117 protein-coding genes and 1 pseudogene (2 of these 118 only partly in view) are annotated in these 110,804 nt (G+C 64.2%); 84 read left to right on the top strand and 34 right to left on the bottom strand.

Annotation, left to right across the window (positions count from 1 at the left end):
* A protein-coding gene (locus LB516_RS10630) for a hypothetical protein (RefSeq protein ID WP_224719498.1) crosses the window boundary here: on the bottom strand, window positions 1-70 show its 5' end (the start). Its footprint begins 374 nt before the window's first position; only the first 70 of its 444 coding nucleotides appear in the window; its start codon is at window positions 68-70; the stop codon falls past the left edge of the window.
* Window positions 71-284: 214 nt separating this feature from the next.
* Here LB516_RS10630 and LB516_RS10625 point away from each other — a divergent pair, with 214 nt between their 5' ends.
* The 9 genes from LB516_RS10625 to LB516_RS10585 all read left to right on the top strand — a co-directional run bounded on the left by LB516_RS10625 (window position 285) and on the right by LB516_RS10585 (window position 8,471).
* Complete coding sequence (locus LB516_RS10625; protein WP_224719497.1) at window positions 285-1,295, top strand: MBL fold metallo-hydrolase; 1,011 nt, start codon at window positions 285-287, stop codon at window positions 1,293-1,295.
* Between the two features lie 80 nt (window positions 1,296-1,375).
* Window positions 1,376-1,942 carry a hypothetical protein gene (locus tag LB516_RS10620; RefSeq protein WP_224719496.1) on the top strand — a complete coding sequence of 189 codons (567 nt, stop codon included), beginning with the start codon at window positions 1,376-1,378 and terminating at the stop codon, window positions 1,940-1,942.
* A gap of 213 nt (window positions 1,943-2,155) precedes the next feature.
* Window positions 2,156-2,317, top strand: coding sequence for a DUF1328 family protein (locus LB516_RS10615; protein WP_015315001.1), 162 nt, complete (start codon window positions 2,156-2,158; stop codon window positions 2,315-2,317).
* A 93-nt stretch (window positions 2,318-2,410) separates the two neighbouring features.
* Window positions 2,411-3,295: a diaminopimelate epimerase gene (dapF, locus tag LB516_RS10610; protein WP_140618301.1), complete on the top strand. Its 885-nt coding sequence runs from the start codon at window positions 2,411-2,413 to the stop codon at window positions 3,293-3,295.
* Window positions 3,295-4,620: a tRNA (N(6)-L-threonylcarbamoyladenosine(37)-C(2))-methylthiotransferase MtaB gene (gene mtaB, locus LB516_RS10605; RefSeq protein ID WP_224719495.1), complete on the top strand. Its 1,326-nt coding sequence runs from the start codon at window positions 3,295-3,297 to the stop codon at window positions 4,618-4,620. The genes dapF and mtaB overlap by 1 nt, the downstream gene beginning before the upstream one ends.
* A gap of 552 nt (window positions 4,621-5,172) precedes the next feature.
* On the top strand, window positions 5,173-6,522 hold the full coding sequence (gene ftsY / locus LB516_RS10600; RefSeq protein WP_411969386.1) for a signal recognition particle-docking protein FtsY: 1,350 nt from the start codon (window positions 5,173-5,175) through the stop codon (window positions 6,520-6,522).
* Between the two features lie 58 nt (window positions 6,523-6,580).
* A complete protein-coding gene (locus tag LB516_RS10595; protein ID WP_015315005.1) occupies window positions 6,581-7,255 on the top strand; it encodes a septation protein A in 675 nt (224 codons plus the stop codon).
* Window positions 7,256-7,274: 19 nt separating this feature from the next.
* A complete protein-coding gene (locus LB516_RS10590; protein ID WP_015315006.1) occupies window positions 7,275-7,895 on the top strand; it encodes a pyridoxamine 5'-phosphate oxidase family protein in 621 nt (206 codons plus the stop codon).
* 36 nt (window positions 7,896-7,931) lie between these two features.
* Window positions 7,932-8,471: an NADPH-dependent FMN reductase gene (locus LB516_RS10585; RefSeq protein ID WP_224719494.1), complete on the top strand. Its 540-nt coding sequence runs from the start codon at window positions 7,932-7,934 to the stop codon at window positions 8,469-8,471.
* 72 nt (window positions 8,472-8,543) lie between these two features.
* On the opposite strand, the gene LB516_RS10580 is transcribed toward LB516_RS10585, so the two are convergent.
* On the bottom strand, window positions 8,544-8,972 hold the full coding sequence (locus tag LB516_RS10580) for a GNAT family N-acetyltransferase (protein ID WP_224591988.1): 429 nt from the start codon (window positions 8,970-8,972) through the stop codon (window positions 8,544-8,546).
* Window positions 8,973-9,186: 214 nt separating this feature from the next.
* Between LB516_RS10580 and mdh the strand changes: the two genes are divergently transcribed.
* The 10 genes from mdh to lpdA all read left to right on the top strand — a co-directional run bounded on the left by mdh (window position 9,187) and on the right by lpdA (window position 20,354).
* Entirely contained in the window at window positions 9,187-10,155 is a 969-nt protein-coding gene (gene mdh / locus LB516_RS10575; RefSeq protein WP_015315009.1) for a malate dehydrogenase, read from the top strand.
* Window positions 10,156-10,201: 46 nt separating this feature from the next.
* Window positions 10,202-11,395, top strand: coding sequence for an ADP-forming succinate--CoA ligase subunit beta (gene sucC / locus LB516_RS10570; protein WP_224591986.1), 1,194 nt, complete (start codon window positions 10,202-10,204; stop codon window positions 11,393-11,395).
* Between the two features lie 4 nt (window positions 11,396-11,399).
* On the top strand, window positions 11,400-11,771 hold the full coding sequence (locus LB516_RS10565; RefSeq protein ID WP_015315011.1) for a cupin domain-containing protein: 372 nt from the start codon (window positions 11,400-11,402) through the stop codon (window positions 11,769-11,771).
* 3 nt (window positions 11,772-11,774) lie between these two features.
* Window positions 11,775-12,272, top strand: a complete 498-nt coding sequence (locus tag LB516_RS10560) for a DUF1579 family protein (protein ID WP_224591984.1) — start codon at window positions 11,775-11,777, stop codon at window positions 12,270-12,272.
* Window positions 12,273-12,283: 11 nt separating this feature from the next.
* Window positions 12,284-13,186, top strand: coding sequence for a succinate--CoA ligase subunit alpha (sucD, locus tag LB516_RS10555; protein WP_140791679.1), 903 nt, complete (start codon window positions 12,284-12,286; stop codon window positions 13,184-13,186).
* Between the two features lie 144 nt (window positions 13,187-13,330).
* Window positions 13,331-16,315, top strand: a complete 2,985-nt coding sequence (locus tag LB516_RS10550; RefSeq protein ID WP_140618313.1) for a 2-oxoglutarate dehydrogenase E1 component — start codon at window positions 13,331-13,333, stop codon at window positions 16,313-16,315.
* A 32-nt stretch (window positions 16,316-16,347) separates the two neighbouring features.
* Entirely contained in the window at window positions 16,348-17,625 is a 1,278-nt protein-coding gene (odhB, locus tag LB516_RS10545; RefSeq protein WP_224719493.1) for a 2-oxoglutarate dehydrogenase complex dihydrolipoyllysine-residue succinyltransferase, read from the top strand.
* A gap of 93 nt (window positions 17,626-17,718) precedes the next feature.
* Window positions 17,719-18,171, top strand: a complete 453-nt coding sequence (locus LB516_RS10540; RefSeq protein WP_224654874.1) for a hypothetical protein — start codon at window positions 17,719-17,721, stop codon at window positions 18,169-18,171.
* On the top strand, window positions 18,168-18,923 hold the full coding sequence (locus tag LB516_RS10535) for an SDR family oxidoreductase (protein WP_224719492.1): 756 nt from the start codon (window positions 18,168-18,170) through the stop codon (window positions 18,921-18,923). Before LB516_RS10540 ends, LB516_RS10535 begins: the two co-directional genes overlap by 4 nt.
* Window positions 18,924-18,947: 24 nt before the next feature.
* On the top strand, window positions 18,948-20,354 hold the full coding sequence (gene lpdA / locus LB516_RS10530) for a dihydrolipoyl dehydrogenase (protein WP_224719491.1): 1,407 nt from the start codon (window positions 18,948-18,950) through the stop codon (window positions 20,352-20,354).
* Window positions 20,355-21,130: 776 nt separating this feature from the next.
* Here the strand turns inward: lpdA and LB516_RS10525 are convergent.
* Both LB516_RS10525 and LB516_RS10520 read right to left on the bottom strand, forming a co-directional pair.
* Window positions 21,131-22,198 carry a TraB/GumN family protein gene (locus LB516_RS10525; protein WP_224719490.1) on the bottom strand — a complete coding sequence of 356 codons (1,068 nt, stop codon included), beginning with the start codon at window positions 22,196-22,198 and terminating at the stop codon, window positions 21,131-21,133.
* Window positions 22,199-22,526: 328 nt separating this feature from the next.
* Window positions 22,527-23,465 carry a tyrosine recombinase XerC gene (locus LB516_RS10520; RefSeq protein ID WP_224719489.1) on the bottom strand — a complete coding sequence of 313 codons (939 nt, stop codon included), beginning with the start codon at window positions 23,463-23,465 and terminating at the stop codon, window positions 22,527-22,529.
* Between the two features lie 115 nt (window positions 23,466-23,580).
* Between LB516_RS10520 and rimM the strand changes: the two genes are divergently transcribed.
* Both rimM and trmD read left to right on the top strand, forming a co-directional pair.
* On the top strand, window positions 23,581-24,180 hold the full coding sequence (rimM, locus tag LB516_RS10515; protein ID WP_015315021.1) for a ribosome maturation factor RimM: 600 nt from the start codon (window positions 23,581-23,583) through the stop codon (window positions 24,178-24,180).
* Window positions 24,177-24,875, top strand: a complete 699-nt coding sequence (trmD, locus tag LB516_RS10510) for a tRNA (guanosine(37)-N1)-methyltransferase TrmD (protein WP_224719488.1) — start codon at window positions 24,177-24,179, stop codon at window positions 24,873-24,875. The genes rimM and trmD overlap by 4 nt, the downstream gene beginning before the upstream one ends.
* Here trmD and LB516_RS10505 read toward each other — a convergent pair.
* Window positions 24,857-25,609: a sulfite exporter TauE/SafE family protein gene (locus tag LB516_RS10505; RefSeq protein WP_224642594.1), complete on the bottom strand. Its 753-nt coding sequence runs from the start codon at window positions 25,607-25,609 to the stop codon at window positions 24,857-24,859. The genes trmD and LB516_RS10505 overlap by 19 nt on opposite strands.
* Window positions 25,610-25,947: 338 nt before the next feature.
* Between LB516_RS10505 and rplS the strand changes: the two genes are divergently transcribed.
* The 7 genes from rplS to leuC all read left to right on the top strand — a co-directional run bounded on the left by rplS (window position 25,948) and on the right by leuC (window position 31,790).
* A complete protein-coding gene (gene rplS, locus LB516_RS10500) occupies window positions 25,948-26,499 on the top strand; it encodes a 50S ribosomal protein L19 (RefSeq protein WP_013892267.1) in 552 nt (183 codons plus the stop codon).
* A 158-nt stretch (window positions 26,500-26,657) separates the two neighbouring features.
* Window positions 26,658-27,071, top strand: coding sequence for an organic hydroperoxide resistance protein (locus tag LB516_RS10495; protein WP_224642596.1), 414 nt, complete (start codon window positions 26,658-26,660; stop codon window positions 27,069-27,071).
* Window positions 27,068-27,568, top strand: a complete 501-nt coding sequence (locus LB516_RS10490) for a MarR family winged helix-turn-helix transcriptional regulator (RefSeq protein ID WP_224719487.1) — start codon at window positions 27,068-27,070, stop codon at window positions 27,566-27,568. Before LB516_RS10495 ends, LB516_RS10490 begins: the two co-directional genes overlap by 4 nt.
* A 170-nt stretch (window positions 27,569-27,738) precedes the next feature.
* Window positions 27,739-28,536 (top strand): basic amino acid ABC transporter substrate-binding protein, encoded by a 798-nt coding sequence (locus LB516_RS10485; protein ID WP_140618336.1) that lies wholly within the window; start codon window positions 27,739-27,741, stop codon window positions 28,534-28,536.
* 90 nt (window positions 28,537-28,626) lie between these two features.
* Entirely contained in the window at window positions 28,627-29,436 is an 810-nt protein-coding gene (locus LB516_RS10480) for an amino acid ABC transporter permease (RefSeq protein ID WP_140618338.1), read from the top strand.
* A gap of 53 nt (window positions 29,437-29,489) precedes the next feature.
* On the top strand, window positions 29,490-30,125 hold the full coding sequence (locus LB516_RS10475; RefSeq protein WP_140618340.1) for a class I SAM-dependent DNA methyltransferase: 636 nt from the start codon (window positions 29,490-29,492) through the stop codon (window positions 30,123-30,125).
* Window positions 30,126-30,380: 255 nt separating this feature from the next.
* Window positions 30,381-31,790 (top strand): 3-isopropylmalate dehydratase large subunit, encoded by a 1,410-nt coding sequence (gene leuC, locus LB516_RS10470; RefSeq protein ID WP_140618342.1) that lies wholly within the window; start codon window positions 30,381-30,383, stop codon window positions 31,788-31,790.
* A gap of 39 nt (window positions 31,791-31,829) precedes the next feature.
* Here leuC and LB516_RS10465 read toward each other — a convergent pair whose 3' ends face one another.
* Entirely contained in the window at window positions 31,830-32,147 is a 318-nt protein-coding gene (locus tag LB516_RS10465; RefSeq protein ID WP_015315031.1) for a hypothetical protein, read from the bottom strand.
* 149 nt (window positions 32,148-32,296) lie between these two features.
* On the opposite strand from LB516_RS10465, the gene LB516_RS10460 reads away from it, so the two are divergent.
* Window positions 32,297-33,493 (top strand): sensor domain-containing diguanylate cyclase, encoded by a 1,197-nt coding sequence (locus tag LB516_RS10460; protein ID WP_224529635.1) that lies wholly within the window; start codon window positions 32,297-32,299, stop codon window positions 33,491-33,493.
* 75 nt (window positions 33,494-33,568) lie between these two features.
* The gene (locus LB516_RS10455) at window positions 33,569-34,786 is read left to right on the top strand and encodes a sensor domain-containing diguanylate cyclase (protein ID WP_224719486.1); all 1,218 of its coding nucleotides are present in this window, start codon (window positions 33,569-33,571) and stop codon (window positions 34,784-34,786) included.
* Here the strand turns inward: LB516_RS10455 and LB516_RS10450 are convergent.
* Window positions 34,770-35,117, bottom strand: a complete 348-nt coding sequence (locus LB516_RS10450; protein WP_224719485.1) for a hypothetical protein — start codon at window positions 35,115-35,117, stop codon at window positions 34,770-34,772. The genes LB516_RS10455 and LB516_RS10450 overlap by 17 nt on opposite strands.
* Between LB516_RS10450 and LB516_RS29120 the strand changes: the two genes are divergently transcribed.
* The 9 genes from LB516_RS29120 to LB516_RS10405 all read left to right on the top strand — a co-directional run bounded on the left by LB516_RS29120 (window position 35,071) and on the right by LB516_RS10405 (window position 42,728).
* Entirely contained in the window at window positions 35,071-35,223 is a 153-nt protein-coding gene (locus tag LB516_RS29120) for a pentapeptide repeat-containing protein (protein WP_140618349.1), read from the top strand. The genes LB516_RS10450 and LB516_RS29120 overlap by 47 nt on opposite strands.
* 194 nt (window positions 35,224-35,417) lie before the next feature.
* Window positions 35,418-35,843 carry a hypothetical protein gene (locus tag LB516_RS10440; protein ID WP_224719484.1) on the top strand — a complete coding sequence of 142 codons (426 nt, stop codon included), beginning with the start codon at window positions 35,418-35,420 and terminating at the stop codon, window positions 35,841-35,843.
* Between the two features lie 255 nt (window positions 35,844-36,098).
* Complete coding sequence (gene sdhC, locus LB516_RS10435; RefSeq protein WP_224719483.1) at window positions 36,099-36,515, top strand: succinate dehydrogenase, cytochrome b556 subunit; 417 nt, start codon at window positions 36,099-36,101, stop codon at window positions 36,513-36,515.
* Complete coding sequence (gene sdhD, locus LB516_RS10430) at window positions 36,515-36,910, top strand: succinate dehydrogenase, hydrophobic membrane anchor protein (RefSeq protein WP_023771889.1); 396 nt, start codon at window positions 36,515-36,517, stop codon at window positions 36,908-36,910. Before sdhC ends, sdhD begins: the two co-directional genes overlap by 1 nt.
* Before the next feature lie 4 nt (window positions 36,911-36,914).
* The gene (sdhA, locus tag LB516_RS10425; protein ID WP_015315038.1) at window positions 36,915-38,750 is read left to right on the top strand and encodes a succinate dehydrogenase flavoprotein subunit; all 1,836 of its coding nucleotides are present in this window, start codon (window positions 36,915-36,917) and stop codon (window positions 38,748-38,750) included.
* A gap of 2 nt (window positions 38,751-38,752) precedes the next feature.
* The gene (locus LB516_RS10420) at window positions 38,753-39,187 is read left to right on the top strand and encodes a DUF3052 domain-containing protein (protein WP_224719482.1); all 435 of its coding nucleotides are present in this window, start codon (window positions 38,753-38,755) and stop codon (window positions 39,185-39,187) included.
* The gene (locus LB516_RS10415) at window positions 39,187-39,966 is read left to right on the top strand and encodes a succinate dehydrogenase iron-sulfur subunit (protein WP_224719481.1); all 780 of its coding nucleotides are present in this window, start codon (window positions 39,187-39,189) and stop codon (window positions 39,964-39,966) included. Before LB516_RS10420 ends, LB516_RS10415 begins: the two co-directional genes overlap by 1 nt.
* Window positions 39,967-40,360: 394 nt before the next feature.
* The gene (locus LB516_RS10410; RefSeq protein ID WP_224719480.1) at window positions 40,361-41,941 is read left to right on the top strand and encodes a sulfatase-like hydrolase/transferase; all 1,581 of its coding nucleotides are present in this window, start codon (window positions 40,361-40,363) and stop codon (window positions 41,939-41,941) included.
* Between the two features lie 157 nt (window positions 41,942-42,098).
* Window positions 42,099-42,728 (top strand): YceH family protein, encoded by a 630-nt coding sequence (locus tag LB516_RS10405; protein WP_015315042.1) that lies wholly within the window; start codon window positions 42,099-42,101, stop codon window positions 42,726-42,728.
* 127 nt (window positions 42,729-42,855) lie between these two features.
* Here the strand turns inward: LB516_RS10405 and LB516_RS10400 are convergent, their stop codons facing one another.
* Window positions 42,856-43,281 carry an OsmC family protein gene (locus LB516_RS10400; protein WP_015315043.1) on the bottom strand — a complete coding sequence of 142 codons (426 nt, stop codon included), beginning with the start codon at window positions 43,279-43,281 and terminating at the stop codon, window positions 42,856-42,858.
* A gap of 212 nt (window positions 43,282-43,493) precedes the next feature.
* Here LB516_RS10400 and LB516_RS10395 point away from each other — a divergent pair, with 212 nt between their 5' ends.
* The 3 genes from LB516_RS10395 to LB516_RS10385 all read left to right on the top strand — a co-directional run bounded on the left by LB516_RS10395 (window position 43,494) and on the right by LB516_RS10385 (window position 44,746).
* A complete protein-coding gene (locus LB516_RS10395; RefSeq protein ID WP_140822805.1) occupies window positions 43,494-43,721 on the top strand; it encodes a hypothetical protein in 228 nt (75 codons plus the stop codon).
* Window positions 43,718-44,074: a YciI family protein gene (locus LB516_RS10390; RefSeq protein WP_224719479.1), complete on the top strand. Its 357-nt coding sequence runs from the start codon at window positions 43,718-43,720 to the stop codon at window positions 44,072-44,074. The genes LB516_RS10395 and LB516_RS10390 overlap by 4 nt, the downstream gene beginning before the upstream one ends.
* Before the next feature lie 141 nt (window positions 44,075-44,215).
* Window positions 44,216-44,746 (top strand): hypothetical protein, encoded by a 531-nt coding sequence (locus LB516_RS10385; RefSeq protein ID WP_015315046.1) that lies wholly within the window; start codon window positions 44,216-44,218, stop codon window positions 44,744-44,746.
* Between the two features lie 117 nt (window positions 44,747-44,863).
* Here the strand turns inward: LB516_RS10385 and LB516_RS10380 are convergent, their stop codons facing one another.
* A complete protein-coding gene (locus LB516_RS10380; protein ID WP_224719478.1) occupies window positions 44,864-46,123 on the bottom strand; it encodes a ubiquinone biosynthesis hydroxylase in 1,260 nt (419 codons plus the stop codon).
* Window positions 46,124-46,221: 98 nt separating this feature from the next.
* Here LB516_RS10380 and tesB point away from each other — a divergent pair, with 98 nt between their 5' ends.
* The 7 genes from tesB to LB516_RS10345 all read left to right on the top strand — a co-directional run bounded on the left by tesB (window position 46,222) and on the right by LB516_RS10345 (window position 54,296).
* Window positions 46,222-47,082, top strand: a complete 861-nt coding sequence (gene tesB, locus LB516_RS10375; RefSeq protein WP_224719477.1) for an acyl-CoA thioesterase II — start codon at window positions 46,222-46,224, stop codon at window positions 47,080-47,082.
* Window positions 47,083-47,380: 298 nt separating this feature from the next.
* Window positions 47,381-47,719: a P-II family nitrogen regulator gene (locus tag LB516_RS10370; RefSeq protein WP_015315049.1), complete on the top strand. Its 339-nt coding sequence runs from the start codon at window positions 47,381-47,383 to the stop codon at window positions 47,717-47,719.
* A 31-nt stretch (window positions 47,720-47,750) separates the two neighbouring features.
* The gene (locus tag LB516_RS10365; protein ID WP_015315050.1) at window positions 47,751-49,106 is read left to right on the top strand and encodes an ammonium transporter; all 1,356 of its coding nucleotides are present in this window, start codon (window positions 47,751-47,753) and stop codon (window positions 49,104-49,106) included.
* A gap of 326 nt (window positions 49,107-49,432) precedes the next feature.
* Complete coding sequence (locus tag LB516_RS10360; protein ID WP_015315051.1) at window positions 49,433-49,711, top strand: hypothetical protein; 279 nt, start codon at window positions 49,433-49,435, stop codon at window positions 49,709-49,711.
* A gap of 208 nt (window positions 49,712-49,919) precedes the next feature.
* Window positions 49,920-52,577 (top strand): DNA translocase FtsK, encoded by a 2,658-nt coding sequence (locus LB516_RS10355; RefSeq protein WP_224719476.1) that lies wholly within the window; start codon window positions 49,920-49,922, stop codon window positions 52,575-52,577.
* Between the two features lie 133 nt (window positions 52,578-52,710).
* Window positions 52,711-53,391, top strand: coding sequence for an outer-membrane lipoprotein carrier protein LolA (locus tag LB516_RS10350; protein ID WP_140618433.1), 681 nt, complete (start codon window positions 52,711-52,713; stop codon window positions 53,389-53,391).
* Between the two features lie 98 nt (window positions 53,392-53,489).
* Window positions 53,490-54,296 carry an exodeoxyribonuclease III gene (locus tag LB516_RS10345; RefSeq protein ID WP_140618367.1) on the top strand — a complete coding sequence of 269 codons (807 nt, stop codon included), beginning with the start codon at window positions 53,490-53,492 and terminating at the stop codon, window positions 54,294-54,296.
* A 169-nt stretch (window positions 54,297-54,465) separates the two neighbouring features.
* On the opposite strand, the gene LB516_RS10340 is transcribed toward LB516_RS10345, so the two are convergent.
* Complete coding sequence (locus LB516_RS10340) at window positions 54,466-54,921, bottom strand: Crp/Fnr family transcriptional regulator (protein WP_015315055.1); 456 nt, start codon at window positions 54,919-54,921, stop codon at window positions 54,466-54,468.
* A 123-nt stretch (window positions 54,922-55,044) separates the two neighbouring features.
* Complete coding sequence (locus LB516_RS10335) at window positions 55,045-55,728, bottom strand: response regulator transcription factor (RefSeq protein ID WP_015315056.1); 684 nt, start codon at window positions 55,726-55,728, stop codon at window positions 55,045-55,047.
* Window positions 55,729-55,872: 144 nt separating this feature from the next.
* Here LB516_RS10335 and LB516_RS10330 point away from each other — a divergent pair, with 144 nt between their 5' ends.
* Window positions 55,873-56,409, top strand: coding sequence for a L,D-transpeptidase (locus LB516_RS10330; protein WP_181173971.1), 537 nt, complete (start codon window positions 55,873-55,875; stop codon window positions 56,407-56,409).
* A 73-nt stretch (window positions 56,410-56,482) separates the two neighbouring features.
* Here LB516_RS10330 and LB516_RS10325 read toward each other — a convergent pair whose 3' ends face one another.
* Window positions 56,483-56,725 (bottom strand): hypothetical protein, encoded by a 243-nt coding sequence (locus tag LB516_RS10325; RefSeq protein WP_224719475.1) that lies wholly within the window; start codon window positions 56,723-56,725, stop codon window positions 56,483-56,485.
* A gap of 166 nt (window positions 56,726-56,891) precedes the next feature.
* Here LB516_RS10325 and gcvA point away from each other — a divergent pair, with 166 nt between their 5' ends.
* A complete protein-coding gene (gene gcvA / locus LB516_RS10320) occupies window positions 56,892-57,824 on the top strand; it encodes a transcriptional regulator GcvA (protein ID WP_015315059.1) in 933 nt (310 codons plus the stop codon).
* A gap of 4 nt (window positions 57,825-57,828) precedes the next feature.
* Here gcvA and LB516_RS10315 read toward each other — a convergent pair whose 3' ends face one another.
* From LB516_RS10315 to tsaD, 7 genes are read right to left on the bottom strand one after another with little or no spacing between them, the layout of a single operon-like run.
* Complete coding sequence (locus LB516_RS10315; RefSeq protein WP_140822791.1) at window positions 57,829-58,572, bottom strand: glycosyltransferase family 25 protein; 744 nt, start codon at window positions 58,570-58,572, stop codon at window positions 57,829-57,831.
* Window positions 58,573-58,585: 13 nt separating this feature from the next.
* On the bottom strand, window positions 58,586-59,002 hold the full coding sequence (locus LB516_RS10310) for a DUF1761 domain-containing protein (protein WP_224719474.1): 417 nt from the start codon (window positions 59,000-59,002) through the stop codon (window positions 58,586-58,588).
* 21 nt (window positions 59,003-59,023) lie between these two features.
* Entirely contained in the window at window positions 59,024-59,707 is a 684-nt protein-coding gene (locus LB516_RS10305; protein WP_224719473.1) for a class I SAM-dependent methyltransferase, read from the bottom strand.
* On the bottom strand, window positions 59,704-60,129 hold the full coding sequence (locus tag LB516_RS10300; protein WP_015315063.1) for an EVE domain-containing protein: 426 nt from the start codon (window positions 60,127-60,129) through the stop codon (window positions 59,704-59,706). The genes LB516_RS10305 and LB516_RS10300 overlap by 4 nt, the downstream gene beginning before the upstream one ends.
* 39 nt (window positions 60,130-60,168) lie before the next feature.
* The gene (locus LB516_RS10295) at window positions 60,169-60,465 is read right to left on the bottom strand and encodes a YciI-like protein (protein WP_140618378.1); all 297 of its coding nucleotides are present in this window, start codon (window positions 60,463-60,465) and stop codon (window positions 60,169-60,171) included.
* 37 nt (window positions 60,466-60,502) lie between these two features.
* Window positions 60,503-61,525, bottom strand: a complete 1,023-nt coding sequence (locus tag LB516_RS10290; RefSeq protein WP_015315065.1) for an NAD(P)H-dependent glycerol-3-phosphate dehydrogenase — start codon at window positions 61,523-61,525, stop codon at window positions 60,503-60,505.
* On the bottom strand, window positions 61,522-62,607 hold the full coding sequence (gene tsaD / locus LB516_RS10285; RefSeq protein WP_224719588.1) for a tRNA (adenosine(37)-N6)-threonylcarbamoyltransferase complex transferase subunit TsaD: 1,086 nt from the start codon (window positions 62,605-62,607) through the stop codon (window positions 61,522-61,524). The genes LB516_RS10290 and tsaD overlap by 4 nt, the downstream gene beginning before the upstream one ends.
* A 101-nt stretch (window positions 62,608-62,708) precedes the next feature.
* On the opposite strand from tsaD, the gene hemC reads away from it, so the two are divergent.
* The 6 genes from hemC (at window position 62,709) to LB516_RS10255 (ending at window position 68,792) form a co-directional block, all read left to right on the top strand.
* Window positions 62,709-63,635 carry a hydroxymethylbilane synthase gene (gene hemC / locus LB516_RS10280; protein WP_224719472.1) on the top strand — a complete coding sequence of 309 codons (927 nt, stop codon included), beginning with the start codon at window positions 62,709-62,711 and terminating at the stop codon, window positions 63,633-63,635.
* 2 nt (window positions 63,636-63,637) lie between these two features.
* Window positions 63,638-64,354: a uroporphyrinogen-III synthase gene (locus LB516_RS10275; protein ID WP_224719471.1), complete on the top strand. Its 717-nt coding sequence runs from the start codon at window positions 63,638-63,640 to the stop codon at window positions 64,352-64,354.
* Between the two features lie 109 nt (window positions 64,355-64,463).
* Window positions 64,464-65,942 carry a COG4223 family protein gene (locus LB516_RS10270; protein WP_224719470.1) on the top strand — a complete coding sequence of 493 codons (1,479 nt, stop codon included), beginning with the start codon at window positions 64,464-64,466 and terminating at the stop codon, window positions 65,940-65,942.
* Window positions 65,943-65,952: 10 nt separating this feature from the next.
* Complete coding sequence (locus tag LB516_RS10265) at window positions 65,953-67,545, top strand: heme biosynthesis protein HemY (protein ID WP_224719469.1); 1,593 nt, start codon at window positions 65,953-65,955, stop codon at window positions 67,543-67,545.
* 36 nt (window positions 67,546-67,581) lie between these two features.
* Entirely contained in the window at window positions 67,582-68,061 is a 480-nt protein-coding gene (locus tag LB516_RS10260) for a TerB family tellurite resistance protein (RefSeq protein WP_015315071.1), read from the top strand.
* Window positions 68,062-68,075: 14 nt separating this feature from the next.
* A complete protein-coding gene (locus LB516_RS10255) occupies window positions 68,076-68,792 on the top strand; it encodes a glutamine amidotransferase (protein ID WP_015315072.1) in 717 nt (238 codons plus the stop codon).
* A 37-nt stretch (window positions 68,793-68,829) separates the two neighbouring features.
* Here LB516_RS10255 and LB516_RS10250 read toward each other — a convergent pair whose 3' ends face one another.
* The 8 genes from LB516_RS10250 to LB516_RS10215 all read right to left on the bottom strand — a co-directional run bounded on the left by LB516_RS10250 (window position 68,830) and on the right by LB516_RS10215 (window position 78,010).
* On the bottom strand, window positions 68,830-69,099 hold the full coding sequence (locus LB516_RS10250; protein ID WP_051041236.1) for a hypothetical protein: 270 nt from the start codon (window positions 69,097-69,099) through the stop codon (window positions 68,830-68,832).
* A 15-nt stretch (window positions 69,100-69,114) separates the two neighbouring features.
* A complete protein-coding gene (locus tag LB516_RS10245) occupies window positions 69,115-70,353 on the bottom strand; it encodes an MFS transporter (protein ID WP_015315074.1) in 1,239 nt (412 codons plus the stop codon).
* A gap of 158 nt (window positions 70,354-70,511) precedes the next feature.
* Window positions 70,512-71,612 (bottom strand): aminotransferase class I/II-fold pyridoxal phosphate-dependent enzyme, encoded by a 1,101-nt coding sequence (locus tag LB516_RS10240; protein WP_015315075.1) that lies wholly within the window; start codon window positions 71,610-71,612, stop codon window positions 70,512-70,514.
* Between the two features lie 125 nt (window positions 71,613-71,737).
* Complete coding sequence (locus tag LB516_RS10235; protein WP_224719468.1) at window positions 71,738-72,220, bottom strand: MucR family transcriptional regulator; 483 nt, start codon at window positions 72,218-72,220, stop codon at window positions 71,738-71,740.
* Window positions 72,221-72,409: 189 nt separating this feature from the next.
* A complete protein-coding gene (locus LB516_RS10230) occupies window positions 72,410-73,114 on the bottom strand; it encodes an ROK family protein (RefSeq protein ID WP_015315077.1) in 705 nt (234 codons plus the stop codon).
* Between the two features lie 14 nt (window positions 73,115-73,128).
* Window positions 73,129-74,505: a glucose-6-phosphate dehydrogenase gene (gene zwf / locus LB516_RS10225; protein ID WP_140618399.1), complete on the bottom strand. Its 1,377-nt coding sequence runs from the start codon at window positions 74,503-74,505 to the stop codon at window positions 73,129-73,131.
* A 22-nt stretch (window positions 74,506-74,527) separates the two neighbouring features.
* Entirely contained in the window at window positions 74,528-75,544 is a 1,017-nt protein-coding gene (gene gnd, locus LB516_RS10220; RefSeq protein ID WP_140618400.1) for a phosphogluconate dehydrogenase (NAD(+)-dependent, decarboxylating), read from the bottom strand.
* 48 nt (window positions 75,545-75,592) lie between these two features.
* Window positions 75,593-78,010, bottom strand: coding sequence for a glucan 1,4-alpha-glucosidase (locus LB516_RS10215; protein WP_224719467.1), 2,418 nt, complete (start codon window positions 78,008-78,010; stop codon window positions 75,593-75,595).
* Window positions 78,011-78,220: 210 nt separating this feature from the next.
* Here LB516_RS10215 and LB516_RS10210 point away from each other — a divergent pair, with 210 nt between their 5' ends.
* The 5 genes from LB516_RS10210 to LB516_RS10190 all read left to right on the top strand — a co-directional run bounded on the left by LB516_RS10210 (window position 78,221) and on the right by LB516_RS10190 (window position 84,917).
* Window positions 78,221-79,234 carry an ABC transporter substrate-binding protein gene (locus LB516_RS10210; RefSeq protein ID WP_015315081.1) on the top strand — a complete coding sequence of 338 codons (1,014 nt, stop codon included), beginning with the start codon at window positions 78,221-78,223 and terminating at the stop codon, window positions 79,232-79,234.
* A gap of 49 nt (window positions 79,235-79,283) precedes the next feature.
* Window positions 79,284-80,804 (top strand): sugar ABC transporter ATP-binding protein, encoded by a 1,521-nt coding sequence (locus tag LB516_RS10205; protein ID WP_224719466.1) that lies wholly within the window; start codon window positions 79,284-79,286, stop codon window positions 80,802-80,804.
* A gap of 1 nt (window position 80,805) precedes the next feature.
* On the top strand, window positions 80,806-81,786 hold the full coding sequence (locus LB516_RS10200; protein ID WP_015315083.1) for an ABC transporter permease: 981 nt from the start codon (window positions 80,806-80,808) through the stop codon (window positions 81,784-81,786).
* Between the two features lie 3 nt (window positions 81,787-81,789).
* Complete coding sequence (locus tag LB516_RS10195) at window positions 81,790-82,737, top strand: ABC transporter permease (RefSeq protein ID WP_015315084.1); 948 nt, start codon at window positions 81,790-81,792, stop codon at window positions 82,735-82,737.
* A gap of 119 nt (window positions 82,738-82,856) precedes the next feature.
* The gene (locus LB516_RS10190) at window positions 82,857-84,917 is read left to right on the top strand and encodes a 3-hydroxyacyl-CoA dehydrogenase NAD-binding domain-containing protein (RefSeq protein WP_224719465.1); all 2,061 of its coding nucleotides are present in this window, start codon (window positions 82,857-82,859) and stop codon (window positions 84,915-84,917) included.
* 27 nt (window positions 84,918-84,944) lie between these two features.
* On the opposite strand, the gene LB516_RS10185 is transcribed toward LB516_RS10190, so the two are convergent.
* The gene (locus LB516_RS10185) at window positions 84,945-85,757 is read right to left on the bottom strand and encodes a response regulator transcription factor (protein WP_224719464.1); all 813 of its coding nucleotides are present in this window, start codon (window positions 85,755-85,757) and stop codon (window positions 84,945-84,947) included.
* Window positions 85,758-85,871: 114 nt separating this feature from the next.
* On the opposite strand from LB516_RS10185, the gene LB516_RS10180 reads away from it, so the two are divergent.
* The 7 genes from LB516_RS10180 (at window position 85,872) to LB516_RS10150 (ending at window position 92,191) form a co-directional block, all read left to right on the top strand.
* Window positions 85,872-87,008, top strand: coding sequence for an ABC transporter ATP-binding protein (locus LB516_RS10180; protein WP_224719463.1), 1,137 nt, complete (start codon window positions 85,872-85,874; stop codon window positions 87,006-87,008).
* Complete coding sequence (locus LB516_RS10175; RefSeq protein WP_015315088.1) at window positions 86,989-88,152, top strand: PotD/PotF family extracellular solute-binding protein; 1,164 nt, start codon at window positions 86,989-86,991, stop codon at window positions 88,150-88,152. The genes LB516_RS10180 and LB516_RS10175 overlap by 20 nt, the downstream gene beginning before the upstream one ends.
* A gap of 63 nt (window positions 88,153-88,215) precedes the next feature.
* Window positions 88,216-89,079: an ABC transporter permease gene (locus LB516_RS10170; RefSeq protein WP_224719462.1), complete on the top strand. Its 864-nt coding sequence runs from the start codon at window positions 88,216-88,218 to the stop codon at window positions 89,077-89,079.
* Entirely contained in the window at window positions 89,079-89,891 is an 813-nt protein-coding gene (locus LB516_RS10165) for an ABC transporter permease (RefSeq protein ID WP_015315090.1), read from the top strand. The genes LB516_RS10170 and LB516_RS10165 overlap by 1 nt, the downstream gene beginning before the upstream one ends.
* A 10-nt stretch (window positions 89,892-89,901) precedes the next feature.
* Window positions 89,902-90,663 (top strand): SDR family NAD(P)-dependent oxidoreductase, encoded by a 762-nt coding sequence (locus tag LB516_RS10160; protein WP_224719461.1) that lies wholly within the window; start codon window positions 89,902-89,904, stop codon window positions 90,661-90,663.
* 285 nt (window positions 90,664-90,948) lie between these two features.
* The gene (locus tag LB516_RS10155; RefSeq protein WP_224719460.1) at window positions 90,949-91,767 is read left to right on the top strand and encodes a hypothetical protein; all 819 of its coding nucleotides are present in this window, start codon (window positions 90,949-90,951) and stop codon (window positions 91,765-91,767) included.
* Between the two features lie 37 nt (window positions 91,768-91,804).
* Window positions 91,805-92,191 (top strand): serine hydrolase, encoded by a 387-nt coding sequence (locus LB516_RS10150; RefSeq protein ID WP_224719459.1) that lies wholly within the window; start codon window positions 91,805-91,807, stop codon window positions 92,189-92,191.
* On the opposite strand, the gene LB516_RS29115 is transcribed toward LB516_RS10150, so the two are convergent.
* Window positions 92,167-92,739 (bottom strand): hypothetical protein, encoded by a 573-nt coding sequence (locus tag LB516_RS29115; RefSeq protein ID WP_224719458.1) that lies wholly within the window; start codon window positions 92,737-92,739, stop codon window positions 92,167-92,169. The genes LB516_RS10150 and LB516_RS29115 overlap by 25 nt on opposite strands.
* A gap of 32 nt (window positions 92,740-92,771) precedes the next feature.
* Here LB516_RS29115 and LB516_RS10140 point away from each other — a divergent pair, with 32 nt between their 5' ends.
* Window positions 92,772-94,142 (top strand): glutamine synthetase family protein, encoded by a 1,371-nt coding sequence (locus tag LB516_RS10140; protein ID WP_318011813.1) that lies wholly within the window; start codon window positions 92,772-92,774, stop codon window positions 94,140-94,142.
* 2 nt (window positions 94,143-94,144) lie between these two features.
* Window positions 94,145-95,443 (top strand): NAD(P)/FAD-dependent oxidoreductase, encoded by a 1,299-nt coding sequence (locus LB516_RS10135; protein WP_224591888.1) that lies wholly within the window; start codon window positions 94,145-94,147, stop codon window positions 95,441-95,443.
* 54 nt (window positions 95,444-95,497) lie between these two features.
* Here LB516_RS10135 and LB516_RS10130 read toward each other — a convergent pair whose 3' ends face one another.
* Complete coding sequence (locus LB516_RS10130) at window positions 95,498-96,268, bottom strand: IclR family transcriptional regulator C-terminal domain-containing protein (protein WP_224719456.1); 771 nt, start codon at window positions 96,266-96,268, stop codon at window positions 95,498-95,500.
* Between the two features lie 122 nt (window positions 96,269-96,390).
* On the opposite strand from LB516_RS10130, the gene LB516_RS10125 reads away from it, so the two are divergent.
* From LB516_RS10125 to LB516_RS10085, 9 genes and pseudogenes are all read left to right on the top strand, one after another.
* Window positions 96,391-97,248 (top strand): CoA transferase subunit A, encoded by an 858-nt coding sequence (locus LB516_RS10125; protein WP_140719808.1) that lies wholly within the window; start codon window positions 96,391-96,393, stop codon window positions 97,246-97,248.
* Window positions 97,245-98,045 (top strand): CoA-transferase subunit beta, encoded by an 801-nt coding sequence (locus tag LB516_RS10120; protein ID WP_140822746.1) that lies wholly within the window; start codon window positions 97,245-97,247, stop codon window positions 98,043-98,045. Before LB516_RS10125 ends, LB516_RS10120 begins: the two co-directional genes overlap by 4 nt.
* A gap of 1 nt (window position 98,046) precedes the next feature.
* A complete protein-coding gene (gene pcaF, locus LB516_RS10115) occupies window positions 98,047-99,252 on the top strand; it encodes a 3-oxoadipyl-CoA thiolase (RefSeq protein ID WP_224719455.1) in 1,206 nt (401 codons plus the stop codon).
* A gap of 152 nt (window positions 99,253-99,404) precedes the next feature.
* Window positions 99,405-100,436: a BMP family protein gene (locus LB516_RS10110; RefSeq protein ID WP_140662476.1), complete on the top strand. Its 1,032-nt coding sequence runs from the start codon at window positions 99,405-99,407 to the stop codon at window positions 100,434-100,436.
* 257 nt (window positions 100,437-100,693) lie between these two features.
* Window positions 100,694-101,944: pseudogene (locus LB516_RS10105) on the top strand (ABC transporter ATP-binding protein); the annotation flags it as partial.
* A 239-nt stretch (window positions 101,945-102,183) separates the two neighbouring features.
* The gene (locus LB516_RS10100) at window positions 102,184-103,239 is read left to right on the top strand and encodes an ABC transporter permease (protein WP_224719453.1); all 1,056 of its coding nucleotides are present in this window, start codon (window positions 102,184-102,186) and stop codon (window positions 103,237-103,239) included.
* A complete protein-coding gene (locus tag LB516_RS10095) occupies window positions 103,236-104,180 on the top strand; it encodes an ABC transporter permease (RefSeq protein ID WP_224719452.1) in 945 nt (314 codons plus the stop codon). The genes LB516_RS10100 and LB516_RS10095 overlap by 4 nt, the downstream gene beginning before the upstream one ends.
* A gap of 271 nt (window positions 104,181-104,451) precedes the next feature.
* Window positions 104,452-104,607: a hypothetical protein gene (locus tag LB516_RS10090; protein ID WP_015315103.1), complete on the top strand. Its 156-nt coding sequence runs from the start codon at window positions 104,452-104,454 to the stop codon at window positions 104,605-104,607.
* A gap of 138 nt (window positions 104,608-104,745) precedes the next feature.
* A complete protein-coding gene (locus tag LB516_RS10085) occupies window positions 104,746-105,687 on the top strand; it encodes an LLM class flavin-dependent oxidoreductase (protein WP_224719451.1) in 942 nt (313 codons plus the stop codon).
* On the opposite strand, the gene LB516_RS10080 is transcribed toward LB516_RS10085, so the two are convergent.
* Window positions 105,645-106,379, bottom strand: coding sequence for a cysteine hydrolase family protein (locus LB516_RS10080; protein WP_224719450.1), 735 nt, complete (start codon window positions 106,377-106,379; stop codon window positions 105,645-105,647). The two genes, LB516_RS10085 and LB516_RS10080, sit on opposite strands and share 43 nt — an antisense overlap.
* A gap of 288 nt (window positions 106,380-106,667) precedes the next feature.
* On the opposite strand from LB516_RS10080, the gene LB516_RS10075 reads away from it, so the two are divergent.
* The 4 genes from LB516_RS10075 to LB516_RS10060 all read left to right on the top strand — a co-directional run bounded on the left by LB516_RS10075 (window position 106,668) and on the right by LB516_RS10060 (window position 109,873).
* A complete protein-coding gene (locus tag LB516_RS10075; RefSeq protein WP_181173973.1) occupies window positions 106,668-107,459 on the top strand; it encodes an ATP-binding cassette domain-containing protein in 792 nt (263 codons plus the stop codon).
* 65 nt (window positions 107,460-107,524) lie between these two features.
* On the top strand, window positions 107,525-108,451 hold the full coding sequence (exbB, locus tag LB516_RS10070) for a tonB-system energizer ExbB (RefSeq protein WP_224719449.1): 927 nt from the start codon (window positions 107,525-107,527) through the stop codon (window positions 108,449-108,451).
* 13 nt (window positions 108,452-108,464) lie between these two features.
* The gene (exbD, locus tag LB516_RS10065) at window positions 108,465-108,932 is read left to right on the top strand and encodes a TonB system transport protein ExbD (protein ID WP_140616534.1); all 468 of its coding nucleotides are present in this window, start codon (window positions 108,465-108,467) and stop codon (window positions 108,930-108,932) included.
* Window positions 108,929-109,873, top strand: a complete 945-nt coding sequence (locus LB516_RS10060) for an energy transducer TonB (protein WP_224719448.1) — start codon at window positions 108,929-108,931, stop codon at window positions 109,871-109,873. The genes exbD and LB516_RS10060 overlap by 4 nt, the downstream gene beginning before the upstream one ends.
* A gap of 51 nt (window positions 109,874-109,924) precedes the next feature.
* On the opposite strand, the gene LB516_RS10055 is transcribed toward LB516_RS10060, so the two are convergent.
* The 3 genes from LB516_RS10055 to LB516_RS10045 form a co-directional block, all read right to left on the bottom strand.
* Complete coding sequence (locus LB516_RS10055; RefSeq protein ID WP_015315110.1) at window positions 109,925-110,176, bottom strand: hypothetical protein; 252 nt, start codon at window positions 110,174-110,176, stop codon at window positions 109,925-109,927.
* A gap of 67 nt (window positions 110,177-110,243) precedes the next feature.
* Entirely contained in the window at window positions 110,244-110,447 is a 204-nt protein-coding gene (locus tag LB516_RS10050; protein WP_224529567.1) for a nitroreductase family protein, read from the bottom strand.
* A gap of 241 nt (window positions 110,448-110,688) precedes the next feature.
* A protein-coding gene (locus LB516_RS10045; protein WP_224719447.1) for a helix-turn-helix domain-containing protein crosses the window boundary here: on the bottom strand, window positions 110,689-110,804 show its 3' portion. 634 nt of this gene lie beyond the right edge of the window; the window shows 116 of its 750 coding nt (coding positions 635-750); the start codon falls outside the window, past its right edge; it ends in the stop codon at window positions 110,689-110,691.

The following is a 110,804-nucleotide window of genomic DNA, read 5'->3' as shown; positions in this document are numbered from 1 at the left end:
TGCCGCGCGGCAGCGAGCGGCCGAAATCCTCGGCCTTCATCCAGGGTGTCTTGGTCCGGTTCATCGCCATGGCGTCTTCCTCCTGATGCCGCGATCCTAGCCGAGACCGCCTTGCCGCCCTTGGTCTTCGGCCGGCAAACGCTTGCGCCAGCCGCGTCAGGGCTTATGTCTATGGCCAATTCCAGGAAAGGTGTGTGGCGCTTCCCCGGGAAAACGCGCAGCACTTTCCCCCTGGGAATTGAGTGAAAACAAAGAGTTCACCGAAACCCGCCGGAGCGCAGACCTTGGCCGCCAGAAAGAAAGCCGCCAACCGCTACTACAGCGGCCCGCCCAGCGACCATTTCGACGGCAGCCTGTTCTTCAATCCCGGCGGCCGGATGCCCGGCCCCTTCAAGGATTTGCTGAAATGGCAGTTCAGCGGCCAGCGCTCTAAATGGCCGGCTGCCAGCCCGAGCCCCTTTGCGCAGGCAAAGCCGGCGGCGGCGGTCGAAGGCGCCGATCTGATCGTGACCATGGTCGGCCATTCGACCTTGCTGATCCAGACAGCCGGGCTGAACATCCTTACCGATCCGGTCTGGTCGGAGCGCACATCGCCGTTCTCCTTTGCCGGACCCAGGCGCGTCAATCCGCCGGGTATCGCCCTTGGCGATCTGCCGGCGATCGACCTCGTGCTGGTCAGCCACAACCACTATGACCATCTCGACCTTGCCACGCTGAGGCAGTTGCAGGAGAAGCACGATCCGCTGGTGGTGACGCCGCTCGGCAACGATGCCATCATCGCCGCCGCGGTGCCCGGGATGCGGCTTTCCGCGCATGACTGGGGCGACAGGGTCGATGTCTCCGACGGCACCGCTATCCACGTCGAGCCCGCGCATCACTGGTCGGCGCGCGGGGCGCGCGACCGGCGCATGGCGCTGTGGGCCGGCTTCGTCATCGAGACGCCGGGCGGAAAAATCTATTTCGCCGGTGATACCGGCTTCCACGGCGGCATCAACTACCGGCTGATGGCGGAGAGGCATGGCGGCTTCCGCTTCGCCATCCTGCCGATCGGCGCCTACGAGCCGCGCTGGTTCATGGCGCCGCAGCACCAGAACCCCGAGGAAGCGGTCCAGGGCATGTCGTTGTGCAACGCAGCCTTCGCCGCCGGCTGCCATTGGGGCACGTTCCAGCTCACCGACGAGCCGTTCGGCGAACCGGTGCGGAAGCTGGCCGAGGCGCTGGACGGCCGAGGCATCCCACAGGAGCGCTTTCGCGCCTTGCGGCCCGGCGAGATCTGGGAAGTGCCCCGGATATGATCGCCTCGATGGCTGGAATGACCGTTTACGCTGCCATGGTTTTCGCTGATGGTCATCCGCGGACAGGATAGGGGAATCAGATGAAGTCAATCATGGCAGGTCTTTTGGCGCTGGCGGTCTCTGTGCCGGCGGCTTTCGCGGGCGAGATCAGCGATCGGGCGGCCGAGGCCGAGAAGCTGCTCCAGTCGGGTGATGGCGCCGGTGCGCTGGAGAAATTCAGCAGCGCCCAGGAAGCGCTCTGGCAAGCGATGCCGCTTGGCGTCCTGAACGTCAGGCAAGTCGACACGGCCTCCGGCTTCGGTATCTACAGCGAGCGCGCCAACCACATCTACAAGCCCGGCGAGAAAATCGTGCTGTACATGGAGCCGGTCGGCTATGGCTACGGCAAGGACGGCCTCGGCAACAGCATGATCGCGCTCTCTGTCGACATCACCGTCGTGTCCGCAGCCGGCGAAACGCTCGGCACAATGGAAAAAGTCGGCCGTGTTCAGATCGCCTCTCGCTCGCACAATCGCGAACTGTTCTTCAAACTCGACCTCTCCCTCGACGGCCTGCCGGCCGGCAAATACCGGTGCGACTTCGTCATGCATGACGAGAACTCGAGCAAGACGGCCCCCTTCAGCACGGATATCGAGATCGCCGGCTGAGGCGATGCCGGGAAAACCACCGATGTCCGATGGAGACGGCACCGGCGGGGACGAAATCCGCGTCGGGCGTAATGTCTTCATCAATCAGAACTGCACTTTCTACGACCTCGGCTGCCTCGACATCGCCGACGCTATCTCCCGGCCTCGGGAACCCAAGCACGACAGCCGCGTTTTTCAACCGGTTTCAATGTGTCCGGCTTGCGAGGCGTTCCCATGCTCAAATGGATCATCATTCTCCTGATCATCGCCGCCGCGGCGAGCCTGCTCGGCATGCCGGCGCTGGCGGGCGCGGCCGCCACTGGCGCGCGCATTCTCATCGGCATCGTGCTCATCATCTTCCTGTTGATCTTGCTTGGGGTCTTTGCGGTAACGTAAGTCCCGCACCTTCGCCGTGAAAGCGGCTGCGCACTGGTAATTCCTGCCCGTTTCCGCCATATAGCGCCGAACGGACATGGAAGTTTCGGAGCAATGGCAGGCACGGCCCCTTTCGCCAAGATGAACGGCATCGGCAACGAGATCATCGTTGCCGACATGCGTGGCCGTGCGGATCGGGTGACGGCCGCGGCTGCCATCGCGCTCAACGCCGATGCCTCGACGCGGTTCGACCAGATCATGGCGATCCACGACGCCAGGACGCCGGGCACCGCTTATTTCGTCGACATCCTGAATTCCGACGGGTCGGGCGCGCAGGCCTGCGGCAACGGTATGCGCTGTGTCGTCCAGGCGCTGGCCGCCGAGACCGGCGAGAAGACCTTCACCTTCGAGACCGTGGCCGGGATCTTGAACGCCCGCGAACACGCGGACGGCTCGATCTCGGTCGACATGGGCACGCCGCGCTTCGGCTGGCGCGACATCCCGCTGGCCGAGGAGTTCCGCGACACCCGCATGATCGAATTGCAGGTCGGCCCGATCGACGCGCCGGTGCTGCATTCGCCTTCGGCGGTCTCGATGGGCAACCCGCACGCCATCTTCTGGGTCGACGCCGATGTCTGGACTTATGAACTCGATCGTTTCGGCCCGCTGCTCGAAAACCATCCGATCTTTCCCGAGCGCGCCAACATAACCATCGCGCAGGTGACCTCGCCCGACTCGATGATCATCCGCACCTGGGAGCGTGGCGCCGGCCTGACCAAGGCCTGCGGCTCCGCCTCGTGCGCGGCTGTCGTTGCCGCCGCGCGCACCAGGCGCACGGGCCGCAGCGTCAATCTTTTGACCCCCGGCGGCGGTACGCTGCATGTCGAGTGGCGCGAGGACGACCACGTCATCCTGACCGGCGCGGCCGAGTGGGAATTTTCCGGCAGCTTCGATCCGTCGACCGGACAATGGGCCCGCGACACCGAAAGCGCGGCGTGATGTCCGCCCTTGCCAAGGACGTCGACGTGGCGAAGGAGGCCGGCCGCATCGACGTGGTGACTTTCGGCTGCCGTCTCAACACCTATGAGTCCGAAGTGATGCGGCGCGAGGCCGAAAATGCCGGCCTCGGCGCGCTGGATGGCGGCGCCGTCATCTTCAACACCTGCGCCGTCACCGGCGAAGCGGTGCGCCAGGCCAGGCAGGCGATCCGCAAGGCGCGCCGCGACAACCCGGCCGCGCGCATCATCGTCACCGGCTGCGCCGCGCAGACCGAGCCCGAAAAATTCGCCGCCATGGACGAGGTCGATCTCGTGCTTGGCAATGAAGAGAAGCTGAAGGCCAATTCCTATCGCGCGCTGCCCGATTTTGGCGTCAACGATACCGAGAAGGCGCGCGTCAACGACATCTTTTCGGTGCGTGAGACCGCCGGCCACATGGTCGATGCCATCGAGGGCCGGGCCCGTGCGTTCGTGCAGGTGCAGAATGGCTGCGACCATCGCTGCACCTTCTGCATCATCCCCTATGGCCGCGGCAATTCGCGCTCGGTGCCGATGGGCGCCGTGGTCGAGCAGGTCAAGCGGCTGGCGGGCAACGGCTATGCCGAGATCGTGCTGACGGGTGTCGACATGACGTCTTTCGGCGCCGACCTGCCAGGCGCGCCGAAGCTCGGCAAGCTGGTGAAGACCATCCTGCGTCAGGTGCCCGATGTAAAGCGGCTCAGGCTTTCCTCCATCGATTCGATCGAGGCCGACGGCGATTTGCTCGATGCGCTCGCCACAGAAGCCAGGCTGATGCCGCATCTGCATCTGTCGCTGCAGTCGGGCGACGACATGATCCTGAAGCGCATGAAGCGCCGCCATCTGCGCGATCAGTCGATCCGCTTTTGCGAGGATGTGCGCAAGCTGCGGCCCGGCATTGTCTTCGGCGCCGACATTATCGCGGGTTTCCCGACCGAGACCGAAGCCATGTTCGAGAATTCGCTGGAGATCGTCGAGGAGTGCGGCCTGACCCATCTCCACGTCTTCCCATTTTCGCCGCGCGAGGGCACACCCGCCGCGCGCATGCCGCAGCTGCGTCGAGAGCTGGTCAAGCAGCGTGCCGCCCGGCTGCGCGCCGCCGGCGAAGCGGTCTACCAGCGCCATCTGTCCTCGCTCGCCGGCAGCCGTCAGTCGGTCCTGATCGAGCGCGACGGCCTTGGCCGCACCGAAGGGTTCACGCTTGCCGCACTCGGCACCGGCGCGCCGGGAGAGATCGTCGAGGCTGATATAACCGGCCACGACGGGATCAGGCTGATAGCCACTCCCCTTGCCGCCCGCGCCGCCTGAGAACACAAAAGCATGGCTGGTTTTTTCAAGAAGATATTTTCGTTCGGCAAGAAGGAGGTGGTCGAGGAGCGCATCGACGAGACCGCCCCGCTGCCGCCGATCAAATGGGACCAGCTCGACGCGCTGAAGCCGGCGGCCGAGCAGGCCGTGCCGGAGTTTCTGAAGCGCGAGGAGCCTGTGACGGAAGCCGTGCCGGCGACCGTGTCTGCTCCGGTCGAGGCCGCGCCCGGGCCGCAGCCCGAGGAACCCACACCCGAGGAACCCACACCCGAACCTGCGCCGACCATTCCGCCCGCGCCGGAGCCGACGGTTCCGTCAGAACCGGAGCGGCAGCCGGAGCCTGCGCCGGAAGAGAAACCGGCACCCGCGCCCGAGACACCTGAACCGCCCGCGCCCGAAGAGGTCCCGCCGCCGCCGGTTGCTCCCGAGCCCACGCCCGAACCCCAGCCGCAGGAGATCCCGCCGGCGCCATCGGAGCCGGAGATCGTTCCCTCGCGTCCGGAGAGGCGACCGGAACCCGCGCCCGTCGAAGTGCCGACGCCGCCAGTCGAAGTGCCGGCCGAGATACCCGCACCGGTCGAGGTGCCGCCGGCGTCGCCGGCTGAAGTGCCTCCGTCGGCGGCCGCCGTCGAGCAGCCTTCAAGGGCCGGCGCTGCCCCTCATCCGCCTGCCGGCACCTCCCCGTATAGGGACGAGGCGAAGGAAGGGGCTTCAGCACCGTCCTTGCCCGGTTTGCGGGGAGAGCATGAAGGAAAGCGCGGACCTGCCGTCGAAGCGGCGCTCGAAGCGCCACCAGCTGAAATCGCCCCTCCCATTCGCCAACCTGCACCGGTCGAGACGCAGCCGGTCGTTGCCGAGGTCGCGCCCGAGCCTCAATCGGTCCCGCGGCCCACCCCGGAGCCAAGACCCGTTCCCGGCAAGGTGACGGTCGCCAGGAAGGTCGAGCAGAAGGCCGAGCCACAGAAGGCGCCGGAACCGGCGCCGAGGCAATCCTGGTTCCAGCGCATGCGGGACGGCCTAGCCCGGTCCTCGCGCGAACTGACCGGCAACATCGCCGGCGTCTTCACCAAGCGCAAGCTGGACGAGGAGACGCTGCAGGACCTGGAGGACGTGCTGATCCGCGCCGATCTGGGCGTCGAAACGGCGCTGCGCGTCACCGATTCACTGGCCTCCAGCCGCTACGGCAAGGATGTTTCCGATACCGAAGTGCGCGCCGTCATGGCGGCCGAGGTGGAGAAGGTGCTCGCGCCGGTCGCGAAACCACTCGAGCTTGACCTCTCGCACAAGCCGCATGTCATCCTGGTGGTCGGCGTCAACGGCACCGGCAAGACCACGACCATCGGCAAGCTAGCCGCCAAGCTGACCGATGGCGGCCTGTCGGTGATGCTGGCCGCCGGCGATACGTTCCGCGCCGCCGCGATCGAACAGCTGAAGATCTGGGGCGAACGAACGAAATCGCCCGTCATTGCCTCGAAGCTCGGCGCCGACGCCGCCGGTCTCGCCTACGATGCCTTCGAGCGGGCAAAGGAAGCCGGCTCCGACGTGCTGATCATCGACACCGCCGGCCGGCTGCAGAACAAGACCGAACTGATGGCGGAGTTGGAAAAGATCGTCCGCGTGCTGGGCAAGCTCGATCCCGAAGCGCCGCACACCGTGCTGCAGACGGTCGACGCCACGACCGGCCAGAACGCGCTCAACCAGGTCGAGATCTTCCGCAATATCGCCGGCGTCAACGGCCTGGTGATGACCAAGCTGGACGGCACGGCGCGGGGCGGTATTCTGGTGGCGATCGCGGCAAAACATAAATTGCCGGTCTATTTCATCGGCGTCGGCGAACAGGTCGACGACCTCGAACCGTTTTCCGCAAGCGAATTCGCCAGGGCGATCGCTGGAGTGGCTTGAACAAGGCACGATGCCGGAAGTGAGGCTTCCGGACTGGATCGTGCGTTAGAAGGAAACCATGAACCCACCCATTCTCGAACGCGATCCATCCGACCCGCAGAAAGAGAAGAAGGAAGGCATCAATCCCGTGCTCAAGCTGGCGCTGGAGCTCGGGCCGCTGCTCGTCTTCTTCTTCGCCAATGCGCGCGGCGAGTGGCTGACTCAGAAATTGCCCGTGCTGGCTGAATTCGGCGGCCCGATCTTCGTCGCCACAGGCCTGTTCATGGCCGCGACCGCCATCGCGCTGATCGCCTCATGGCTGCTCACCCGCACCTTGCCGATCATGCCGATGGTGTCGGGGGTCGTCGTTTTCATCTTCGGCGCGCTGACGCTTTATCTGCAGGACGATATCTTCATCAAGATGAAGCCGACCATCGTCAACACGCTGTTCGGCGGCGTGCTGCTTGGCGGCCTGTATTTCGGCCGCTCGCTGCTCGGCTATGTCTTCGAGTCCGCATTCAAGCTCGATGCCGAAGGCTGGCGCAAGCTCACCTTCCGGTGGGGCCTGTTCTTCCTGTTCCTGGCCCTCGTCAACGAAGTCGTCTGGCGGAATTTTTCCACCGACGCCTGGGTTACGTTCAAGGTCTGGGGCATCATGCCGATCACGCTTCTTTTCACCTTCAGCCAGATGCCGCTGATCCTGCGCCACTCGCTGGACGACAAGGCCGGCGGCGAAGAGAAAGTCGGCAAATAAGGCTGTAAAGGGGAGAGCCATGGAATTCGTCACCACCCAGGACGAGCTGCGGACGATCTACAAGACGCCGCGCCCGACCGATGGCTCGATCCGCAAGGAATTGAAGGCGCTGGACGCCCATTGCCGCTCCTTCATCGGCAAGAGCCCATTCGTGCTGATCGGCTCGTCCGATGGCGAAGGCAATGCCGACGTGACCCCGAAAGGCGACAAGCCCGGCTTCGCCGCCATTCTCGACGAGAACACCATCGCCATCCCCGACCGGCCCGGCAACAACCGGCTGGATACGCTGGAAAACATCATCCGCAATCCCTCGGTCGGGCTGCTCTTCCTCATACCAGGCATGAACGAGACGCTGCGCGTCAATGGCGATGCCCGCATCACCGTCGATGCCACCTTGCGCGAGCGCCTTGCGGTCGACGGCAAGGAGCCGCAAAGCGTCATCGTGATCGTGGTCAAGGCCGCTTACATGCATTGCGCCAAGGCTTTCATGCGCTCCGATTTGTGGAAGCCCGACAGCTGGCATGATCGCGCCACGCTGCCGACGCTCGGCCAGATCCTGCGCGACCAGTTGGCACTGGCCGATTCGGCCGAGGCGACCGACCGCTGGCTCGACGGCGAGTACAAACAGACGATGTGGTAGGGTTGTCGGCCCCCGATTCGTCTGAACTGGTCCGCCTTGCTCAACCTCATTGCGATATCCGGCAGCCTGCGGGCGGCCTCCACCAATTCGGCCCTGGTCGCGGCACTGGCGCTGAACACGCCAGCGGGCTGTCGCGTCACCGTCTATGACGGGCTTGGCCGGCTGCCGATCTTCAATCCCGACGACGAGGGCGAGCGGACGCCGCGCGAGGCCTCCGATCTGATCGAGGCCGTCACCGGCGCGGACGGTGTCATCGTCTCCTGTCCCGAATATGCCCATGGCGTGCCTGGCGGCCTTAAGAACGCGCTCGACTGGCTGGTCTCGCGGGACGCCGCCGTCGGCAAGCCGGCGATGCTGGCGCACGCCTCGCCACGCTCGCTCTACGCCCGCGCGGCGCTGGCGGAGATCATGCGCACCATGTCGTTCGCGCTTTGCGAAGAAGCCATGCTCGAGGTCTCGCTCCTCGGCAAGAAGCCGGCGGAGGTTGAAAGTATCCTGCGAGAGCCGGCAAACGTGCGGGCAATTCGCGATGGCCTGTCAGCCTTCGCGGCCTTCATCCGCTCGCGCCAAATTTGAGCGGACTCGCGCCAAATTGAGCGGACGCCATCGTGTCGTCGTCCTGGAAGGACCGGAGGCGTTGGCCAATCGCTACAGCCGATAGACGTACATCACAAAGGTCTCCGCCTCGCCATGCGCCTCCTTGCGCCCCTCATAAAGTGCGCGGGCGGTCAGATTGTCCGGCTCGGTGCCGACCCAGGCCTCTTCGCAGCCATGCTCGCGGCCGAGCGCGAACATCGCGTCGAGCATTCCGCGCGCGATGCCCTGGCGCTGGAAGGCTGGCGAGACGCCGACCTCGTCGACATAGAGTTCGGGCGCCTTGTCCGGATGGCGGTGCATGACCGCCGCGCATTGGCCGACGACAACGTCCTCGGCCAGGGCCACGATCATGAAATGGCCCGATTGCGCGAGATAGCTTGCCAGGCGATCGGGCCGCACCGGCTCGTCGAACACGTCGTCGGCAATCCGCATCACAAGGGCGTCATCTCCGGGATAAAGCCTTCTGATCTCAATCGCCATTGTGTAAATTCTCCCAAGTCGGCTTACAAACTTTGACGTTTACGTAAATCCCAAACACACTAACCGATTGAAAATGCAGGGGTCGAAATAATCGTTTGAATTTATTCCGCACCAGAGCTATTGGGTGCGGGAAATTCGCGGTTCCCCCGCAGCAGTCCGGCCTCTTCCTCGACGCCGTGTTGGCGCGTCACAGACAAAGGGAAATCATCCTCACATGGCACGCAACAAGATAGCGCTTATCGGCTCTGGCATGATCGGCGGCACGCTCGCCCACATGATCGGCCTCAAGGATCTCGGCGACGTGGTCCTGTTCGATATCGCCGAGGGTATCCCGCAAGGCAAGGGGCTCGATATCGCGCAGTCGTCGCCGGTCGATGGTTTCGATTCCCGGCTGACCGGCGTCAACGACTATGCCGGCATCGAGGGCGCCGATGTCTGCATCGTCACCGCCGGCGTGCCGCGCAAACCGGGCATGAGCCGCGACGACCTGCTGGGCATCAACCTGAAGGTCATGGAGCAGGTCGGCGCAGGGCTGAAGAAGTACGCGCCGAAGGCCTTCGTCATCTGCATTACCAATCCGCTCGACGCCATGGTGTGGGCGCTGCAGAAGTTTTCGGGCTTGCCCAAGACCCATGTCGTCGGCATGGCCGGCGTGCTCGACAGCGCGCGCTTCCGCTACTTCCTGGCGGAGGAATTCAAGGTTTCGGTCGAGGACGTCACCGCCTTCGTGCTCGGCGGCCACGGCGATTCCATGGTGCCGATGATCCGCTATTCCACGGTGTCGGGCATTCCGCTTCCCGACCTGATCAAGATGGGCTGGACCTCGAAGGAAAAGCTCGACCAGATCGTGCAGCGCACCCGTGACGGCGGCGCCGAGATCGTCGGCCTCCTGAAGACCGGCTCGGCCTATTACGCGCCGGCGGCCTCGGCGATCCAGATGGCCGAATCCTATCTCAAGGACAAGAAGCGCGTGCTGCCTTGCGCGGCACACCTCTCCGGCCAGTATGGCGTCAAGGGTACCTATGTCGGCGTGCCCGTGGTGATCGGCGCCGGCGGTGTCGAGCGCGTCATCGAGATCGACCTTAACAAGGCCGAGCAGAAGATGTTCGAGGCATCGGTGGCGACCGTGCAGGGCCTGACCGAGGCCTGCGTCAAGATCGCGCCGCAGCTCGCCTCGAAATAACCCGCCCAAACGTCACCCCGGCAAAACGACCTGGAGATAGTTCCCGATGAACATCCATGAATATCAAGGCAAGGCGCTGCTGAAGAGCTTTGGCGCGCCGGTGGCCGAAGGCGTGCCGGTTTTCAAGGCAAGCGAGGCGGAAGCCGCTGCACAGGCGCTGCCCGGCCCACTCTATGTGGTGAAGAGCCAGATCCATGCCGGCGGCCGCGGCAAAGGCAAATTCAAGGAACTCGGCGCCGACGCCAAGGGCGGTGTGCGACTGGCGAAGTCCGTCGCCGAGGTGGTCGCCAACGCCAACGAGATGCTCGGCCATACGCTGGTGACCAAGCAGACCGGCCCGGCCGGCAAGCAGGTCAACCGCCTCTATATCGAGGACGGCGCCGACATCGAGCGCGAGCTCTATCTCTCCATCCTGGTCGACCGCTCGGTCGGCCGCATCGCCTTTGTCGTCTCGACCGAGGGCGGCATGGACATCGAGGGCGTCGCGCACGACACGCCGGAAAAGATCATCACCGTCGCCATCGATCCGGAAAAGGGCGTTACGGCTGAGGACGTCAAGGCGCTCAACGATGCGCTGAAGCTCGACGGCGACGGGGCCAGGGACGGCGGCACGCTGTTCCCGATCCTCTACAAGGCCTTCGTCGAGAAGGACATGAGCCTGCTCGAGGTCAACCCGCTGATCGTCATGAAGGATGGGCATCTGCGCGTGCTCGACGCGAAGGTGTCGTTCGACAACAACGCGCTGTTTCGCCACCCAGATGTGCTCGAACTGCGCGACACGTCAGAAGAGGACGAGAAGGAGATCGAGGCGTCGAAATACGACCTCGCCTATGTCGCGCTCGATGGCAATATCGGCTGCATGGTCAACGGCGCCGGCCTTGCCATGGCGACGATGGACATCATCAAGCTCTACGGCGCCGAACCCGCCAACTTCCTCGATGTCGGCGGCGGCGCTTCCAAGGAGAAGGTGACGGCCGCGTTCAAGATCATCACCAGGGATCCGGCGGTCAAGGGCATCCTGATCAATATCTTCGGCGGCATCATGAAGTGCGACATCATCGCCGAGGGTGTGATTGCCGCGGTCAAGGAAGTCGGGCTCAAGGTGCCGCTGGTCGTGCGCCTGGAAGGCACCAATGCCGAGCTTGGCAAGAAGATCATCAACGACAGCGGCCTGAACGTCGTCTCGGCCGACGATCTCGACGACGCGGCCAAGAAGATCGTGGCGGCGGTGAAGGGCTGAGCCGGTGCCTCCACGCAAGATAAACCTGGTCGAGGCGGCGGATCGGACCATCACTGAGGTCTTCGATCCGCATATCGCCGGCGACGTGAATGACAGCCAGGCCAAGGTCGCCAAGTTCGGCGAGGTCTTCGACTGGCATGCGCATGACAATGAAGACGAAGCCTTCCTCGTGCTGCGCGGCAGGATCGCCATTGATTTTCGCGACGGGCCGATCGAGCTCGGCGAGGGCGACTTCATCGTCGTACCGCGCGGCGTCGAGCATCGGCCGCGTTCGCTGACATCAGAGCCGGTGGTGCTGATGTTCGAACCGGCGACGACACTCAACACCGGCAATGCCAAGAGCGATCTGACGGTCGCCGATCTGAAGCGGCTCTGACCGATGAACGCCTCGCCCTTCTCTTCGCTCTCGGCCGATCACCAGCTCCTGCAGGCTTTGGTCGGTGCTTGGCGCGGCGAGGAGGAGGTGGCGGATACGCAGTGGGCCGATGGCGGCATGGCGACGAGCGAAGTGACAGCGGAAGCGCAGTTCGGCGGTCTGTTCGTGGTGCAGCGCTATAAGCAGCGCCGCGATGGCACGGTCTCCTTCGGCGCGCACAATGTATTCGGCTTCGACCAGCAGAACAGCGTCGTCACCATGCACCAGTTCGATTCGATGGGCTTTGTGCCGTCCTCGCCCGCCACGGGCACATGGAACGGCCGCGAGCTGGTGCTGGAGCGGTCGTCGCCGCGCGGCTTTGCGAAGGTGACGTATGTTTTCGACGATGCCGACACCTACCGCATGCGATTGCATTTCAAACTTGCCGGCAGCGATGACTGGCAAGACATGGTGAGCGGCGTCTACCGGCGCGTCTCGCCTTCCTCGATCAACGGTTTTTAAAAAGGGCGGCCATGTCCATTCTCGTCGACAAGAATACCAAGGTGCTGGTGCAGGGCCTGACCGGCAAGACCGGTACGTTCCATACCGAGCAGGCGCTGGCCTACCACGGGACAAAGATGGTCGGCGGCATCCATCCCAAGAAGGGCGGCGAGACCTGGACGGGCTCGAAAGGCGAGAGCCTGCCGATCTTCGCCACTGTCGCCGAAGGCAAGGAAAAGACAGGCGCCAACGCCTCCGTCATCTACGTGCCGCCGGCGGGCGCCGCGGAAGCCATCATCGAGGCGATCGAGGCGGAGATCCCGCTGATCGTCTGCATCACGGAAGGCATTCCGGTGATGGACATGATCAAGGTCAAGGCGCGGCTCGATCGCTCGGCCTCGCGGCTGATCGGACCGAACTGCCCGGGCGTGCTTACCCCCGACGAATGCAAGATCGGCATCATGCCCGGGAACATCTTCCGCAAGGGCTCGGTCGGCGTTGTTTCGCGCTCGGGAACACTTACCTACGAGGCTGTGTTCCAGACCACCAATGTCGGCCTCGGCCAGACCACCGCCGTCGGCATCGGCGGCGACCCCGTCAAGGGCACCGAGTTCATCGACATGCTCGAGATGTTCCTGGCCGATGATGAGACCAAGTCGATCATCATGATCGGCGAGATCGGCGGTTCGGCCGAGGAAGACGCCGCGCAGTTTCTCAAGGACGAAGCCAGGCGTGGTCGCAAGAAGCCGATGGCCGGCTTCATCGCCGGGCGCACCGCGCCGGCCGGACGCACCATGGGCCATGCGGGCGCGGTCATCTCCGGCGGCAAGGGCGGCGCGGAAGACAAGATCGCGGCGATGGAATCGGCCGGGATAAAAGTTTCGCCGTCGCCGGCACGGCTGGGCACGACGCTGGTCGAGGCGATCAAGGGTTAAGGCAGTAGTGAGTAGCAGGTAGTCAGTAGTGAAGAAGGGAAGAACGGGTGAGTAGCAGCTGAGCCGAAAATTCCATTTTCCGCTCACTACCGGCTACTCATTGTTCCCTCGAAAGGAGACGGAGCCAGGCTCCGCTGAAACGACATGGCAAGACAAGATCAGGCCAACGACCAATTTTCGCTCACCTCTTTCCTCTATGGCGGCAATGCCGATTACATCGACGCGCTCTACGCGGCGTATGAGGACGATCCCGCCTCGGTCAATCCCGAGTGGCAGGAGTTCTTCGCCGGGCTGAAGGACGATGCCGGCGATGTGCGCAGGAACGCCAAGGGCGCTTCATGGGCGAAACCTTCCTGGCCGCTGCAGGCCAATGGCGAGCTGGTGTCGGCGCTGGACGGCAATTGGGGCATCGTCGAAAAGCACCTGGAAAAGAAGGTCAAGGACAAGGCCGTCACCAACGGTGTCGTGCTGTCCGACGCCGATGTGCACCAGGCGACACGTGATTCCGTGCGCGCCATCATGATGATCCGCGCCTTCCGCATGCGCGGCCATCTGCACGCCAATCTCGATCCGCTCGGCATCAACACGCTCGAGGATTACAACGAACTGTCGCCGGAAAATTACGGCTTCACCGAAGCCGACTACGACCGGCCGATCTTCCTCGACAATGTGCTGGGGCTCGAATTCGGCAGCATCCGGCAGATGCTGGAGATCCTCACCCGCACCTATTGTTCGACGCTCGGCGTCGAGTTCATGCATATTTCCGATCCCGAGGAAAAGGCCTGGATCCAGGCGCGCATCGAGGGCGCCGACAAGGAGATCTCGTTCACCGCCACCGGCAAGAAGGCGATCCTGCAGAAGCTGGTCGAGGCGGAAGGCTTCGAGCAGTTCATCGACGTCAAGTACAAGGGCACCAAGCGCTTCGGTCTCGACGGCGGTGAATCGCTGATCCCGGCGCTGGAGCAGATCGTCAAGCGCGGCGGCCAGCTCGGCATGAAGGAGATCGTGCTCGGCATGGCCCATCGCGGCCGCCTCAATGTGCTTTCCCAGGTGATGGCCAAGCCGCACCGCGCCATCTTCCACGAATTCAAGGGCGGCTCGGCGGCCCCCGACGAGGTCGAGGGCTCGGGCGACGTGAAGTACCATCTCGGTGCCTCGTCGGACCGCGAGTTCGACGGCAACAAGGTTCACCTTTCGCTGACGGCGAACCCTTCGCATCTGGAGATCGTCGACCCCGTGGTAATGGGCAAGGCGCGCGCCAAGCAGGACTCCCTGTTCGGCCGCGGCCGCGAGGAGATCGTGCCGCTGGAAGAGCGGGCCAAGGTGCTGCCGCTCTTGCTGCATGGCGACGCCGCCTTTGCCGGCCAGGGCGTGATCGCCGAGATCCTCGGCCTATCGGGCCTGCGTGGCCACCGCGTCGCCGGCACGCTGCACTTCATCATCAACAACCAGATCGGCTTCACCACCAATCCGCGCTTCTCGCGCTCATCGCCCTATCCGTCCGATGTCGCCAAGATGATCGAGGCACCGATCTTTCACGTCAATGGCGACGATCCGGAGGCTGTGGTGCACGCCACCAAGGTGGCGATCGAATTCCGCATGAAGTTCCATAAGCCGGTGGTCGTGGACATGTTCTGCTACCGCCGCTTCGGCCACAATGAGGGCGACGAACCGGCCTTCACGCAGCCGCTCATGTACAGCAACATCCGCGCCCACAAGACGACGGTGCAGATCTATGGCGATCGCCTGATCGCCGAAGGGCACATCACCCAGGCCGAGCTCGATCAGATGAAGGCCGATTGGCGCGCGCATCTGGAAGCCGAATGGGAAGTCGGCCAGCACTACAAGCCCAACAAGGCCGACTGGCTCGACGGCGCCTGGTCAGGCCTGCGCACGGCCGACAACCAGGACGAGACAAGGCGCGGCAAGACCGCGGTACCGGTCAAGACGCTGAAGGAAATCGGCAAGAAGCTGACCGAGGTGCCGAAGGGCTTCGAAGCGCACAAGACGATCATCCGCTTCCTCGAAAACCGGCGTCAGGCGATCGAGTCCGGCGAAGGCATCGACTGGTCGACGGCCGAGGCGCTGGCCTTCGGCGCGATCCTGCTCGACGGCAATCCGATCCGGCTTTCCGGACAGGATTCCGAGCGCGGCACCTTCTCGCAGCGCCATTCCGTGCTCTACGACCAGCGCGACGAGACCCGCTACATCCCGCTCAACAATCTGTCGGCGGCGCAGGCCGGCTACGAAGTCATCAACTCGATGCTGTCGGAAGAAGCGGTGCTGGGCTTCGAATATGGCTACAGCCTGGCCGAGCCGAAGGCGCTGACGCTGTGGGAGGCGCAGTTCGGCGACTTCGCCAACGGCGCCCAGGTGGTATTCGACCAGTTCATCTCGTCGGGCGAACGCAAGTGGCTCAGAATGTCGGGCCTCGTCTGCCTGCTGCCGCATGGCTATGAAGGCCAGGGCCCGGAACATTCTTCCGCCCGGCTGGAGCGCTTCCTGCAGCTTTGCGCCGAAGACAATATGCAAGTCGCCAACTGCACGACGCCGGCCAACTACTTCCACATCTTGCGCCGGCAGCTGAAGCGCGACTTCCGCAAGCCGCTGATCCTGATGACGCCGAAGTCGCTGCTGCGCCACAAGCGGGCGGTGTCGACGCTGCCGGAAATCTCGGGCGAAAGCTCGTTCCACCGGCTGCTGTGGGATGATGCCCAGCTGTTGCCCAACCAGGCGATCAAGCTGACCAAGGATTCCAAGATCCGCCGCGTCGTGCTGTGCTCGGGCAAGGTCTATTACGACCTCTATGAAGAGCGCGAGAAGCGCGGCATCAACGACATCTATCTGCTGCGCGTCGAACAGCTCTATCCGTTCCCGGCCAAGGCGCTGATCACCGAGCTGTCACGCTTCCGCAACGCCGAGATGGTGTGGTGCCAGGAGGAGCCCAAGAACATGGGTGCCTGGTCGTTCATCGATCCGTATCTGGAATGGGTGCTGGCGCATATCGACGCCAAGCATCAGCGGGTGCGCTACACCGGCCGTCCGGCGGCCGCGTCGCCGGCGACCGGGCTGATGTCGAAGCACCTCGCCCAGCTCGCCGCCTTGCTCGAAGACGCGCTCGGCGAATAAGCAGAACAGAACCGAAAGAACGGACAGGCACAATGGCTACCGAAATCCGCGTTCCCACACTCGGCGAATCCGTCACCGAAGCGACCGTTGGCAAATGGTTCAAGAAGGTCGGCGATGCCATTGCCGCCGACGAGCCGCTGGTCGAGCTCGAGACCGACAAGGTGACGATAGAGGTGCCCGCCGCCGCCGCCGGGACGCTCGGTGAAATCACGGTTGGGGAAGGCGAGACGGTCGGCGTCGGCGCCCTGCTCGGGTCGATTTCGGCCGGTGGCGCGGCTGCTCCCGCGACCAAGCCGCAAGCGGTCGCGCAGGCGTCCAGCCCCGACGCGGCATCCACCACCAAGCAGGCCGCGGCCGAGACCGCCAAGGTTGCCGGCGATGCCGGACCGGTCGAGCCGCGCACCATGCCGCCGGCGCCGGCGGCGGCAAAATTGATCGCCGAGAACAATCTGTCGGTCGACCAGCTCTCCGGCTCGGGCAAGCGCGGCCAGGTGCTGAAGGGCGACGTGCTGGATGCCATCTCCAAAGGTGCGCCGTCGCAGCCGGCCGAGACGCCAAAGGCAGCGCCGGCACCGATCGCGGTTCGGGCGCCGTCGTCTGGCGACGATGCATCGCGCGAGGAGCGCGTGCGCATGACCAAGCTGCGCCAGACCATCGCGCGCCGCCTGAAGGAGGCGCAGTCGACCGCCGCCATGCTGACCACCTTCAACGAAGTCGACATGTCGGCGGTGATGGCGCTCAGGACGAAGTACAAGGACGTTTTCGAGGAGAAGCACGGCGTGAAGCTCGGCTTCATGGGCTTCTTCACCAAGGCGGTCACCCACGCGCTGAAGGAAATCCCCTCGGTCAATGCCGAGATCGACGGCACCGACATCATCTTCAAGAACTATGCCCATATCGGTGTCGCGGTCGGCACCGAAAAGGGTCTCGTGGTTCCGGTCGTGCGCGATGCCGACCAGATGTCGATCGCCGAGATCGAGAAGGATATCGGCCGGCTGGGCATCGCAGCGCGCGACGGCAAGCTGTCGGTCGCCGACATGCAAGGCGGCACCTTCACCATCTCCAATGGTGGCGTCTACGGGTCGCTGATGTCGACGCCGATCCTCAATGCGCCGCAGTCGGGCATTCTGGGCATGCACAAGATCCAGGACCGGCCGGTTGTGGTCGGCGGCCAGATCGTGATCCGGCCGATGATGTACCTGGCGCTCAGCTACGATCACCGCATCGTCGACGGCAAGGAAGCCGTGACCTTCCTGGTGCGGGTCAAGGAAAGCCTGGAGGATCCGGAGCGGCTGGTGCTCGATCTGTGAGGCGGTCGGATGGCGGCTTGCGGCAAAGAGCGGCCAATGATGGCTCGCTTGCTCGGAGCCACCAAACCGGTTGTGCTTATGGCCGGGATCGTGATGACTACCGCAGCCGCCCAGGCCGCCTGCCCGATCGAACTCGCCGTCTATGGCGATAGCCAGAGCGGCAGCGAGATCGATTTTACCCCGACCGGCACATCGGCTGTTGTAACCAACACGTTCCGCATGATCCTTGACAACAATGTGGTGCTGAACGGCATCGTCATGTGGACCACGGATGTTGCGCGGCCGAACGGCGCGCTGATGTACAAATGCCCGGAGGGCGACGTGACCGGCGAGGAGCTTGCCGCCTGTACGCTGTGGAACGGCGTCATCTACACGTCCGACGACAAGGGCACTGTCGGGCTTTTGCCGGCCGAGGGAGTGGAGGCGCCGAAGACGCTGATCCTGCCCGATCTCGGGCCGGTGCTTAGGCAGTCCCGGGCGCGTGGCGGCGGCGGATTTTCGAAAGTGCCGTCCGATGTGTTCGCTATGAAGGGATGCCAGGAATGAGCGCGACGCAAAAAGTGCTGCTGGTCACCGGCGGCAGCCGCGGCATCGGCGCCGCCATCTGCCGGCTGGGGTCGGAGGCGGGCTATCGCGTCGCGGTCAATTACGCCTCCAACAAGGCCGCCGCCGATGCGCTGGTCGCCGAAATCAAGGACGGCGGCGGCGAAGCCGTTGCCGTCAGGGGCGATGTCGGCAAGGAAACCGATATCATGGCCATGTTCGGCGCCGTCGACCGCGCCTTTGGCCGGCTCGACGCCTTCGTCAACAATGCCGGCATCGTCGACGTCAAGGCGCGCGTCGACGAGATGGATGTCGCGCGGCTGGAACGCATGATGCGCATCAATGTCGTCGGCTCGTTCCTGTGCGCCCGCGAGGCGGTGAAGCGCATGTCGACGCGGCATGGCGGGTCGGGCGGTGCGATCGTCAACATCTCGTCGGCGGCGGCGACGCTGGGCTCGCCGGGCGAATATGTCGACTATGCCGCATCCAAGGGCGCCATCGACACCTTCACCATCGGCCTCGCCCGCGAGGTGGCTCTGGAAGGCATTCGCGTCAATGCGGTGCGGCCGGGCATCATCGACACCGACATCCACGCCTCCGGTGGCCAGCCGGACCGGATAGAACGGTTCCGCGATCTGCTGCCGATGAAAAGGGCGGGCACGGCGGATGAAGTCGCCGGTGCGGTCCTCTATCTTTTATCCGATGCCGCGTCCTATACGACGGGCGCGATCCTGAATGTCAGCGGCGGCCGCTGAACCCCAAGCAAAAGGGAAACAAACATGGCTTATGACGTGGTTATCATCGGCTCGGGACCCGGCGGCTATGTCTGCGCCATCAAGGCGGCACAGCTTGGGCTGAAGGTGGCGGTGGTCGAGAAGAACGCGACCTTCGGCGGCACCTGCCTCAACATCGGCTGCATCCCGTCCAAGGCGCTGCTTTATGCCTCGGAAATGTTCGCCGAGGCCGGCCATTCCTTCGACACGCTCGGCGTCGAAATTCCGGCACCCAGGCTGAACCTGAAGAAAATGATGGCGCACAAGGACGCGACGGTGTCGTCCAACGTCAATGGCGTCGCCTTCCTGTTCAAGAAGAACAAGATCGATGCCTTCCGCGGCACCGGCAAGGTGGTTGCCGCAGGCAAGGTCTCGGTGACCGGCGAGGATGGCAAGGTCGACGAGATCGAGACCAGGAACATCGTCATCGCCACCGGGTCCGACGTCGCCGGCATTCCCGGCGTCAAGGTCGACTTCGACGAAAAGATCATCGTGTCCTCGACCGGCGCGCTGTCGCTGGAGAAGGTGCCGGGCCATTTGGTGGTGGTGGGCGGCGGTGTCATCGGCCTCGAACTCGGCTCGGTCTGGGCACGGCTTGGCGCCAAGGTCACTGTGGTCGAGTTCCTCGACACCATTTTGGGCGGCATGGACGGCGAGGTGTCGAAACAGTTCCAGCGGCTGCTCTCCAAGCAGGGCTTCGAATTCAAGCTCGGCGCCAAGGTGACCGGCGTCGCCAAGGCCAAGAAGGGCGCGACCGTTACCTTCGAGCCGGTCAAGGGGGGTGCTGCCGAAACCATCGAGGCCGATGCCGTGCTGATCTCGACGGGACGCCGCGCCTTTTCGGACAGCCTCGGGCTGAAGGAGGCCGGCGTCGAGGTCGACGAGCGCGGCCGGGTCAAGACCGACGGGCATCTCAGGACCAATGTTCCCGGGATCTACGCCATCGGCGACGTCATCGCAGGGCCGATGCTCGCCCACAAGGCCGAGGACGAGGGCGTGGCGGTGGCCGAGACCATCGCCGGCCAGGCCGGCCATGTGAACTATGACGTCATTCCGAGCGTCGTCTACACCAGTCCGGAGATCGCCTCGGTCGGCAGGACCGAGGAAGAGCTGAAGAAGGCCGGCATCGACTACAAGGTCGGCAAATTCCCCTTCACGGCCAACGGCCGCGCGCGCGCCATGCTGCATACCGACGGTTTCGTGAAGATCCTGGCCGACAAGCAGAGCGACCGCGTGCTCGGCGTCCATATCGTCGGCTTCGGCGCCGGCGAGATGATCCATGAGGCGGCGGTACTGATGGAGTTCGGCGGCTCGTCGGAAGATTTGGCCCGCACCTGCCACGCCCATCCGACGATGTCGGAAGCGGTGAAGGAAGCGGCGCTGGCCACCTTCTTCAAGCCGATCCACATCTAAGGGTGCCCAACGCTTCGTCGTCCTATGGCGGAGCAAGGAGCGAAGCGACGCGGCGTAGATCCCTGGAGCTGCTCCGCAGCCCAAGGGATCCCTGCCGTGACTTCAGAGCGCTCCTGCGATGCGGAATTCTGCTCCGCTGCATTCCTCGGCCGAGGTCGCGGCATGGATCCTCGGGTCAAGCCCGAGGATGACGAACGGGCGGAGTGGCTTGGCGCCAAGGCCCCCCAACGGTCATCACCCAAAACAAAACGGCCCGCCTTTCAGCAGGCCGTTGGTCTTTGATATCGAGCCCCTTACTGGGCCGGCGCTGGTGCCGGGGCGGGCGCTGGTGCCGGGGCGGGCGCTGGTGCGGGAGCCGGCGCTGGCGCTGGTGCCGGGGCGGGCGCAGGAGCAGGTTCGGCTGGCTTGGCCGGTTCGGCGGGCTTCATCGGTTCAGCCGGTGCGGGCGCCGGAGCCGGTGTGCTGGCCGCTGGCGGCTCGGCGGGTGCCGGGTGCTCGCCACCACTTCTTCCGAAAACATAATACGCGACAATCGCCAGGATAACGACGACCAGTGCAATCAACCAAGGGCTGCCGCCACCGCCGCTCGGCCGAGGGGCATTGGTGGTCGAATTGTACGGGTCGTTTGGGTTTGGTGTGTTCGCCATAAATGTGTCCTCCGGGAAGATGAAAAAGGTCAATCAACATCCATCAACGCGCAACCGTTGAATGGGTTTCACGCTAGCGGAGGAAAACGCCGTAAACGCGGCGTTTGCGTGCCTCCGCTGCCATCCGACTCAATTGACGGCGGTGACAGTATAGCCGGCTTTGCGGAAATCCTCGACCAGTCCCTCTGGACCGGGAAGGTGCAGCGCGCCGACCGCCATGAAGGCGTTGCCCTTGGCCAGGATCGGCCCGGCATGATCGACCATTACCTTGTTGCGGCTGGTGATCATGGTTTCCTCGAAGGCGGCGTAGCCCGCGGGGTCGTCCTGCTCCTCGGGCATGGCGGCGCGGAACAGCGGCCAGAACATCCCGGTGTCGCCACGCTGGTAAAGCACGATCATGGTTTCGTTGATATCGTTGACCTTGTCGCCCAGCTTCAGCGTGTCGACCAGACCTTTCATGTGAAACGCGAGCGGCAGCGAGGCCATGGCGCGCAGCTGGCTCTCGGCCGTTTCCAATCCTTCCACCGGCTTGCCGGCCGCCTTGGCGCTCTCGGCCAGCTTGACGTCGAGCACCGGCGCGCCGCCGGACTGGCGGGCGAGTTCGCAAGCCGGAAGCGCCATCATGGCCGACAGCATCCACGGCTTCATTTTTGCGACCGTCGCCGGCGGGATGCCGCGCGCATCGAGCGCGGCGTTCATGGCCGCCGCTTCGTCCGGCGACAGCAGTGACGAAAGCGTCGTGGAGTCGGTGAACATCATCAGGTCCGGCTCCTTCAGCATCGCCGCCATCATCTTCTGCTTGTCGAGCACGTCGGTGGTCTCGATGATGAGGGTGCCGGCAGCATCGAAGGCCTTCTGCGCATAGGCCGGCAGCGTGGTGACGCGCGGATCGGTCATGTGCATGGTGCCGAACAGGTAGGATGGCTGTTCGCCCGGTTTTTCCAGCTTCCACAGCAGTCCCTTGCCGTTCAGCGTGGCAGCCGCCTCGGCGTCGATTTTGCCGTAGGTGGCGGGATTGTTCTTCTGCAAGGCCGACAGCATGTCGGCGCCGGTACAGGTCGGGATTTCCGCGTGCGCCCTGCCGGCGGCGAACAGCAGGACAGCAAGGAAGGATAGGAAAAACAGCACGTTGAGCGCGACAAGCAGTTTCAGCGAGACGGAAGCCGCACGGTCGACGATGGCAATGACACGTTTCATGGTCCCATTCCTAGGACTGAAAAGCGGCAAAACCGTTAATCGGGGTTATGAAATTGTCCTAACCGCCCATTCTTCGTCATCCACCGGCGGAGCAAGGAGCATAGCGACGCGGCGCAGACCCGAGGATCCATGCCGCGACTTCAGAGCACCGCCCACGGTGCAGAATTCAGCTCCGCTGCATTCCACGGCTGATGTCACGGCATGGATCCCAGGGTCTCCGCGACGGAGCTTCGCTCCTGCTTCGCCCTAGGATGACGAAGTTGGGAAGGCTTCGGCCAATCGCGAATGTTTATAATGGGCCACCGATACTGCATGGCTTTACCGACGTTCATGCCCTGGGATGGGCCGATTCGTAGATTTCCAGCAGCCTTGCGGTGTCGACGCCGGTGTAAATCTGCGTCGTCGACAGGCTGGCGTGGCCCAGGAGTTCCTGGATGGTGCGCAGATCGCCGCCTCGGCCGAGCAGATGGGTGGCGAAGGAATGGCGCAAGGCATGTGGCGTCGCCGTGTCCGGCAGGTTGAGCGCCGAACGCAGCTTCGCCATGTCACGCTGGATGATGGCCGGGTTGAGCGGGCCGCCGCGCGCACCGCGAAACAGCAGACCCTTCGGATCGAGATGATAGGGGCACAGCCGGCGGTATTCGGCGATCGCCCTGAGCGCCACCGGCAACACCGGCACCAGCCGTGTCTTGCCGCCCTTGCCGGTGACGCGCAGCACGGTGTCGGCTTCCGACGCCAGATCGGCGGCGTTGAGGCCAAGCGCCTCGGAAATGCGCAGGCCCGAGCCGTAGAGCAGCGTCAGCACGGCGGCGTTGCGAGCGGCGATCCAGGGTTCTTCCGCCAGTTGACCCTCGACGGAGACCACGTGCCTGGCATCGCTCGCCGTCAGCGGCTTGGGCAGCGATTTGGGCTGGCGCGGCGCGCGCAAGGCCGCCGCACCTGCCGCATTGGCGAGACCGCGCCGCTCGAGGAACCGCAGCAGCGAGCGGATGCCGGCCAGGCCACGGCCAAGCGTGCGGGCGCCGGCGCCGGCATTGCGGCGGGCGGCGAGGAAGCCGCGCAAATCGGCCGGGCGCAGGTCGGCGATATCGGAAATGCCGGGCGGTCCGCCGAGATGGCCGGTGAGGAAGTGCAGGAACTGGCGCGAATCGCGCTCATAGGCTTCCACTGTCTCGGGTGATAGGCGACGTTCACGCGCGAGCATCTTCAGCCAGCTTTCGCGTGCGGCCTGGAGATCGGCTTTTGCCGGTATGAGGAATTCCTGCATCGGGTCTGTTCCGGTTCGCCGTCATTTTCCGGCAGCCGAGTTAGGAAGCGGTGAAGAGCCCGTTGTTGAAATGACGGCGAGGCGGCGCTAGAGCAGGGACAAAGGATTTTCGCCCATGAGCAAGCCGCAGAACCCCGTCCAGATGGCCGTAATCGGCGCCGCGCACGGCATCAAGGGCGAACTCAGGGTGAAAACCTTCACCGGCGAGCCAATGGCGCTGGCGGATTATGGGCCGCTCTACGCCAGGGATGGACGAGCCTTCCAGATAACCGACATAAGGCCCGCCAACACCGTTGTCGTGGTGCGCTTTAAGGGCGTCAGCGACCGCAATGCGGCCGAGGCGCTCGCCGGTACGGAGCTGTTCGTCGATCGCTCGATGCTGCCCGACGATGGCGAGGAGGACGAATTCTACCATGCCGACCTGATCGGGCTGGAAATCCGGGATGATACCGGCGCCGCCATCGGCAAGGTGGTCGCGGTGCACAATTTCGGCGGCGGCGACATTCTCGATGTGACGCTCGCCGGGCGCAAGGGTGTGCTGATCCCGTTCACGCAGGCCGCCGTGCCTGCCGTGTCGATCGCCGAGGGCTTTGTCCGCGTCGATCCGGTGGCGGCTGGACTGGTCGAGGACGAGGACGCGGACGCGCCGCGCGAGGAGGATTTCGACCCGAAGGGCCGGCCGCGCGGACCGCGCGATGCCGGAGGCAACCGGTGAGTTTTGCCGCGTCGGTGCTGACGCTCTATCCCGAGATGTTTCCGGGCGCGCTTGGCCTGTCGCTGGCCGGGCGGGCACTGGAGGCGGGGACATGGTCTCTGGAGGCGATACAGATACGCGACTTCGCCACCGACCGGCATCGCACCGTCGACGACACGCCGGCCGGCGGCGGCGCCGGCATGGTGATGCGTGCCGATGTCCTGGCGAAGGCAATCGACCATGCTTCGCCGCCGGGCGATGAGCGTCCAAGGCTGCTGATGAGCCCTCGCGGCAAACCACTGACGCAGGCTCGCGTGCGGGAGCTCGCCGCCGGGCCGGGTGCCGTCATCCTGTGCGGCCGCTTCGAAGGCGTCGACCAGCGGGTGATCGATGCACGGGGACTGGAGGAAGTCTCGATCGGCGATTTCATCCTGTCCGGCGGCGAGCCGGCGGCCCTAGTGCTGCTCGACGCCGTGGTGCGGCTGTTGCCCGGGGTGATGGGCAATGCGGTCTCCGGGGAAGAAGAGAGTTTCGAAAACGGCCTGCTCGAACATCCGCACTACACGCGACCGCAGGAATTCGAGGGCCGGGAAATTCCCGAAGTGCTGATCTCCGGCAATCACAAGAAGATCGCCGCCTGGCGCCGCGCGCAGTCGGAGACGCTGACGAAAGAGCGGCGACCCGATCTGTTCGGCGATCAGCCTTTGCCGAAATAGTAAAAAGCCAGGAACAGGCCGACGGCGATGACGAAGCCGCGCACCACGTTCTGCGGTACGCGCTTGGCGATCCAGACGCCGGCATAGCCGCCGAGCGCGCCGCCCGGGATCATGACGATCGCCTCCGGCCAGGCGACGACGCCGCCCGAGACGAAGACGACGATGGCGACGGCCGCGATGACCACGGCCAGCATGTTCTTCAGCGCGTTCAGCCGGTGGTAGTCGCCGGCCTGGGTCAGGCCGAGGGTGGCCAGCATCATCACGCCCATGCCGGCGCCGAAGAAGCCGCCATAGATGGCGGTGACGAATTGCGCCAGCGAACCGGCGAGTGAGCCGACAGCCGCTTCGTGTCCGGGTTTCGGCGCCGGCTTCAGCCAGGGCCCGGCGGCAAACAGTGCCGTCGCGCCCAAAAGCAGCCACGGCACCAGGACGCGAAAGGACGGATTGTCGAGCGCCAGCAGGATCAGGGCGCCGGCTAGCGCGCCGACGGCCGAGATCAGGCAGAGCAGCAGCGCGCCGCGCCAGAAGTGCCTGATGTCGGCCCAGTAAGCGAGGGTCGAGGTGATGTAGCCGGGGAACTGCGTCACCGAGGAGGTGGCGTTGGCAACGATCGGGGGGACGCCGACCAGTGTCATGGCGCCGAAGGTGACGAAGGTGCCGCCGCCGGCGACCGCGTTGGCGGCGCCGGACAGAAAGCCCGCCAGGAAGAGCAGGATGGCGTCGAAGACAGACATGGATGGCCGCCGTGAAGAAGTGTGCTATTCTGGCTTAGAAAGCTTGGTGGACAGACGCAACCCGGCACGGCAGGATTAAGATGGTGCCATGCCGGGAGCCATGCCGGCAAAAAATGCACGGGCAAGGCGTGACAAAGCGCCGAAATAGCTGTATGTGCCCGCCCGTACCGGCAAGAACAACTCTGCCGGACCCGTCAACAATGACGGTGTAGTCGCCCCTGCCCGATGTCTGGGAGACAAATGTCTTGGAGACAAAGGACATAGCCGAGCGGTCAATGGAACTGCAAGGCGAGCGTAGGGCGCTCTGACTGTCGGAAGAACAAGAAGTGGATTTTTAGATGGATCTCATCCGTCAGCTCGAGGCCGAACAGGCCGCCAAGATCGAAGCCAAGCGCAAGCTTCCCGAATTCCAGCCCGGCGACACCGTGCGCGTCCAGGTCCGCGTGACCGAAGGCACCCGCACCCGCGTCCAGGCTTATGAGGGCGTCGTCATCGCCCGCGCCGGTTCCGGCTTCCAGGAAAATTTCACCGTCCGCAAGATCTCCTACGGCGAAGGCGTCGAGCGCGTGTTCCCCGTCTACTCGCCGATGGTCGAAGGCGTCGAGATCGTGCGCCGCGGCAAGGTGCGTCGCGCCAAGCTCTATTACCTGCGCGATCGTCGCGGCAAGTCGGCCCGTATTTCGGAAAACACCGGCGTGCGCGCCCGCAAGCTCAACGATGAGGAGCGCGACGCGCTGAACGCCGAGAAGGCGCGCATCGAGGCCGAGAAGGTCGCAGCCGCCCAGGCGCTGGCCGCCGAGACGGCCGCCAAGGAAGCCGCCGAGAAGAAGGCAGCCGCCGAAGCTGAAGCAGCAGCCAAGGCTGCCGCCGAAGCGACCCCGGCCGAATAAGAGTTCGACGAAGGAATTTGAAAAAGGCGGCTTCGGCCGCCTTTTTTCGTTTCACCGAACTGTGAACGGGTTCAGCCTCGGAGATCGGGATCGGCAATTGACGTCCAATCGTTTTGTGCACTAACTAATCGTGCACAAATCTAATTGGAGAATGGAAGATGGCACTCTACACCACACAGGCCCACGTGACGGGCGGTCGCGCCGGCCATGGCGAAACCAGCGACGGCCTGCTCAAGGTCGATCTGGCGATGCCCAAGGAGCTCGGCGGACCGGGTGGCGCGACCAATCCCGAACAGCTTTTCGCCATCGGCTATGCCGCCTGCTTCGAAAGCGCGATCCGCTTCGTGGCGCGCAAGCAGAAGCTGCCGCTCGAGGATGCAGCGGTAGCGGCCACCGTCAGCCTGCTCCCCAATGGCGAAGGCTTCAAGCTCGGCGTCGCGTTGGCAGCGGAGACGAAAGGCCTTGATCAGGCGGCGGCTGAAGCGCTTGTATCGGCGGCGCATCAGATTTGCCCCTATTCGAATGCCATCAGGGGCAATGTCGAGGTGGCGCTTTCGGTAAAGGCGGCATGACGACAAAGGTCGAAACGAAAGCCAGAGAAGCCCCGGCGGAGGCCGCCGGGGCGCACCCGGTGCCACGGCTCGATCAACAGCTCTGTTTCGCGCTCTATTCGGCGAGCGGATTGATGACCAAGCTCTACCGGCCGTTGCTCGATCCGCTCGGCCTGACCTATCCGCAATATCTGGTGATGCTGGCGCTGTGGGAACGCGCGCCGAGCACGGTGGGCGACCTTGGCGAAGCGCTCGACCTGGATTCAGCGACGCTGACGCCGCTGCTCAAGCGAATGGAAGCGGGCGGCCTCGTCACCCGCCGGCGCGATGCCGACGACGAGCGCCGGGTGCTGGTCGAGCCGACGGCCAAGGGCCAGGCGCTGCGCGCGAACATGAAGGATGTGCAGGCGGCGCTCGATTGCGGCATGCCGCTGGAGCGGGCTGAGCTCAAAACCCTTCACGGCACGCTCACCCGCCTTGTCGCGGGATTGCGCGAAGCCGCGACCGAGCAAGATTGATCGCGGCAAGGATCGTCCTCAAAAACCGCCTCCCGGACGCACTGGAATCCACGTTAACGCGCAAGGTCGCGGTGGACCCGTCTTGCAAGGCGCTTGCGGAAAGCTAAAGTCGGCGCCGGATTTCTCTGCCGCGCAAACATCGCGCGGCCAATCATTTCGGGGAGTGTGTCATGACCAAATCGAAATTGCTGCTGGCCGGCCTGTTGGCCCTGGTCCTGGCGCCCGTTGCCGCCTTCGCGCAGGCGCTGCCCGATCTCGGCGGCAGACAAGTGGTGGTGGTGACTGAAAACGCCTATCCGCCGCTGCAGTTCATCGATGCCAAGACGGGAAAACAGATCGGCTGGGAATATGACGCGATGAACGAGATCGCCAAGCGGCTCAATTTCAAGGTCGAATACCAGAACACATCCTGGGATGCGATGATCCAGGCGGTCTCCGACAACCAGTACAACATCGGCATGACCGGCATCACCATCAAGGACGACCGCAAGCAGAAGGTGGATTTCTCCGACCCCTATATGCGCTCGGAACAGTTCATGCTGGTGCGCGGCGATGAAAGCCGCTTCACCGACGCCAAGACCTTCGGCGCCTTCAAGGACGGACTGATCGGCGCACAGGCCGGCACCACGCCTTTCTACACCGCCGTCTACAGTGTGCTCGACGGCAATGAGCAGAACCCGCGCATCAAACTGTTCGAGACGTTTGGCGCCACCGTCCAGGCACTGAAGTCCGGCGACGTCGATGTCGTGCTGACCGACGGCACCGCCGGCAAGGGTTATGTCGATGCTTCGGATGGCAAGCTGAAGCTGATCGGTGGCCCGCTCGGCAGCGAGGATTTCGGCTTCATCTTCCCCAAGGGCTCCGACCTCGTGAAGCCGGTCAACGCGGCGATCGCAGCGCTGAAGGCGGATGGCACCTTCGATGCGCTGAACAAGAAGTGGTTCCTTGATTACAAGATGGGGCAGTGAGCCAATCTTGTTGAGGGCCCGGTCTGATGGGCAGGGATTTGCGTTGAGTCTGCGTCCCTCTCGCAGTTCTTGCGTCGCCGATCCCTGCTAATGGCAGCCCCCAGCATTTCCAAACCCGACTTCCCCTGGTGGCTCGCCGTTGCCGGTGTCCTTGCGCTGGCGGCCGCCCTCGCCATCGCCGCCAGCGATCTCTATGCGCAGGTCTTCGCCACTGTCGCCAAGGGCATCGGCATCACCGTCTTCGTCACCGTGATCGCCTTTGTCCTGGCGTCGGTGATCGGCCTCGGCATCGCTTTGATGGGACTGTCGGGTTCGGCCTGGCTGCGGCAGATCGCGCGCTTCTATGTCGAGATCATTCGCGGCGTGCCGATCCTGGTGCTGCTGTTCTGGATAGCCTTTGCCGGCGCGCCGGCCTTCGTCGCGGCCTGGAACGCGCTGACCGCGCCATTGCAGAATGCCGGTATCCTCGGTGAATTGCTGGTGCGTGACGTGTCGTTGCTGTGGCGTGCCATCATGGCGCTGACCATCGGCTATTCGGCCTTCATCTCCGAGGTTTTTCGCGCCGGCATCCAGTCGGTCGAGAAAGGACAGATCGAGGCAGCGAAGGCCTTGGGGCTGAGCCGTGCGCAGCGCTTCCGGCTGGTCGTGTTCCCGCAGGCGATCCGCACCATCCTGCCGCCGCTCGGCAATGATTTCGTCGCCCTGGTCAAGGATTCCTCGCTGGTCTCGGTGCTCGGCGTCGCCGACATCACGCAGATGGGCAAAGTGTATGCCGCCGGCTCGTTCCGCTTCTTCGAGACCTATTCGATAACAGCCTATATCTATCTCATCCTCACCGTCGGCCTGTCGCTGGCGCTCAGGGCGCTGGAGCGGCGTTTGCGCCGCCAGCACGAGGAATAGTTTTTGGGCCGGGACAGCGTTACGCTCGGTGCTTGCCGGAGGAGGAGCTGCCAGTGAACATCGACAAGGCCAATGCGGCGCTGGATTCGGTCTACACGGCCGATACGCCCGAAACGCTGGCGCGGGCCTATGCCGCATGGGCCGCGACCTATGATGGCGAAACCGCCTCGCTCGGGTATCTCCTGCCGTTCCTGATCACCGCCTGGGTTACCCGCCACGTGCCTGCGGGAGAAGGGCCGCTGCTCGACGCCGGCTGCGGCACGGGCCTGTCGGGACCGTCGCTGAAGGCGCTCGGCTACAGCGACATTGCCGGACTCGACCTATCGGACGACATGCTCAAGATCGCCGGCAGCCGCAACGCCTACAGCGAGCTGAAGCAGGCAATGCTGGGCGGCCCGCTGCCATGGCCGGACGGGCATTTCCGCGCCTTCTTCTCCACCGGTGTGTTCACCATCAGCCACGCGCCGGCCACCGGCCTGCACGAACTAGTGCGCATCACGAAAAAGGGCGGCCACGCCATCTTCACGGTGCGCGACCAGGTGTTTGAGAGCGGCGGTTTTCAGGCTGTGTTCGATGAGTTGGAACAGGCAGCGAAATGGCGGGCGGTTGAGGCAAGCCCGTGGTTTCGCTGTTACGCCATCGCCGAGCCCGACGCGCTGGTGAAGACTTTTGTGTTCGAGGTGATGTAAGCCGAGTGAAGAAGTGCCGGCGACATGCCGCAATTGCCGAAAAGCCAAAACATTGCTATCTAGCCCGCCATGGAAAAGCTTTTCAGCGATCCGGCCTACAAGGGGTTCGTGCTGCAGGACAGAAAACGCCTGCCGTCGCGCTTTTCCGCGCGCGTGTCCGGCGCCCTGACCAGCCGACTTCGCTGATCCCTGCCGGCCTGCCGCGGGCTTGCGGCATCAGCTCTTTCCCATTCTCATATCTACGGATTTACGCACATGAGCGCACCGCGCACCCTCTACGACAAGATTTTCGACGACCATGTCGTCGACCGCCAGGACGACGGCACCTGCCTGCTCTACATCGACCGCCACCTCGTCCATGAGGTGACCAGCCCGCAGGCCTTCGAAGGCCTGCGCATGAGCGGCCGGAAAGTCCGTCACCCGGAAAAGACGCTGGCCGTGGTCGACCATAACGTCTCGACCTCGCCCGAGCGCAAGTTCGGCATCAAGAACGAGGAAAGCCGCATCCAGGTCGAAGCGCTGGCCAGGAACGCCAGGGATTTCGGCGTCGAATATTATTCGGAGAACGATATCCGCCAGGGCATCGTCCACATCATCGGCCCCGAGCAGGGCTTTACGCTGCCCGGCATGACCATCGTCTGCGGCGACAGCCACACTTCGACGCACGGTGCCTTCGGCGCGCTGGCGCATGGCATCGGCACGTCCGAGGTCGAGCATGTGCTGGCGACGCAAACGCTGATCCAGCGCAAGGCCAAGAACATGCTGGTGCGCGTCGACGGCCAGCTGCCGGAAGGGGTCACCGCCAAGGACATCATCCTTGCCATCATCGGCGAGATCGGCACCGCCGGCGGCACCGGCTATGTCATCGAATATGCCGGCGAGGCGATCCGTGCGCTGTCGATGGAAGGCCGCATGACGATCTGCAACATGTCGATCGAGGGCGGCGCGCGCGCCGGCCTGATCGCGGCCGACGAGACCACCTTCGCCTATGTCAAGGACAAGCCGCGCGCGCCGAAGGGCGCTGCCTGGGACGCGGCGCTCGAATACTGGAAGACGCTGCAGACCGACGAAGGCGCGCATTTCGACAAGGTGATCGTGCTCGACGCGGCCAAGCTGCCGCCGATCGTCTCCTGGGGCTCCTCGCCCGAGGATGTCGTCTCCGTGCAGGGCATCGTGCCGAACCCGGAAGACATCACCGACGAGAACAAGCGCACCTCCAAGCTGCGCGCGCTCGACTATATGGGCCTGACGCCGGGGACGAAGATCACCGACATCACCCTCGACCGCGTCTTCATCGGCTCCTGCACCAACGGCCGTATCGAGGATCTGCGCGCCGTCGCCAAGGTGGTCGAGGGCAAGACAGTCAGCCCGCATGTCGATGCCATGATCGTGCCGGGCTCCGGCCTGGTCAAGGAGCAGGCCGAAGCCGAGGGGCTGGACAAGATCTTCCGCGCCGCCGGGTTCGACTGGCGCGAGCCGGGCTGTTCGATGTGCCTGGCCATGAACGACGACCGGCTGAAGCCGCATGAGCGCTGCGCCTCGACCTCGAACCGCAATTTCGAAGGCCGCCAGGGCTTCAAGGGCCGCACCCACCTGGTGTCGCCGGCCATGGCGGCCGCCGCGGCGATTGCCGGCCACTTCGTCGACATTCGCGACTGGAAATAAGCCAGGCTGGAGTTGACCCGAGCCTTTGCAGGGCTTGGGTCAAGCCTTCCTGTCGCGCCGGATGAGTTCATGGAATTCCTCGCGGCGCCCAGGTTCGTCCGCCGCGACCACGAGCGCCAGCTGCTCTTCGTCGAAGAGCTTGAACCACTCGTCCCATTCGACAAGCTCATAGCCGCCGGCGTTGACGGGCCGTTCCGGCTGGTCCTGGTCCTGATAGGCGTGCTGGCCGAAGACCAGCCTAAGCATGGGCTGCGTCCCAGCCTCTGGCGATATGTCGACGATTGCGGGAAAGCCGGCACGCCCGGCAGCCCATGAACGGATTGCATCGTGGTCGGTCAATGTGATCGTGTCGGCCATGGCCTGCTCCTGGATTGTGAATTCAGGAACGCTTCCGACAGCACCGGGTTCCCGCAAACATACGGCGCCGACAGCCCAGGCTTAACGGCTTGTTTGGGCTTGCCCTCTAAGGTCTTCCGCGACGTCAACAGAGGGGAAGTCACAGTCCTTTGGACACCGGCCTGTTCATTGCGTTGCTCAACCCGACGATCGCGCTGGCGCTCGGCGCGGCCTTCCTCATGCTGTGGTTCCATCAGCGCCATCGCCCCTATCTGGCGGTGCTGGCGCTCAGCTACTGCGTCTCGGCGCCCGGCTTCCTGTTCCAATATTTCACCTTGCCCATCGGTGTGACGCTGACCAAGCTGGTGTCGAACATCTGCTTCACCATCGCTGCCTGCTGCCTGTCCGGCGCCATTATCGCCCGCTACGGCCGGAAGGTGCCCGGCGTCGGGATCGCCGTGCTGGCGGGCGGCGGCCTTGCGGCATTCGCGTGGTTCCTGTTCGTCACCCCGGATCTCACCTGGCGCATCCTGGCGATGAATTTCGGTTTCGGCGGCGTCAGCCTGCTCGTCGCCGCCGAACTGCGCCCGGTGCGCAACAACGGCCCGACAGAAAAGATCCTGTTCGTGCTGTCGCTGCTGTCCAGCGTCAATTTCTTCGTGCGCACCCTGGCGGTCGTCATCGCGCACGGGCCCTTCGCCGGTTATGACGGCTTCTACGGCTCGTCCTACTGGACGACGGCGCTGCTGTCGCACGCGCTGCTGTCGCTGCTGATCGCGCTTTGCCTCTTCACCGCCGCCGCGCTCGACGTGATGAAGGCGCTTAAGACGGAAACCCACACCGATCCGCTTTCGGGGCTGCTCAACCGCCGGGGTTTCGAGGAACGCGCCGCCATGCTGCTGCAGCGTTGCGCCATGGCCAAATTCCCGGTGGCGCTGGTGCTGGCGGACCTCGACCATTTCAAGGCGCTCAACGATATGCACGGGCATGCCGCCGGCGACCGCGTGATCGCGGATTTCGCCGGGAAGCTGCGCTCGGCCACGGGAGCACGAGGTGCCGCGGGGCGCATCGGCGGCGAAGAATTCGCCGTGCTTTTGCCGCTGACCGATCTCGCCGCGGCGCGGCTGTTCGCCGAGGCGGTGCGCACACTCTATTCGGCTGGCGGCGTCGACGGGCTTCCCGCCGGCACCAAGGTTACCGCCAGCTTCGGCGTGGCGGCCCGCAGCGGCGACGAGACGCTGGAACCGTTGATGCGACGGGCCGACGAGGCGCTTTACAAGGCCAAGAAAAACGGTCGCGACAGCGTGCGCCTCTCCTACGAGCGACCGGAGACGGTGTTCGTGCCTGAGCCGCTCAGGGCCAGCTGACCGCCGCGTCCGCGCTTCGCGTTAACGTCTTTTTCGCCCGTCGATGTTTAGCTGTCGGAGGGGGTTTGAGGATAGATGAGCGGCGCCAACTTCATCCTGTTGATCAATCTGGCGGTTGCCAGCCTGCTGGCGGTATCCTTCATGGCTGTCTCGTTCCATGATGCCGGCCGCGCGCCGGCGCGCTGGATGGCGTCCGCTTATGTCCTGGGCGTGGTCTATTCAGCGATCGAATTCAGCATTCCGGCCTTCAACGATGCGCGGCTTCCTGTGGTTACGGCCTTTGCCGTTTTCCTCGGCGCCACCATTGCCTTCAACGGCGGACTTGCCCGCAAATATGGCGTGGCGCCGCCATGGACGCCGATGCTGTTCTTCCTGGCCGCAACCACCATCGCGGTCTATTTCGTGCAGGATCTGCCGCGCCAGTCGCTCACCCGCATCATGGCCTACCAGCTTCCCTACGCCGCCATGCAGTTCGTTGGCCTTGGCATCGTCTGGGCGTCTAGGCAAAGCCGCGGTCGCCTCGATCTGATCCTGATGGCGGTGCTGGCGGCCAGCGGCCTGCAGTTTGCCTCAAAGCCGTTCATCGCGCATGCGCTCGGCGGCTGGGGCGCCAATCCGCAGGCCTATCTGCAAAGCAGCTACGCGCTGGTGTCGCAGTCGCTGGGCACTGTCTTTGCCCTGGCACTGGCGCTGCTGACGCTGGGCATTCTCGTTCGCGATGTGCTTGCCGAAGTGACGTCGAAGTCGGAGGTGGACACGCTGTCGGGCCTGCTCAACCGTGGCGGCTTCACGCGTCATGCGGAGCTGGCCGTACACGACGCCACGCGCCTGGGCGTGCCGGTGGCGATGGTCATTGCCGATCTCGATCATTTCAAGTCCGTCAACGACAGCTTCGGCCATGCCTCCGGCGACCGGGTGATCGAGGCCTTTGCCGGCCTGCTGCGAGAAGCGGCCGAGGGCCATCACGTGGTTGGCCGCATCGGTGGCGAGGAGTTCGCCGTTATCCTGACAGGCGCCAACCTTGCAGCCGCCCGGCTGTTCGCGGAAGGCACCCGCCACGCGTTCGGCGCATTGCCCATCAGCGGGTTGCCGGCCGACAGCCGCTGCACGTCGAGCTTCGGGATTGCCGAGCTCCACGTGAGCGAGGGGTTTTCCGACCTGATGCGGCGCGCGGATGAAGCGCTCTACCTGGCAAAGAATGCCGGGCGCGACTGCGTGCGTGTCTCCACCGGGCCGGCCGATGGGCTGGCCGTGTTCAAAATCGGCCAGGCCCGCATCAACGGCAGGGGCTGAGCTCAGGCATTTCGCCGTCGGACAGGCCGTACATATAGGAGCGGCCCTTGACGAACACCGGCGGGCGATAGCAGTCGCCTTCGCCCGATATGTCGTCGGATTCGTTCTGGTAGATCACCTTGGGCTGGCCGGCGCTGGTGTAGTCGGACAATTGCCTGGCCAGCTTGCCTTCGCCGACGATGATGCGCTTGTAGCCGGCTGCGCTGTCGATGACGAGATTGCCGAACGAATCGGCGTAGACGCGGTCGTGATGGCGCAAGCCGGCTTCGGCCGGCGCGGCCACCGTGACGGCAAGCGCTGCCAGCGTGAGGGCCGCGAGGCTTGTCCGCACTGATTTGGCCCGCGCTGATTTAGAATCCACTGATTTAGCCCGCACTGATCTAGAACGCATGTCGCTCTCCCTTTGTCGGCGCGAGAGAGATCGCGCCCCGATCTGATCCGAATCGGAAATTAACCCTTTCTTAACCTTTGTTAAGGGGAGGAGCGGCCCGACGGCCGTTTCTTAATGAACATGGTTAATTTCGCGGTCGCCGCCGATGTCCCAACGGGACGACATGGCCGCTCGAATCCGGGGTGAACTTGATCTTGGCGCGCCGCGTGGCTAGCGTGCCCAGCCATGAGGGGGCAGCACATGATGTTTGACCGAACGCTTCGGATGTCGTTCGCTATTCCGCTGCTTCTCGCGGCCGGCGCCTGTGTGCCGGAGGATGGCGCGCCCAAGGCCGCCAACACAGCGACACCCGTGGTGGCGCCTGCTGCTCCCGTCCAGCAACAGTCCGCGCGACCGGCGACCAAGATCACCACCGACCTCACTGCCCCGCGCTTCACCACGGGCACGGCCACCTACAGATGCGGCAATGGCGGCATGATCACCATTCAGAACCTCGGCACGTCGCTGCGCGTGGTCGGCCAGGCAGGCGCCACCGAGGAGTTCGCGGCGTCACCGGCAAACCAGAGCAGCCGCTACCAGGCGGTCACGCATGACGCAATCGTGATCGACGGACGCGAGGCGCTGGTGATGAAGAGGGGATCGACGCCGCAGACCTGCACCCGGTGAGCCAAATCTCGACACGGCCGCGCCCCTAGCCAGACATGCTGCACTGCAGCGATATCGAGCCGGCTTCGGCTGTTCGCCCGCTAATCGATTGAAGCCGCATCCGGCTTTTAGTCAGACTAAATTACGTTTTCGAAACGGTTTTCTGGCTTTGACGCGGTGCAAAAAGAGCATTAGAAACCGGCTGTCCGAAGTCGCAACCGGAAGCGGCAATGCCGCATTTCCACCTGAGGCGGCAGACGCCGAACTGGGGCAGCCATGAGCAAACCACCAGCCACCCAAGCCAGACGCGAAAGGCCGCTTTCGCCGCACCTGAGCGTGTACCGGCCGCCGATCACCATGACGATGTCGATCATCCATCGCATCACCGGGGGCGCGCTTTACTTCGGCACGCTGCTGGTTGCCGTCTGGCTGATGGCGGCGGCATCCTCGCAGCCGGCTTTCGATTGGGTGAACTGGGCCTTCGGCACCTGGATCGGGCGGCTGATCCTGTTCGGCTATAGCTGGGCGCTGATGCATCACATGCTGGGCGGTGTCCGCCATCTGATCTGGGACACCGGCGCCGGGCTTGAAAAACACACGGCCTCGAAGATCGCCTGGGCGACGCTTGCCGGCTCGGTTCTGCTCACGCTGCTGATCTGGGTCGCCGGCACCATAGCGCGGGGAGCTTTGTGATGAGTGCGAAGAACACCGACATGCGCACCCCGCTGGCCAGGGTGCGCGGCCTGGGCTCTGCCCGCGAAGGCACCGGGCATTTCTGGCGCCAGCGATTGACGGCGATCGCCAACATCCCGCTGATCCTGTTTTTCACCGGGTTCTTGATCGCGCTCAACGGCGCCGGCTATGCGCAGGTGCGGGCAGCGCTCGCCAACCCGTTCGTGGCGCTGGTGATGGCCCTGGTGCTCATCTCGCCGCTCTATCATATGCGGATCGGCATGCAGGTGATCATCGAGGACTATGTGCATGGCGAAGGCATGAAGCTGGCGCTGATCGCCCTCAACACATTCTTCACCATAGCAGTCGGCGTCGCTTCGCTCTTCGCCCTGCTGAAACTGGCATTCGGAGGCTGAAGTCTTGGCCCAGGACACGAAATCAGCCAACGCGGCAGGCTACACCTTTGTCGATCACAAGTTCGACGTGGTCGTCGTCGGCGCCGGCGGCGCCGGGCTGCGCGCCACGCTTGGCATGGCCGAACAGGGCCTGCGCACCGCCTGCATCACCAAGGTGTTCCCCACCCGCTCGCACACGGTTGCCGCGCAAGGCGGCATCGCCGCGTCGCTGTCCAACATGGGCCCGGATTCCTGGCAGTGGCACATGTACGACACCGTCAAGGGCTCGGACTGGCTGGGCGATGTCGACGCCATGGAATATCTGGTGCGCGAAGCCCCGGCCGCCGTTTACGAACTCGAACATTACGGGGTGCCGTTCTCGCGCACCGAAGAGGGCAAGATCTACCAGCGGCCGTTCGGCGGCCACATGATGAACTATGGCGACGGGCCGCCTGTGCAGCGCACCTGTGCGGCCGCCGACCGCACCGGGCATGCCATCCTGCACACGCTCTACGGCCAGTCGCTGAAGAACAACGCGCAGTTCTTCATCGAGTATTTCGCGCTCGATCTGATCATGGAACCGGACGGAACCTGCACCGGCGTCGTGGCGTGGAATCTGGACGACGGCACCATCCACCGCTTCTCGGCCAAGATGGTGGTGCTGGCGACCGGCGGCTATGGGCGCGCCTATTTTTCGGCGACCTCGGCGCACACCTGCACCGGCGACGGTGGCGGCATGGCGGCGCGGGCGGGGTTCCCGTTGCAGGACATGGAGTTCGTGCAGTTTCACCCGACCGGAATCTATGGCGCCGGCTGCCTGATTACCGAGGGCGCGCGCGGCGAGGGCGGCTATCTCGTCAACTCCGAGGGCGAACGCTTCATGGAGCGCTACGCACCGTCGGCCAAGGACCTCGCCTCGCGCGATGTCGTCTCGCGCTGCATGACGCTGGAAATTCGCGAGGGCCGCGGCGTCGGCAAGGCCAAGGACCACATCTTCCTGCACCTCGATCATCTCGATCCGGCGGTCTTGCACGAAAGGCTTCCAGGCATTTCAGAGTCGGCGAAAATCTTCGCCGGCGTCGACCTGACCAAGGAGCCGATCCCGGTGCTGCCGACGGTGCACTACAATATGGGCGGCGTGCCGACCAATTATTGGGGCGAGGTGCTCAATCCAACCGCGGACAACCCCGACCGGGTCTCGCCCGGCCTGATGGCGGTCGGCGAGGCCGGTTGCGCTTCCGTGCACGGCGCCAACCGGCTTGGCTCGAACTCGCTGATCGACCTGGTGGTGTTCGGCCGCGCCGCGGCGATCCGCGCCGGCCAGGTCATCGACCGCAAGGCGGCGATCCCGTCGCCCAACCAGGCTTCGGTCGACAAGATCATGGATCGCTTCGACCGGCTCCGCCACGCCAACGGCTCGACGCCGACGGCTGTCCTTCGTGAAAAGATGCAAAAGGCGATGCAGGAAGATGCCGCCGTGTTCCGCACGCAGGAATCGCTCGAAAACGGCTGCAAGCGTATTTCGGAAATCTGGACCGAGCTCAAGGATGTCAAAGTCTTCGACCGCTCGATGATCTGGAACTCGGACCTGGTCGAGACTCTGGAACTGGAAAACCTGATGGCCAACGCCATCACCACCGTCTACGGCGCCGAGGCGCGCAAGGAGAGCCGAGGCGCGCATGCTCGGGAAGATTTTTCCGCCCGCGACGACGCCAACTGGCGCAAGCATACGCTCGCCCATCTCAGCGAGGACGGCGCGGTGACGCTGACCTATCGGCCGGTGCACACCGAGCCGCTTTTGGCCGAAAAGGACGGCGGCATCAGTCTGGCCAAGATAGCGCCGAAGGCCAGGGTGTACTGAGGATGGCGACGGCGGCGGGATATTCCGGTACGTCCCTTCCGGTCAAGCTCGGCCTGAAGGATGGGATGATTGCCGCCTTCATCGCCCTGCCGCCGGAACTCGCGGACCTCGCCGAGGCCGTCGATTTCGCCGAGGCCGACCGGCTGGCCGAATGGTCCGACATTTCGGGCGTGGTGCTGAAATACGACGCCGTCCACGCCTTCGCCAGACAGCGCGCCGAGATCGAGGATCGCCTCGGCGCACTCGAGGCGGCGATCAAGCGCGACGGCATGGTCTGGGTCTCCTGGCCAAAGAAGGCCTCGAAAGTGGCCACCGACGTCACCGAGGGCGTTGTCCGTGCTGAAGCGCTCAAGCTCGACCTTGTCGACGTCAAGGTCGCCGCCGTGAACGAAATCTGGTCCGGGCTGAAGCTCGTCATCCGAAAGGACCTGAGGTAATGGTCGAACTCACGCTCCCAAAGAACTCGAAGGTCCAGCAGGGCAAGACCTGGCCGAAGCCGCAGGGTGCCACCAATCTCAGGGAATACCGCATCTATCGCTGGTCGCCGGACGACGACGAGAACCCGCGCATGGACACCTACTTCGTCGATATGGACGATTGCGGGCCGATGGTGCTCGACGCGCTGCTGTGGATCAAGAACAAGATCGACCCGACACTGACCTTGCGCCGCTCCTGCCGCGAAGGCATTTGCGGTTCCTGCGCCATGAACATCGACGGCTCGAACACGCTCGCCTGCACCAAGGGCTGCGACGACATATCGGGCGCGATCAAGATCTATCCGCTTCCGCATATGCCCGTGATCAAGGATCTGGTGCCCGACCTTACCAATTTCTACGCCCAGCACGCCTCCATCGAGCCATGGCTGAAGACGGTGTCGCCAACGCCGGCCAAGGAATGGCTGCAGAGCCACGAGGACCGCGAAAAGCTCGACGGGCTTTACGAGTGCATATTGTGCGCCTGTTGCTCGACCTCGTGCCCGAGCTACTGGTGGAACGGCGACCGCTATCTCGGCCCGGCGACGCTGCTGCAGGCCTATCGCTGGCTGATCGACAGCCGCGACGAGGCCAAGGGGGAACGGCTCGACAATCTCGAAGACCCGTTCCGGCTCTATCGCTGCCACACCATCATGAACTGCGCGCAGACCTGTCCGAAGGGGCTCAATCCCGCGAAGGCGATCGCCGAGATCAAGAAGATGATGGTGGAGAGAAGGGTTTAGGTTCGGCGGAGGACAAGCCGGCCGGCTGATCGAGAATCGGTACTCGCCTGAAATACACGGCGGCCATCCTCACCAACAATGCGCTGAGATCAAGGATCCCTCAGCGCCGTCGAAGCGGCTACCAGGCGCCACGGCACGGCCTGGATATGTGGCGCGCCCATCATTGTTTTCATACACGTTGCTTGCCCAAAACCGAGGTGATTTTCGGGACGACTTACATTAGAGAAACCTCATTAATCAGCTGTCATCTATACACTATGACGTGACGTTACCTTAGTATAGCGTTAAGAGATTCTCGATAGATACTTCGGAAGTCGTCGCTCGAGTACAGAGTATGAGTGGATTTCCTGCGGTTCGTTACTGGCCAATAGGACCGTTGGTTAGCGCCGCGACGGTGGGATCGCTCACCTGGCTCACCTCGCAGGTCTATTTTCAGGAGAAGAGGCTGATCCTGGTCGTCGGCCTAGTGGCTTTGATCGCGCTTGTCTTGCTGGATCGCCTCCAGGGGGCAAGGACGGATCAGCCAGGAAGCGGGTGGTTCAGAGCCTATTTATCGCTCGTTCCGTGCTTTTTCTTCCTTGTCTATGTCTACCTCGAAAATGTTTTCGGCTATTTCGATTGGGCAGCGATGTTCATGCATGTCGGCGCCGGAGTTCTCACCCCCAGTGTCGTTCTTGAGTATTTGATGAATACTGGAAGCACGATCCTGATCATTGCCGTCGGTCTTTTCGGTCTTGGCGCACTGAAGGCGCGCGGCACGCTGACAAGAGGATTGGACGTTGCCTTGATGGCATTCTTCCTGGCGGCAAACCCGATGCTGACACGTCCGATCGCGGCAGCGATCCATCCCAACCCGCTGCATGACTTCCTGTCCAAGCAGTTCGTCGATGTCACCTCTTTGACAAAGCCGGCTGAAACAGCGTCGGCGACCGCCGCGCCAAAGAACCTCATTCATATTTTCATTGAGAGCGCCGAGCGCACCTACATGAACGAGGCGGAGTTCGGCGACGTCATGGGTCCGCTGCTCGAATTCGACAGGCGTGGCGTTTCGGCGACCAACATGGTGCAACTTGCCTATACCAACAACTCCATCTCAGGGATGGTCGCTGCGAACTGTGGAACGCCGCTGCTGATATCGTTCTTCACGACGCGCCAGTATCTGGAGGAGAATTCGCAATTCCTGCCAGGACTGACCTGCCTGGGCGACGTTCTGAAGGCGCGGGGCTATCAGCAGAACTTTATTACCGGTTGGCCGCTCAACTTCACCGGTCAGGGCACATTCTATTCCACCCATGGCTACTCATCGCTTTTTGGGGGATCCGAAGTGGTGGCCGCCATCGCGGGGCGCGGCAACGCTTTTGGCGCCGACGACGCCGAAGTTCTGGATATGAGCTTCGGCGTCTTGCGCCGAGTGCAGCGGGACGGCAAACCGTTCTCGCTCACGATCGCCGTCAGCGGCGGGCATGCGATGGACGGCTACCTGACCGACAAATGCATCGGCAAGACGGGACTTCCTCCGCAGACCCCCAACATTCTCCATGCCGTGAAATGCACGAACATGCTCATCGCGGACTTCATTCACAAAGCCGAAGCCGCGGGTCTGATGAGGAACACTGTCCTGGCCTTGCAAAGCGACCACCTCAGCGCGCCGAGCACGGTAACGGATCGCTTGAACAATTATGAACGCCGCAACTTCTTCTCGCTGTCGGGCGATGGCATTCCTTCCAAAACCTATACCGGGCTTGCGGGCACGATTGACATATTTCCCACCATTCTTGACGCGCTGGGGGTGCCGCTCTCGAATGATCAGGCTGCCCTTGGCGTTTCGCTGCTTGGGGATCGACCGACGCTGAGCCGGGCACTTGGACAGGACCAGTTCGATGACGCTATCTATGCCGAGGATGTGCTCGTCAGGTCATTCTGGCAGTTGAAACCGACACGGACCGCCGTGGCGTCCGAGGCTGAGTCGCGTTAATGCGCGCCTGCGTTTGTTCGCCGCTAGATAGCGCCTACCTGGCCGAGGCCTCAACCCGATCAAGGCGATCGCCGAGACAAGAGTTCTGCTCTGTCGCGCTTCTCGGATGTCTGTCAAAATCATGCTGTCCAAGAATCGGTAGAAAATAACCAATCCAATGAGCGAAGACCTTCCCATCCTCTCTCCCGCCGAAGCCCGCGTGCTTGGCTGCTTGATCGAGAAGAAGGAGCTGACGCCGGACGTCTATCCGCTGACGCTCAACGCGGCACTTGCCGCGGCCAACCAGAAGACGGCGCGCGAGCCTGTCATGACGCTGGAACAGACGGAGGTGCACAGGGCCCTGAAGCTGCTTGAGCAGAAGGGACTTGTGCGGCAGATGTTCGGTTCGCGCGTCGAGCGCTACGAGCATCAGATGGCGCAGCGTTTCTCACTGACCACGCCGCAGACCGCGTTGCTCGGTCTGCTCTTGCTGCGCGGACCGCAGACGGCACATGAACTCCTGGCGCGAGCTGAGCGCATGGCGCGGTTTTCATCGATCGAAGACCTGCGCGGCGAACTCGACATGCTGATCGGCCGCCGGCCGCCATTGGTCCAGGAAATCCCACGCGGGCCGGGCCAGCGCGAGGACCGCTACGTGCATCTGCTCGCCGGTCCAGTGGATGTTGCCGCCCTCTCGGCTCAGCGCAGTGCGCCGGCCGCGCCTGCCTCCGATCTGGAAGCGAGGTTGGAGGCGCTGGAGCAGGAAGTCGCGGCCCTTCGCGCCCGGCTTGATGCGCTGGGCGGTTGAGGCCGCCAATCCGAGACCCCACGAGGGTCCCTTGAAGGGGAGATTGGATGCTGCGACCACTTTCGCCAATCTCCGATGCAGAAACGCCGGCCCTGGAGCCGGCGTTTGTCACTTCAGGGCAAGCCCTTCAGCCAAGCCTGGCGTCGAGCGAAACCTTGATCGCGCCAAGCGCTTGAGAGACCGGGCATTCGGCCTTGGCCTTCTCGGCCAATTCCTTGAACTTCGCCGCATCGATGCCGGGCACCTTGCCGACCAGGGTGATGGCGCTGCCGGTGATGCCGGTGCCGGGAACCAGCGTCACCACGGCCTTGGCGTCGAGTTCTTGCGCCGGCGTGCCGTTTTCGGCGAGGAAATGCGACAGCTGCATGGCGTAGCAGCCGGCATGGGCGGCCGCGATCAGTTCTTCCGGATTGGTGCCGGATTTGCCGCTTTCGTCCTCGAAGCGCGCCTTGAACGAATAGGGCGTACCCTTCAGGGTCCCGCTCTGCGTGTCGAGCGTGCCCTTGCCGTCTTTCAAATTGCCTTTCCAGACGGCGTTTGCGGTGCGGTCCATGAAGTCCTCCTGGGTTGTCGTGAACTTGTCCTGGGTGAGCCAGCGTCCGGCCAACTATAGCGCGGACGTCGGCGAAGACCACTGCGCTGTTTGGACCACGGCACGATGACGGCCCTTTCCGCCGAAAAAATACCCACGCAAAAATGTCGGCTTCCATCCGGGCCGGCCGTCCTGCGGGAGGCCACGGGATTTGTGGCCGGATGGAGGTTGACATGGACAATCTGTTTTTCGCGCTGTGGAAGAGGCCAGGCCGCGGGCCTGGGCGACAGGAGGACTTCTGGCTGGACCCGCCGGCGTCCGGCCTCGGCAGGCTGCTGGTGGCGATTGCCATCATCACGGTCGCGGCATGCCTTCTCGACCATGCGGCAACGGCCGCGGGCAAGGCTGACATGGTTGTCGCCGCAGCCTATGGTTTTTCACAAGAAGGGAGCTCGAAATGAAATATGTCTGCCTGGTCTATGGTGAGGAAAAAGACCTCCATGCCATGACCGCCGAGGGTGCCGGCAAGCTCGATGCCGACTCGCTGGCCTATGACAGGTCATTGGATCAACAAGGCAAGCTGATCATCGCGCAGGCACTGCAATCGGTGAAGACGTCGAAGACCGTACGGCGGCGCAAGGGCAAGCAGCTGATCACCGACGGCCCGTTCGCGGAAACGAAGGAGCAGTTGCTCGGTTTCGTCATGATCGAAGCGAAGGATCTCGACGAGGCGCTGGACATCGCCGGCGAGATTCCGCTGGCCGAAATCGGTACGATCGAAGTGCGCGCGATCTACAACGTGCCGGGGTCATAATTCCCTGTCATGCGTTGCGCTCCCTTATAAACCTGGGCGTTCGGTTGAGCGAAGGTCCTGCCCTTGCCGGGCTCAATTCTTGCGTGTTGAAGCAAGCCATGAGTTCTCCTATCGTCGCCCAAGACTTTGGGGGATTTGGACATGCCTTTCCTGATTGCTGTCCTTGGCGTGCTCGGAGCGGCGGCATTGTGGTGGTACCGGATGAAGGCGATGAACGACGCCGCGCGCGAGGTCGCCGAAGTCGTCGGGCGCGTTCAAGGCAACATCCGGCGCAAGAAGCTGCGCAAGCAGGCCGCGCTTTCGCCGCTGACGGCGATCGATGATCCGGTGGTGGCGGCAGCGACGCTGATCACCGCGATCGTTTCGGAAGACGGCCCTGTTCTGCCGCGGCGCGAGGCCGTCATTCGCGAGGTGATTTCGCAGATCGCAGCCGGGCCGAAGAAGACCGACGAGGCGGTTGTCTATGCCAAGTGGGCCGCGACGCAGATAGACGACACCACCATCGTCATCGACAAGCTGGCGCCCTTCCTGCGCGAACGCCTCGACCCGAACGAACGGGACGATCTCTTGCAAATGCTGAACCGGGTGGCTCAGGGCGGAGAGCAGAGCCTGAAGATACCCGACCAGCGCATGCTGCGGCTGCGCCAGAAGCTTGGTTTTGAAGTGAACTGAGATCGCCGGCCTCGGCGATTGGCGCGAAACTCCCGCTGCATCCTCATCCCATGGCGGAGCAAGGAGCGATGCGACGCGGCGCAGCCCACAGGCCGCGACGTCAAGTCAGCGAGACGATCAGATCGCCTCGCCCTTCAGCAGGCGCGGCGTGCCCGCGGATAGTCCCGATGCTTGGCGGATGAAGAACTCCTTCAGCCGCGGCATACGCTCGACGAGACCGAGGCCGATGTCGCGGACGGTGCGCAGCGGGGTGATGTCGTTGGAAAACAGCCGGTTCAGCACATCGGTCGTGATGCCCATCTGCACCGTGTCGAAACGGCGCCATTGCTGGTAGCGTTCCAGCACGTCGAGCGCGCCGATGTCCTGGCCGAGCCGGTCGGCCTCGACGATCACCTCGGCAAGGGCGGCCACATCCTTGAAGCCGAGATTGAGCCCCTGGCCGGCGATCGGATGGATGCCGTGGGCGGCATCGCCGGCAAGCGCGATGCGCGGTGCCACGAAGGCGCGCGCGATGGTGAGACCAAGCGGCCAGGCGCGCGGCTTGTCGGCGACGCGGATTTCTCCAAGTTTCAGCCCAAAACGTTGTTCAAGTTCGTGTTCGAAGACGAGATCGTCGCCTTCGACGAGCGTTTTCGCATCTTCCGCCCGTTCGACCCAGACGATCGAAGAGCGGTTGGTGCCGTCCTCGTCGGGTATCAGGGGCAGCGTGGCGAACGGGCCGGCGGGCAGGAAATGCTCTTCGGCGCGGCCGTTGTGCGGGCGTTCATGGGCCACGGTGCAGACGATGCCGGACTGACGGTATTCCCACTTGACCGTCTTGATGCCGGCCATGTCGCGCAATTTCGAATTGACGCCATCGGCGGCAACCAGCAACCGCGCCGCCAACGTGGCGCCGTCGGCCAGATGCACTGACATGCCGGCTCCATTGGTCTCAAAACCTTGCACCGCCAAGCCTTCGATGATGTCGATGCCGAGCTGTTCGGCTTTGGCCCGCAAGGCGCCGTTCAACGCCCTGTTGGCGACCATATGCGCGAAAGGCTCACCCGGCGCCACCTCGCCGCCGAAGGTCAGGAAGACCGGGCGCACCGGATCGGCGCTGCGTGAATCGGTGATGATCATCTCGGTGATCGCCTGCGCCTTCGGCGCGATATCGGCCCAGACGCCGAGCTGGTCGAGCATGCGGCAGGCCGCCGCGGCGATGGCGGAAGCGCGGCCATCCCTTTGCCAGGAACCGGCGGGCGCCGCGTCGACCAGCGCCACGGCGAGGCCCGGGCGGGCCTGTTTCAGCGAGACCGCGGCGGCCAGGCCGACATAGCCGGCACCCGCGACGAGAACATCGATCCCGGATCTGGCCTTGGCGTCCGCCTTGCGTTCCATTGTCTTGGCTCCTTGCGCGCCTACGGGGCTTGCGCCCTTGACGGCTCGTCCTTCCTGTCGGAAACCGCCATAGCAATTTTGCGGCGAGGTCACAAAACATGACGGCGGCGATCGACGAGCTTCTGAGCATTCTCGACCTCGAGAAGCTGGAACACAATCTGTATCGTGGTCGCAGCCCCCAGGTGGAGTGGCAGCGCGTGTTCGGCGGCCAGACCATCGCGCAGGCGCTGGTGGCGGCGCAGCGAACGGTGGAGCCCGACCGTTTCGTGCATTCGCTGCATGGCTATTTCATGCGCCCGGGCGACATCAAGGTGCCGATCATCTACGAGGTCGATCGTATCCGCGACGGCGGTTCCTTCACCACGCGGAGGGTGCTGGCAATCCAGCACGGACAGGCGATCTTTTCGCTGGAAGCCTCGTTCCAGGTCGACGAGAAGGGGCTCGAGCACCAGTTCGCGCTACCTGACGACGTGCCGCCGCCGGAAGGGCTGAAGACGCAGCGCCAGCTGCTCGAAACGGCCGACCGGGTGCCGGAGGCGGTTCGCCGTTTCTGGGCGCGCGAGCGGCCGCTGGAGTTGCGGCCGGTCAACCTCCAGCACTATGAAAGCCGCGACAAGCTGCCGCCCCGGCAGAACGTCTGGATCCGCCTTGCCGGGCCGGTTCCCGACGACCGCGCGCTGCAGTCGGTGCTGCTCGCCTACCTCTCCGATATGACGCTGCTCGACACCTCGACCTTCGCCCATGGGCGCGGCCTGTTCGATCCCGACATCCAGGCCGCCAGCCTCGACCATTCGATGTGGTTCCATCGGCCGCATTCGCTCGACGGCTGGCTGCTTTATGCGCAGGACAGCCCCTCGAGTTCGGGATCGCGCGGTTTCAGCCGCGGCACGCTCTATGCCCGTGACGGCACGCTGATCGCCTCGATGGCACAGGAAGGGTTGATCCGGCTCAAGCGTTGAGCATTCGCGAGTCTTGTTTGAGCAAGATTCTTTGCGAAAGCCGATTCCATTTTTCCTGATCATGCTCAAAGCCGGCAAATTAGGCAATTTCACAAAATTGCTTAAATTTTGAGCATGCGGCGTGCCGCACATGCATACAGCAATTGGCGGCGGGCGCTCCATTCCCTTTGTTTCCAATAGGTTAACGCCCTGCTTCGGCACTTGGCACGGAGCTTGAATCCTTGGGGGCACTCTCCGGCTCTTTGGGATCGGTGAAGTCGTGCAAACGCGGGGCACCGCAACAGCAAAGGGTGAACCTATGAAAATCGTGATGGCAATCATCAAGCCGTTCAAGCTGGACGAGGTACGCGAAGCGCTTACCGCCGTCGGCATCCAGGGCCTGACCGTCACCGAAGTCAAAGGCTACGGGCGTCAGAAAGGGCATACGGAAATCTATCGGGGGGCGGAATACGCGGTCTCTTTCCTGCCGAAGATCAAGATCGAGGTCGCGGTCGCGGCCGACATGGTCGACAAGGCCGTCGAAGCCATCACCGCCGCAGCCAAGACCGGCCAGATCGGCGACGGCAAGATCTTCGTTTTCGGCATCGACCAGGCGGTGCGCATCCGCACCGGCGAAACAGACAGCGACGCGCTCTGAGCGGCGAACACGTATTCCAATGGAGAGTTCAATGAATATTCCTTCCACCTTGAAGACGACGGGACGGGCGGCCCTTCTGGGCACGCTCGCTCTCGCAGCGCTGGGCAGCGTCGCCGCCTTCGCGCAGGAAGCCGCACCCGCTGCCGCTGCCGCGGCACCTGCCGCCGCGCCCACCCCGGTGCTCGATACCGGCAACACCGCCTGGATGCTGACCTCCACGGCGCTAGTGCTGATGATGACCATCCCGGGCCTGGCGCTGTTCTACGGCGGCATGGTGCGCAAGAAGAACGTGCTCGCCACCGTCATGCAGAGCTTCGCCATCACCTGCCTGGTGACGGTGCTATGGTTCATGTTCGGCTATTCGCTGGCCTTTTCCGACGGCGGCGGCATGAATGCCTATCTCGGAGGCACCTCGAAATTCTTCCACCACGGCATCACCACCGCCAGCCTGTGGCTGCCGGGTGTGGCCAACATCCCTGAATTCGTCTTCTCGATGTTTCAGATGACCTTCGCCATCATCACGCCGGCGCTGATTGCCGGCGCCTTCGCCGAACGCTTCAAGTTCTCGGCACTGCTGATCTTCATGGCACTGTGGCTGCTGATCGTCTATGTGCCGATCGCGCATTGGGTCTGGGGTGGCGGCTTCCTCGGTACGGCTGGCGTGCTCGACTTCGCCGGCGGCACGGTCGTTCACATCAATGCCGGTGTCGCGGGCCTCGTCTGTGCACTGGTTCTCGGCAAGCGCGAAGGCTATGGCACCACCAACATGGCGCCGCACAACCTCGTCTATTCGGTCATCGGCGCATCGCTGCTGTGGGTCGGCTGGTTCGGCTTCAACGCCGGTTCGGAACTGGCGGCCGACGGCCTTGCCGGTGCCGCCATGCTCAACACCCAGGTTGCCACCGCCGCCGCGGCACTGGCCTGGATGTTCGCCGAATGGATCATCGCCAAGAAGCCTTCCGTGCTCGGCATCATCTCGGGCGCCGTCGCGGGCCTCGTCGCGGTGACGCCGGCTTCCGGTTTCGTCAACCCGACCGGCGCCTTCATCGTCGGCATCGTCGCCGGCGTCGTCTGCTACCTCTCGGCGGTCAAGGTGAAGCACATGTTCGGCTATGACGACTCGCTCGATGCCTTCGGCGTGCATGGCGTCGGCGGCGTGGTCGGCGCCCTGCTGACCGGCGTGCTTGCCGACCCGGCGATCAACAGCCTCTCGTCGGGCGCTTCTCTCGGCAAGCAGATCTACGGTGTCGCCGTCACCATTGTCTGGACGGCGGTTGCCACCTTCGTCATCCTCTACGTCGTCAAGGCGCTGGTCGGCCTGCGTCCGACGACCCAGGAAGAAGTCGAAGGCCTCGACATCTCCCAGCATGGCGAAGTGGTGCCGTAAGGCATCCTTGCCAACGGGCCGGCGGAACCCTCCTCCCGCCGGCCCCATGTTTGCCGCGCAATTCCGGAGGGAAAACCGCGAAGCCCTTCTGCTGGAATTGCTTTGAAAGCATCCCGTCGTGATGCTCCCGCAAGGAGGTCACGCCTTGAGGCCCGGATCGCTCCGGGCCTCTTTTTTTGCAAATTCGTTCTCGCTTCGTCCGAGTCCGCGCAATCACGTTCGCGTGAAGAAGCTTTTCGAGGAAACATCGACCGCTCTGTCGCCGAACTCAGGAGGCGATCGTCGTTCTGACGCTCGTGATTTTGAAACAGGGAAGGAATTTTCTCATGAACCTCAAGAATATCTGCCTCGGGGCACTCGCACTTTCCATGGTCAGCGGCTTTGCATTTGCCGGCGCACTGGACGAGCCGGACAACATGGCGCCGTTCTTCACCGATTCCAGCATGAAGACCATGAAGCCGATGGAGGAATTCAAGGCGGCTTTCATGGCCATGCCGAAGGAGAAGCAGGACGCCATGATGAAGGAATGCCAGGACGCTGCGATGAGCAAGCCGCACGCCGAGTTCTGCGCCAATGTGAAGATGCTCGGCGGCGCCAGCAAGTAGCACGCTGCCCAGCCCAACGAATGGATGGCGGGCCAGGGCGCCCGCCATTTTTCTTATGGTGCGGTCACTGGTAGATGTCGGTGCCAAAAGGACGGCCCCCACGATCTTATAGTTAATGCGCCCTTAACCTTCCCACGCCTAGTCTGGCATCCGAATCTGCCGGAGTGCGTCATGCGCTGCGGCCAGGCAATCACTGACGGGGAAGAGCATGCGTTCAGGGGCTTCAGCACCGCTCGCGCTGACCGATACGGGGCACGGCATCCAGGCATTCGCGCGGCGCCAGGTCGGCCGTCTGGTCGGCACCGGCCTGTTCGCGTTCACGGCCTTCGCCGTCGCCAGCCTCGCGACCTGGAACGTCGCCGATCCAAGCTTCTCGCATGCCACCGCCAACATCGTCACCAACGCCATGGGCTATGCCGGCGCGGTGTTCTCCGACCTCGCCATGCAGTTCTTCGGCCTTGCCGCGGTCGCCGCGCTGGTTCCGGCAGTGATCTGGGGATACCTCCTGTTTTCGGCGCGCGGCGTCGACCGGCTGCCCAGGCGCGGGCTGTTCTGGTTCGGTTTCGCGCTGCTCGCCGCCGCCATCGCCGGCTGCATCGTTCCGCCCAAGACCTGGCCGCTGCCCACCGGCCTCGGCGGCGTCTTCGGCGACATGGTGCTAAAGATCCCCGGTGTCCTCATCGGCGGCTATCCAACCGGGCTGGTGGCCAGCGTGCTCGCCATAGTGCTGGCTGCGCCCGCGCTCTGGCTGTTCGCCCATGGCGCGGCGCTGCTCGGGCGCAAGAACGGCTTCGCCGTGATGGAAGAACCGGCCGCCGCGGACCCGCGCGAGGACGAGCTTCTGTTCGACAATGACGAGGACGAGGGCGACGAGGGCATACTGGCGCTCGGCGCAATCACCCATTGGTGGCTTTCTTTCCGCGCGTGGATGCATCGCCGCGCGGTGCGCCGCAGGCAGGAGCGCGACGAGTTCGAACCGGAGATGGAGCCGCGCGCCAGCGCCTGGCGCCGCGCCGCCGAACGCGTCGAGTCGGCCGAGTACGCCGAGCAGCGCATGAGCCATGACGGCCGCGCCCGTGTCGAACCGGAATTCTTCGCCGCCATGGTCAACGACCGCAGCGTCTCCGTCGACCCGGACGACGACGATGTCTTCAGCCGCGACGACGCGGATATGGATTTCGATGACGAGTCCGTCGCGCAGCGGCGTGCTCCCACGGCCAAGGTCCAGCAGTTCCGTTCCGATGCCGCCACCCGGGTGGAGGCGCCGGCGGCGCGACCGGTACCGGGCGCCCGCGTCCAGCGCGAGGCGCAAACCTCGCTGATCGGCTCCGACACGTTCGAAATGCCGTCGCTGCATTTCCTGTCCGAACCGAAGAATGTCGCGCGCGACCCAAGTCTTTCCAAGGACGCGCTGGAACAGAATGCGCGCCTGCTCGAAGGCGTGCTGGAGGATTTCGGCGTCAAGGGCGAGATCATTGCCGTTCGCCCGGGTCCGGTCGTCACCCTTTACGAACTCGAACCCGCACCGGGCATCAAGTCGTCGCGCGTCATCGGCCTTTCCGACGACATCGCCCGTTCGATGAGCGCGATCGCCTGCCGCGTCGCCGTGGTGCCGGGCCGCAACGCCATCGGCATCGAACTGCCCAACGCCAAGCGCGAAACGGTTTACCTCCGCGAGATCATGGCCAGCCGCGACTTCGAGACGACCAAGGCCAAGCTGGCGCTGGCGCTGGGCAAGACCATCAATGGCGAAGCCGTCATCGTCGACATCGCCAAGATGCCGCACGTGCTGGTCGCCGGCACCACCGGTTCGGGCAAGTCGGTCGCCATCAACACCATGATCCTGTCGCTGCTCTACCGCCTCACCCCGCAGGAGTGCCGGCTGATCATGATCGATCCGAAAATGCTCGAACTCTCCGTCTATGACGGCATTCCGCACCTGCTGACGCCCGTGGTCACCGACCCGAAGAAGGCGGTGGTGGCGCTGAAATGGACCGTGCGCGAGATGGAGGACCGCTACCGCAAGATGTCCAAGGTCGGCGTGCGCAACATCGACGGCTTCAACGCACGCGTGCAGCAGGCCGAGAAGAAGGGCGAAAAGATCTCGCGCACTGTGCAGACCGGCTTCGACCGCCAGACAGGCGAGGCGATCTACGAGACCGAGAATCTCGATCTCGAGCCGATGCCCTATATCGTCGTCATCATCGACGAAATGGCCGACCTGATGATGGTCGCCGGCAAGGACATCGAAGGCGCGGTGCAGCGCCTGGCGCAGATGGCGCGCGCGGCCGGCATCCACGTCATCATGGCCACGCAACGTCCGTCGGTCGACGTCATCACCGGCACCATCAAGGCCAACTTCCCGACCCGCATCTCCTTCCAGGTGACGTCCAAGATCGACAGCCGCACCATTCTGGGCGAGCAGGGCGCCGAGCAGCTGCTCGGCATGGGCGACATGCTCTACATGGCCGGCGGCGGCCGCATCCAGCGCGTGCACGGGCCGTTCGTCTCCGATGACGAGGTCGAGAAGATCGTCGGGCACCTGAAGCTGCAGGGCGTGCCGGAATATCTCGACGCCATCACCGAGGACGACGGCGAGGACGCCGACGAGCCGTCCGGCAAGGCCGGTTCGGGCGGCGGTGGCGGTGGCAATTTCGAGGATTCCGACGATCCTTATGATCAGGCGGTTTCGGTGGTGCTGCGCGACGGCAAGGCCTCGACCAGCTACATCCAGCGGCGTCTGGGCATCGGCTATAACAGAGCCGCCTCGATTATCGAGAAGATGGAAAAGGAAGGCATTGTCGGCCCGGCCAACCATGCCGGAAAACGCGAAATCCTGGTGCCGACAGAAGACGACAAGTTCTGACAGTGCAGAGTCCGCGGCAACTTTGAACCTTCTGGCGCGTTCACCGACTGAGCAGCGATCGGCTCGCCAAACTTCAGCCCAACTGGGGGTTCACGACAGCGGCCAAATCAGGAACCGGACGAGAGTGACCGATATGAAAAACGATCTTTCAGCGCTCAGCGATTTTGCCCCGACACGCCGCCAGTTGGTTGGCCTCGGCCTGGTCTTAGCGGGTGCCGCCGCACTTAACGTGGTGCCCGGATTCGAGTTGCTGGCCTCAGCGCAGGCGGCTGTGCCCGCGGCGGCACAGAAGATCGCCGACCATTTCTCGGCGGTCAAATCGATGAGCGGCGAATTCGTCCAGTTCGGCCCCAAGGGCGAGCAGACCGGCGGAAAATTCTTCCTGGAACGGCCGGGCAAGATCCGCTTCAACTATGACGGGTCTTCGAATTTCCGGGTGATTTCCGACGGCAGATCGGTCGCCATACTCAACAAGAAACTGAACACGTCGGACCTTTATCCGCTGTCGAAGACGCCGCTGAAACTGCTGCTCGACGACCGTATCGACCTCTCCGGCAACCGCGTCAAGAGCGTCAAGGAAGAAGACGACCTCACCACCATCCAGCTTTCCGACAAGTCGGTTTTCGGCAATGCGCGGATCACCATGATGTTCGACCCGAAAACCTATGATCTGCGGCAGTGGACGATCACCGACGCGCAGGGCAAGGACACGACGGTGATGATCTTCAACACCAAGGAAGGCGTCAGCTTCGCGCCCGACACGTTCGCCATCGACTATACGGCCAATCGCGAGCTGAACACCAAGACGCGGTAGGCCCGCCGATATAGCCAGGCCCGTTAGCGGAGCGGGCTGGCTTGTTTTTGCGGCGCGCGGCTGGCAGTAGAATGGCGATCTCTTGCCGGACCCTCCGCATGCCCTTTTCGATCGCCACCTGGAACATCAACTCCGTGCGCCTGCGCATGCCGATCGTCGAACGCCTGCTCGATGAGTACGCGCCCGATGTGCTCTGCCTGCAGGAAACCAAGGTCCCGGACGAGCTCTTTCCCGAAAAAGCCTTTCGCAAGGTCGGCTATCCCTACATCGCATTTCATGGCCAGAAGGGCTATCACGGCGTGGCGACGGTGGCGCGGCGGCCGATCGAGGTGGTCGAAAAGCGCCGCTTTTGCGACATCGAGGACAGCCGGCACCTGTCGGTGACGGTACAGGCCGGCGGCAAGACCATCCTGGTGCACAATTTCTACGTGCCCGCGGGTGGCGACGAGCCGGATCCCGAGATCAACAGGAAGTTCAGGCACAAGCTCGATTTCGTCGCCGAGATGAACGCCATCCGGGCCGAGCATGGCGAGGTATCGGCGTCGGTGCTGGTCGGGGACCTCAATATCGCGCCGCTGGAGCATGATGTCTGGTCGCACAAGCAACTGCTCAACGTGGTCAGCCACACGCCGGTCGAGACCGAAAACTTCGAGGCGATGCGGCGCGCCGGCGGCTGGGTCGACCTGATGCGGCACAACGTGCCACCGGAACAGAAGCTCTATACCTGGTGGAGTTATCGCGCGCAGGATTGGGAGGCGTCCAATCGCGGCCGGCGGCTCGACCATGTCTGGTCGTCGCCAAACCTGCTGCCCAGTTTTGCCGGCTATGAGATCCTTAGAGCCGCCCGTGGCTGGGACCGGCCGTCGGACCATGTGCCAGTGATTGCCCGGTTCGCCCTGGATTAAGTTTATGATATTCAGGTGAAGCCGGCCTGCAAACGGCGGCTTCCTGCGCTTCCCAGGTCTACTACGTCGCAGTAGAACTGTGCTCACGTACTTTAGTACGCTTCTCGGAGTCCGCCGTTTTCGCCTCGGCCTGACCTGAATCTCGACACCTGCGGCGTCAAATGCCAGGTCAACCCGAAAATCGTGGCGCCAATTCCTCGATGCGGCGGATCATGTCGTGGAATTCCTCGGAGATGCGCTGATGCAGCTTCACCGCCAATTCCGGGTATTCCTCCAGGATGCGCCGGAACATCTTGCGGCTCAGCCTTATCACTTCCGAGTCGATTTCGGCCGAGGCGCTGGTCAGCCGGTTGGTATCGGCGATCAGCGCCAGCTCGCTAAGCATCGTGCCTGGGCCGACCTTGCCGATCGGGATGCGCTCGCCATCCTGCTCGCGATAGAGCACGATGCGCCCGCTGACCACGACATAGGCCGAGTCGGCCACGTCGTCCTCGCGATAAAGCTTGTGGTCGGCCTGCACCAAAGTGGTCTCGGCACCGAAGGCGAGCAGGCGCAACTGTTCCTGCGTGAAGCCCTCGAAAAGCCTCACGGCGGACAGGATGCGGATGTCGTCATCCAGCGCCATCTAGCTGTGTCCCCGAACGGTCAGTCCAATCCCTCCTCTGCGGTACGATCCCAGAATCCCCCTCCAACAGGATCGTACCCGAAAGCGGCCCCGCCCGAACCGCTCATTTGAATGGTGAAATGTTTAAGGAACCAGCTTGTAGCCGCCGCTTTCTGTCACAAGAATTTCAGCATTGGAAGGATCGCGCTCGATCTTCTGGCGCAGACGGTAGACATGGGTTTCCAGGGTATGCGTGGTGACGCCGGAATTGTATCCCCACACTTCCTCCAGCAGCACGTCGCGGGTCACCACCTTCTGGTCGGCGCGATAGAGATACTTGATGATCGAGGCTTCCTTTTCCGTCAGCCGCACCTTGCCGCCGCGCTGGTCGATGAGCAGTTTCTGGCTGGGCTTGAAGGTGTAGGGGCCGACCGAGAAGGTCGCGTCCTCGCTCTGCTCATGCTGGCGCAGTTGCGCCCGGATACGGGCAAGCAGCACCGCGAAGCGGAACGGCTTGGTCACATAGTCGTTGGCGCCGGCCTCGAGACCCAGAATCGTGTCCGAATCGGTATCGTGGCCGGTCAGCATGATGATGGGCGCCTTGTAGCCGCCCTTGCGCAGGATCTTCACCGCCTCCCGGCCGTCCATGTCGGGCAGACCGACATCCATGATGAGCAGGTCGATGAGCCCGCCGCGCGCAGCGGTGACGCCTTTTGCCGCAGTCGCTTCCTGCAGCACATCGAATTCCTCGTAGAGGGACAGTTGCTCGACCAGTGTGCCGCGCAGGTCGTCATCGTCATCGACGATCAGGATGGTACGTGAGGTCATGGATCAATCCGTTGTTTTGAAAAGTGAATTCAGTTGACCGCTGCGTATTTATGCGGAAGCTGGCCGGCACAATAGCCGATCACAGTGATTTGTTCCGTGGCACGATCATACAAGAAAAAACGCGATCGCAATGCAGCCGGCGCAATTTTGGCAAAAGGGCTGCGCGTGCTGACCGTGCGGGCTCGCCCCGGCCATCCAAGCCAGGGCCTGCTGCAGGCCGGCAAAACGGTGTTTGCGTGCGCGCTGGGGCGTGGCGGCATCTCGGCCGGCAAACGCGAAGGCGACGGCGCCACGCCGCTCGCTTCGATGCGCATACTGGCGGGCTATTTCCGGGGAGATCAGTTTGCCGCCGGGCGCAGAACGCGGCTGGCGATGGCGCCGATCGGGCCGGACCTCGGCTGGTGCGAAGTGCCTGACGACCGCAACTATAACAGGCCGGTCAAGATTCCCTACGGCGCCAGCCACGAACGCATGCGGCGCGACGACCGGCTCTATGACGCCTGCCTGGTGCTCGACTGGAACATCGCGCCGCGCCGGCGCGGGCGCGGCAGCGCCATCTTCTTCCATCTGGCGCGTCCCGGCTTCACGCCGACGGAAGGTTGCGTGGCGGTGACCGCGCGCACGATGGCGCGGCTTTTGCCGCTGCTGTCGGACCGGACAGTGGTAAGGGTGGTGAGATAGGGGGATAGGGAATAGGGGAGTCTTCAGCGGCAGCAGACACGCTCAAACTGCATCATCCTATTCCCCTGCTCGCTTATCCCTTCCTGTTCCGCTGCCAGCCGATGTCGAGAAGGCCCAACCGGCCTGTCTCGCGGTCCATGGCCCGGGCGATGTCCCTGCGGCCGGCCCCGATATCGCGCAACTGGCTATCGGAGAGGTCCTCGACGTTCTGGTGAGGAAGGTTGACCGCGACCCTGGCCTGCCGCAGCCAGGTACGGGCAGCCGACAGCCAGTCTGGCCGGGCGATGTATGCAGGGCGAAGAGCGATGTGAGACATGAGGTGATCCGTATTCCCCGGAGATCAAATCCGGTTTGATGGTGTCTTTGATGCTGCAATCATGCCGTATTGAAAAACCAACGGGAAACGAGTAGTTCTTGTCTGATCATCAAGTTTAATTTGAGGATTAAGGCTCCATGAGCCGCTTCGATCAGGCCGCACGCTGATGGCAGCGCTCCTGCCGGGAACGCGGGCGCTCAGGACGCTGGAGGCGGCGGCCCGGCACCTCAATTTCACCCGCGCCGCCGACGAGCTCGGCCTGACGCCTGCCGCCGTCAGCCACCAGATCAAGGAAATCGAGGATCAGCTCGGTATCGTGCTGTTCACCCGCACCAGCCGCACCATCCGGCTGACGGAGGCGGGCACGGTGCTTTACGAGGCGGCGACCGACACGCTCGACCTGCTTGGCCGCGCCGTGATGCGGGCGCGCAAGATGGCGCGCGGCACCGAATTCCTGAAGGTGACGCTGGATGCGCAGTTCGCGGCGAAATGGCTGATGCGGCGCGTCGAGAATTTCCGCCAGCAGCGGCCGGGCATCGAACTCAGGTTCGACATCGCCTATGGCTTGCGCGATTTCGATCTCGACGACGTCGATGTCGGCATCCGCTTCGGCGCCGGCAAATATCCGGGGCTCAGCGCGCACCGCCTGTTCGACAACATCATCATTCCGGTGTGCAGTCCGGGCCTCCTGACATCGGGGCCGCCCCTGCGCGAGCCGCGCGACCTGTTCAACCACACGCTTGCCCATATCGAATGGGCCCGCCAGGGCGTGACATGGCCGAACTGGCGCATGTGGATGGCGGCGGCCGGCATCAACGATTTCGACGACAGCCGCACCGTGGTCTTCGGCACATCGACGGATGCGGTGCAGGCAGCGCTCGACGGCAATGCCGTCGCGCTCGCCGATTTCGCCATGGTGGCAAACGACCTGTCCGAGGGCCGGCTGGTGCGGCCCTTTGAGCTCAGCATCAGGGTTGCGCCGGAATACGCTTATTTCCTGGTTTATCCCCAGGCCATGGCCGACGATCCCCGCATTGTCGCCTTCCGCGAATGGATCCTCGAGGAAGTTTCCAGGACGCGGACAGCGGACAAGGTGTAGTCCCTCAGGACCGGGCGTTGTGGCCGAAGATCATGCGTCGGTATTTCTTCACGTTCCATTTCAGCTTCTTGTAGAGCAGCGGCTGCATCTTGCCGGCGACGGAAGTCTGGAACGCGCCGTTTTCGCTGCCTTGCTCGACGATCGGCCGCTCGAACCACAGCATCTCAACGCCCAGTTTTTCGTCCATCTGCTCGATCTGGTGGTCGATCACGGTGTAGATCTTGTGTTGATCGATCCAGGCACAGCGCGCTTCGGCGACCGGACGGGTGATGAGATAGGAATCCGCGCACCTGGCATGCAGTGCCGGGTAGAGCCTCTGGCCCCTGCGCAATTTCCAGCTCGGCGTGTAGTAGTTGCTGCCGTTGCCGAGATAGATGACGGCCTTGCGCATCGGGCTGCCGAGTTCGGCCAGCCCTTGCCGGAATTTGGCGACGAAGTCGCGCGCGAGGAAGACGTCATCCTCGAAGACCAGGCAATAGGGCAGGTCGGTTTCGAGGAAGTCGCGCCAGATGCCGACATGCTTCAGCGCCAGCGAGACCTGCGCCGGATGGACAAAATCGGGAGCGACCAATTCAGCACGAATCTCCGGGGTGATATCCGCACGGTCCCAGTCGGTGTAGAAGGTAACCGGCACGCCGCGCCGGTCGAACTCGCGCACGATGTGCCGGCGCCGGTCGTCATAGCCCTGCTTGACGTGGCAGATCCTGGTGAACACCAGGTCGCGGGGAAATCCGGACTCGTCCGCCATCGTCAACGCACCGTCAGCTTGCAGCGGCGCCGAACCAGCCGATCACCGCGCCGATGATCAACAGCACGCCAAGCCAGTGACCGCCGTCAATGATAGTCAGGTCCCAGCCGAAATTCTCGTAGCGATGGTTGACCGACAGCGTCGTGGCGACGAAACCCAGCCAAAGCACGAAACCGAAGATCAGTCCGGCCAGCCAGGTCGGCTCACCACCTGTCATCGCGCCGACGACCAAGGCCATGATGTAGGCCATCAGCAGTTCGGCAATGAAGGAGATGACGAAGGGCAGCGGCGATTTCTTCATCGTCGCCGGATCGAGCCTGGCGGCCTTCAGCCAGGGCTTGCTCAACACCATGTACCAGGCGGCGCCGAACAGCCAGGCCAAGACGGCGGCGGCGATCACCGCCAGCCAATTCACCGCTGAAAAATCCATGCGTTCCCCTCCTGTGCGGTTTTATGGAAACGCCTGTTCGGCGATTGCGTCAAGCAGTCGCCATACCGTGGTGCGTTTGACTTCGGCATCCTCGAGCGCCCTTGTCACCGGCACCTGATAGACGGCAAGCGGCTCCAGCCCCGATCGCGGCAGATAGGAACGGCCGGGATCGCCGACCAGAATGTCGGCGCCACGCCGTTTGAGTGTCGAAAACCACGGCATCAGCCGGTCGGCGAAGGGTTTGTCGTAGAAGACGTCGCCTGCCAGGACCACGTCCCAGCCCGCATCGGTGCCCACACAGTCCGTGCCGAGGAACCCGATGCCGACGCCGTTGGCCTCGCTGTTGAGGCGGATCGCGGTGGCGCAGAACGGGTCGATGTCGGCGGCGGTTACCTCGGCAGCGCCCGCCTTGACGGCGGCGATGGCGACGAGTCCGGAGCCCGAAGCGAAATCGAGCACGCGCTTGCCTCGGACCATATCGGGATTGTCGATGACATAGCGGGCGAGGCCCTGGCCGCCCGCCCAGGCAAACGCCCAAAAGGGCGGCGGCAGGCCGATCTCGACAAGTTCGTCCTCTGTTCGCTGCCAGAGATCATGCGCTTCGTCGGCGAGGTGAAGGCGAATTTCTGGCACATGCGGCGGCGCCATCAGCGCCGTGTTGTCGAGAATGAATTGCTTGGCGCTATCGGGTGTAAGTGCCGTCACGGCGCAGGCATCAGGCCGCCCATGCGGCAGACTTCCTTCCATTCGGCCGGGGTCACCGGCTGCACGGAAAGCCGTCCGAGCCGCACCAGCGCCATCTCGGCCAGTTTCGGATTGGCTTTGACTTCTTCCAGCGTCGGCGGGTTCGGCATGTCCCTGACGGCGCGGATGTCGACACACTCCCAGCGCGGATCATCCGACGTGGTGTCGGGATGGGCCAGCGCGCAGACCTCGGCAATGCCGACCACGTTCAGCCCGTCGTTGGAATGGTAGAAGAAGCCGAGATCGCCGACCTGCATGGCCTTCATGTTGTTGCGGGCGGCGTAGTTGCGCACGCCGTCCCATTGGGTGCCGGCCTTGCCCTTGGCCTTCAACGCCTCGAAGGAGAAAACCGAGGGTTCGGATTTGAACAGCCAGTAGTTCATTTTCTCTCCTCCTTGCGGCCCAGTCGCGGGCGCCGCGAATTAACTAGCCGCCGGCTTGTTGAACGTCCAGTTCCACTGGCGGATTTCGACGCTTTCGAACAGGCCGGCCTTGGCATAGGGGTCGGCGGCCGACAGAGCCTGCGCGCTGGCCAGATCAGGCGCCTCGACCACCACGAGGCTGCCATTGGGCTTGCCGTCGGCGTCGAGGAACGGACCGGCAAAGGCCAATTTCTTGTCGCCATTCAGCCCTTCGAGAAAGGCGACATGCTCGGGCCGCGTGTCGAGGCGCACCTGCAGGCTTCCGGGCTTGTCCTTGCAGATCAGAGCAAACAGCATGGTCTTTCTCCTGGGTGGTTGGATCAGAGTGTGGGGATCAATCGTTGGTTTCGGTCTTCAGCGGCCGGGTCATCAGCGCCGTCACGGCCTGCCCGATGGTGATGGTGCCGTCCAGTATGGCGGCGACCGCGGCTATGATCGGCGCATCGATTTCGCGCTCGGCGGCGATGCGGGCGGCGATCGCCGCGGTCGGCACGCCTTCGGCCAGCGGCAATCCGGAAAGTGCCTTGCCCTGTCCGAGCGCCAGCCCATAGGCGAAATTGCGCGACTGCGCCGACGAGCAGGTAAGCAGCAGGTCGCCAAGCCCGGAAAGCCCCATCAGGGTCTCGGGCCTGGCGCCGAAGGCGGCACCGATGCGGCGCAGTTCGACAAAGCCGCGCGTCACCATGGCCGCCTGTGCGCTGGCGCCGAGCCCGGCCCCGGTGACAGCGCCGGCGGCGATGGCGAAGACGTTCTTCAAGGCGCCGCCGATCTCGACGCCGATCAAGTCGTCGCTCGAATAGCAGCGCAGGTTTTCAGCCGAAAATCGGGCGGCAAGGTTGGCGGCAAGCGCCTCGTCGCCGGCGGCCACCACCACCGCCGTCGGCAGGCCGCGGGCGACATCGCTGGCAAAGCTCGGCCCTGACAGCGCTGCGACCGGGTTTGGCGGCAAGATTTCCGCAGCGATTGCCGACAGCAAGGCGCCGGTGTCGCGCTCGATGCCCTTGGCGCAGAGCACGAGCGGAATGCCGGCCGGCATATGATCCCTGGCGGCGGCCAGCGTGGCCCGCAACGCCTGAGCCGGCGTCACCGTCAGCACGCAATCGGCCCCAGTGAGGGCTGCCTCCATGTCGCTCGTCGCCTTGATGCCGGGCGCGATGGCGATGCCCGGGAGATAGCGTGGGTTCTCGCCCCGGCCGATCGCAGCCACGGTTTCAGGGTCACGCGCGAACAGCCGCACCGTATGGCCGGCGCGCAGCATGGCCAGCGCCAGCGCCGTGCCCCAGGCGCCGCCGCCGAGCACGGCGACATGCCAGCCGCTTTTGCCCGGACCCCCACCCTTCATGGCTCGATCGGTCATGCCTTGGCTCCGCGACGGCCGGAGCCGACCATTGGCGCCGAGACGCTGTCCAGCGGCCAGCGCGAGCGCGGCACGAAATCGAAGCCGTTATCCTGCGCCATGCCTTCTCGCAGGCGTTCGATACCGGCCCAGGCAATCATCGCCGCGTTGTCGGTGCAAAGCTTCAGTGGTGGCGCGACGAAGCTGAAACCGGCGTCAGTGCAAAGCCGCTCCAGCGTTGTCTTGACCGTGCGGTTGGCGGCGACGCCGCCGGCGACGACCAGCGCCGGGTTTTTCGTGCCAGGGAATGTTTCGCGAAAGCGTTCCAGCGCGCGAGAAACACGGTCGGCGAGCGCATCGGCGACGGCCGCCTGGAACGAGGCGCAGATGTCGGCGACATCCTGGTCGCTCAAGGGCTCGATCGCTGTCGCCGCCTGACGCACCGCGGTCTTCAGGCCGGAGAAGGAGAAATCGGGCTGCGCCGAGCCTTTCATCGGCCGCGGGAAGGCAAAACGCGAGGCATTGCCCGACAGCGCTGCCTTCTCGACATTGGGACCGCCGGGATAGGGCAGACCGAGCATCTTGGCGGTCTTGTCGAAGGCTTCGCCGAGCGCGTCATCGATGGTGGTGGCCCAGCGCTGGTAGTCGCCAACGCCGCGCACGGCCAGAATCTGCGTATGGCCGCCGGAGACCAGCAGCAAGAGATAAGGGAATTCGAGCCCGTCGGTCAGCCGCGCCGTCAAGGCATGGCCTTCGAGGTGATTGACGGCGATCAGCGGCTTGCCGGCCGCCGCGGCGATCGCCTTGGCCGTCATCAACCCGACGATCAGTCCGCCGACGAGGCCTGGTCCGGCGGTCGCGGCGATCGCATCGAGCTCGGCCAGCGCCACGCCCGCATCGGCGAGTGCGGCCTCGATAATGCCGTCCAGTGCCTCGACGTGGGCGCGCGCGGCGATCTCCGGCACGACGCCGCCGAAGGCGGCATGTTCCTCGATCTGGGAGAGCACGATGTTGGACATGATTTTCGGCGCGGCATCGCCCTCCAGCGCCACGACGCTGGCGGCGGTCTCATCGCAACTCGTCTCAATGCCCAGAACGCGGATCAATTCGTCGCTGTCTCCAGAGATTGTATGTCAGGGCGTTCCTCGTTAGGAGAGTGCCCGGAAACGCAAAGCCAGCCGGGGGTTATCACGGACCGCGCGCCATGCAAACAATCTTGAAAATCGGAACACGCGGCAGCCCGCTGGCATTGGCGCAGGCGCATGAAACACAGGCGCGGCTGATGGCCGCGCACGGCATGCCGGCGGAGGCGTTCGAGGTCGTCGTCATCTCGACCAGCGGCGACCGCATCCAGGATCGGCCGCTGTCGGAGGCTGGCGGCAAAGGCCTGTTCACCAAGGAAATCGAGGAAGCCCTGCTCGCCGGCGCGATCGACATCGCCGTGCATTCGTCAAAGGACATGCCGACGCAATTGCCGCCCGGCCTGGAACTCTCCGCCTTCCTGCCGCGCGAGGATGCGCGCGATGCCTTTGTGGGCAGGGCGGCGAAGACGATCGCGGAACTGCCGCAAGGGGCGAAAGTCGGCTCCTCGTCGCTGCGGCGGCAGGCGTTGATCCGCCGCATGCGGCCGGACCTCGACGTGGTGATGTTCCGCGGCAATGTGCAGACGCGGCTGCGCAAGCTGGACGAAGAAGTCGCGAGCGGCACCATCCTTGCCTATGCCGGCCTGAAGCGGCTGGGCCTGGAAGATGTTGCCACCGATTTGATGCCGCTGGACAGCTTCCCGCCGGCACCAGGCCAGGGTGCGATCGGCATCGAGACACGGATCGGCGACCGCGATGTCGAGAAGATGCTGGTGGCGATCCACGATGTGGCGACAGGGCAGGCACTCGCCTGCGAGCGCGCTTTCCTGGCGGCGCTCGATGGCTCCTGCCGCACGCCTATCGCCGGCTATGCCGCGATCGAGGCCGGAAAGCTCTCTTTCGCCGGGCTGATCATCTCGCCCGACGGCACGCAGTCGCACGCGGTCGAGCTACAAGGGCTGGCACAGGACGCCGCCCGCATCGGTGATGAAGCGGCGCGGACGGCGCGTGCCAAGGCCGGCGAAAAGTTCTTCCACGGCTGGCTCTGAAGATGCTCCGCGTGCTGGTCACCAGACCGGAGCCGGGTGCGTCGCGCACCGCGCGAAAGCTGGAGGAGATGGGTTTTGAGCCTCTTCTTCTGCCCTTGACGGAGACGATGGCGTTGCCGGTCGATGCCAAGGCGATTCCGGAAGACGTGGCAGCCGTCGCCATCACCAGCGCTAATGCGGTGCGCCATGCCCCCAGAGATCTGATTGCGGTGCTGTCCAATCTGCCTTGTCATGCTGTCGGCAGGAGGACCGCGGAGGCCGCGCGCAAAGCCGGCTTTCTCTCGGTCAATGAGGGACCCGGCGATGCCGAGGCGCTGGCCGACGGCATGGCAATCGCGTTTTCCGGCAAAACAATCGTCTATCTCTGCGGGCGCGTGCGATTTCCCGCCTTCGAGCAGAAGCTGGAAGCAGCTCACGCCCAGGCCCATGCCGTCGAGACTTATGACACGCTTGCGGTGAGCTATTCGGACGAAGAGATTCTTCCTCTGATATCCGGCCAATCCGTCGATGCGGTGCTGCTCTATTCGGCCATGGCCGCTGCCGAAATGCAGACACTGGCCAGGCGACCTGCCCTGCGGCAGGCCTTTGAAAAGACCCGTTTTTTCGCTCTTTCCGCGCGCATTGCCGCCGCTTTCCGCGACGGCACCGGCAAAGCAATGCACGTTGCCGCGCGGCCCGACGAGGAGGCGCTGCTGGCACATTTGCGGGCACGGCCCTGACCGGCGTCATCACACCGCCCCTTTTCACCGCTTGGTGATGTGCTAGACCCTTTCTGAACCATCACGCGCCGCCAGGCGTTGAGACGAAGCGAATTTGCGGAGCCCCTGCATGGTCAAGACGCCGAAGATGCGACACTCGAAAGGCCGCCGCGAGCCGGTGACCATCGATCTCGATCCGGGCGCCGTCTCACGCATCGTCGACGAGGATGCCGCCAAGAATACCGCCCAGACCGACGAGGCGAAGGCCGAGGAAGCGGCGAACGCCTCGCGGCCAGAGCCGCCGGACGAGCCGGTACATGCCGATCAGGCGGATCTCGAACCTTGGGAACATGGCGATGCCGCCGCCGGGCAGCCTGGCACCGACGCGTCACCGCAAGCCGAGGCCAAATCCACTGAGCCGGAAATGCCTTACCCCGGTTCGGATACAGCCCCCAACCGCGCCAAGGCTTCCGACTACAATTTTGAGGATGCAACCGCCAAAACCGCGGAGACCAAGGCGGCTTCCGGTAAAACCGACGCAAGGAGCGAACCGATGGCCACGCAGCCGAAGCGGGGCGGCCTCAATGGCATCGCCGCCGGCATCATCGGTGGTGTCATCGCCCTGGTCGGCGCCGGTGGCCTGCAATTTGCCGGCCTGCTCGGTGCGCCGGGTGCCGCTCCCGGTGTTTCGCTCGACGGCGTCAATGGCGAGATCGCCTCGTTGAAGAGCGAAATCGCGGATATGAGGGAAGCTGGCGGCAGCGGCGGTGCATCGGCCAAGGTCGACGGCCTGTCGTCGGCGCTGGATCAGGTCAAGAGCGATGTCGCGGCGCTGAAATCAGCGGTCGAACAGGGTGGCGCGGGCGACAATGCCGGGCTTGCCGCGCTGGGCGACAAAGTCAAGCAGATCGAAACCACGGTGGCGGCCCTCGGCAAGGCCGGCAGCGCGGCGCCTGTCGATCTCGGCCCGCTCAACGAAAAGCTGGCGGGTCTCGATGCGCTGGTGAAGTCGACGGGCGAGGCGGCGAAGGCACAGGAAGGCCGTCTCTCCGCGCTGGAGCAGTCGGTGTCGCAGCTTTCCGGCAAGGTCGATGCGCAGGCGTCGCAGCCAAAGATCGCACTCGCCATCGCGGCCTCGGCGCTGAAGGCGGCGCTCGACCGCGGCGCGCCGTTTTCAGCCGAACTCGATACGCTGGCCGCGATTTCGCCTAATGCACCTGAACTCGCGACCTTGCGGCCCTATGCCGAAAAGGGCGTGCCGACCCGTACCGAGATCGCATCGCAGATGGATGCCGCCGCCAATGCCATGGTCGCCGCCGCGACGCCGGTCGATCAGAATGCCGGCTTCCTTCAGAACCTGATGTCGAGCGCTGAATCGCTGGTCAAGGTCCGGCCGATCGGTGCCGTCGAAGGCCCCGGCGCACCGGAAACCGTGGCGCGCATGGAGGTTGCGGTCACGCAGGGCGACTATGCCAAGGCACTCAGCGAATATGACACGCTGCCGGAAGCCGCGAAGGCCGCGGGCGCCGATTTTGCCGGCAAACTGAAGGCGCGCATCGAGGTCGAAACCCAGGTCGACGCGCTGATCTCCGGCGCGATGAAGGCATGAGGGCAACACGATGATCCGCCTGCTCGCCTTCCTCATCGTCGTCTTCGCGCTCGGGCTGGGCTTTGCCTGGCTGGCTGATCGGCCGGGCGACATGGTCGTTGCCTTCAACGGCTATCAGTACCAGGTGAGCCTCATGGTGGCGGCGGTTGCCGTCGTCGCTGTCGTCGCTGCGGTGATGATTGTCTGGTGGCTCATCAAGTCGCTGTGGAACAGTCCCTACACCATCTCGCGCTATTTTCGCGTGCGCCGCCGCGACCGTGGCTATCAGGCGCTGTCGACCGGCATGATCGCCGCCGGCGCCGGCGACGGGGCGCTCGCCCGCAAGAAGACCAAGGAAGCAGCCAAGCTGATCCGCTCCGACCAGGAGCCGCTGATCCATCTGCTCGAGGCACAGGCATCGCTGCTCGAAGGCGACCATGAAGGCGCGCGCCAAAAATTCGAGAGCATGCTCGACGATCCCGAGATGCGGCTGCTTGGCCTGCGTGGGCTTTACCTGGAAGCCGAACGCCTGGGCGACCGCAACGCCGCCCGGCACTATGCCGGCCGTGCCGCCGCAGTGGCGCCGCAACTGGCCTGGGCGGCGGAATCGACGTTGGAGGAGCTGACCGCGCGCGGCGACTGGGACGGCGCGCTGAAACTGGTCGACGCGCAGAAGTCGACGCGGCAGATCGAGCGTGACGCCGCCAACCGCCGCCGCGCGGTGCTGTTGACCGCCAAGGCGCAGTCGCTCGCCGACAGCGATCCCGCTTCTGCCAGGACAGCGGCGATCGAGGCCAACAGATTGGAGCCGGATTTTGCCCCCGCCGCCGTTGCCGCCGCCGCGGCGCTGTTCAGGCAGAACGACGTGCGCAAGGGTTCGAGGATCCTCGAAGCAGCGTGGAAGGCCGACCCGCATCCCGAGATTGCCGAGCTCTACACCCATGCGAGGCCGGGTGACGCCGTGCTCGATCGGCTCAACCGGGCAAAGAAGCTGCAGGAGATGAAGAAGAACCACGCTGAATCGTCAATGACGGTGGCGCGTGCCGCGCTCGACGCGCAGGATTTTTCAACCGCCCGCCGCGAGGCGGAGGCCGCGATCCGGATGGACCGACGCGAGGGCGCCTATCTGCTGCTCGCCGACATCGAGGAGGCCGAGACCGGTGACCAGGGCAAGGTGCGGCAGCTGCTGTCCAAGGCGGTGCGAGCCCCGCGCGATCCGGCCTGGGTCGCCGACGGCGTCATCTCCGAGCGCTGGGCGCCGGTCTCGCCGGTCACCGGCCGGCTCGACGCCTTCGAGTGGCGCGCGCCGATGGAGCGGCTTGGCCGTCTGATCGACAGCCACGATGAGCCGGACGCCCCGGCAGTGGCCATCGAGGCGCCGGGCAGGCCGGAAAGGCCGGTCGAGGTGATCGATCACGCCGCACCGGGCGACGAGGCGACGCGCAAGGACGCCGAAAGCCGCGAGGATCATGTCACACCGGTCACGGCCGCCGCCTTTGCCGCGGTGCCAGCCGACGCCGAGGCGGTCGAGCCGGCGGAAGAACTGGCGCGGCTGCCGGACGATCCAGGCGTCGATCCGGACGACGAGGCGGAAAAGTCGACACGCCGGTTCCGGCTGTTTTGATTTGGGCAGGCCGTTGGGCCGTTTGGGAATGAATTGATGTTCGAGCGCGTTCTGTCGTTTCTCAGGGATTTGCCGGCTGGCTCCGGCAGCCATGCCAGCACGGACGATCCGCGCGTCGCGGCCTCGGCGCTGCTCTATCACGTGATGAATGCCGACGGCGTGCGCCAGGATGTCGAATGGGAGCGGTTCAAGGCGGTGCTGGCGCAAAGCTATTCGATCAGCGGCGCCGAACTCGAAGCACTCGCCGCCGCCGGCGAGCGGGCCGACAACGAGGCAATCGACCTCTACGCCTTCACCAGCGTGCTCAAGCGCCACCTCGACGCGGAGGGGCGCAAGGCGTTCATCGGCCTGATGTGGGAGATCGTTTATGCCGATGGCGAGCTGCATGAGCTGGAGGACAACACGGTGTGGCGTGTCGCCGAGCTGATCGGCGTCGAACGCCACGACCGCGTCGAGGCGCGCCGCAAGGCGGCGGCGCACGCTCCGGGCGCCACTGGAACATCCTCGGACGAATAGGATTTTCGCCGTCCATGCCGCGCCAGACGAGGTCGAAACCAAAAGTCCTGATCGTGCTGCATCAGGAGAATTCGAGCCCCGGGCGCGTCGGCCACATGCTGCTCGAAGAGGGCTTCGATCTCGACATCCGCCGCCCGCCGCTCGGCGACGCCTTGCCGGAAACGCTGGATGGCCACGCCGGCACAGTCGTCTTCGGCGGTCCGATGAGCGCCAATGACGAAGACGAGTTCGTTCGTCGCGAGACCAACTGGCTGCAGATTCCACTCAGGGAGAACCGGCCACTGCTCGGCATCTGTCTTGGGGCGCAGATGCTGGCCAATCATCTCGGCGGCAAGGTCGAGGGCCATGGCGAAGGGCTGGTCGAGATCGGCTGGTATCCCCTGAAAGCGACCGAGGCCGGCAAGAAACTGATGCACTGGCCAGAGATGGTCTACCAGTTCCATCGTGAAGGCTTTTCGCTGCCGAGCGACGCGACGCTGCTGGCCACGAACGAGACCTATCCCAACCAGGCCTTCCGCTATGGCGATAATGCCTGGGGCATCCAGTTCCACGGCGAACTGACCCGAGTGATGATGCAGCGCTGGGTGGTGCGCGGCGCCCACCGCTTCGAGCTGCCCGGTGCGCAGCCCGGCCGCGACCATCTCGGCGGCCGGCTGATCTGGGACATGCATTTGAAGCGCTGGCTCGACGAGTTTTTGCGCACGATTTTTGGCGAGCCTGTGGCGCGGTAGTGCCGGGCCGGTGCTCTGAACCGCCGACGCCTAAAAACTAGTCCGAAAACGTTACGCTCACGCCGCGCTGCCGAAAATAAGCCTGCATCAACTTGCGGCCCGAGCGGTTGCTCTGCGCCAATTTGGCAGGATCGAACACCGCCTGTTTTATCCCCTCTCGCGCCAGCGCTGCCTTGAGCGTCGCGATATGGGCGTCGATGTCGGCATTGTCCGCCCTGAGCGACGCGTAGATATTTTCGGTCGCTTCGGCCACGGTCGGTTCGCTCACTTGTGTTGTCCTTTGGTTGGTTCGGCGGCGGCTTAGCATAGATTCGCTGCCCCGTCAGTTTCGTCCTTTGAGGTGCCTCACCTTGCGCAGCGCCGGGAACAGATAGGCCCACAGGCCGGCAACCGCGACGGCGCCGATGCCGCCGATGACCACCGCCGGAACCGTGCCGATCAGCGCCGCCATGGTGCCGGCGCGAAATTCGCCGACCTCGTTGGAGGCACCGACGAAGACCTGGTTGACGGCGTTGACGCGGCCGCGCACCTCGTCGGGCGTCCACAGCTGGATCAGCGTCTCCCTGATGTAGACACTGAACATGTCGGTGGCTCCGAGCAGGGCAAGTGCCACAATCGAGAGCCAGGTGAGCGTCGACAGGCCGAACAGCACGGTGCAGGCGCCGAACGCCGCCACGAAGCTCAGCATGATCTTGCCGGCACGGTCGCGGATCGGATGGCCCGCAAGCCAGACGGCGACGCAGATGGCGCCGATCCCAGGCGCCGAACGCAGCAGGCCGAGGCCCCAGGGGCCAAGTTGGAGGATGTCACGCGCATAGACCGGCAGCAGCGCCGAGGCGCCGGACAGAAGCACGGCGAAGAGGTCGAGCGAGATGGCGCCAAGCACGATCTTCTCGCTCCAGATGTAGCGGAAGCCGGCAAACAGCGTCTCCATTGTCGGCTTGTCGGTGGCGGTCTGTTGCGCGGGCTTGGGAATGGTGAAGATCAGCAACGCGGCGGCGAGCATCAGGACTGCGGCCGTCGCATAGGCCACTTCCGCCGACACGCCATAGAGCAAGCCGCCGGCGACCGGGCCGACAATCGTCGCGGTCTGCCAGGCGGAGGAGTTCCAGGCGATGGCATTGGCGAAATCGCGCTGCGGCACGAGATTGGCGAACAGGGAGGACGAAGCCGGCCCGTAGAAGGCGCGGGCAATGCCGAACATGACCAGCACGGCGAAGATCGGGAGCGGGGTTGTAAGGCCGCGCAGGGTCAAAAACAGCAGAGCCAGCGCGCAGGCGCCTTCGACCAAGGTCGCCAAGGTCATGATGAGCCGGCGGCCGAAACGGTCGGCGACGACACCTGTAACCAGCACCAGAAGCAGCGACGGCAGGAACTGGACGATGCCGACAATGCCAAGATCGAACGGATCGCGCGTCAGATCATAGACCTGCCAGCCGACGGCCACCGAAACGATCATGGTCGCGAAAGTGGTGAGAAAGCGCGCCGTCCAGTAGCTGAGGAAGGCTCTGTGCCGGAAAGCGGCATAGCGCTGCTCCGGCAAGGTTTGTTCTGGTATCATGAAGTGAGGCCCCGTTGCGGTGGGCATCGGCTCGCGGGGCACTTCCCGAATGGGCGCTGTTCGACCAATGGAACTTGGTAAAGTTCGGGGCGGATATGCTTTAAAATCAGATCCGGATCAAGGGACTTTCGATCCGCACCACCGATAGCACGCGGAAGTTACTGCCGCAGCGCAGCTGAAATCGCGTCCAGCCCGCCTTTCAACTCGGCCTCCCTCGGCCAGCCGAAGCCGACGCGGAAGAAGCGCTTTTCCATTTCGAACCAGTGGCCGGGCCCGACATAGGTGCCGTGATCTTCCAGCAGCCTGACATAGAAGCGATCGAGGTCGAAGCCGGGTTCGACATCGAGGCGCGGGAAACCGACGACACCGCCTTCGGGCCGCACCCAGTCGACCAGCGGCTCGCGGTCGATCCAGGCCTGGACGATGTCCCGGCGCCTGGCCATTTCGGGCTGCAGCTTTGCCAGGAAAGCGTCCCGGCCTTCCAGCATGCCGCGCGCTATGCCTTCGTCGATGACGCTGCCGCAGATGCCGATCTGCTCCTTGGCGGCCAGAAATGTCTCCTGAAGGGCCGCATCCCTGGTGATCAGCCAGCCGATGCGGATGCCGGGAATGCCGAAGGCTTTCGACAGCGACGAGACGCTGATGGCTTTTTTGCTCAGCGAGGCCGCCAAAGGCAGGCGCCTGCCATAGGAGAGATCGCGATAGGTTTCGTCGACCAGCAGATAGCAGCCGCTGGTCTCGGCGAGCGCGACCAGCGCGTCCAATTCGGCACGGCTCATCATGGTGCCGGTCGGATTGTGCGGGCAAGTAACGCTGATCAGCTTCGTGTTCGGCCGCATCGCGGCCCTGACGCGCTCGACGTCGATGGCGAAGCCTTCGTCGAAGGCGAGGTCGACAAAGCTGATGGCGCAGCCGATCGCCCGCGGCGTTTCGATGTTGGTGGCGTAGTTGGGCCTGATGACGACGAGGTGATCGCTGGCGGAGAGCAGCGAGGTGGAGATGATGAACAACGCGCCGGCCGCACCGGCCGTGACCAGCACATCGTCGGGCGCGATGCCGGCATCCTGCGCGGCGATCAGCGCGCGCAATTCCTTGTCGCCGCGATGCTCGCCATAGAAGAGGGTCAGATCAGGCAGCGAGAGGCCGATGTCGGAGAGTTTCTGATCGGCGATCGAACTTTCGGAGAGGTTGTAACGGATGCGGTCGTAACCGTACTCCTCCGGCGCTTCTCTCTCGATCACCATCCTGGTGTAATTCATGGCTTCCCCCAGATCGTCTTGTCCCAGGGTATCCAAGCCACAAAAGCACGAAGCCTGCCAAGGCGAATTCGCCGGCAGGCTTCTATTCCAGTCGTCCTAACAATTGGCTCAGCGTCCAAATCGCCTCAGGCCGAGACTTTGGCCTTTCGGCCCTTGCCTTTGACGGCGGCGACCACGGCGGCCTTGCGGCCGAGGCCGATCGACTTCGCCAGTTCGGAGCGCGAAGCCGCGTAGTTGGGGGCAACCATCGGATAGTCGGAAGGCAGGCCCCATTTGGCGCGATAGGCGTCCGGCGTCAGGCCGAAATGCACGCCGAGATGACGCTTCAGCGATTTGAATTTCTTGCCGTCCTCGAGGCAGATGATGAAATCCGGCGTCACCGACTTCTTCGGGTTGACGGCCGGGACCAGCGGTGCCGCCACCGGGGCGACCGGCTGGCCGAGCCCGCTGATCGAGGCGCTGACGCTGGCGATCAGCTCGGGAAGGCCGGACGCAGGCAGGCGATTCTTCTCGACATAGGCCGATACGATATGGGCCGTCAGCTCGAGAAGGTCGAGTGTCTTGCTGGGGTGGCTGTTTTCGTCGGTCAATCTATTTCCTCCATCCATGGCGCATAACCTCGAAAATGGGGCCGTTTTCAAAAAGGATGATGCGCAAAATTAAAGTGGGTCGTCTTCGTGTGTCGCGCGCGACGCGATGTAGTGAGGCTGACTTCCTAGTCGGCAAATCTGCACAATGCAATCTATCGCCGGGACATAACACGGCATTTTGAACAACTATACTAAGTTGTAACAATATCAGACGATCAGGGCCTTGTCGCGCCACAGACGAAATCCGCCTTCAAAGGCGCGTGTGTTGTCACCGCGCCTGGAGTCGGGGGGCAATTCGTCCAGCTTGTCGACATTGCCGCCGCCGATGACGACATAGTCTGGCTGCAGGGCGGCGCGCAGCCGGTTGACGACGTCGAAGACATGACCGCGCCACTTCTTCTTGCCGCGCTTTACGAGGCCACGTTCACCGACATAGTCCTCGAAACTCTGGCCTTTTCTGTAGGGAAGGTGGGCGAGTTCCATCGGCTGGCCGACATTGTCGAGGACCATCGCGGCACCGAGGCCGGTTCCGAGGCCGAGGAACAGCATGCGCCCGCCCTCATAGCTGCCGAGGGCCTGCATCAGCGCGTCATTGACCACCTTGACCGGCTTGCCGAACTCAGCGGTGAAATCGAAGCCGGCCCAGCCCTTGCCGAGATTCATGGGATCGAGCACCGGCTTGTTTTGACGCACGGGGCCCGGATAGCCCATCGAAATGACGTCATAGGACAGGCCGTCGGCGAGCTTCTTCACCTTGTCGATCATCTGCCTTGGCGTCAGGTCAGGCCCGGAATCGGTGCGGCGCTCGGTGCCACCGTCGCTGGTCAGGATCTTGACGTGCGACCCGCCAATATCGATCGAAAGGACTACCTGCCCGGTGTCCGACGCAGCCTTCTTAACCACCTTGGCCATCTCGTCCCCTCCACTCATGCGACCGGGTCGATCCAGCCATTGGGCGGCCCGAAGCCGGCCATGGCGTCCGCTGGCCCCCACGTCCTCGGTTCGTAAAGATGCGGCGGCGTGGTGTCGCCGAGCACCGGACCGACGATGCGCCAGGCGAGTTCGGCGGCGTCCTGGCGGGTGAAGAGCTGGCCGTTGCCGTTCATGGCGTCGCCGATCAGCCGTTCATAGGGCGGCATGTCGCCCTTCGAATCGTCGAGCGCGGTGAGTTCCACCTGCTCGCCGATCATGTCGTCGCCGGGCGCCTTGCGCTGGGCGCCGATGGCGATCATCACCTGCGGGTCGATGCGGAAGCGGACGTAATTCTGGTCGGCGGGCTTGATCGGGTCGAAGACGTCGAGCGGCGGCCGTTTCAGCCGCACCACCACCTCGGTGACATGCACCGGCATGTTCTTGCCGGCGCGGATGAAGAACGGCACGTCCTGCCAGCGCCAGGTGTCGACGAAGAAGCGCACCGCCGCGAAGGTCTCCACCGGCGAGTTCGGCGCCACGCCGGGCTCGGCGAGATAGCCGGTGAACTGGCCGCGCACGACATCGTCTTTCGTCAATGTCCGGATGGCGCGCAACACCTGCACCTTCTCGTCGATCAGGTCGTCGGCGGAGCGGCCGACCGGCGGCTCCATGGCCAGGAGCAGCAGGATGTTGAGCAGATGGTTCTCGATGACGTCGCGGATGGCGCCGACATCGTCATAGAACCGCCCGCGCCCCTCGACGCCGAAATCCTCCGCCATGGTGATCTGCACGCTCTCGACGTAATTGCGGTTCCAGATCGGCTCCAGCAGGGAGTTGGCGAAGCGGAAATAGAGCAGGTTCTGGATCGCCTCCTTGCCGAGATAATGGTCGATGCGGAAGATCGACTGCTCGTCGAACACCAGGTGCAGCACTCGGTTCAGCCAGCGCGCCGACTGGAGATCGTGGCCGAACGGCTTTTCGACCATCAGTCGCGCGCCATGCGCGGTGCCGGATTGCTCCAGCCCTTGCACGACGGTCTCGAACATGGACGGCGGCACCGCCATGTAATGCAGCGGCCGCTGGGCGCTGCCGAGTGCCGTCTTCAGCTTCTCGAAGGTCGTGGGATCGCGATAGTCGCCGCTGACATAGCGCAGCAGCGACGCGAACTTGGCGAAGACCTTCTCATCGACGGCGCCCAGGGCATGGACGATGCCGTCGCGGGCGCGGTCCTGCAACTGCTTCAAATCCCAGGCGTCGAAGGCGACGCCGATCACCGGTTCGGTGAGCGTGCCCTTGGCGACCATCTGGTAAAGCGCTGGAAATATCTTCTTGTGGGCGAGGTCGCCGGTCGCTCCGAAGAGCACCAGCGTATCGGACCGTTCCTGGCTCATGCGTGCGTCTCCCCTGTCGCCGTCACTTGCCGCCCTTCGGCTTTTCGATGTGCCCGCCAAAGGCATAGCGCATGGCAGACAACAGCTTGTCGGCGAATTCGGATTCGCCTTGCGAGGAGAAGCGGTCGAACAGGGCCGACGACAGCACCGGTGCCGGCACGCCGGTGTCGATCGCCGCCTTCAGCGTCCAGCGGCCCTCGCCGGAATCCGAGACCCGGCCGCCGAATTGCGCCAGACCCGGATCGCTCTTCAGCGCACCGGCGGTGAGATCGAGCAGCCAGGAGCCGATGACGCTGCCATGCCGCCACACCTCGGCCACCTGCGGAAGGTCGATGTCGAACTGGTAGTATTGCGGGTTTTCCAGCGGGCTTGTCTCGGCGTCCGCCGTCCGCTGCCGTTTGCCGGCATTGGCCGACTTCAGGATGTTCATGCCTTCGGCATAGGCGGCCATGACGCCGTATTCGATGCCGTTGTGCACCATCTTGACGAAATGGCCGGCGCCGCTCGGTCCGCAATGCAGGTAGCCATAGGGCGCGGTGCCGGCGGTCTTGTCCGGGGTGGGCGCTCCGGCATCAGCGCCAGGCGCCAGCGTGGCAAAGACCGAATCGAGGTGCTGCACGGCCACGTCGGGACCGCCGATCATCAGGCAGTAGCCGCGCTCCAGCCCCCAGACGCCGCCACTGGTGCCGACATCGACAAGATGCATGCCCTTGGTGGCCAGTTTCGCGGCCTGGTCGACGGCGTCGTGATAGTAGGAATTGCCGCCGTCGATGACGATGTCGCCGGGCTCCATCAGCGCCGCGACCTGATCGATGATCCTGCCGGTGATCGCCGCCGGCAGCATCAGCCAGACACAGCGCGGCTTGGCCAGCTTGCCGACGAATTCCTCCAGGGATGCCGCCCCCAAGGCGCCGTCGCTCACAAGCGCCGCGACGCTGGCCGGGTTGATGTCATAGACGACGCATTCGTGGCCGTCGCGCATCAGCCGCCGCACCATGTTGGCGCCCATCCGGCCCAGTCCCATCATTCCGATCTGCATGGTTTCGTCCCTGTTTCCTAGAGATTTCTGGGGTTGTCGAGGAAGGATCTACTGGCTGTCCTGCGCGCCTGACATGATGGAGAAGTCGACATTCTCCCAATCGCCGGTTCCGGGCCAGAAAAAAGTGAAGATCAGCGTGCTTCCGTTGGGGAGGCTGGCCGTGGGCAGATCGACAAGATGAAGGCCGAAAGCGTTTTCCGCTGTCCGGCTGTCGTGGGCGGTTGCCCAATTGTCCGTGCTCCAGTGGATGGTGGCCGCCGTCAGCAGCTCGACGCGCAATGTCTTGCCCTCGGGCAGTGCGCGGATCTTGTTGTTGAAGCGCCATACCCTGAACGACGATACGGTCTTGTCCTGGATGTAGCGCTTCACGCCTTGCGGCGGCATGTCGAAGACGGCGCCGTCGCGTAGCGAGCGCACCAGCTTGATGTGTTCGGAATGCGCCCAGACCAGTGGCATGGCGCTGCCCGATGGCTTGCCATGCAGCAGCTCGCGCTCGGGAATATCGGCGCCGTCCCACACCTGTTCGGGCAGCAGGCCGCCAGGCCCGGCCGACCGTTCCAGCGCATCGAGCAAGCAGGCCGCCTTGTCCTTGCGCCCGGCGGCCAGCTCGTAATGCGCCCGTTCGCCGGCCAGCAGGGGCCAGGGCCGGCCCTGGCCGGTGCCGTCGAAGGGCGTGCCATCCTCATGCTCGCCATAGCCGTCGCTGTTATAGCGGTACCAGAGCGGCCCTTGCGGCAGTTCGCAGCGCAGCTGCGCGTCGATAACCTTGACGGTATCGACGATGCGCGGATCGTCGGCGGCTCTCAGGCCAAAGCGCACCAGGGCCAGCGCGTCCGGGCTGACGATTTCCTCGGCCGGCCGGTCGGTGTCGCCGGGTGGCCGGTTCTTGATCGGCACATAGCCGTCCTTCGGCGAGCCGGCATCGGGGTCGTCTGGCGGCGCAATGCGGACGTAATAGCCGCCGACACCGACGGTCTTGCAGATGGCGGTGCCGGTGACATAGGTCCAGCGTTCGACCTGGTCGTTCCAGCAGTCGGCGGTTTCGCGCAGGTAGGCCGCCTCCGCCGCTTTGCCGCAGGCATCGAGCAGGTCGGCGCCGGCAAGCAGTGCCGCGATCTCGACGGCCAGCGTGAACGGGCTGTAGCCGGCGTCTTCTTCCCAGCGGTCCTCGCCAGTGACCGGACCATTGCGCACGACATAGGAGGCGGCGCGCTCGATCATCGGCAGGAAGGCCTTCAGCCTGGCACGCGGCAAGTGGCCAGCGCGATGCAGGGCATCCGCCAGCAGCAAGGGAAAGGCGCATTCGTCCATCTGAATGCCCGGCCAATAGGCCGTGCCGTCGAGCCAGGCGTTCTGCGGCCAATGGCCGTTCGGCTGCTGGATGGAGCGGAGATATTCCAGGATCCGCAGTGCCGAGGCGGCATCGCCGGCGGCGAGAAAGCCGCCCGCTGTTTCGACCAGGTCGCGTGGCCAGACAAGATGGTAGCCGCCGAGATCATCGTCGCCCTTGTTGAACCCCCATGGGATCGACAGGCTGGCCACCGCCGCGCCGGGCATTGCCGACGACCGGTGGGTTGCCAGCACCGCGGTGGAGACGCGGTAGCTGTTCACTCCGGGGACCGCGTGGCGGTCCAGTGGCAGCAGCCCCGCCTGCCATTCGCGCCATTGTTCGACGTAGGATTTCGCCGCCGGTTCAAAACCCCGCTTCAGGCTGGCGAAGGCGTTTTCGGCGGCTTCGTCCGATGTCGTCCCAAAACCTAGCGCCAGCTCGGTTTTTGTGTTGGCGGCGGTGAAGCCGATCTCGCCGGTCAGCGCGACATTGCCGTCCTCGGCACGCCGGCAAGCCGTATCGAGCTTGCCGGCGCTGTTGAGTTGCTGCCAGCCGTCGGAGAAGCCGACATAGCCGGCCGAGCAATCCCGCCAGGGCAGGGACGAGGCCAGCGCCAGGCAGGTGCCGCGCCCCGAGGCAAACAGGACGGGTTTTCCCTGGTACTCGCCGATCCAGGCGGTGTTGCCCATGCCGGCATTGACCAGATGCGGCGCCAGAAGCGCGTAGACGCGGTAGTCGGCCGCGGAGCCCTTGAGCGGACTGAAGGTGATTTCCTGCAGCAAGGTCGGACGCGCCGGATCGGCCACGATGCGCTTCTCGATCCGGTAGGCGCCGTCGTCGGCTGTATTGACCAGCCTGTAGGCGGGCACGCCGTCCTCGAACGGCTCGATGCCGTGCGAGGCATCGCGCTTCTCCTCGGAGAAATAGCCATCCATGCCGGTGACGATCAGGCCGAGGTCGCGCGTGCAGGCGCTGTCGACGCGCGGATAGTACACCTCGTTCAGGATGCCGTGGCTGATGGTGAACCAGACGCGGCTGGACGGCGAAAGCGCCGAGCCGACTCCGCTCTTGGCGCTTGAGGTCCAGCGCGCGGGAATTCCCTGCGCGCCCGGCGGCACAATCGGCGTCACTGCCATGCTTGTTCGCTCTCCTGGCCCGCATGCCTAGCCATCAAACGAAGCCATTTCAATCAGCGCACCGCAAGTTGATCGGCGGCGCACATCGGATTGCAGTTGACAGCCCGCCGGCCTTCTGCACTTTTGTCTGACAATAGATAAAAAACAGGATCGCAATCGCGAAATTCGTCGACAATCAAACTGATCAGCAACTCTCGGGAGGAGTATCACATGAAGAAACTATTGGTTCTCAGCACGCTTGCGGCGGTGCTCGCGGCCGGTACGGCTTTTGCCGACACCAGCGGCAAGAAGATCGCGTTCTCCAACAATTATGCCGGCAATTCGTGGCGGCAGGCGATGCTCGACAGCTATGGCATCGTCACCAAGAAGGCCGTCGACGACAAGATCGTCGGCGCGGCTGATGTCTTCACCACCGCCGACAAGGAGGTGCCGACCCAGGCCGCCCAGGTGCAGAACCTGATCCTGCAGGGCTATGACGCCATCGTCATCAACGCCGCCTCGCCGGATGCGCTCAACGGCGCCATCAAGCAGGCCTGCGATGCCGGCATCACCGTCGTCTCCTTCGACGGCACCGTCACCGAGCCCTGCGCCTACCGCGTCGTCGTCGACTTCAAGGACATGGGCAAGCAGGAAGTCGAGCAGATGGCCAAGTTCCAGCCCAAGGGCGGCAATCTGCTTGAAATCCGGGGGCTTGCCGGCACCTCGATCGATGATGCCATCCATGCAGGCATCCTCGAAGGCGTGGCCGCGCATCCCGAATTCAAGATCGTCGGTTCTGTCACCGGCGACTGGGACCAGACCACGGCTCAGAAGGCGGTGGCGACCATCCTGCCGTCGCTGCCCGACGTCGTCGGCATCGTCGACCAGGGCGGTGACGGCTATGGCGCCGCGCAAGCCTTCGCCGCCGCCGGCAAGCCGCGCCCGACCATCATCATGGGCAACCGGCAGGACGAATTGAAGTGGTGGAAGGAACAGAAGGACAAGGACGGCTACCAGACCTGGTCGGCTTCGATCGCGCCGGGCGTATCGACGCTCGCCTTCTGGGTGGCGCAGCAAGTGCTCGATGGCCGCAAGGACATTCCGCACGATCTGCTGGTGCCGTATCTGGCCTTCACCCAGGACGATTTCGAGGCGGCCCTGCCCAAGATCAAGGAGGGCGGTGTCGCCACCCACGAATACACGCAGGAAGATGCCATCGCGGCGATCAAAGCCAATATCAAGTGAAAGTCGCAGACGCGTTGCCGCGGGCATCACCGAGCGGATATCGTTGAGCATGGCTGCAGGCGACACGGACATCATCAGACTGGGCGGCGCCGAAAACCAATTCGGCGCCGCCAGTGTTGATATCGTAAGACTTGACGGTGCCGAAAAGCATTTTGGCGCCGTCAGGGCGCTGGGCGGGGTGGATTTTCATGTCGGGCCCGGCGAGTGCGTCGGCCTCGTCGGCCATAACGGCGCCGGCAAGTCGACGCTGATGCACATGGTGGCCGGGACCTCGACGCCCGACAGCGGCACGATCACCGTGCATGGCGGCATCGAGGACAACTACTCGGTGTCGCGGGCGCAGCAGCGCGGCATACGCTGCGTGTTCCAGGAACTGTCGCTGTGCCCCAATCTCAGCGTCGCCGAAAACACGCGTATCAACCATGCGTCGCTTTCCGGCTTCGGCTGGCGGCGCAAGGCGGCAGAGCTGATCGCCGCCAAGCTGGACGAAATCTTTCCGGACCATGGCATCTCGGCCTGGGACATTGTCGGCGATCTGTCGATCGGCCGGCGCCAGATGGTCGAGGTGGCGCGTGCCTTCACCGTGACGCACGACCGGCTCGACCTGGTTATCCTCGACGAACCGACCTCGTCGCTCGACGCGCACACATCGGGCCAGTTGCTGGCCTTCGTGCGCCGCTTCGTCGCTGGTGGCAAAAGCTGCATCCTGATCTCGCACGTGCTGGGCGAGGTGCTGCGGAACGCCGACCGGATCGTGGTGATGCGCGACGGCAAGGTGGTGGCGTCGGACGCGGCTGGTGCCTTTGATCGCGACCGGCTGGTAGCCGTGATGGGCGGAGCCGAGGCGCGTGCGAAGACCGCCGCGCAGGCCGCCGCCGCCAAGACAGGCGCCAATCCGCTGCGCGTGCGGGCGCGGCCGGCCGGACAGGCGGATGGCAAGGACATCGTCGCGCGCGCGGGCGAGATCATCGGCCTTGCCGGGCTGGCCGGTCACGGACAGACCGACTTGCTGCTGCGCATCTTTGATGCCGCCGCACGCGCCAAGACCGGCATCGAGGTGACGGCGCCGGTGGCCCTGGTGGCAGGCGACCGCCAGTCCGATGGCATTTTCCCGCAATGGTCGATTGCCGAAAACATCGGCATCCGCTCGCTGGCGCGCTTGCGCAACGGGCTGTTGATTTCACCCCAGCGTGAGGCCGAATTGGCCGCGTTCTGGCAGAAGAAGATCGGCATCCGCACGCCTGACATGAACAACAATATTTTCTCGCTGTCGGGCGGCAACCAGCAGAAAGCGCTGTTCGCCAGGGCGCTCGGCTCCGATGCCCAGATCGTGCTGATGGACGACCCGATGCGCGGCGTCGACATCGGTACCAAGCTGGAGGTCTACGATCTCGTGCGCGAGGAGGCGGGCCGCGGACGCACCTTCCTCTGGTACACGACCGAAACCGAAGAGCTCGACAATTGCGACCACATCTATGTCTTCAAGAACGGCCGCATCGTCGCCAATCTGACGCGCGACGAGCTGACCGAAGAGAAGATCATCCAGTCCTCCTTCGGCGATGCGGCCTGAGATGACGGCGACGCCAATCGACAATGGCTTCAAGGGATCGGCGGCACGCAATGCGGCGGCGCGGGCGCGGCTGTTGCGCGGCCTGCTGCCCGCGCTATCGCTGGCGCTGGTGTTGCTCGCGATCGCCTGGCTCAATCCGCGCGCCATCAGCTATTTCGGCTTCAGCCTGATGTTGAACCTGGCGATTCCGATCGCGCTGGCGACGATCGCGCAGATGTTCGTCATCGCCGGCAACGAGCTTGATCTCTCGATCGGCACCTTTGTCGGTTTTGTCGGTTGCGTCACCGCGACCTGGCTTAAGGATGCGCCGCTCATCGGCATCCTCATTCTCGCCGGATCGATCGGCATTTATGCGCTGCTCGGCGCGCTGATCCATCTGCGCAACCTGCCCTCCATCGTGGTGACGCTCGGCATGAGCTTCGTCTGGCAGGGCCTCGCCATTCTCGTCCTGCCAAAACCGGGCGGCAAGGCGCCGGACTGGCTGCTGGCGATCATGTCGTTCAAGCCGCCTTTCATTCCGTTTCCGATCATCGCCGCGCTGCTGATCGCGGCCGTCGTGCATTTCGGCCTGATGCGTACCTCCTACGGGGTGATCCTGCGCGGCTCGGGCGGCAATCCCGCGGCGCTCAAGCGCGCCGGCTGGTCGCTGCTCAAGACCAAGATCGTGCTGTTTGCGCTGGCCGGCCTGTTCGGCGTTCTGTCGGGCATGGCGCTGATCGGCATCACCACCTCGGCCGATGCCAATATCGGCAATGGTTACACGCTGCTGGCCATCGCCGGCGTCATCCTCGGCGGCGGCGAGTTCGTCGGCGGCCGGGTCTCGCCGATCGGCGCCGTCATCGGCGCGCTGACGCTGGCGCTGGCCGCCTCGCCGCTGCTCACCTTCATGCACATTCCGCCCGACTGGCAGGTGGCCGCCAACGGCGCCATCCTGATCATCGTGCTTGCGGCGCGGGTGCTGATCAGCCGCAGGGAAAGGTGAGCGATGGCTTCGCTGAAAACCCTGCTCACAAAACCCTGGATCTGGTCGTTTGTCGGTGCGCTGCTGGTGTGGTTGGCGACGATCGCCTTCACCGGGGGCTATGGCGGCGGCGGCATGGTCACGGCGGCATTGTCGCTTGCCGTGTTTACCGTCATCGTCGGCGTCGGCCAGATGTTCGTCATTACGCTTGGACCTGGCAATGTCGACCTGTCGCTGCCGGCCAATATCGGCCTCGCCAGCGCGGTCGCCATGAAGGTGATGGGCGGCAGCGATGCCATGATCCTGGTCGGATTGCTGGCGGCGCTCGCCTGTGGCGCCGCGATCGGGACCATCAACTATCTCTTGATCTGGGCGCTGCGCATTCCGCCGATCATCGCCACGCTGTCGGCGAGCTTCATCATCCAGTCGGTCGACATCAGCTATGGGCGCGGACTGCAGATCAAGCCGCCGCCTGGCTTCGCCGATTTCACCAACTGGCAGGTGCTGGGCGTGCCCGTGCTGGCGATCCTCACTGTGCTGTTCACCATCGGTGCGGCCATCGCCTTACAGCGCATGATCTATGGCCGCTCGGTGCTGGCGATCGGCCAGAACATCCGCGCCGCCTGGCTCGCCGGCGTCAATGTCGGGCGGATCCGTTTTCTCACCTATACGCTGTCGGGCGCGCTCGGCGGCATCGATGGCGCGCTGCTCGCCGGTTATTTCCGCGGCGCCAATGTCGACATCGGCAACGAATACCTGCTCGCTTCGATCGCCGTGGTCGTCATCGGCGGCACGTCGGTGGCGGGCGGCAAGGCGAATGTGCCGGGCGTCTGGGGCGCGGCGCTGTTCCTGGTGCTGCTGCTCACCATGCTCAACACATTCGGCGTCAGCGCCGGGGTGCGTCTCCTGCTGACCGGGCTTATCATCGTAGGGGTGATTACGGCTGCGGGCGGCGAGAAGGCGGTGCGCTGACCGCAACGTCTCCGGCGCGACCGCAGCCTATCCGCCAACCATTGGACCAGCCGGTTCCCATTCGCGGCGTGGCCTTGTAAACCGGTCCCCGATCTCAGTCGGTCTTGGGAGGCCCCCACTTGTCCAGTTCTGTCAGCGTCGCGAACGAGGGTGGCGTCGCCATCGTCACCATCGACAATCCGCCGGTAAACGCGCTGAGTTTCCACGTCCGCGAACCGCTGATGCAGGCTCTGGTCGCTTTGCGCGATGACGCATCGGTCGCGGCCATCGTCATCGCTTGCGCCGGCCGGACCTTCGTTGCCGGCGCCGACATCACCGAATTCGGCAAGCCGATGCAGCAGCCGGAATTGCGCGCCATCGTGGCGGTGCTGGAAGCCATTGCCAAGCCGACGGTCGCCGCCATCCACGGTACCGCGCTCGGCGGCGGGCTGGAATTGGCGCTCGGCTGCCATTTCCGGGTTGCCGATCAAGGCGCAAGGCTCGGCCTGCCCGAGGTGAAGCTCGGCATCCTGCCCGGTGGCGGCGGCACGGTGCGGCTGCCGCGCCTGGTTGGCGCCACCAAGGCATTGAAGATGATCGTTTCCGGTACACCGATCGGTGCCGATGAGGCATACGGCGCCGGCCTGGTGGACGCCGTTTTCGAAGGCGATCTGACCACCCACGCCGTGAATTTCGCCCGCGAAATGGCCCGCAAGGGCGGTCCGTTCCCGCCGGTGCGCGACCGCGACGACGTCCTGAAGGAGACCGACCTTGCCGCCTTCGATGCGGAGGCCGCGGATCTTGCCCGCAAAGCGCGTGGCCTCGAAGCGCCAATCGCCTGTGCGCAGGCGGTGCGCAATGCCGTCACGCTGCCCTTCGACGAGGCGCTGGCGGAGGAGCGGGCGCTGTTCGTCAAGCTTGTCGCCAGCGACCAGTCGCGCGCCCAACGGCACCTGTTTTTCGCCGAACGCGAGGCGGCCAAGCTTCCCGGCAAGGACGTCGTCAAGCGCAGGATCGCCCGCGTCGGCGTCATCGGCGCCGGCACGATGGGCGGCGGCATTGCCATGGCCTTCGCCAATGGCGGCTTTCCCGTCACCTTGCTGGAAACCAGCCAGGAGGCGCTGCGGCGCGGGTTGGCGACGATCGAGAAGAATTACACCGTCTCGGTTGCACGCGGCTCCTTGAGCGAGGATGCCAAGCGGCAGCGGCTCGCCCAGTTCAAAGGCACGATCGATCATGCCGATCTCGCCGATTGCGACCTGATCGTCGAGGCAGCGTTCGAGGACATGGCGGTCAAGAAAGAAATCTTCGGGAAGCTCGACGCGGTGGCGAGGCCGGGCGCCATCCTCGCCACCAACACCTCTTATCTCGACATCGACGAAATCGCCGCCTCGACCTCGCGGCCGCAGGATGTGCTCGGCCTGCATTTCTTCTCGCCGGCCAACGTCATGAAACTGCTGGAGATCGTGCGCGCCGAAAAAACGGCGCCTGATGCGCTGGCGACCGTGATCGACCTTGCGCGCCGGATCGGCAAGGTGGCTGTCGTCGTCGGCGTCTGCCACGGCTTCGTCGGCAACCGTATGCTGGCCGCGCGCGGCTCGGAATCCGAAGCGCTGCTGCTCGAAGGCGCAACCCCCAGCCAGATCGACAAGGCGTTCACCGATTTTGGCTGGCCGATGGGTCCTTTCCAGATGGGCGACCTTGCCGGCCTCGACATCGGCTGGCGTAACCGCAAGGCGCGGGGCCTCACGGCCCCCATCGCCGACACGCTCTGCCAACAGGGGCGCTTCGGCCAGAAAACCGGCCGTGGCTTCTATCTCTACGAGAACGGTTCGCGCACGCCGGTGCCCGATCCCGAGGTCGAGGCGCTGATCCGCGACAAGGCGGCGGAAAAGGGCATCGTGCCGCGCACGATAGACGCCGACGAAATCATCGAGCGCACACTCTATCCCCTGGTCAACGAAGGCGCGAAGATTTTGGAGGAGGGAATCGCGGCCCGTGCGTCCGACATCGATGTCGTCTGGGTCAATGGCTATGGCTTTCCCATCGGCAAGGGCGGCCCGATGTTCTGGGCCGGCCTCGAAGGCGCGGCCAGGATCGTCGGGCGACTCAGGTATTGGCATGAGCGGACGGGCAAGGATGTCTTCAAACCGGCGCCCTTGCTCGAGCGGATGGCCGAAACCGGCTCATGGGAAGCCTGATCCAGCGTAGTCAGCGGCCTGTGGGAATCACCGGATCCGCGCGTCGATGATCTCGACGAAGCGGGCGAAAAGGCCGGCCTGCGACTTGATGTTGAGCTTGCGGTAGATGTTGCGGCGATGAACCTTCACGGTTCCCGGCACGATGCGCATGGCCCTGGCGATCGATTCCGTCGAATGGCCCTGCAGCACCAGATCGACGACGTGTTTTTCGCGCGGCGTCAGCGACAGGCTTTTCCAGATATGGGCGCGGTCGAACTCGTTGACCTCGGTGATTTCCTCGTCCTGCTTCGTCTCGGCCGGTTCCTCGATGGAAAGGGTTGGCCAGCGCAGCCTGATGAAGCTGATCACCGCCGGCGCCATGTCGCGCAGCAGCCTGGCATCGGCGGTGCCGAACGGACCGGAAGCGCTGAGCCGCATCAGCGACAGCACCAGCGCGTCCTTGCCCGGCAGCGGCACGAAGAAGCCGACTTCCTCGGCCAGCCTGGTCTGGCTGTAATAGGAGCGAAAATATTCGCTGGCGTAGAAGCGATCAGGAGCCAGTTCGCGCATACGCCAGAACCCTTCCTTGCGCTCGACCGCCGCGTGATGGAAGGGGTCGAGCAGATAGGGGCCTTCCTGATAGAGCGCGACGAAGACGTGGCTTTCGGCCGGCGTGAAGGTCTCGAACAGCAGTGGCGGGCGCGCGGCACCCCGATAGCCGAAGATCACGCAATGGTCGAAGCCGACATGCTGCCGCAGCCAATCCACCATCGCTTGGCCGAAGACATCCCCGCTCGTCTCCCGCGTCGCCGCGACAAGCGTGGCGAGCCGGCGGTATTCGTCGCTGCGGGAAGCGCTCAATCCAATACCCCCTTAAACGGGAAAATAGATCAGATATACCACCTGCGAGGTATATACTAGCTGCCATTAGCTCTGGTAGCGTCTTGAAATCGCATCGTCCTGGAGCCCGCAGCCTTGACCGCAGTGCCCGACATCGAATTTCGCGGCGTCGCCAAGCGCTATGGCGCGGTGACCGCGGTCAGCGGCATCGACCTTGCCGTGCCGCCCTCCGCCTTCGTTGCGCTGCTTGGACCGTCCGGCTGCGGCAAGACCACCTGCCTGCGCATGATCGGCGGGTTCGAACAGCCGAGCGAAGGCCAGGTGTTCATCCGTGGCCGGGACATGGCCGGCACGCCGCCCTACCGACGGCCGGTCAACATGGTGTTCCAGCAATACGCGCTGTTTCCGCATCTCGATGTCGAAGCCAACGTTTCCTACGGGCTGCGCCAGGCAAGGCCACGGCTGTCGTCGCGCGATATCGGCCGGCGGGCCGGCGAAGCGCTCGAAATGGTGCGGCTCGCCGGCTATGGCGGCCGCAAGATCCACGAACTGTCCGGCGGCCAGCAGCAGCGTGTCGCGCTGGCGCGCGCATTGGTCAACAAGCCGGCGGTGCTGCTGCTCGACGAACCGCTGGCGGCGCTGGACAAGAAGCTGCGCACCGACATGCAGATCGAGCTGCAGAACCTGCAGCGCGAGATCGGCATCACCTTCGTGCTGGTGACCCACGACCAGGAGGAAGCGCTGTCGATGAGCGATTTCGTCTGCGTCATGAATGGCGGGCGCATCGTCCAGCTCGGCCAGCCGAGCGAGATCTATGACGAGCCGGCCGACCTGTTCGTCGCCGATTTCGTCGGCAAGACCAATCTGTTGAGCGGCACCGTCGCCGGGCACACGGGCGACCTGGTGGACGTGGCGCTGGCGGACGGCACTGTGGTCGCGGCGCGCAAGCGAACCGCGCTTCGACAAGGCGAGACCGTCTCGGTCAGTCTGCGTCCCGAATCACTCAGCCTTGGCGCTCCCGAAAGCGGTCCGCTCAAGGGCATCGTCCGCAACCGGATATTCCTCGGCTCGACCGCGGAATACGCGATCGAAGTGCAGGGCATCGGCACTTTGCTCGCCAAGGCCGATCACCTGATCGGCCAAGGCAATCTCTTCAAGCCGGGTGAACCCGTCGCCATCGGCTATGCCACGGGAACGCCGCTGGCGTTTCCGGAAACCAAGAACAACGGGACCAACCAGAGGGTAAACAAACATGTCGAAATCATATCGTGACGGACTGCCGATAAGCCCCGAGAATTTCGTCGACCAGCTGATGCGCCTGAAGCGCGGCTCGATCGGCCGCCGCGACTTCCTTGGCCTCACCGGCCTTGGCATCGCAACGGCGGTGATGGCGCGCGAGATCGGCATCATGCCGACCCCTGCCTTCGCCGCCGAAAGCCTTGGCGACCGCATGTCGATCGCCACCTGGCCGAATTACCATGACCCGCAGACCTTCGAGAACTTCAAAAAGGACACCGGTGTCGCCGTCGAGGTCAACGTGTTCGGCTCCAATGAGGAGATGCTGGCCAAGCTGCAGGCCGGCGCCTCGGGCTGGAGCCTGTTCGTGCCGACCAATTATACGATCTCGACCTACAAGAAGCTCGGCATTATCGAGCCGCTGGAGATGGCGAAGCTGCCGAATTTCGACGGTACGCAGGAAGATCCGCGCTTCACCTCCGAGGGCACGATCGACAAGGTGATCTACGCCGTGCCGAAGAACTGGGGCACCACGGGCTTTGCAGTGAACACCAAGAAGCTGACCAAGCCGATGACGAGCTGGAAGGAGTTCTGGGATACCGCCATGGCCGAGGGCGATGGCCGCACCATGGTGCACGACTACCAGCTCACCACCATCGGCAACGCGCTGAAATATTACGGCTATTCGTTCAATTCGCTGAAGCAGGACGAGCTCGCCAAAGCAGAGGAACTGCTGCTGAAGGTCAAGCCGCATCTGTTCGCCGTCTCGTCCGACTACCAGCCGGGTATGCGTGCGGGCGACGCGTGGATGACGATGTGCTGGACCAATGACGGTGCGCAGCTGCATCGCGACATTCCCGAGATCGCCTATGTGCTGGGCAAGGAGGGCGGCGAGATCTGGACCGATTTTTATGCCATCCCGAAGGACGCGCCCAACAAGCCCGCCGGTTATGCGCTGCTCAACTATCTGATGAACCCCCAGGTCGCGGTGAAGGAGCACCTCGCCAACGGCGCGCCTTCGACGGATGCGCGCGTCAACAAGCTGCTGCCCAAGGAAGTGCTCGACAATCCGATCCTCTATCCGGCGGCGGAGCTGTTGACGCCGCTCGAATTCGGCGCGGCGGCAACGCTGACCGACCCGGGCCGTGCCGAACTGATGGCGCGCTTCAAATCGGCTTGAGACTGGCCTGGATAAAGACAATCGACCGGCGGGCCCATGCTCGCCGGCACTGGGGCGGTTTCGATGCACGGCAACAGATTTCGGCGTAATTTCCTGACCGCCTCGCTGCTCGCGCCGGCGACGGCATGGCTGGTGGTCTTCCTGGTGCTGCCATTCATCGCCATCGCCGTGTTCAGCGTCGGCGAGCGGGCGCCGGAGGGCGGCTACCAGGCAGCCTTCACGCTGGCGCAGTATGCCAATCTCCCGGCACGGGCGACCGCGTTCTGGAACACGATGGTGCTGGCGCCAGTGGGCGCGCTCGCCTGCCTGCTCGTCGCCTATCCCGTCGCTTATTACCTCGCCCTGCGGGCGCCGCAGCGCTGGCGGCTGATCCTGCTCGCGCTGGTCGTCATTCCGTTCTGGACCAGCCTTCTGATGCGGACCTATGCGTGGATGTACATTCTGGGTGGACGCGGCATCCCTGCGCTGCTCGCCTTTGCCGGCATCGAGGATGTCAGGTTGATCAACACGCCGGGCGCGGTCCTGCTCGGCATCGTCTACGGCTATCTGCCGCTGATGATCCTGCCGATCTATGTCAGCCTCGAACGGCTCGACCGAAGGCTGCTGGAGGCCTCCGCCGATCTCGGCGCGAGGCCGTTGTCGACCTTTCTCGGCGTGACCCTGAAGCTGTCGCTGCCGGGCGTGATGACCGGCTTCTCGCTGGTCATGATCCTGCTGCTCGGCGAATACCTGATCCCGACGCTGCTTGGCGGCGGCAAGGTGTTCTTCATCGGCAACGCGCTGGTCGACCTCTTCCTGCAGTCGCGCAACTGGCCGTTCGGGTCGGCCATCGCGATCACGCTGGTGCTGGTCTCGGTGGTGGTGCTGATTATCGCCAACCGCATTTCGAACCGCGTTGCGGGCGCTCGCCGGGTGGACCTCATCTGATGCGCGCCTTCGTCATTGCCGTCTTTGCGTTCCTCTATCTGCCGATCGTGCTGGTCGTGCTGTTTTCCTTCAACGCCGGCCACCACGCCAGCGAGTTCACCGGTTTCTCGGTGCAGTGGTATGGCAAGGCCCTGTCCAACCCGTTCCTGGTCGAGGCGCTGAAGAACAGCCTGTTCATCGCCAGCACCAGCGCCCTGCTGGCGGCGGTGTTCGGCACCGCGGCGGCGCTTGGCCTGGCGCGTGTCGGCGCCAGAACCCGCGCCGTCTTCGACGGGCTGCTTGGCGCGGCGATCGTCGTTCCGGGCGTCGTCATCGGCATCTCGACGCTGGTCGCGCTCGTTCAGCTGTTCGCGGTCGTCAATCCGTTCCTCGCCTCGGTCTGGCCGGGCGACCAGCCGCCGCGCCTGTCGCTCGGCTACGGCTCGATCATCGCCGCGCATGGCCTGTTCTCGATGGCGCTGGTGACGATGATCGTCGGCACGCGGCTCGGCAGCCTCGATCGTAATCTGGTCGAGGCCTCCAGCGATCTATACGCCACGCCGTTGACGACCTTCCGCTCGATCGTCCTGCCGCAGATCATGCCGGCGGTGGTCGCCGGTTTCCTGCTCGCTTTCACCTTCTCCTTCGACGACTTCATCGTCGCCTTCTTCGTCGCCGGCGCGCAGACGACGCTGCCGATCTATGTCTTTGCCTCTATCCGGCGCGGCGTAACGCCGGAGATCAACGCCATCGCGACGATCGTGCTCGTCGCCTCCGTCCTGCTCGTGGTGCTTGCCCAATGGCAACTGCGCCAGCGCAAGCCGTCAAACTGAAAGCCGCTCCATGATCCTCAAAGACCGCATCGCCGTGGTGACAGGCGCCGGCTCCGGCATCGGACGTGCCGGCGCCATGATCATGGCCAGGGAAGGCGCGGTGGTCGTCATCGCCGACAGGGACGGGGCCGCCGGCGAGGCAGCGGCTGCGGATATCCGGGCGGCGGGCGGCCGGGCCGAGGCGATCGCGACCGACGTCTCGAACGACAATGCGATCGACCAACTCATCGTCGGCACGCTCGACAGACATCAGCGCATCGACATCCTGCATAATCATGCCGGCATCCAGGTCGGCGGAACGCTGACCGAGGTCGAGACCGCCGGCATGGACGCATCCTGGCGGGTCAATGTGCGGGCGCAATTCCTCGCGGCGAGGATCGTGATGCCGTCGATGATCGCGCAAGGCGGTGGCGTCATCCTCAACACGGCTTCGAATTCGGGTGTGTTCTACGACCGCGAGATGATCGCCTATGCGACGTCGAAACATGCCGTGGTGGCGATGACCAGACAGATGTCGCTCGACTATGCCCGGCACAATGTGCGCGTCAACGCGCTCTGCCCGGGCTGGGTCGACACCCCATTCAACGAGCCGTTCATCGCCCAGATGGGCGGACGCGAGGCGATCGAAACCTATGTCCGCACCAAGATCCCGATGGGGCGCTGGGCGGTGGCCGAAGAGATCGCCGAGGCGATCCTGTTCCTGGTCTCGGACCGTTCATCCTTCATGACCGGGCAAGCGCTGGTGATCGATGGCGGCGAGAGCATCGGCTGACGCTGCTTTCATCGATCGACCTTTCCCAGTTCAGCCCCGCTTTTTCTGTCGTTTCGCGGGATGCCGGACGGCACAAGACCATGGTCTGGCGGGCATGGGACTTCAGTGCCAAGCCAGGTCAAAGCGGTATATTTCCTTATCTTTTCAAGTGGTTGTTGATCCGACGCAGCGCGCGCTCTCGGATTGAGACCGCATTTGTCTAAAGTTTACCGGGTATGATTAGCGATTTCTCATACGCAGGTGGTTCAGCGGTGGGCGAGTGCGGCGATTCCCGAGGAGATTAGCATGACAAACCGGAAAACACTGTTCGCGGCCGTGGCCGCATTGGCGCTTCTGGCGTCTCCGGCGCTCGCCGGCAATGGGCATGGCAATGGCGGCGGCAATGCTGGAGGCAATGGCGGCGGCAACGGCAATGGCGGCGGCAATGGCGGCACCCATGGGAATGGCAACGGCAACAGCGGTGCTTCGCACGGCAAGTCGTCGGCACCGGGACGGGCAGCCAAGACGGACACCGACACAACGGCCGACGCCACGGTCGATACGAACACAAAGGTCTCGTCCGTGCCCAAGGAGAAGAATATCCACGCCAAGCTTGGCCGGCTGAACTCGCTGCAGCGCAACGTCAACGCCTATATGAACTCCAAGAGCAAGAAGTTCGCCGCCGTTCAGGCATTCGTGACGCAGTCCGCGAAAGCCAAGAACGCGCAGACCGCGGCTGCGGCGGCCGCTGCCACGGCTGCCGCGGCCCAGGCTCAACTGGATACGCTGAATTCGCAGTTGAGCGCACTGACGTCGCTGTCTCAGGCCGAAATCGACGCCATGACAGCCGAACAGCAGGCGGCCCTGCCCGGCCAGATATCGGCACTGCAGGCTGACATCACTGCCCAGCAGGCGGTGGTCGACGCCGACAATACTGCGGCCGATGAGGCTGCGGCCGCGGCTGCGGCGGCAGCGGTCGGCACCGATGATGCATCGCTCGATTCGGCGCTGACCGACATGGCCAACAAGCCGGTCGACGCCGAGGTCACGGCCTGGGCCCAAGGTGTTCTTGCCGGCAAGATCGACCAGACGGCGGCCAAGCTTCAGGCGGGAACGACGCCGTAGCGGTTCGTCGCTGAAAAGGCCGTAGTCACCAGAGGAGATGCCGCTGGGCTTGGCCTGGCGGCATCGTTTTCCTCCTGGAGCCGTTCCCGTTCAACGACAACGCAGAACCGCTTCTCGCTTCGACCCGATTGTCGGCGAAAAAAGCCGAGCGCGGCTTGTCGACTGGCTGGTGGCCAACAAGACCGGTGGTGAGCGCATCAGGGCGGGCCTGCCGAGAGGCTTGAAATGCGGCGACAAGACCGGGACCGGCGAGCGCGGCAGTACCAATGATGCCGCCGTCATCTGGCCGGCCTCGGGCAATCCGGTTCTGATGTCGATCTATCTGACCGGCACCGAGCAGAGCCTGAACGGCGCGGCTCTGCCGCGCCGCCGGTTTCACACACATCCAGCCGTTCCGGGTCATGCATCAACGTCTTCCGGCTGAAGCAATCGTTGCGCGAGCACCTCAATACACTCGACCATCTCGACAACCGGCGATATGAAATGGGTGCCGATCTGTTTCGCATCCACCTGCGCCTCTCCCGCAGCCGGCGGCCGCAGGCGGCCAGGCACGGGGCCGCACTGTTCGGCGTGATCAGCCGGCCGGATTGAAGAGGATGAATTGACGCGTAAAGCCAGCCCGACCATCGCGCTGTTTTCCAAGGCGGGCTCTGGCGCCGCGCTGAACTGCATTGGCATCGCACAGGCCTTGCGCGCCCGGGGCGCCCAGCCTTCATCCACCACGGCGGCAATAAAAGCTTTTGCGAGGCGCTGCGCTTCGGCGTGCCGTCGCTGATCATGCTCTATTGCTGGGACGACAATGCGCAACGCGCCGGAGAGACCGGCGATCATATCGGCCGCGACGGCTGGACCGAAGGGGGATTGAAGAGAGCCATTCTCGGCCTGCTGGCCGATGACGCCACGCCCGCCCGCCTCAGGGACAATGCAGCAGCCGAGATGGCGCTGAAATCCGGAACGGACGTGGCCGCGCAAGCCATTCTCTCCCCGATACGGACATGAACGAAATGCTTGATAAGAACACGAATACCGCAATCAACGACCCCAAGGCCTGGCTCACGCAGCACGGCATCACCGAGGTCGAGTGCCTGGTGCCCGACATGAACGGCGTGTTGCGCGGCAAGGCGCTGCCGACCGCCAAACTCCTCAAGGCGCTGGAAGACCGCGCGCTCTACCTGCCGAGCAGCGCCTTCCTGGTCAGCATCGACGGTCGCTATTCCGGCTCTATCGACGAGGATTTTGCTTATTCGGACCCCGACATGCGCATGGTGCCCGATGTCTCGACGCTGTGCCTGGCGCCGGGTGCGGGGGCGGGCAAGGCCTATGTCTTCGCCGACGCCTTCCACATGGACGGCAGGCCATGGATGGCCTCGCCACGCCATGTGCTGCGCGCCGTGCTCGATCTCTATCGCCAGCGCGGCTGGGGCGCGGTGGTGGCGCCGGAACTTGAATTCTATCTGACCGCACCGAATCCCGATCCGGACAAGCCCCTCACCGCCCCGGTCGGCGCCAATGGCCGCGCCGAGGGTGTGCAGCATCCCTATGACATGGCCGCGCTGGAAGAATTCGAGCCGGTGATCCGGCGCATCTACGACTATTCAGCGGCGGCCGGTCTGCCGCTCGATACGCTGATCCATGAATCGGGCACGGCGCAGCTGGAAATCAACCTGCTGCATGGTGACGCCCTGCCGCTGGCCGACCAGGTGCTTTTGTTCAAGCGGTTTACGCGCCAGGCCGCGCAGCAATGCGGCATGCATGCGACCTTCATGGCCAAGCCGATCGCGGCCCAGGCCGGCAGCTCGATGCATCTGCACATGTCGGTCGTCGACGAGGCCGGCAATGCGCTTTTCGCCAGCGGCGACGATGCCGACACCGGGATGTTCGGCCACTTCATCGGCGGATTGCAGAAATATGTTCCGGAAATCATGCCGCTGTTCGCGCCAAACGTGAACTCTTTCCGCCGCATAAGGCCCAACCACAGCGCACCCGCCAATATCGAGTGGTCGCATGACAACCGCTCCTGCGGCCTCCGCGTGCCGGCGGGGGGACGCGCAGCGCGGCGGGTGGAGAACCGGCTGCCTGGGGCGGATTGCAATCCCTATCTGGCGATCGCCGGGTCGCTGCTTGCCGGCTATCTGGGCGTCGAGCAGAAATTGGCGCGCTCGGCCGAGGCGTCGGGCAATGCCTACAAGATCAGGAGCACGCTGCCTAAGACCATGGAGGAGGCGCTGGATCGTTTCGAGGCTTGTGCCCCGGTGCGAGAGCTGCTCGGCGAGGACTTCTTCCAGACCTATCTGCGCGTCAAGACCGTCGAACTCGACCTGTTCCAAAGCGTGGTGACGAGCTGGGAACGCGACCATCTCTTGCTGAAGGTGTGATCATGGCATCTTCAACGGGTTTCAATTCCGGTCTCGACATCGGCAAATCCTACTACGTCGCCACCGCCAATCCGGCGCCGGACCATCCGGCGCTCGTCGGCGATGCCGAAACCGACCTGGTCGTCGTCGGCGGCGGCTGCACCGGGCTGTCGGCCGCCCTTCACGCCGCCGAACGCGGGCTGAAGGTGGTGCTGCTCGAAGGCGGCAAGATCGGCTGGGGCGCATCGGGCCGAAATGGCGGCCAGATGATCCCCGGCCTGCGCAAGGGCGCCAAGGGCCTGGTCAAGCTCTATGGAGCCGAGCGCGCCAAGGTACTGTTCGATCTCGCTTTCGAGGCGCGCGGCCTGGTGCTCGACATCATCGAACGCAATGCCATCGAGTGCGATCTCAGGCTGACCGGCCATCTGGTCGGCGCGGTCAACGGATCCGACCTCAAGGATCTGGAAGAAGAGGCCAAGTGCCTCGAGAGCGTGATGAAATTCCGCGATGTCGAGATACTCTCGGCGGCGGCGGCTCGGGCCAAGGTCGACACGCCTTATCATGGCGCTATGTATGAGCCGCTCGGCGGCCACATGCATCCGCTCAACTACACGCTTGGGCTTGCCCGAGCGGCTGTCGCGGCCGGCGTGGTCATCCACGAAAACTCGCTGGCCGTGAAGCTGGAGCGCGAACCCTCGATCCGGGTCTCGACGGCAAAGGGATCGGTGCGGGCCAGACATGTCGTGCTGGCGGGCGACGCGCTGCTCAACGGGCTGGAGCCGCGCGTCAACAGTCGCATCATGCCGGTCGGTAACTACATTGTCGCCACCGAGCCGCTGGAGGGCGCGCGCAACGTCATCCCGGCCAATGTCGCGGTGTCCGACACACGCTTCGTCGTCAACTATTACCGGATGTCCGCCGATGGACGCCTGCTGTTCGGCGGCGGCGAGCGCTACACGCCGTCACCGCCGGCCGACATTGCCGGCTTCGTGCGGCCGCACATGGAGAGCACCTTTCCGCAACTCAAGGGCTGCCGCATCGACCATGCCTGGGGCGGGCTGGTGTCGGTAACGACGTCGCGGCTGCCGCATGTCGGGCACTATGGCGAGGTCTATTTCGCGCACGGCTATTCAGGCAAGGGCGTCATCCTGTCGACGCTCTCGGGCAAGCTTTTGGCCGAGGCGATCACCGGCGATGCCTCACGGCTCGACCTGTTCTCGACGCTGACACCAATGCCGTTCCCGGGCGGCACGGCGCTGCGCGGGCCGCTCTATGTGCTGGGCATGCTGTGGTACGCGATGCGGGACCGGATCAAGCATTGAGGGCGCTATTTAGACGCTGGCGGGCCAACGCCAGGGAAGCCTAACAGGCCTCTATCAGACGACAAAGAAATCCTCGACACGCTGTCTGGCCTCAAGCAGCGCAGGCAAGATCTCCCGCTCCATATCCGCGACGGAAAACCGTGCCGACTGGGTCGAGACATTGATCGCCGCGACCGTGCGCCCAGCGCGGTCGCGGATCGGCACGGCGATGGAGCGCAGGCCGAGTTCCAGCTCTTCGTCGACGATGGCGAAGCCATCCGTTCTGGCTTTGGCAATGGCCTTTGCCAGCAACGGTCTTTCAACAATTGTCTTCGGCGTCCGCCGCTCGACCGTTGCCTTACGGAAGAAGGCGTCCAATTCCGCCGGTGTCAGCCCCGCCAGCAGCATCCGTCCCATCGAGGTGCAATAAGCGGGTAGCCTGGTGCCGACATCGAGCGATACGCTCAGGATCCGCCGGCCGGGAATGCGGGCGACATAGACGACATCTTGGCCCGACAGGATCGCTGCAGAGCAGGCCTCGTTCAGTTGCGCGGCGACCGCGCGCATGATCGGCGCGGCGAAGCTCCACAGCGAGGCGCCGCCGAGCCAGGTGCGGGCAACGGTCAGCAGGCGCGGGGACAGGGAGAATAGACGCCCGGATTGCGTCGCATAGCCGGTAGCGGTGAGCGTCAGCAGGAATCGCCGGGCGCCGGCACGGGTCAGGCCGGCTTGTTCGGCCATTTCGGTCAGGGTCATGCCGGAGGGATGGCGGGCCAATATCTCCATCACGCCGAGTCCGCGCTCGAGCGAGCCGACGTGATCACGGGAAACGGTCTCGTCGTCCATCTCATCTCTCGGTCCGGGCGATCTCGCCACGATTGACACCCCGGCTCAACGGAGTTTAGAAAGTATCGCATTCAATACATATGTTCGCAATACGAACTTTTTGGACTCTGGGAGTCTCCGCGATGGTCAAGTTCCTGCCGCTCAAACAGGCCGTGGCGGAGAACCTGAACGATGGCGACACCGCTGCCTTCGAAGGTTTCACCCACCTGATCCCGACGGCTGCGGCGCATGAGGCGATCCGCCAGGGATATCGCGACCTGACCCTGATCCGCATGACGCCGGACCTGATCTACGACCAGATGATCGGCATGGGCATGGCCCAGAAAATCGTCTTCTCCTATGTCGGCAATCCCGGTGTCGGCCTGCTGCGGCGCGCCCGCGATGCGATCGAGAACGGTTTTCCCCGCTCGATCGCGGTCGAGGAACACAGCCATGCCGGCATGGCCAATGGCTATGAGGCGGGTGCGGCCGGCCTGCCCTGCGCGGTGTTCCGCGGCTATCGCGGCACGGGGCTGGCTGATGTCAATCCGAACATCAAAGCGGTGACCTGTCCGTTCACCGGCGAGATGCTGGCGGCCGTGCCTTCCATCCGGCCCGATGTCACTTTCATCCATGCGCAGAAAGCCGACCGGAAAGGCAATGTGCTGGTCGAAGGCATCATCGGCGTCCAGAAGGAGGCGGTATTGGCGGCGAGGCGCGCGGTGGTGACGGTGGAGGAGGTGGTCGACAATTTTGACGATCTTCACCCCAATCTGACTGTGCTGCCCCGCTGGACGATCGCGGCGATCTCGGTCGTGCCCGGCGGCTCGCACCCCTCCTATGCCCATGGCTATTATGCGCGCGACAATGCCGCCTATATCGAATGGGACGAGGTCGCGGCCGACCGCGAGAAATTCCGGGCCTGGATGCAGGCAAACGTGATCGAGAAAAGTCCCGACGATTTCGCGGCCCGGGTCTCGCATCTGCGGAACGCGGCATGAGCGACAATCAGCTGGGCTTCACCCCCAACGAGATGATGACGATCGCCGCGAGCCGGGCGCTGAGGAATGACGATGTCTGCTTCGTCGGCATCGGCGCGCCGTCCGCGGCATGCAACGTCGCGCGGCTGACGCATGCGCCCGAGATCACCTTGATCTATGAGAGCGGCACGATCGGTACGGCGCCCGACGTGCTGCCGCTGTCGATCGGCGATGGCGAATTGTGCGAAACCGCCGTCACCACCGTCGCGGTGCCGGAGATGTTCCGCTACTGGCTGCAGGGCGGCCGCATTTCCATCGGGTTCCTCGGTGCGGCGCAGCTCGACAAGTTCGGCAACATCAACACCACTATGATAGGCGACTATTTCCATCCCAAGACCCGACTGCCCGGCGGCGGCGGCGCGCCGGAGATCGCGACGTCGTCGGAGGAGATCTACATCACCATGGCGCAGACCAAGCGCGGCATGGTCGAGAAGATCGACTTTGTCACCTCCTTCGGCCATGGCGAGGGCGGCGATCACCGACAGCGGTTAGGCATCGAGACCGCTGGCCCCACGCTGCTGATCACCGATCTTGCCATCTGGAAGCCCGATCCGGTGACCAAGGAATTCACGGTCGTATCGCTGCATCCCAGGGTAACCCGTCAGCAGGTGCAGGAGAGCTGTGGCTGGGTGGTTAAGTTCGCCGAGGCGCTTGACGAAACACCCGCGCCAAGCGAACTCGAACTGACGACATTGCGCGACCTGCAGGCCCGCACCAAGGCGGCGCATGAGGGAACCGGAAAAACAAAGGCTGCATAAAATGGCCGAGGCCTACATCTGCGACTACATCCGCACGCCGATCGGCCGCTTCGGCGGTTCGCTGTCTTCGGTTCGTGCCGACGATCTTGCCGCCATCCCGCTAAAGGCTTTGCTCGAGCGGAATCCCGGCATCGACTGGCAGCGGATCGACGACGTCGTCTATGGCTGCGCCAACCAGGCCGGCGAGGACAACCGCAATGTGGCGCGCATGGCGTTGCTGCTAGCTGGGCTGCCGAAGGAGATACCAGGCTCGACGGTCAATCGCTTGTGCGGCTCGGGCATGGATGCGCTGACCATCGCGGCGCGTGCCATCAAGGCCGGCGAGGCGGAACTGATGATCGCGGGTGGCGTCGAATCGATGAGCCGCGCGCCTTTCGTCATGCCCAAGGCCGACACCGCCTTCTCCCGCAATGCCGAGATCTATGACACCACCATCGGCTGGCGCTTCGTCAACCCGCTGATGAAGAAGCAATACGGCGTCGATTCGATGCCGGAGACCGGCGAGAATGTGGCGGAAGACTTCGCTGTTTCCCGCTCGGACCAGGATGCTTTTGCCGCGCGCAGCCAGGACAAGGCGGTCGCGGCACAAGCCAATGGCCGGCTGGCGAAGGAGATCACCCCGGTGACCATCCCACAGCGCAAGGGCGATGCGGTCACTATCAGCAAGGACGAACATCCTCGCGCCGGCACAACCGTCGAGGCGCTGGCCAAATTGCCGACGCCGTTCCGGCAAGGTGGCACGGTGACGGCCGGCAATGCGTCGGGTGTCAATGACGGCGCTGCGGCGCTCATTGTTGCCTCGGAAGCGGCGGTGAAGACATACGGGCTGACGCCGATCGCCCGTATTCTTGGCGGGGCCGCCGCCGGGGTCGCGCCGCGCGTCATGGGCATCGGTCCGGCGCCGGCGACGCAGAAACTTTGTGCGCGGCTTGGCCTGACGCCGCAACAATTCGATGTCATCGAACTCAACGAAGCCTTTGCCTCGCAAGGCATCGCCGTGCTGCGCCAACTCGGCATTGCCGAGGATGCGCCGCACGTGAACCCGAATGGCGGTGCCATCGCACTTGGCCATCCCCTGGGCATGTCGGGCGCGCGCATCTCCGGCACGGCGGCGCTGGAGCTGCGCGAGCGCGGCGGCCGCTATGCGCTGGCCACCATGTGCATCGGCGTCGGCCAGGGCATTGCCATCGCGCTCGAACGGGCCTGAGCAATCGCTCTTCCTGGCAGGCCAGGAGAGTGGATATGCTCGATCCTGCCAAATTTGACCATGTGGACAAAAGTCCGGACCCGTTCCATAGTTCCCCGTCTGATTTCAGGAACGGCCGGCTCGACACGGCTGTCAAACAGAGGGGCACTTCAATGGAAGACCGGAAGAACAGATCTCATTCGATGCGCGAAGGGCTGTCGCGACGCAACGTGCTGGAGCTGGGCGCGCTTGGCCTGGCCGCGACGATGCTGCCGGGTGCGGCCTTCGCGGCGGGCAAAAAACTGAAGGTGGCGGCGATCTTCGCCACGCCGATCGAGGAACCCTGGGACAACCAGATCCACGTCGCCCTGCAGAAGGCCGAGAAGGAACTGGGCATAGAATATAAATGGTCGGAGAAGGTCCAGACCGCCGACTTCAGCCGCGTCATGCGCGAATATGCGCAGGGCGGCTACCAGCTGGTGCTGGGCGACGCCTTCGCCGCCGAGCGTGAATCGCGCCGCACGGCCAAGCAGTTCCCCAAGACAGCCTGGCTGTTCGGCTCCGGCGCCGGGCCGGCCGAGCCGAATTTCGGCGTGTTCGACAACTGGATCCACGAGCCCGCCTATCTCTCCGGCATGATCGCCGGCAAGATGTCGAAATCGGGCACGGTCGGCGCGGTGGCGGCGATGGGCATTCCGGAAGTGAACCGGCTGGTCAACGCCTTCTTCGCCGGCGCCAAGGAGGTCAACCCGAACGTCAAGAAGAAGGTCGCCTTCATCGGCTCCTTTTTCGATCCGCCGAAGGCCAAGGAAGCCGCGGTGGCGCAGATCGATGCCGGCGTCGATGTCATCTATGCCGAACGCTTCGGCGTCATCGAGGCGGCGGTGGAAAAGAAGATCTTCGCCATCTCCAACATGTCCGACCAGTCGAGCCTCGGCCCCGATACCGTCATCACCGGTCCGGTCTGGGACATGTATCCGACGGTCGAGCAGGCGATCAAGCTGGTCAAGGCGGGGGTCTACACCGCGCAGGACTATGGCGATTTCTCGCGCATGGCCAAGGGCGGTTCGTATCTGGCGCCCTTCCACAAGTTCGACAAGACTTTGCCCGCCGAGGTCAAGGATCTGGTCGAGAAGAAGAAGGCCGAGATCCTGGAAGGCAATTTCCGCGTCGATGTCGACGAGAACACGCCGGTTTCGGATTGACGCCATGATTGAGGGGCTGGCGCGTGGCGCCCCCCTCTGGCCTGCCGGCCATCTCCCCCTCAAGGGGGGAGATCAGATGTCACTTCGGCTTTCGCCAATCGCCGACCTTGAAACATAAGCGAAGTCGGCGAAGCTGCCAATCTCCCCACTTGAGGGGGAGATGTCCGGCAGGACAGAGGGGGGGTACAGCGCCGCCCTCCGCAGCTAAGGCCGGATCGGAAAAATCAGGAGCATTCTTGTCCGCCCCTCTCATCGAAATGCGCGGCATCACCAAGAGCTTCGGCGTCGTCAAGGCAAACGAGGCTGTGGATCTCAGCGTGGCGCCGGGGGAAATCCTCGGGCTGCTCGGCGAGAACGGCGCCGGCAAGACGACATTGATGAACGTGCTGTTCGGTGCCTACGCGCCGGATGCCGGTGAGATCCTGATCCAGGGCCAGCCAGTCAGGATCACCAGCTCGGCCGATGCGCTGGCCGCGGGCATCGGCATGGTGCATCAGCATTTTCATCTGGCACCACGGCTCACCGTGCTGGAAAATCTGCTCATTGGTATTCCGGGCAAATCGGGACGGATCGACCGCAGCGGCGGGCTGGCGCGGCTTGCTGAAATCAGCAGCCGGCACGGGCTGACGCTCGATCCCAATCTGCCGGTCTCGGCGCTGTCGGTCGGCGAGCAACAGCGGCTGGAGATCGTCAAGGCGTTGTTTCGCGGTGCCAAGCTCTTGATCCTTGACGAGCCGACGGCGGTGCTGGCACCGAGCGAGGTCGACGGACTGTTTTCGGCCCTGCGCTCGATGGCGGCGCAAGGCCTGGGCATCATCTTCATCTCGCACAAGCTCAACGAGGTGCGGGCGCTGACGCATCGCTGCACCGTGCTGCGGCATGGCCGCGTCGCCGGCCGCGTCGACGACCCCGCCAACACGACGTCGGCTGCAATGGCTGAACTGATGTGCGGCCATGAGATCGTGCCGCCGGCAAGGGGATCGTCGACGCCTGGCGCCGATGTGCTGACGCTCGACGGCATTTCAACCTCGAAGCATTCCGGCCGGGCGTTGCGCGACGTGTCGCTTGCGGTTCGTGCAGGCGAAATCCTCGGCATCGCCGGCGTCTCCGGCAATGGCCAGCGGGCGCTGGCGGAGATTATCTCGGGCACGCGCGCGCCCGACAGCGGTCAAATGACGATAGCCGGCAAACAGGTCGTGCAATTCTCGCCGCGCGAAGTGCAGGCACTCGGCCTTGGCCGCATCCCGGAAGACCGCATGACGACGGGGCTGGTTACCAATTTGCCGCTCGCCGATTCGATGGTGCTGCCGCGCATCGGCACTTCAGCCTTCTCCGCGAAGGGCTTGCTGAAGCCGGATGCGATCCGCGCTTTCGCCGAGGAACAGATCAAGGCCTACGACATCAGATGTCCCGGGCCGATGACGCGCGCCGGCGCGCTGTCCGGTGGCAATCTGCAGAAGGCCCTTCTGGCGCGCGAGCTTGCTTTCGATCCGAAGGTGCTGATCGTCTCACAGCCGACACGCGGCCTCGACATCGGTGCGGCGCGCTTCATCCATGAAAAATTCCTCGACATGCGCGCCAAGGGCTGCGGCATCATCGTCATCGGCGAGGATCTGGAGGAACTGCTGGTGCTGTGCGACCGCATCGCGGTGATGTATGAGGGCCGCATCGCCGGCACGCTTCCCAGCGCCGATGCGACGATCGCACGGCTGGGGCTGCTGATGACCGGGGCGGAGGGCCATGGCTGATGTTCCGCCTCGAAGTCCGCAGCTCGACGCCTGCCTGGTTCAACCTGGCTTTGCCGCTGCTGGCGATCGGTGCCGCGCTCGTGCTGTGCAGCGGCCTGATCGCGCTGGCCGGCGCCGGTGTGCTCGAATCCTATGGCGTGATGTTCACGGCCTCGCTTGGCGACAGCTATGCGATCACCGAAACGCTGGTTCGTGCCGCGCCCATGATCTTCACCGGGCTGGCGGTGGCTGTCGCCTTCCGCGCAAAGTTCTGGAACATCGGCGCGGAAGGGCAATTGCTGGCCGGCGCGGTGGCGAGCTGTTTCGTTGGTGCGATCCCGATGCCCGGACCGCTTGCCATGCTTTTCATGGCGCTGGCGGGGGCGGCCGCGGGCGCGGCGGTCGCGCTGGTGCCTGCGACGCTGCGGGTAAAGTTCAAGGTCGACGATGTCGTGAGCTCCTTGCTGCTCAACTCGGTCATCTATTATGCCCTGATGGCACTGATCGAGGGACCGTGGAAGGACAGCTTCAGCGGCTATCCGATCTCGCCGCCGATCGAGGATTCGGCGAACTTTCCGGTGCTGATCGAAGGCACGCGGCTGCATCTCGGTGTCGTCGCGGCGCTGATCGCGGCCCCGTTGATCTGGTTCCTGATCGTGCGCACGACGCTGGGCTTCCGGATCAGGGTCACCGGCGAAAACCCGGAAGCGGCACGCTATGGCGGCATCCATGTCGAGCGCGTGCTGCTGTCGACGGCGCTGCTGTCGGGCGCGTTGGCGGGGCTGGCCGGCGTCGGCGAGGTCGGCGGCGTGCATTTCCAGGTGATGAGCGATATTTCGCCGGGCTACGGCTATTCCGGCATAGTCGTCGCCATGCTGGCGCGGCTCAACCCGCTCGGCGTCGTGCCGGCGGCGATCTTCCTTGCAGCCGTGATGACCGGCGCCGAGGCGATGTCGCGGGCGACCGGCGTGCCGGCCTTCCTCAGCGACGTCATCCAGGGCACGGCGCTGCTCGCCATGCTGGTGGCGCTGCTGTTCACGGCCTATCGCATCCGCCGCGTCGGAGCCGTCGGATGAGCGCGGTGTTCGAGCAGATTTTTCAGGTCGGCTTTCTCGCCGCCATCATCCGCATCGCCACGCCGCTGGCCTTTGCCACGCTCGGCGAAATGTTCTCCGAACGGGCCGGCGTGCTCAATCTCGGCATCGAAGGCATCATGCTGCTTTGCGCCATGACCGGCTTCACCGCCACCAGCCTCAGTGGAAGCCTGTGGCTGGGTGTCCTGATGGCGGTGCTGACCGGCATGCTGATGGGCGCGCTGCATGCGCTGTTCACGGTGGTGCTCGGCCTCAGCCAGCATGTCTGCGGTATCGGCGTCACCCTGTTCTCGTCGGGGCTGGCCTATTTCCTCTACCGGCTGATCTTCGGCCAGCAATCGGTGCCGCCGAGCATCAAGGGTTTTCAGACGCTTCCGATCCCGGTTCTCTCGGACATTCCCGTCCTGGGACCTGCGGTGTTCAACCAGTTCGCGCTGGTCTACATGGCCATTCTGGCCATTCCTCTGGCGGCCTTCATCCTTTACCGCACCCCGTGGGGGTTGTCGGTGCGCATGGTCGGCGAGAACCCGCGCGCGGCCGACTCCGCCGGCGTCAGCGTCATCGCCACGCGCTTCCAGGCCGTCATTCTCGGCGGCGCCCTGATGGGGCTCGCTGGTGCTTTCCTGTCGATGGCGCAGTTCAACGCCTTCACCTTCGGCGTCGTTTCCGGCCGCGGCTGGGTGGCGATCGCGCTGGTCGTCTTCGGCCGTTGGGATCCCTGGCGCTCGGCAGGGGCCGCGCTGCTGTTCGCCTTCGTCGATGCCTTGCAATTGCGCATGCAGGCGAGTGGGCTTGGACACATCCCCTACGAGGCGTTCCTGATGCTGCCGTTCATCTTCACCATCGTCGCCATGGCCGTCATGTCGCGCAACGCTGTGGCGCCATCGGCGCTGCTCAAGCCGTTTCGAAGGGAAGAGCGTTAGACGAGTAGGATTTGGTGTCCTTGCTATCCCTCCGGAGGGACTCCGGAGGAGGAGAGGAAGGGCGTCAAGCTGTCCCGGAATGAAGAAGCTGGACCTTGGGACGCCTCACATCGATACCCCCGCGCTCTTCCGATCGATTGCCTGGGACCCAGCTCACAGCAACTTCACACCAATTTTCGGCGGTCAACGAGAAAATAATTCTGTCAGTTGCCCAAAAATAGCAATCGACAAAGTCTACAAGTTTTATAGATTAAGCGAGACGGAGGTCGACATGTCCTATTTCCAGAACGCCCAGACCGACAGCAACGGCCAGCGAGTGGCCAATGCCCAGGGCTTTCGCCCGGCCTATGCCGGCGCTTTCGCCTATCTCGTCTTTGCCCTTGCGTTCGTGTTCACCGGGGCAGTCGTGCTGGGCCTTATTCCCTAAGGCGCGGGATCGACAGGGGCTGCTGCCCCACAGCTTTCAGGCAATCGGAGTTGAATGAGCCGGATCCCGGGGCGTTTTCGCGCGCCTGAGGATTCGCATTTCACAGCATCAGTGATTCCAGTGATGGAGGAGATGACAATGCCGATCGAATTCACGCATGTACCCGGCAAGACCGCCGACGCGGCGGTTCCCTTTTTCTATGACTTCGCCGAGACCTCGACCAAGCTCGGGCTGATCGAGGACGGCGGTTTCCAGAAGATCGTCGTCGACGATTCGGCCGGGCTGCTGACCAACATGGATCTGGCCTCGCAGGTGCTCAACCGCACCGCTTCGCTGCAAGTGGTGCTCACCCACTGGGCCGGCGTGATCGAACCCACGGTCGCTGCCCGCCAGCTGGCGTCCATCGACAGGGAGAGCGGCGGACGGCTGACGCTCAGGATGATCAGCGAGCCCTTGAACGACGACGATGCCGAGACACGGCCGGTCGGACATGGCATCGTCTGGCAGCGCATCGACGAATATCTGGTGCTGTTGAAGCGGCTATGGTCGAACGACCGGCCCTTCGATCACGAAGGCGCGTTCTACAGCATCAAAAGTGGTTATGTGCCGCGCAAGGGCCCGCATGGCGCCGACCTCGTGGTCCGCATGGGCGGGCAATCCGGAACGGCGCTGAAGGTGGCCGGCCGGCATGCCGATGTCTTCGAACTGGCGCCGGGGCCGATCGACGATATCAGGCAATTGATGGAGCGGGCACGTGGCGCCGCGGCCGAACATGGCCGTGCGGGCAAACTGCGCTTCGCGCTTCCGGTCAGGATCCACCAGGGTGTTTCCGCCGCCGGCCACAAGGCGGTCGACCTATCCGGCCCGCCGGCCCAGGTCGCGCTGTCGCTGCTCGCCTATGCCGGGCTCGGGATCGATGAGTTCATGATCGTCGGCGTCGACACGCCGCGCGAGATCGCGACGGCCGGCCGGGAAACATTGGCGCTGCTGCGCAACTCCCTGGCGCGCCGGGAGGCCAGCGAGTTCCAGCCTGGAGCTTATGCGCCTCGCCCAGGATTGGAGACGCGAGCAGCGGGGTGAAGCCCATCAATCGTCTGCTGCTTCAGGCTGTCGCCAAGCCGCGACAGGCCTTCAATGACGGCGTCCGAATCGGCCAGCACGCCGAAGACGCCGTCCTCGACCGTCACCATGTGCAACGCCGCTTCATGCGCTTGTCTGTCGCCGCTGGCGCAGGCGTCCGAAATCGTCAGGCACTGGAAATTGCGGTCACAGGCCTCGCGCAGCGTGGTGTGGACGCAGACATCCGTCGTGCATCCGGAAAACATCAGATGCGTGATGCCTTGCGCCCGCAGCACAAGCTCGAAATCCGTATAGGTGAAGGCGCTGTTGCAGGTCTTGTCGATGATGATGTCGTGCGGCGCGACGTCGATCTCCGGGACGATCTGGAACCCAGCGCCTGAGCGCAGCAGGACGTCGGTGCCGTCGAGGCCGGAACGCTTGCGGCGCCATTTCTCGTAGGACGTCATGTCGGCCATGTCGGCGCGGTAACCCTGTCTTGTGTGGATGACCGTGACGCCGGCTTTGCGCGCGGCCGCGATCAGGCGGTTCACGGCGGGCAGGATCGCCCGCAGCGGCGAGGGGTCATACCCCTTCCTGGCGAAATAGCCCGATGTCGACAGGAAATCCTGTTGCAGGTCGATGACGACGAGCGCGGTGTTTTCGGCAACCAGCCTGCCGTCATAGGGGTAGTCGAAGGGTGTCGCCTTGATCATCCGGAGCTCCTTGCCGCCGGCTCACCCTAGCGTGTCCGCATCGATGCGGCGACATCGGATGCCGACATCGTGTGGCCCGGGACCGAGATCGCCGGCGCGGATCGGCCGGCTGCGCGGGTGAGGGCCCGTACGCGGCAACAATGGCACCGGCCCCGGAGCGTTTCAGGTTTTGCGGTGCATTCCCATCTTAAATCTTGACTAGTAATATCAAGTTTCATAGTCAACCGGGGACCTGCCTCCGCAGACAGGATCGGAATGCGGCGGCGGGGCTGGAGAAATGCCGTGACCATGGCCGAAGCCGATAGCCAGACCGCATTCGATATCGATGCCGTGCGTTTCGCCGTCGGCGAACGGACGCTGCTCGGTCCGGTCTCGCTCGAATTGCGGCGCGCGCGCGTCTACGGGCTGATCGGCCATAACGGTTCGGGCAAATCGACGCTGATCAAGCTTTTGGCGCGCCAGCAGCCGGCAAGCTCCGGCGCCATCACTTTCGCCGCACGGCCGCTATCGCAATGGGGCGCGCGCGAGCTGGCGCGGGCTCTTGCCTATCTGCCGCAGACGACGCCGGCGGCGACGGGCTTGACCGTGCGCGAGCTGGCAACGCTCGGACGCTATCCATGGCATGGCGCGCTTGGCCGTTTCGGCGCCGAGGACAGGCGCCATGTCGAGCAGGCCCTTATGCTGACCGACATGGAAGGGTTCACTGAGCGGCTGGTGGATGAATTATCCGGCGGCGAGCGCCAGCGCGCTTGGCTGGCCATGCTGGTGGCGCAGAATGCCGGCGTCATGCTGCTCGACGAGCCAATCTCGGCGCTCGACATCGCGCATCAGGTCGAGGTGCTGGGCCTGGTCAGGGAGCTCAGCCGCAAGCGCGACCTGTGCGTCGTCGTGGTGCTGCACGACCCCAACATGGCGGCGCGCTACTGCGATGAGCTGATCGCGCTGAAGGACGGCAGGCTGCTGACGCGCGGCACACCGGGCGAGATCATGCTGAGCGATGTGCTCAAGGACATTTTCGGCGTCGAGATGGGTGTGTTCGCGCATCCCGTCACTGGCCAACCCGTCGGCTATGTGCAGTGAAGTCGTCGCCGGCGGTTGCAGGAACCGGCAAGCGGCTGGCCGCCGTGAGAACAAGGAAGAAGCTCATGTCGAGACATGGTTTGTTGGCGGCGTTGGTCGCATCGCTGGTTCTGGGGGCAACCGGCGCCACGGCCCAGGAGCAACCGGCCGGCTCTTCTCCAGCGGTTGAGGCCCCTGCCGCGCCGGCACAAGCTGCACCGGCTGTCATGGCGCCCGTGCAGCCAGCCGGCCAGCCGAGCGCGACAACGCCGGCCGAGGTCGCGCCTGCCGGGACGATGGACCTGAACCTGCCGCATGACCTGTCGCCATGGGGCATGTTCAAGGCCGCCGACATCATCGTGAAGGCGGTGATGACTGGATTGGCTTTCGCGTCGCTCGTTACCTGGACGATATGGCTGGCCAAATCGCTGGAGATTTTCGGCGGCAAGCTGCGCCTCCGCCGTGCCGCCCGCGCGATCGGCGATGCCGCCACGCTGAAGCAGGCGAGCCGCGCGCTCGACCGCGGTGGCGGTCCCGGCGCGCTCCTGGTGCGGGCAGCGGAAGAAGAGGCCGCGCTTTCGGCCGATGCGCTCGACCATGTCGGCGGCGACGGACTGAAGGAACGGGTCAGCTCGCGCCTGTCGCGCATCGAGGCGGCTGCGTCGCGGCGCATGTCGCGCGGCACCGGCCTGCTGGCGACGATTGGTTCCACCGCGCCTTTCGTCGGCCTGTTCGGCACCGTCTGGGGCATCATGAACGCCTTCATCGGCATCTCGCAGGCTCAGACCACCAATCTCGCCGTGGTCGCGCCGGGCATCGCCGAAGCGCTGCTGGCCACCGCGATGGGTCTCGTCGCGGCAATCCCAGCGGTGGTGATCTACAACGTCTTCGCCCGCTCGATAGCCGGCTACCGGCAGATCCTCGCCGACGCCTCGGCCGGCGTCGAACGGCTGGTCAGCCGCGACCTCGATTTCCGCACGATAGCGCCGGCGACAGCCTTGGCGGCGGAGTAGCGGGAGCGACGCCATGGGGAGCAGAATTCGACAGACCCTGGACGACGACCTCGAGGAAAGCCACGAGATCAACGTCACGCCCTTCATCGATGTCATCCTTGTGCTCCTGATCATCTTCATGGTCGCCGCACCGCTGGCGACGGTGGATGTCAATGTCGACCTGCCCGGTTCGACCGCGACGCCGGCGCCGCGACCGGAGACGCCGCTGTTCCTGACGCTGAAGAACGATCTCAGCCTGGCGATCGGCAACGACACGGTGCCGCGCCCGGCTTTTGCCGCCACGCTCGACAGCCGCACCAAGGGTGACAAGCAGACGCGGATATTCCTGCGAGCCGACAAGGCGGTCGCCTATGGCGAGCTGATGGAGGCGATGAACCTGCTGCGGGCCGCCGGCTATCTGAAGATCGCGCTGGTCGGCCTGGAGGCCGCGCCGGCAGGTGATATCGCCGCACCGGCGCCAGGCAAAGCGGCCGCTCCATGACGCCATCCGCCGCCTCGCCCACGGTGGTGCTGTCGCGCTTCGACTGGCGCGACCTTGGCCTATGGGCATGCGCGGCGGTGCTGATGCTTGGGGCTCATGTCGCGGTCGCGTATGCCGTGCAGAATTTCAATCCAGTCGACCTGTCGGATGGCGGACCGCCGCCGGCCCTAGTGGTCGAGATGGCGCCGATGATGGTGACGCCGTCGGTGCCCGAACAGGCCGCGATGCCCGACGCGGCCATTCCCGACCGGGCCGAGCCAGTCGAACAGACCGAGAAGGCCGCCGAGGCCGAGCCTGACAAGATGGTCGAGCAAGCGGAGCCTGTTACCGAGGCCGTGATGGTGCCGCCGAACGAGCCTACGGAGATGACGAAGGCCGAACCGGTCGAACAGCCGCCGCTGGAACAGGTCGTCCCCGATATTGTCGAGACCGTCGCGCTGGAGGCTGTCGTTCCGCTGCCGCGGGCAAAGCCGACGGAACGGCGCAAGGAAAAGAAACCGGGCGAAGCCAAGGTTAAAAAGCCGGTCGACAAGCCCAAGCCAAGGCCGAAGAAGGAAAAGGCCGAGCCACCGAAGACGGCAAGTGCCGCGGGAGCCGAGGCCAAGCCTGCCGCCAAGGCGGCGGCGCCGAAATCGGCGGCCGGGTTCTCGGGTGTCAGCCCGGCCAAATGGGAATCGCGGCTGACGGCGTGGATCAATCGCCACAAGCGCTATCCGAGCGCCGCGAAATCCCGGCGCGCGCAGGGCAATGTGAACGTGACTTTTACAATGGACCCATCCGGCCGGGTCCTGTCGGCCCGGGTCGCCCGTTCGTCCGGCGATGCCGAACTCGACCGAGCAGCACTTGCGGTGCTGCAGGGCGCGACCGTGCCGGCGCCACCGGCGGAACTCGGCCCGCGCGTCAGCCGTACAGCGCCATTCGTGTTCAGTTTGCGGGACTAATGCCCCTCAAATCCGTGCCAGCCGTCCCGCAAGCCCGACAATTGCATCGCGCTACGCTGTTCTTGGCTGAGCGTGGTTGTCTTTCGGGTGTGCCTTGGGGTGCATCGGATTGCCGCTGAGCTGCGCGTGTCGTGCCGGCCGTGCGCCGCGCAAGACGTCGAAGGCTTCGGCATAGGCCATACCGAGCAGATAGGAGATCATGGGGAAGCGGCTCGCTTCGGCCATCTGCACCAGCTCATTGGTCATCGTCGCGATATATTGGAGACTGTCGAGCTCTGACTGACGTAAGGCCTGATTTGACATGTTCTGCTCCTGTCATCGAATGAACTTTAGGGAATGCGTACTGGCTGCACTAGATGTACTACGCCGGCTAATTGATCGATCGACCGGCCGAATGCGGATCAAGTTCCGGGATTGAGAGGGTCAACGCATAGATGGGCGCGTCGGTGAGGCGGTCGAGGCCCAGAAGGCGCTTGATCGCCGAATGGCTCAGCGCCGCCGTGGGGCAGGCCGACAAGCCGTGCCTGGTTGCCGCCAACATCATGTTCTGGCCAATGTTCACTTTCTTGGTCATTTTCGTCCCTTTCCCCGACCCCCAGGGATCTGTTGAAAGATCCCGGAAAGGGATCCGCGGGAAGAAAGGTAAGGTCGGAAGAGTTACTGGTTTGTTAAAACTGTAGTAAATCAGCCATGAGCTAAAATATCTTTCTTGGCTAGAAAGTCTAAAAAATCGATTTTACTCAGATATGGAGTAGGCAATCGCTGGCATACGCTTTTTCGGGATATTCTTGTTCTTATTCAGCGTAAGCAAGCGGCTAACCCAGCCCGTCCCGAGCGAGGCTGACGACGAGCTGGTCGAGGCTGGGATCATCGAGCCTGACGACATGCGCCATGCGGATCGCATGCCTGGGCCGGATATTGGACCTATCCT

Source organism: Mesorhizobium sp. CO1-1-7 (assembly GCF_020164885.1).
Lineage (GTDB): Bacteria > Pseudomonadota > Alphaproteobacteria > Rhizobiales > Rhizobiaceae > Mesorhizobium > Mesorhizobium australicum.
Note: the sequence above shows the minus strand (reverse complement) of the source record. Positions and strands in the feature narration are given on the sequence as shown.

Bases quoted from the DNA above. Each gene is read 5' to 3' on its own strand.
- LB516_RS10620 (WP_224719496.1), top strand. From the start codon at position 1,376: ATGAAGTCAATCATGGCAGGTCTTTTGGCGCTGGCGGTCTCTGTGCCG.
- LB516_RS10615 (WP_015315001.1), top strand. From the start codon at position 2,156: ATGCTCAAATGGATCATCATTCTCCTGATCATCGCCGCCGCGGCGAGC.
- dapF (WP_140618301.1), top strand. From the start codon at position 2,411: ATGGCAGGCACGGCCCCTTTCGCCAAGATGAACGGCATCGGCAACGAG.
- mtaB (WP_224719495.1), top strand. From the start codon at position 3,295: ATGTCCGCCCTTGCCAAGGACGTCGACGTGGCGAAGGAGGCCGGCCGC.
- LB516_RS10595 (WP_015315005.1), top strand. From the start codon at position 6,581: ATGAACCCACCCATTCTCGAACGCGATCCATCCGACCCGCAGAAAGAG.
- LB516_RS10590 (WP_015315006.1), top strand. From the start codon at position 7,275: ATGGAATTCGTCACCACCCAGGACGAGCTGCGGACGATCTACAAGACG.
- LB516_RS10580 (WP_224591988.1), bottom strand. From the start codon at position 8,972: ATGGCGATTGAGATCAGAAGGCTTTATCCCGGAGATGACGCCCTTGTG.
- mdh (WP_015315009.1), top strand. From the start codon at position 9,187: ATGGCACGCAACAAGATAGCGCTTATCGGCTCTGGCATGATCGGCGGC.
- sucC (WP_224591986.1), top strand. From the start codon at position 10,202: ATGAACATCCATGAATATCAAGGCAAGGCGCTGCTGAAGAGCTTTGGC.
- LB516_RS10560 (WP_224591984.1), top strand. From the start codon at position 11,775: ATGAACGCCTCGCCCTTCTCTTCGCTCTCGGCCGATCACCAGCTCCTG.
- sucD (WP_140791679.1), top strand. From the start codon at position 12,284: ATGTCCATTCTCGTCGACAAGAATACCAAGGTGCTGGTGCAGGGCCTG.
- LB516_RS10550 (WP_140618313.1), top strand. From the start codon at position 13,331: ATGGCAAGACAAGATCAGGCCAACGACCAATTTTCGCTCACCTCTTTC.
- odhB (WP_224719493.1), top strand. From the start codon at position 16,348: ATGGCTACCGAAATCCGCGTTCCCACACTCGGCGAATCCGTCACCGAA.
- LB516_RS10540 (WP_224654874.1), top strand. From the start codon at position 17,719: ATGACTACCGCAGCCGCCCAGGCCGCCTGCCCGATCGAACTCGCCGTC.
- LB516_RS10535 (WP_224719492.1), top strand. From the start codon at position 18,168: ATGAGCGCGACGCAAAAAGTGCTGCTGGTCACCGGCGGCAGCCGCGGC.
- lpdA (WP_224719491.1), top strand. From the start codon at position 18,948: ATGGCTTATGACGTGGTTATCATCGGCTCGGGACCCGGCGGCTATGTC.
- LB516_RS10525 (WP_224719490.1), bottom strand. From the start codon at position 22,198: ATGAAACGTGTCATTGCCATCGTCGACCGTGCGGCTTCCGTCTCGCTG.
- LB516_RS10520 (WP_224719489.1), bottom strand. From the start codon at position 23,465: ATGCAGGAATTCCTCATACCGGCAAAAGCCGATCTCCAGGCCGCACGC.
- rimM (WP_015315021.1), top strand. From the start codon at position 23,581: ATGAGCAAGCCGCAGAACCCCGTCCAGATGGCCGTAATCGGCGCCGCG.
- LB516_RS10505 (WP_224642594.1), bottom strand. From the start codon at position 25,609: ATGTCTGTCTTCGACGCCATCCTGCTCTTCCTGGCGGGCTTTCTGTCC.
- rplS (WP_013892267.1), top strand. From the start codon at position 25,948: ATGGATCTCATCCGTCAGCTCGAGGCCGAACAGGCCGCCAAGATCGAA.
- LB516_RS10495 (WP_224642596.1), top strand. From the start codon at position 26,658: ATGGCACTCTACACCACACAGGCCCACGTGACGGGCGGTCGCGCCGGC.
- LB516_RS10490 (WP_224719487.1), top strand. From the start codon at position 27,068: ATGACGACAAAGGTCGAAACGAAAGCCAGAGAAGCCCCGGCGGAGGCC.
- LB516_RS10485 (WP_140618336.1), top strand. From the start codon at position 27,739: ATGACCAAATCGAAATTGCTGCTGGCCGGCCTGTTGGCCCTGGTCCTG.
- LB516_RS10480 (WP_140618338.1), top strand. From the start codon at position 28,627: ATGGCAGCCCCCAGCATTTCCAAACCCGACTTCCCCTGGTGGCTCGCC.
- leuC (WP_140618342.1), top strand. From the start codon at position 30,381: ATGAGCGCACCGCGCACCCTCTACGACAAGATTTTCGACGACCATGTC.
- LB516_RS10465 (WP_015315031.1), bottom strand. From the start codon at position 32,147: ATGGCCGACACGATCACATTGACCGACCACGATGCAATCCGTTCATGG.
- LB516_RS10455 (WP_224719486.1), top strand. From the start codon at position 33,569: ATGAGCGGCGCCAACTTCATCCTGTTGATCAATCTGGCGGTTGCCAGC.
- LB516_RS10440 (WP_224719484.1), top strand. From the start codon at position 35,418: ATGATGTTTGACCGAACGCTTCGGATGTCGTTCGCTATTCCGCTGCTT.
- sdhC (WP_224719483.1), top strand. From the start codon at position 36,099: ATGAGCAAACCACCAGCCACCCAAGCCAGACGCGAAAGGCCGCTTTCG.
- sdhD (WP_023771889.1), top strand. From the start codon at position 36,515: ATGAGTGCGAAGAACACCGACATGCGCACCCCGCTGGCCAGGGTGCGC.
- LB516_RS10420 (WP_224719482.1), top strand. From the start codon at position 38,753: ATGGCGACGGCGGCGGGATATTCCGGTACGTCCCTTCCGGTCAAGCTC.
- LB516_RS10415 (WP_224719481.1), top strand. From the start codon at position 39,187: ATGGTCGAACTCACGCTCCCAAAGAACTCGAAGGTCCAGCAGGGCAAG.
- LB516_RS10405 (WP_015315042.1), top strand. From the start codon at position 42,099: ATGAGCGAAGACCTTCCCATCCTCTCTCCCGCCGAAGCCCGCGTGCTT.
- LB516_RS10400 (WP_015315043.1), bottom strand. From the start codon at position 43,281: ATGGACCGCACCGCAAACGCCGTCTGGAAAGGCAATTTGAAAGACGGC.
- LB516_RS10395 (WP_140822805.1), top strand. From the start codon at position 43,494: ATGGACAATCTGTTTTTCGCGCTGTGGAAGAGGCCAGGCCGCGGGCCT.
- LB516_RS10390 (WP_224719479.1), top strand. From the start codon at position 43,718: ATGAAATATGTCTGCCTGGTCTATGGTGAGGAAAAAGACCTCCATGCC.
- LB516_RS10385 (WP_015315046.1), top strand. From the start codon at position 44,216: ATGCCTTTCCTGATTGCTGTCCTTGGCGTGCTCGGAGCGGCGGCATTG.
- LB516_RS10380 (WP_224719478.1), bottom strand. From the start codon at position 46,123: ATGGAACGCAAGGCGGACGCCAAGGCCAGATCCGGGATCGATGTTCTC.
- tesB (WP_224719477.1), top strand. From the start codon at position 46,222: ATGACGGCGGCGATCGACGAGCTTCTGAGCATTCTCGACCTCGAGAAG.
- LB516_RS10370 (WP_015315049.1), top strand. From the start codon at position 47,381: ATGAAAATCGTGATGGCAATCATCAAGCCGTTCAAGCTGGACGAGGTA.
- LB516_RS10365 (WP_015315050.1), top strand. From the start codon at position 47,751: ATGAATATTCCTTCCACCTTGAAGACGACGGGACGGGCGGCCCTTCTG.
- LB516_RS10360 (WP_015315051.1), top strand. From the start codon at position 49,433: ATGAACCTCAAGAATATCTGCCTCGGGGCACTCGCACTTTCCATGGTC.
- LB516_RS10355 (WP_224719476.1), top strand. From the start codon at position 49,920: ATGCGTTCAGGGGCTTCAGCACCGCTCGCGCTGACCGATACGGGGCAC.
- LB516_RS10350 (WP_140618433.1), top strand. From the start codon at position 52,711: ATGAAAAACGATCTTTCAGCGCTCAGCGATTTTGCCCCGACACGCCGC.
- LB516_RS10345 (WP_140618367.1), top strand. From the start codon at position 53,490: ATGCCCTTTTCGATCGCCACCTGGAACATCAACTCCGTGCGCCTGCGC.
- LB516_RS10340 (WP_015315055.1), bottom strand. From the start codon at position 54,921: ATGGCGCTGGATGACGACATCCGCATCCTGTCCGCCGTGAGGCTTTTC.
- LB516_RS10335 (WP_015315056.1), bottom strand. From the start codon at position 55,728: ATGACCTCACGTACCATCCTGATCGTCGATGACGATGACGACCTGCGC.
- LB516_RS10325 (WP_224719475.1), bottom strand. From the start codon at position 56,725: ATGTCTCACATCGCTCTTCGCCCTGCATACATCGCCCGGCCAGACTGG.
- gcvA (WP_015315059.1), top strand. From the start codon at position 56,892: ATGGCAGCGCTCCTGCCGGGAACGCGGGCGCTCAGGACGCTGGAGGCG.
- LB516_RS10315 (WP_140822791.1), bottom strand. From the start codon at position 58,572: ATGGCGGACGAGTCCGGATTTCCCCGCGACCTGGTGTTCACCAGGATC.
- LB516_RS10310 (WP_224719474.1), bottom strand. From the start codon at position 59,002: ATGGATTTTTCAGCGGTGAATTGGCTGGCGGTGATCGCCGCCGCCGTC.
- LB516_RS10300 (WP_015315063.1), bottom strand. From the start codon at position 60,129: ATGAACTACTGGCTGTTCAAATCCGAACCCTCGGTTTTCTCCTTCGAG.
- LB516_RS10295 (WP_140618378.1), bottom strand. From the start codon at position 60,465: ATGCTGTTTGCTCTGATCTGCAAGGACAAGCCCGGAAGCCTGCAGGTG.
- LB516_RS10290 (WP_015315065.1), bottom strand. From the start codon at position 61,525: ATGACCGATCGAGCCATGAAGGGTGGGGGTCCGGGCAAAAGCGGCTGG.
- hemC (WP_224719472.1), top strand. From the start codon at position 62,709: ATGCAAACAATCTTGAAAATCGGAACACGCGGCAGCCCGCTGGCATTG.
- LB516_RS10275 (WP_224719471.1), top strand. From the start codon at position 63,638: ATGCTCCGCGTGCTGGTCACCAGACCGGAGCCGGGTGCGTCGCGCACC.
- LB516_RS10270 (WP_224719470.1), top strand. From the start codon at position 64,464: ATGGTCAAGACGCCGAAGATGCGACACTCGAAAGGCCGCCGCGAGCCG.
- LB516_RS10265 (WP_224719469.1), top strand. From the start codon at position 65,953: ATGATCCGCCTGCTCGCCTTCCTCATCGTCGTCTTCGCGCTCGGGCTG.
- LB516_RS10260 (WP_015315071.1), top strand. From the start codon at position 67,582: ATGTTCGAGCGCGTTCTGTCGTTTCTCAGGGATTTGCCGGCTGGCTCC.
- LB516_RS10255 (WP_015315072.1), top strand. From the start codon at position 68,076: ATGCCGCGCCAGACGAGGTCGAAACCAAAAGTCCTGATCGTGCTGCAT.
- LB516_RS10250 (WP_051041236.1), bottom strand. From the start codon at position 69,099: ATGCTAAGCCGCCGCCGAACCAACCAAAGGACAACACAAGTGAGCGAA.
- LB516_RS10245 (WP_015315074.1), bottom strand. From the start codon at position 70,353: ATGATACCAGAACAAACCTTGCCGGAGCAGCGCTATGCCGCTTTCCGG.
- LB516_RS10240 (WP_015315075.1), bottom strand. From the start codon at position 71,612: ATGAATTACACCAGGATGGTGATCGAGAGAGAAGCGCCGGAGGAGTAC.
- LB516_RS10235 (WP_224719468.1), bottom strand. From the start codon at position 72,220: ATGGATGGAGGAAATAGATTGACCGACGAAAACAGCCACCCCAGCAAG.
- LB516_RS10230 (WP_015315077.1), bottom strand. From the start codon at position 73,114: ATGGCCAAGGTGGTTAAGAAGGCTGCGTCGGACACCGGGCAGGTAGTC.
- zwf (WP_140618399.1), bottom strand. From the start codon at position 74,505: ATGAGCCAGGAACGGTCCGATACGCTGGTGCTCTTCGGAGCGACCGGC.
- gnd (WP_140618400.1), bottom strand. From the start codon at position 75,544: ATGCAGATCGGAATGATGGGACTGGGCCGGATGGGCGCCAACATGGTG.
- LB516_RS10215 (WP_224719467.1), bottom strand. From the start codon at position 78,010: ATGGCAGTGACGCCGATTGTGCCGCCGGGCGCGCAGGGAATTCCCGCG.
- LB516_RS10210 (WP_015315081.1), top strand. From the start codon at position 78,221: ATGAAGAAACTATTGGTTCTCAGCACGCTTGCGGCGGTGCTCGCGGCC.
- LB516_RS10205 (WP_224719466.1), top strand. From the start codon at position 79,284: ATGGCTGCAGGCGACACGGACATCATCAGACTGGGCGGCGCCGAAAAC.
- LB516_RS10200 (WP_015315083.1), top strand. From the start codon at position 80,806: ATGACGGCGACGCCAATCGACAATGGCTTCAAGGGATCGGCGGCACGC.
- LB516_RS10195 (WP_015315084.1), top strand. From the start codon at position 81,790: ATGGCTTCGCTGAAAACCCTGCTCACAAAACCCTGGATCTGGTCGTTT.
- LB516_RS10175 (WP_015315088.1), top strand. From the start codon at position 86,989: ATGTCGAAATCATATCGTGACGGACTGCCGATAAGCCCCGAGAATTTC.
- LB516_RS10170 (WP_224719462.1), top strand. From the start codon at position 88,216: ATGCACGGCAACAGATTTCGGCGTAATTTCCTGACCGCCTCGCTGCTC.
- LB516_RS10165 (WP_015315090.1), top strand. From the start codon at position 89,079: ATGCGCGCCTTCGTCATTGCCGTCTTTGCGTTCCTCTATCTGCCGATC.
- LB516_RS10160 (WP_224719461.1), top strand. From the start codon at position 89,902: ATGATCCTCAAAGACCGCATCGCCGTGGTGACAGGCGCCGGCTCCGGC.
- LB516_RS10155 (WP_224719460.1), top strand. From the start codon at position 90,949: ATGACAAACCGGAAAACACTGTTCGCGGCCGTGGCCGCATTGGCGCTT.
- LB516_RS10150 (WP_224719459.1), top strand. From the start codon at position 91,805: ATGCCGCTGGGCTTGGCCTGGCGGCATCGTTTTCCTCCTGGAGCCGTT.
- LB516_RS10140 (WP_318011813.1), top strand. From the start codon at position 92,772: ATGCTTGATAAGAACACGAATACCGCAATCAACGACCCCAAGGCCTGG.
- LB516_RS10135 (WP_224591888.1), top strand. From the start codon at position 94,145: ATGGCATCTTCAACGGGTTTCAATTCCGGTCTCGACATCGGCAAATCC.
- LB516_RS10130 (WP_224719456.1), bottom strand. From the start codon at position 96,268: ATGGACGACGAGACCGTTTCCCGTGATCACGTCGGCTCGCTCGAGCGC.
- LB516_RS10125 (WP_140719808.1), top strand. From the start codon at position 96,391: ATGGTCAAGTTCCTGCCGCTCAAACAGGCCGTGGCGGAGAACCTGAAC.
- LB516_RS10120 (WP_140822746.1), top strand. From the start codon at position 97,245: ATGAGCGACAATCAGCTGGGCTTCACCCCCAACGAGATGATGACGATC.
- pcaF (WP_224719455.1), top strand. From the start codon at position 98,047: ATGGCCGAGGCCTACATCTGCGACTACATCCGCACGCCGATCGGCCGC.
- LB516_RS10110 (WP_140662476.1), top strand. From the start codon at position 99,405: ATGGAAGACCGGAAGAACAGATCTCATTCGATGCGCGAAGGGCTGTCG.
- LB516_RS10100 (WP_224719453.1), top strand. From the start codon at position 102,184: ATGTTCCGCCTCGAAGTCCGCAGCTCGACGCCTGCCTGGTTCAACCTG.
- LB516_RS10095 (WP_224719452.1), top strand. From the start codon at position 103,236: ATGAGCGCGGTGTTCGAGCAGATTTTTCAGGTCGGCTTTCTCGCCGCC.
- LB516_RS10090 (WP_015315103.1), top strand. From the start codon at position 104,452: ATGTCCTATTTCCAGAACGCCCAGACCGACAGCAACGGCCAGCGAGTG.
- LB516_RS10085 (WP_224719451.1), top strand. From the start codon at position 104,746: ATGCCGATCGAATTCACGCATGTACCCGGCAAGACCGCCGACGCGGCG.
- LB516_RS10080 (WP_224719450.1), bottom strand. From the start codon at position 106,379: ATGATCAAGGCGACACCCTTCGACTACCCCTATGACGGCAGGCTGGTT.
- LB516_RS10075 (WP_181173973.1), top strand. From the start codon at position 106,668: ATGGCCGAAGCCGATAGCCAGACCGCATTCGATATCGATGCCGTGCGT.
- exbB (WP_224719449.1), top strand. From the start codon at position 107,525: ATGTCGAGACATGGTTTGTTGGCGGCGTTGGTCGCATCGCTGGTTCTG.
- exbD (WP_140616534.1), top strand. From the start codon at position 108,465: ATGGGGAGCAGAATTCGACAGACCCTGGACGACGACCTCGAGGAAAGC.
- LB516_RS10060 (WP_224719448.1), top strand. From the start codon at position 108,929: ATGACGCCATCCGCCGCCTCGCCCACGGTGGTGCTGTCGCGCTTCGAC.
- LB516_RS10055 (WP_015315110.1), bottom strand. From the start codon at position 110,176: ATGTCAAATCAGGCCTTACGTCAGTCAGAGCTCGACAGTCTCCAATAT.
- LB516_RS10050 (WP_224529567.1), bottom strand. From the start codon at position 110,447: ATGACCAAGAAAGTGAACATTGGCCAGAACATGATGTTGGCGGCAACC.